The 104823-nt window shown below is 62.7% G+C and carries 107 protein-coding genes and 3 pseudogenes (1 of these 110 only partly in view); 46 read left to right on the top strand and 64 right to left on the bottom strand.

Annotation, left to right across the window (positions count from 1 at the left end):
- The 3 genes from zapE to chrA form a co-directional block, all read left to right on the top strand.
- Positions 1–977 (top strand): cell division protein ZapE (gene zapE / locus AC3WK8_RS17150; protein WP_103325345.1); only part of this gene is annotated, 977 nt, incomplete at its 5' end.
- Positions 978–1133: 156 nt separating this feature from the next.
- The gene (locus tag AC3WK8_RS17145; RefSeq protein WP_103325344.1) at positions 1134–1625 is read left to right on the top strand and encodes a GNAT family N-acetyltransferase; all 492 of its coding nucleotides are present in this window, start codon (positions 1134–1136) and stop codon (positions 1623–1625) included.
- Positions 1625–2815 (top strand): chromate efflux transporter, encoded by a 1191-nt coding sequence (chrA, locus tag AC3WK8_RS17140; RefSeq protein WP_103325338.1) that lies wholly within the window; start codon positions 1625–1627, stop codon positions 2813–2815. Before AC3WK8_RS17145 ends, chrA begins: the two co-directional genes overlap by 1 nt.
- Before the next feature lie 3 nt (positions 2816–2818).
- Here chrA and AC3WK8_RS17135 read toward each other — a convergent pair whose 3' ends face one another.
- The 5 genes from AC3WK8_RS17135 to AC3WK8_RS17115 form a co-directional block, all read right to left on the bottom strand.
- Positions 2819–4243 carry a heavy metal sensor histidine kinase gene (locus AC3WK8_RS17135; protein WP_103325337.1) on the bottom strand — a complete coding sequence of 475 codons (1425 nt, stop codon included), beginning with the start codon at positions 4241–4243 and terminating at the stop codon, positions 2819–2821.
- Positions 4240–4914, bottom strand: coding sequence for a heavy metal response regulator transcription factor (locus AC3WK8_RS17130; RefSeq protein ID WP_085597539.1), 675 nt, complete (start codon positions 4912–4914; stop codon positions 4240–4242). Before AC3WK8_RS17130 ends, AC3WK8_RS17135 begins: the two co-directional genes overlap by 4 nt.
- A gap of 425 nt (positions 4915–5339) precedes the next feature.
- Entirely contained in the window at positions 5340–5579 is a 240-nt protein-coding gene (locus AC3WK8_RS17125) for a DUF2790 domain-containing protein (RefSeq protein ID WP_103325336.1), read from the bottom strand.
- A gap of 248 nt (positions 5580–5827) precedes the next feature.
- Entirely contained in the window at positions 5828–7570 is a 1743-nt protein-coding gene (locus AC3WK8_RS17120) for a phosphoethanolamine transferase CptA (protein WP_103325335.1), read from the bottom strand.
- A gap of 238 nt (positions 7571–7808) precedes the next feature.
- Positions 7809–7991 carry a DUF6026 family protein gene (locus AC3WK8_RS17115; RefSeq protein ID WP_103325334.1) on the bottom strand — a complete coding sequence of 61 codons (183 nt, stop codon included), beginning with the start codon at positions 7989–7991 and terminating at the stop codon, positions 7809–7811.
- Between the two features lie 463 nt (positions 7992–8454).
- Between AC3WK8_RS17115 and gnd the strand changes: the two genes are divergently transcribed.
- Genes gnd through AC3WK8_RS17100 form a run of 3 tightly spaced genes read left to right on the top strand, consistent with a single transcriptional unit; the run spans position 8455 to position 11764 of the window.
- Positions 8455–9435, top strand: coding sequence for a phosphogluconate dehydrogenase (NAD(+)-dependent, decarboxylating) (gene gnd, locus AC3WK8_RS17110; RefSeq protein ID WP_085597543.1), 981 nt, complete (start codon positions 8455–8457; stop codon positions 9433–9435).
- Positions 9432–10946, top strand: coding sequence for a glucose-6-phosphate dehydrogenase (gene zwf / locus AC3WK8_RS17105; RefSeq protein ID WP_103325333.1), 1515 nt, complete (start codon positions 9432–9434; stop codon positions 10944–10946). Before gnd ends, zwf begins: the two co-directional genes overlap by 4 nt.
- Complete coding sequence (locus tag AC3WK8_RS17100) at positions 10943–11764, top strand: Cof-type HAD-IIB family hydrolase (protein ID WP_085597545.1); 822 nt, start codon at positions 10943–10945, stop codon at positions 11762–11764. The genes zwf and AC3WK8_RS17100 overlap by 4 nt, the downstream gene beginning before the upstream one ends.
- 39 nt (positions 11765–11803) lie before the next feature.
- Here the strand turns inward: AC3WK8_RS17100 and nhaB are convergent, their stop codons facing one another.
- Positions 11804–13306 carry a sodium/proton antiporter NhaB gene (gene nhaB / locus AC3WK8_RS17095; RefSeq protein WP_103325332.1) on the bottom strand — a complete coding sequence of 501 codons (1503 nt, stop codon included), beginning with the start codon at positions 13304–13306 and terminating at the stop codon, positions 11804–11806.
- A gap of 324 nt (positions 13307–13630) precedes the next feature.
- Between nhaB and AC3WK8_RS17090 the strand changes: the two genes are divergently transcribed.
- Together AC3WK8_RS17090 and AC3WK8_RS17085 are read left to right on the top strand one after the other, a co-directional pair.
- On the top strand, positions 13631–14641 hold the full coding sequence (locus tag AC3WK8_RS17090; protein WP_103325331.1) for a poly(ethylene terephthalate) hydrolase family protein: 1011 nt from the start codon (positions 13631–13633) through the stop codon (positions 14639–14641).
- Positions 14642–14948: 307 nt separating this feature from the next.
- The gene (locus tag AC3WK8_RS17085) at positions 14949–17096 is read left to right on the top strand and encodes a phosphocholine-specific phospholipase C (RefSeq protein ID WP_103325330.1); all 2148 of its coding nucleotides are present in this window, start codon (positions 14949–14951) and stop codon (positions 17094–17096) included.
- Positions 17097–17301: 205 nt separating this feature from the next.
- Here AC3WK8_RS17085 and AC3WK8_RS17080 read toward each other — a convergent pair whose 3' ends face one another.
- Complete coding sequence (locus tag AC3WK8_RS17080; protein ID WP_022638890.1) at positions 17302–17568, bottom strand: DUF1652 domain-containing protein; 267 nt, start codon at positions 17566–17568, stop codon at positions 17302–17304.
- A 354-nt stretch (positions 17569–17922) separates the two neighbouring features.
- Between AC3WK8_RS17080 and AC3WK8_RS17075 the strand changes: the two genes are divergently transcribed.
- Positions 17923–19248: a sigma-54 dependent transcriptional regulator gene (locus AC3WK8_RS17075; RefSeq protein WP_103325329.1), complete on the top strand. Its 1326-nt coding sequence runs from the start codon at positions 17923–17925 to the stop codon at positions 19246–19248.
- A gap of 64 nt (positions 19249–19312) precedes the next feature.
- Here the strand turns inward: AC3WK8_RS17075 and fapF are convergent, their stop codons facing one another.
- The 9 genes from fapF to AC3WK8_RS17030 form a co-directional block, all read right to left on the bottom strand.
- Entirely contained in the window at positions 19313–20608 is a 1296-nt protein-coding gene (gene fapF, locus AC3WK8_RS17070) for a fibril amyloid transporter FapF (protein WP_103325328.1), read from the bottom strand.
- Between the two features lie 47 nt (positions 20609–20655).
- The gene (gene fapE / locus AC3WK8_RS17065) at positions 20656–21396 is read right to left on the bottom strand and encodes a fibril amyloid subunit FapE (RefSeq protein ID WP_103325343.1); all 741 of its coding nucleotides are present in this window, start codon (positions 21394–21396) and stop codon (positions 20656–20658) included.
- A gap of 45 nt (positions 21397–21441) precedes the next feature.
- Positions 21442–22122 (bottom strand): fibril amyloid maturation endopeptidase FapD, encoded by a 681-nt coding sequence (gene fapD / locus AC3WK8_RS17060; protein WP_031319909.1) that lies wholly within the window; start codon positions 22120–22122, stop codon positions 21442–21444.
- Between the two features lie 63 nt (positions 22123–22185).
- Positions 22186–23154, bottom strand: coding sequence for an amyloid-like fimbrin subunit FapC (fapC, locus tag AC3WK8_RS17055; RefSeq protein ID WP_031319908.1), 969 nt, complete (start codon positions 23152–23154; stop codon positions 22186–22188).
- A 63-nt stretch (positions 23155–23217) separates the two neighbouring features.
- Positions 23218–23796 (bottom strand): fibril amyloid subunit FapB, encoded by a 579-nt coding sequence (gene fapB, locus AC3WK8_RS17050; RefSeq protein WP_022638884.1) that lies wholly within the window; start codon positions 23794–23796, stop codon positions 23218–23220.
- A 1-nt stretch (position 23797) separates the two neighbouring features.
- Positions 23798–24241, bottom strand: coding sequence for a functional amyloid chaperone FapA (fapA, locus tag AC3WK8_RS17045; RefSeq protein ID WP_022638883.1), 444 nt, complete (start codon positions 24239–24241; stop codon positions 23798–23800).
- Between the two features lie 312 nt (positions 24242–24553).
- On the bottom strand, positions 24554–25078 hold the full coding sequence (locus AC3WK8_RS17040; protein ID WP_085597553.1) for an AAA family ATPase: 525 nt from the start codon (positions 25076–25078) through the stop codon (positions 24554–24556).
- Positions 25075–25638, bottom strand: a complete 564-nt coding sequence (gene pnuC, locus AC3WK8_RS17035) for a nicotinamide riboside transporter PnuC (protein ID WP_103325327.1) — start codon at positions 25636–25638, stop codon at positions 25075–25077. The genes AC3WK8_RS17040 and pnuC overlap by 4 nt, the downstream gene beginning before the upstream one ends.
- A 118-nt stretch (positions 25639–25756) precedes the next feature.
- The gene (locus tag AC3WK8_RS17030) at positions 25757–27391 is read right to left on the bottom strand and encodes a methyl-accepting chemotaxis protein (protein WP_103325342.1); all 1635 of its coding nucleotides are present in this window, start codon (positions 27389–27391) and stop codon (positions 25757–25759) included.
- Between the two features lie 284 nt (positions 27392–27675).
- Between AC3WK8_RS17030 and AC3WK8_RS17025 the strand changes: the two genes are divergently transcribed.
- Both AC3WK8_RS17025 and AC3WK8_RS17020 read left to right on the top strand, forming a co-directional pair.
- Positions 27676–28506, top strand: a complete 831-nt coding sequence (locus AC3WK8_RS17025; protein ID WP_085597555.1) for an undecaprenyl-diphosphate phosphatase — start codon at positions 27676–27678, stop codon at positions 28504–28506.
- Entirely contained in the window at positions 28503–28925 is a 423-nt protein-coding gene (locus AC3WK8_RS17020) for a DUF1294 domain-containing protein (protein WP_103325326.1), read from the top strand. Before AC3WK8_RS17025 ends, AC3WK8_RS17020 begins: the two co-directional genes overlap by 4 nt.
- Here the strand turns inward: AC3WK8_RS17020 and AC3WK8_RS17015 are convergent.
- Both AC3WK8_RS17015 and AC3WK8_RS17010 read right to left on the bottom strand, forming a co-directional pair.
- Positions 28922–29266, bottom strand: a complete 345-nt coding sequence (locus AC3WK8_RS17015) for an MmcQ/YjbR family DNA-binding protein (protein WP_085597557.1) — start codon at positions 29264–29266, stop codon at positions 28922–28924. The genes AC3WK8_RS17020 and AC3WK8_RS17015 overlap by 4 nt on opposite strands.
- Positions 29267–29280: 14 nt before the next feature.
- Complete coding sequence (locus AC3WK8_RS17010) at positions 29281–30189, bottom strand: LysR substrate-binding domain-containing protein (protein ID WP_053130254.1); 909 nt, start codon at positions 30187–30189, stop codon at positions 29281–29283.
- Between the two features lie 129 nt (positions 30190–30318).
- On the opposite strand from AC3WK8_RS17010, the gene AC3WK8_RS17005 reads away from it, so the two are divergent.
- Together AC3WK8_RS17005 and AC3WK8_RS17000 are read left to right on the top strand one after the other, a co-directional pair.
- Positions 30319–30930: an FMN-dependent NADH-azoreductase gene (locus AC3WK8_RS17005; protein WP_085597559.1), complete on the top strand. Its 612-nt coding sequence runs from the start codon at positions 30319–30321 to the stop codon at positions 30928–30930.
- Positions 30931–31184: 254 nt separating this feature from the next.
- Entirely contained in the window at positions 31185–32216 is a 1032-nt protein-coding gene (locus AC3WK8_RS17000) for an alpha/beta hydrolase family protein (RefSeq protein WP_103325325.1), read from the top strand.
- A gap of 1 nt (position 32217) precedes the next feature.
- Here AC3WK8_RS17000 and AC3WK8_RS16995 read toward each other — a convergent pair whose 3' ends face one another.
- Both AC3WK8_RS16995 and AC3WK8_RS16990 read right to left on the bottom strand, forming a co-directional pair.
- Positions 32218–33405, bottom strand: coding sequence for an MFS transporter (locus AC3WK8_RS16995; RefSeq protein WP_103325324.1), 1188 nt, complete (start codon positions 33403–33405; stop codon positions 32218–32220).
- Positions 33406–33582: 177 nt separating this feature from the next.
- Positions 33583–35169 carry an ABC-F family ATPase gene (locus AC3WK8_RS16990; RefSeq protein ID WP_053130242.1) on the bottom strand — a complete coding sequence of 529 codons (1587 nt, stop codon included), beginning with the start codon at positions 35167–35169 and terminating at the stop codon, positions 33583–33585.
- Positions 35170–35941: 772 nt separating this feature from the next.
- Between AC3WK8_RS16990 and AC3WK8_RS16985 the strand changes: the two genes are divergently transcribed.
- The 7 genes from AC3WK8_RS16985 (at position 35942) to AC3WK8_RS16955 (ending at position 40077) form a co-directional block, all read left to right on the top strand.
- Entirely contained in the window at positions 35942–36082 is a 141-nt protein-coding gene (locus tag AC3WK8_RS16985; protein WP_157064358.1) for a hypothetical protein, read from the top strand.
- Between the two features lie 172 nt (positions 36083–36254).
- The gene (locus AC3WK8_RS16980; RefSeq protein WP_103325323.1) at positions 36255–36533 is read left to right on the top strand and encodes a hypothetical protein; all 279 of its coding nucleotides are present in this window, start codon (positions 36255–36257) and stop codon (positions 36531–36533) included.
- Between the two features lie 479 nt (positions 36534–37012).
- On the top strand, positions 37013–37576 hold the full coding sequence (locus AC3WK8_RS16975; protein WP_103325322.1) for a hypothetical protein: 564 nt from the start codon (positions 37013–37015) through the stop codon (positions 37574–37576).
- A complete protein-coding gene (locus AC3WK8_RS16970) occupies positions 37573–37962 on the top strand; it encodes a hypothetical protein (protein WP_103325321.1) in 390 nt (129 codons plus the stop codon). Before AC3WK8_RS16975 ends, AC3WK8_RS16970 begins: the two co-directional genes overlap by 4 nt.
- A 277-nt stretch (positions 37963–38239) precedes the next feature.
- Positions 38240–38689 carry a hypothetical protein gene (locus AC3WK8_RS16965; protein WP_085597564.1) on the top strand — a complete coding sequence of 150 codons (450 nt, stop codon included), beginning with the start codon at positions 38240–38242 and terminating at the stop codon, positions 38687–38689.
- A gap of 407 nt (positions 38690–39096) precedes the next feature.
- Entirely contained in the window at positions 39097–39447 is a 351-nt protein-coding gene (locus AC3WK8_RS16960) for a hypothetical protein (protein ID WP_256592285.1), read from the top strand.
- A 237-nt stretch (positions 39448–39684) separates the two neighbouring features.
- A complete protein-coding gene (locus AC3WK8_RS16955; protein WP_085597566.1) occupies positions 39685–40077 on the top strand; it encodes a hypothetical protein in 393 nt (130 codons plus the stop codon).
- Between the two features lie 139 nt (positions 40078–40216).
- Here the strand turns inward: AC3WK8_RS16955 and AC3WK8_RS16950 are convergent, their stop codons facing one another.
- Positions 40217–40534: a DUF2388 domain-containing protein gene (locus tag AC3WK8_RS16950; protein WP_310650572.1), complete on the bottom strand. Its 318-nt coding sequence runs from the start codon at positions 40532–40534 to the stop codon at positions 40217–40219.
- Between the two features lie 259 nt (positions 40535–40793).
- Here AC3WK8_RS16950 and AC3WK8_RS16945 point away from each other — a divergent pair, with 259 nt between their 5' ends.
- Together AC3WK8_RS16945 and AC3WK8_RS16940 are read left to right on the top strand one after the other, a co-directional pair.
- A complete protein-coding gene (locus AC3WK8_RS16945) occupies positions 40794–41141 on the top strand; it encodes a hypothetical protein (protein ID WP_146043269.1) in 348 nt (115 codons plus the stop codon).
- 60 nt (positions 41142–41201) lie between these two features.
- Complete coding sequence (locus tag AC3WK8_RS16940) at positions 41202–41723, top strand: DapH/DapD/GlmU-related protein (protein WP_022638879.1); 522 nt, start codon at positions 41202–41204, stop codon at positions 41721–41723.
- An 87-nt stretch (positions 41724–41810) separates the two neighbouring features.
- Here the strand turns inward: AC3WK8_RS16940 and AC3WK8_RS16935 are convergent, their stop codons facing one another.
- Both AC3WK8_RS16935 and AC3WK8_RS16930 read right to left on the bottom strand, forming a co-directional pair.
- On the bottom strand, positions 41811–42443 hold the full coding sequence (locus tag AC3WK8_RS16935; RefSeq protein WP_085597568.1) for a polysaccharide lyase family 7 protein: 633 nt from the start codon (positions 42441–42443) through the stop codon (positions 41811–41813).
- Between the two features lie 379 nt (positions 42444–42822).
- On the bottom strand, positions 42823–43551 hold the full coding sequence (locus tag AC3WK8_RS16930) for an XRE family transcriptional regulator (RefSeq protein WP_085597569.1): 729 nt from the start codon (positions 43549–43551) through the stop codon (positions 42823–42825).
- Positions 43552–43745: 194 nt separating this feature from the next.
- Here AC3WK8_RS16930 and AC3WK8_RS16925 point away from each other — a divergent pair, with 194 nt between their 5' ends.
- Positions 43746–44270 (top strand): GNAT family N-acetyltransferase, encoded by a 525-nt coding sequence (locus tag AC3WK8_RS16925; protein ID WP_103325319.1) that lies wholly within the window; start codon positions 43746–43748, stop codon positions 44268–44270.
- Between the two features lie 78 nt (positions 44271–44348).
- Here AC3WK8_RS16925 and AC3WK8_RS16920 read toward each other — a convergent pair whose 3' ends face one another.
- On the bottom strand, positions 44349–44660 hold the full coding sequence (locus tag AC3WK8_RS16920) for a hypothetical protein (RefSeq protein WP_085597571.1): 312 nt from the start codon (positions 44658–44660) through the stop codon (positions 44349–44351).
- Positions 44661–44828: 168 nt separating this feature from the next.
- Between AC3WK8_RS16920 and AC3WK8_RS16915 the strand changes: the two genes are divergently transcribed.
- Positions 44829–45452 (top strand): hypothetical protein, encoded by a 624-nt coding sequence (locus tag AC3WK8_RS16915; RefSeq protein ID WP_103325318.1) that lies wholly within the window; start codon positions 44829–44831, stop codon positions 45450–45452.
- Positions 45453–45476: 24 nt separating this feature from the next.
- Here AC3WK8_RS16915 and AC3WK8_RS16910 read toward each other — a convergent pair whose 3' ends face one another.
- Positions 45477–46043 carry a GNAT family N-acetyltransferase gene (locus AC3WK8_RS16910; RefSeq protein WP_103325317.1) on the bottom strand — a complete coding sequence of 189 codons (567 nt, stop codon included), beginning with the start codon at positions 46041–46043 and terminating at the stop codon, positions 45477–45479.
- Between the two features lie 136 nt (positions 46044–46179).
- On the opposite strand from AC3WK8_RS16910, the gene AC3WK8_RS16905 reads away from it, so the two are divergent.
- Together AC3WK8_RS16905 and AC3WK8_RS16900 are read left to right on the top strand one after the other, a co-directional pair.
- Positions 46180–46998 (top strand): helix-turn-helix domain-containing protein, encoded by an 819-nt coding sequence (locus tag AC3WK8_RS16905; protein ID WP_103325316.1) that lies wholly within the window; start codon positions 46180–46182, stop codon positions 46996–46998.
- Between the two features lie 158 nt (positions 46999–47156).
- Positions 47157–47447 (top strand): hypothetical protein, encoded by a 291-nt coding sequence (locus AC3WK8_RS16900; protein ID WP_146043268.1) that lies wholly within the window; start codon positions 47157–47159, stop codon positions 47445–47447.
- Positions 47448–47471: 24 nt separating this feature from the next.
- Here AC3WK8_RS16900 and AC3WK8_RS16895 read toward each other — a convergent pair whose 3' ends face one another.
- Together AC3WK8_RS16895 and AC3WK8_RS16890 are read right to left on the bottom strand one after the other, a co-directional pair.
- The gene (locus AC3WK8_RS16895; protein ID WP_335740005.1) at positions 47472–47678 is read right to left on the bottom strand and encodes a GyrI-like domain-containing protein; all 207 of its coding nucleotides are present in this window, start codon (positions 47676–47678) and stop codon (positions 47472–47474) included.
- Positions 47679–47700: 22 nt separating this feature from the next.
- Positions 47701–48489: an AraC family transcriptional regulator gene (locus AC3WK8_RS16890; RefSeq protein ID WP_103325314.1), complete on the bottom strand. Its 789-nt coding sequence runs from the start codon at positions 48487–48489 to the stop codon at positions 47701–47703.
- A 96-nt stretch (positions 48490–48585) separates the two neighbouring features.
- On the opposite strand from AC3WK8_RS16890, the gene AC3WK8_RS16885 reads away from it, so the two are divergent.
- A complete protein-coding gene (locus tag AC3WK8_RS16885) occupies positions 48586–49773 on the top strand; it encodes an MFS transporter (RefSeq protein ID WP_158250055.1) in 1188 nt (395 codons plus the stop codon).
- Here AC3WK8_RS16885 and AC3WK8_RS16880 read toward each other — a convergent pair.
- On the bottom strand, positions 49764–50504 hold the full coding sequence (locus AC3WK8_RS16880; protein WP_103325312.1) for an alpha/beta fold hydrolase: 741 nt from the start codon (positions 50502–50504) through the stop codon (positions 49764–49766). The two genes, AC3WK8_RS16885 and AC3WK8_RS16880, sit on opposite strands and share 10 nt — an antisense overlap.
- A 361-nt stretch (positions 50505–50865) precedes the next feature.
- Here AC3WK8_RS16880 and lpxO point away from each other — a divergent pair, with 361 nt between their 5' ends.
- The 3 genes from lpxO to AC3WK8_RS16865 all read left to right on the top strand — a co-directional run bounded on the left by lpxO (position 50866) and on the right by AC3WK8_RS16865 (position 53555).
- Positions 50866–51765, top strand: a complete 900-nt coding sequence (gene lpxO / locus AC3WK8_RS16875; protein WP_031319899.1) for a lipid A hydroxylase LpxO — start codon at positions 50866–50868, stop codon at positions 51763–51765.
- Between the two features lie 195 nt (positions 51766–51960).
- Positions 51961–52326 carry a hypothetical protein gene (locus AC3WK8_RS16870; RefSeq protein ID WP_085597579.1) on the top strand — a complete coding sequence of 122 codons (366 nt, stop codon included), beginning with the start codon at positions 51961–51963 and terminating at the stop codon, positions 52324–52326.
- A 77-nt stretch (positions 52327–52403) separates the two neighbouring features.
- Positions 52404–53555, top strand: a complete 1152-nt coding sequence (locus AC3WK8_RS16865; protein ID WP_085597580.1) for a PQQ-dependent sugar dehydrogenase — start codon at positions 52404–52406, stop codon at positions 53553–53555.
- A gap of 3 nt (positions 53556–53558) precedes the next feature.
- On the opposite strand, the gene rimI is transcribed toward AC3WK8_RS16865, so the two are convergent.
- Complete coding sequence (rimI, locus tag AC3WK8_RS16860; RefSeq protein WP_103325311.1) at positions 53559–54671, bottom strand: ribosomal protein S18-alanine N-acetyltransferase; 1113 nt, start codon at positions 54669–54671, stop codon at positions 53559–53561.
- A gap of 94 nt (positions 54672–54765) precedes the next feature.
- Between rimI and AC3WK8_RS16855 the strand changes: the two genes are divergently transcribed.
- The gene (locus tag AC3WK8_RS16855) at positions 54766–56352 is read left to right on the top strand and encodes a RimK family ATP-grasp domain-containing protein (protein ID WP_103325310.1); all 1587 of its coding nucleotides are present in this window, start codon (positions 54766–54768) and stop codon (positions 56350–56352) included.
- A 7-nt stretch (positions 56353–56359) separates the two neighbouring features.
- The gene (locus AC3WK8_RS16850) at positions 56360–57301 is read left to right on the top strand and encodes a magnesium transporter CorA family protein (RefSeq protein ID WP_103325309.1); all 942 of its coding nucleotides are present in this window, start codon (positions 56360–56362) and stop codon (positions 57299–57301) included.
- Positions 57302–57304: 3 nt separating this feature from the next.
- Here AC3WK8_RS16850 and map read toward each other — a convergent pair whose 3' ends face one another.
- Entirely contained in the window at positions 57305–58069 is a 765-nt protein-coding gene (gene map / locus AC3WK8_RS16845) for a type I methionyl aminopeptidase (protein WP_085597583.1), read from the bottom strand.
- A complete protein-coding gene (locus AC3WK8_RS16840) occupies positions 58066–58266 on the bottom strand; it encodes a ParD-like family protein (protein ID WP_022638858.1) in 201 nt (66 codons plus the stop codon). Before AC3WK8_RS16840 ends, map begins: the two co-directional genes overlap by 4 nt.
- A gap of 274 nt (positions 58267–58540) precedes the next feature.
- Between AC3WK8_RS16840 and ilvA the strand changes: the two are divergent.
- Positions 58541–59563: pseudogene (gene ilvA / locus AC3WK8_RS16835) on the top strand (threonine ammonia-lyase, biosynthetic); the annotation flags it as partial.
- A 33-nt stretch (positions 59564–59596) separates the two neighbouring features.
- On the opposite strand, the gene AC3WK8_RS16830 reads toward ilvA, so the two are convergent.
- A complete protein-coding gene (locus AC3WK8_RS16830; RefSeq protein ID WP_103325307.1) occupies positions 59597–59902 on the bottom strand; it encodes an NIPSNAP family protein in 306 nt (101 codons plus the stop codon).
- A gap of 223 nt (positions 59903–60125) precedes the next feature.
- Between AC3WK8_RS16830 and AC3WK8_RS16825 the strand changes: the two genes are divergently transcribed.
- Positions 60126–60392 (top strand): DUF1652 domain-containing protein, encoded by a 267-nt coding sequence (locus AC3WK8_RS16825; protein WP_085597587.1) that lies wholly within the window; start codon positions 60126–60128, stop codon positions 60390–60392.
- A gap of 30 nt (positions 60393–60422) precedes the next feature.
- Here AC3WK8_RS16825 and AC3WK8_RS16820 read toward each other — a convergent pair whose 3' ends face one another.
- The 17 genes from AC3WK8_RS16820 to AC3WK8_RS16740 form a co-directional block, all read right to left on the bottom strand.
- Positions 60423–60797 (bottom strand): hypothetical protein, encoded by a 375-nt coding sequence (locus tag AC3WK8_RS16820; RefSeq protein WP_103325306.1) that lies wholly within the window; start codon positions 60795–60797, stop codon positions 60423–60425.
- Between the two features lie 94 nt (positions 60798–60891).
- On the bottom strand, positions 60892–61665 hold the full coding sequence (locus tag AC3WK8_RS16815) for a carbohydrate deacetylase (RefSeq protein WP_103325305.1): 774 nt from the start codon (positions 61663–61665) through the stop codon (positions 60892–60894).
- The gene (locus AC3WK8_RS16810; protein ID WP_103325304.1) at positions 61662–62789 is read right to left on the bottom strand and encodes a GNAT family N-acetyltransferase; all 1128 of its coding nucleotides are present in this window, start codon (positions 62787–62789) and stop codon (positions 61662–61664) included. The genes AC3WK8_RS16815 and AC3WK8_RS16810 overlap by 4 nt, the downstream gene beginning before the upstream one ends.
- A complete protein-coding gene (locus AC3WK8_RS16805; RefSeq protein ID WP_085597591.1) occupies positions 62786–63487 on the bottom strand; it encodes an N-acetyltransferase in 702 nt (233 codons plus the stop codon). The genes AC3WK8_RS16810 and AC3WK8_RS16805 overlap by 4 nt, the downstream gene beginning before the upstream one ends.
- Positions 63484–65409 carry a hypothetical protein gene (locus AC3WK8_RS16800; protein WP_103325303.1) on the bottom strand — a complete coding sequence of 642 codons (1926 nt, stop codon included), beginning with the start codon at positions 65407–65409 and terminating at the stop codon, positions 63484–63486. Before AC3WK8_RS16800 ends, AC3WK8_RS16805 begins: the two co-directional genes overlap by 4 nt.
- Complete coding sequence (locus AC3WK8_RS16795; protein ID WP_103325302.1) at positions 65409–66716, bottom strand: lipopolysaccharide biosynthesis protein; 1308 nt, start codon at positions 66714–66716, stop codon at positions 65409–65411. Before AC3WK8_RS16795 ends, AC3WK8_RS16800 begins: the two co-directional genes overlap by 1 nt.
- Positions 66713–67711, bottom strand: coding sequence for a polysaccharide deacetylase family protein (locus AC3WK8_RS16790; RefSeq protein ID WP_103325301.1), 999 nt, complete (start codon positions 67709–67711; stop codon positions 66713–66715). The genes AC3WK8_RS16795 and AC3WK8_RS16790 overlap by 4 nt, the downstream gene beginning before the upstream one ends.
- 1 nt (position 67712) lies before the next feature.
- Positions 67713–68849 (bottom strand): glycosyltransferase family 2 protein, encoded by a 1137-nt coding sequence (locus tag AC3WK8_RS16785; RefSeq protein ID WP_085597595.1) that lies wholly within the window; start codon positions 68847–68849, stop codon positions 67713–67715.
- Positions 68842–69807, bottom strand: a complete 966-nt coding sequence (locus AC3WK8_RS16780; RefSeq protein WP_103325300.1) for a glycosyltransferase family 2 protein — start codon at positions 69805–69807, stop codon at positions 68842–68844. Before AC3WK8_RS16780 ends, AC3WK8_RS16785 begins: the two co-directional genes overlap by 8 nt.
- A 107-nt stretch (positions 69808–69914) precedes the next feature.
- On the bottom strand, positions 69915–71264 hold the full coding sequence (locus tag AC3WK8_RS16775; RefSeq protein ID WP_103325299.1) for an O-antigen ligase family protein: 1350 nt from the start codon (positions 71262–71264) through the stop codon (positions 69915–69917).
- Positions 71261–72361: a glycosyltransferase family 4 protein gene (locus AC3WK8_RS16770; RefSeq protein ID WP_178088023.1), complete on the bottom strand. Its 1101-nt coding sequence runs from the start codon at positions 72359–72361 to the stop codon at positions 71261–71263. The genes AC3WK8_RS16775 and AC3WK8_RS16770 overlap by 4 nt, the downstream gene beginning before the upstream one ends.
- A gap of 11 nt (positions 72362–72372) precedes the next feature.
- Positions 72373–73965, bottom strand: coding sequence for a GumC family protein (locus tag AC3WK8_RS16765; RefSeq protein WP_022644539.1), 1593 nt, complete (start codon positions 73963–73965; stop codon positions 72373–72375).
- Positions 73966–73975: 10 nt separating this feature from the next.
- The gene (locus AC3WK8_RS16760; protein ID WP_022644538.1) at positions 73976–74995 is read right to left on the bottom strand and encodes a polysaccharide biosynthesis/export family protein; all 1020 of its coding nucleotides are present in this window, start codon (positions 74993–74995) and stop codon (positions 73976–73978) included.
- Between the two features lie 22 nt (positions 74996–75017).
- Entirely contained in the window at positions 75018–75662 is a 645-nt protein-coding gene (locus tag AC3WK8_RS16755) for a CpsD/CapB family tyrosine-protein kinase (RefSeq protein WP_103325298.1), read from the bottom strand.
- A gap of 1 nt (position 75663) precedes the next feature.
- Positions 75664–76410 (bottom strand): sugar transferase, encoded by a 747-nt coding sequence (locus tag AC3WK8_RS16750; RefSeq protein ID WP_085597669.1) that lies wholly within the window; start codon positions 76408–76410, stop codon positions 75664–75666.
- Positions 76411–76465: 55 nt separating this feature from the next.
- Positions 76466–77482 carry an NAD-dependent epimerase gene (locus tag AC3WK8_RS16745; RefSeq protein ID WP_085597600.1) on the bottom strand — a complete coding sequence of 339 codons (1017 nt, stop codon included), beginning with the start codon at positions 77480–77482 and terminating at the stop codon, positions 76466–76468.
- Positions 77479–78831, bottom strand: a complete 1353-nt coding sequence (locus tag AC3WK8_RS16740) for a UDP-glucose dehydrogenase family protein (protein ID WP_031321722.1) — start codon at positions 78829–78831, stop codon at positions 77479–77481. The genes AC3WK8_RS16745 and AC3WK8_RS16740 overlap by 4 nt, the downstream gene beginning before the upstream one ends.
- Positions 78832–79472: 641 nt before the next feature.
- On the opposite strand from AC3WK8_RS16740, the gene AC3WK8_RS16735 reads away from it, so the two are divergent.
- The gene (locus AC3WK8_RS16735) at positions 79473–80774 is read left to right on the top strand and encodes an OprD family porin (protein WP_103325297.1); all 1302 of its coding nucleotides are present in this window, start codon (positions 79473–79475) and stop codon (positions 80772–80774) included.
- A 150-nt stretch (positions 80775–80924) separates the two neighbouring features.
- Here the strand turns inward: AC3WK8_RS16735 and AC3WK8_RS16730 are convergent, their stop codons facing one another.
- On the bottom strand, positions 80925–81863 hold the full coding sequence (locus tag AC3WK8_RS16730; protein WP_085597602.1) for a carbohydrate kinase family protein: 939 nt from the start codon (positions 81861–81863) through the stop codon (positions 80925–80927).
- A 249-nt stretch (positions 81864–82112) separates the two neighbouring features.
- Here AC3WK8_RS16730 and AC3WK8_RS16725 point away from each other — a divergent pair, with 249 nt between their 5' ends.
- From AC3WK8_RS16725 to AC3WK8_RS16700, 6 genes are all read left to right on the top strand, one after another.
- On the top strand, positions 82113–83126 hold the full coding sequence (locus tag AC3WK8_RS16725; protein ID WP_085597603.1) for an AraC family transcriptional regulator: 1014 nt from the start codon (positions 82113–82115) through the stop codon (positions 83124–83126).
- Between the two features lie 148 nt (positions 83127–83274).
- The gene (locus AC3WK8_RS16720; RefSeq protein ID WP_103325296.1) at positions 83275–84939 is read left to right on the top strand and encodes an AMP-binding protein; all 1665 of its coding nucleotides are present in this window, start codon (positions 83275–83277) and stop codon (positions 84937–84939) included.
- A gap of 14 nt (positions 84940–84953) precedes the next feature.
- Positions 84954–85715, top strand: coding sequence for an SDR family NAD(P)-dependent oxidoreductase (locus AC3WK8_RS16715; RefSeq protein ID WP_103325295.1), 762 nt, complete (start codon positions 84954–84956; stop codon positions 85713–85715).
- Positions 85716–85728: 13 nt separating this feature from the next.
- Positions 85729–86919: an acetyl-CoA C-acyltransferase gene (locus AC3WK8_RS16710; RefSeq protein ID WP_022644529.1), complete on the top strand. Its 1191-nt coding sequence runs from the start codon at positions 85729–85731 to the stop codon at positions 86917–86919.
- Between the two features lie 12 nt (positions 86920–86931).
- Positions 86932–88059, top strand: a complete 1128-nt coding sequence (locus AC3WK8_RS16705; protein WP_085597605.1) for an acyl-CoA dehydrogenase — start codon at positions 86932–86934, stop codon at positions 88057–88059.
- A 20-nt stretch (positions 88060–88079) separates the two neighbouring features.
- Positions 88080–88853, top strand: coding sequence for an enoyl-CoA hydratase (locus tag AC3WK8_RS16700; protein ID WP_103325294.1), 774 nt, complete (start codon positions 88080–88082; stop codon positions 88851–88853).
- Positions 88854–88991: 138 nt separating this feature from the next.
- On the opposite strand, the gene AC3WK8_RS16695 is transcribed toward AC3WK8_RS16700, so the two are convergent.
- Entirely contained in the window at positions 88992–90143 is a 1152-nt protein-coding gene (locus tag AC3WK8_RS16695; RefSeq protein WP_022644526.1) for an acyl-CoA dehydrogenase family protein, read from the bottom strand.
- A gap of 4 nt (positions 90144–90147) precedes the next feature.
- On the bottom strand, positions 90148–91254 hold the full coding sequence (locus AC3WK8_RS16690; protein WP_103325293.1) for an enoyl-CoA hydratase/isomerase family protein: 1107 nt from the start codon (positions 91252–91254) through the stop codon (positions 90148–90150).
- Between the two features lie 342 nt (positions 91255–91596).
- Between AC3WK8_RS16690 and AC3WK8_RS16685 the strand changes: the two are divergent.
- A pseudogene (locus AC3WK8_RS16685) lies at positions 91597–91878 on the top strand (arginine N-succinyltransferase); the annotation flags it as partial.
- Here AC3WK8_RS16685 and AC3WK8_RS16680 read toward each other — a convergent pair.
- From AC3WK8_RS16680 to AC3WK8_RS16670, 3 genes and pseudogenes are all read right to left on the bottom strand, one after another.
- The gene (locus AC3WK8_RS16680; RefSeq protein WP_143494656.1) at positions 91872–92099 is read right to left on the bottom strand and encodes a hypothetical protein; all 228 of its coding nucleotides are present in this window, start codon (positions 92097–92099) and stop codon (positions 91872–91874) included. The pseudogene AC3WK8_RS16685 and the gene AC3WK8_RS16680 sit on opposite strands and share 7 nt — an antisense overlap.
- A gap of 94 nt (positions 92100–92193) precedes the next feature.
- The gene (locus AC3WK8_RS16675; protein ID WP_103325292.1) at positions 92194–92421 is read right to left on the bottom strand and encodes a glycosyltransferase; all 228 of its coding nucleotides are present in this window, start codon (positions 92419–92421) and stop codon (positions 92194–92196) included.
- A pseudogene (locus tag AC3WK8_RS16670) lies at positions 92408–92620 on the bottom strand (hypothetical protein); the annotation flags it as partial. The gene AC3WK8_RS16675 and the pseudogene AC3WK8_RS16670, both read right to left, overlap by 14 nt.
- Positions 92621–92746: 126 nt before the next feature.
- On the opposite strand from AC3WK8_RS16670, the gene AC3WK8_RS16665 reads away from it, so the two are divergent.
- Positions 92747–93610 carry a LysR family transcriptional regulator gene (locus tag AC3WK8_RS16665; protein WP_053130147.1) on the top strand — a complete coding sequence of 288 codons (864 nt, stop codon included), beginning with the start codon at positions 92747–92749 and terminating at the stop codon, positions 93608–93610.
- Positions 93611–93646: 36 nt separating this feature from the next.
- Here the strand turns inward: AC3WK8_RS16665 and AC3WK8_RS16660 are convergent, their stop codons facing one another.
- Positions 93647–94363 (bottom strand): HPP family protein, encoded by a 717-nt coding sequence (locus tag AC3WK8_RS16660; protein ID WP_103325291.1) that lies wholly within the window; start codon positions 94361–94363, stop codon positions 93647–93649.
- 53 nt (positions 94364–94416) lie between these two features.
- A complete protein-coding gene (locus AC3WK8_RS16655; RefSeq protein ID WP_143494660.1) occupies positions 94417–94650 on the bottom strand; it encodes a hypothetical protein in 234 nt (77 codons plus the stop codon).
- A 401-nt stretch (positions 94651–95051) separates the two neighbouring features.
- Here AC3WK8_RS16655 and AC3WK8_RS16650 point away from each other — a divergent pair, with 401 nt between their 5' ends.
- The 3 genes from AC3WK8_RS16650 to AC3WK8_RS16640 are packed head-to-tail and all read left to right on the top strand — an operon-like array spanning position 95052 to position 98454.
- Entirely contained in the window at positions 95052–95843 is a 792-nt protein-coding gene (locus AC3WK8_RS16650) for a hypothetical protein (RefSeq protein ID WP_085597610.1), read from the top strand.
- Complete coding sequence (locus AC3WK8_RS16645) at positions 95843–97255, top strand: saccharopine dehydrogenase C-terminal domain-containing protein (RefSeq protein ID WP_103325290.1); 1413 nt, start codon at positions 95843–95845, stop codon at positions 97253–97255. The genes AC3WK8_RS16650 and AC3WK8_RS16645 overlap by 1 nt, the downstream gene beginning before the upstream one ends.
- Positions 97256–97272: 17 nt before the next feature.
- Entirely contained in the window at positions 97273–98454 is a 1182-nt protein-coding gene (locus AC3WK8_RS16640; RefSeq protein WP_053130135.1) for an MFS transporter, read from the top strand.
- A 30-nt stretch (positions 98455–98484) separates the two neighbouring features.
- On the opposite strand, the gene AC3WK8_RS16635 is transcribed toward AC3WK8_RS16640, so the two are convergent.
- The 7 genes in view from AC3WK8_RS16635 to arnD are tightly spaced (at most 42 nt apart) and all read right to left on the bottom strand, a layout consistent with a single transcriptional unit that may run on beyond the window.
- Positions 98485–99000: a GNAT family N-acetyltransferase gene (locus AC3WK8_RS16635; RefSeq protein ID WP_085597612.1), complete on the bottom strand. Its 516-nt coding sequence runs from the start codon at positions 98998–99000 to the stop codon at positions 98485–98487.
- Between the two features lie 42 nt (positions 99001–99042).
- Complete coding sequence (locus AC3WK8_RS16630; protein WP_103325289.1) at positions 99043–100671, bottom strand: ArnT family glycosyltransferase; 1629 nt, start codon at positions 100669–100671, stop codon at positions 99043–99045.
- Positions 100672–102036: a UDP-glucose dehydrogenase family protein gene (locus tag AC3WK8_RS16625; protein WP_085597614.1), complete on the bottom strand. Its 1365-nt coding sequence runs from the start codon at positions 102034–102036 to the stop codon at positions 100672–100674.
- Positions 102033–102446: a 4-amino-4-deoxy-L-arabinose-phosphoundecaprenol flippase subunit ArnF gene (gene arnF, locus AC3WK8_RS16620; RefSeq protein WP_103325288.1), complete on the bottom strand. Its 414-nt coding sequence runs from the start codon at positions 102444–102446 to the stop codon at positions 102033–102035. Before arnF ends, AC3WK8_RS16625 begins: the two co-directional genes overlap by 4 nt.
- The gene (gene arnE / locus AC3WK8_RS16615) at positions 102443–102787 is read right to left on the bottom strand and encodes a 4-amino-4-deoxy-L-arabinose-phosphoundecaprenol flippase subunit ArnE (protein ID WP_103325287.1); all 345 of its coding nucleotides are present in this window, start codon (positions 102785–102787) and stop codon (positions 102443–102445) included. The genes arnF and arnE overlap by 4 nt, the downstream gene beginning before the upstream one ends.
- Positions 102784–104433: a lipid IV(A) 4-amino-4-deoxy-L-arabinosyltransferase gene (gene arnT / locus AC3WK8_RS16610; protein WP_103325286.1), complete on the bottom strand. Its 1650-nt coding sequence runs from the start codon at positions 104431–104433 to the stop codon at positions 102784–102786. The genes arnE and arnT overlap by 4 nt, the downstream gene beginning before the upstream one ends.
- A protein-coding gene (gene arnD, locus AC3WK8_RS16605) for a 4-deoxy-4-formamido-L-arabinose-phosphoundecaprenol deformylase (RefSeq protein WP_103325285.1) crosses the window boundary here: on the bottom strand, positions 104430–104823 show its final stretch. 491 nt of this gene lie beyond the right edge of the window; 394 of the gene's 885 nt are visible here — the last part of the coding sequence; its start codon lies off the right edge, out of view; its stop codon occupies positions 104430–104432. The genes arnT and arnD overlap by 4 nt, the downstream gene beginning before the upstream one ends.

The following is a 104823-nucleotide window of genomic DNA, read 5'->3' as shown; positions in this document are numbered from 1 at the left end:
GCGTCTACCTCTGGGGGGCGGTGGGGCGCGGCAAGACCTGGCTGATGGACCAGTTCTACCAGAGCTTGAAGGTGCCCGCGCGACGCCAGCACTTCCACCACTTCATGGGCTGGGTACACCAGCGTTCCTTCCAGCTGACCGGTATCGCCGATCCGTTGCAGGCCCTGGCCCGGGAGCTCGCGGACGAGGTACGGGTGTTGTGCTTCGACGAATTGTTCGTCAACGACATCGGTGACGCGATCATCCTCGGCCGCCTGTTCCAGGTGATGTTCGAACAGGGCGTGGTGATGGTCTGCACTTCCAACCAGCCGCCCGAGCAACTTTATGCCGATGGGTTCAATCGCGAGCGTTTCCTGCCGGCCATCGATGCCATCAACCGGCACATGCAGGTGGTGGCGGTCGACGGTGCCCAGGATCATCGCCTGCATCCGGGGATCGGTACCCAGCGTTACTGGGTGACTGCCGAAGGCCAGGCCAGCGTCCTGGGACCCTTGTTCGAGCGCTTGTGTGCCGGGCAGCCGGCAATCGCGGAGCCGGTGCTGCTGGGCTATCGACCGGTGACGGTGGTCCAGGCCGCCGAGGCGGTGGTCTGGTGCCGCTTCGCCGACTTGTGCGAGCAGCCGTTCTCGGCCATGGATTTCATGGCCTTGTGCGACCGCTACCGCGCCATCCTGGTTGGCGAAGTGCCTTGCCTGAGCGCCCGGCAACGCCCGGGGCGCATTGCCCGGGGCACCGAGGATGGTGCCGAGCGGGTGGTGGCGGGAGATCGCGAGTTGCCGCAACTGTCGATCCACGACGATGCGGTCCGGCGTTTCATCGCCCTGGTGGACGAGTGCTACGACCGCAAGGTACCGCTGTACCTGGAGGCGCAAGTGTCGATGGAGCAGCTGTACACCGAGGGTTACCTGGAGTTCGCCTTTCGCCGGACCTTGAGCCGCCTGCAGGAGATGCAATTGCAGCGTTTCGGCCAGCGCTGAAGGGAAGTGCTTCCGAGTGTGGTTCATCCCGGTCATTGACTAGGATCTTTCTGCCATAAGTGGGTGAAAAATCTTCGTTTGGTCAAATCCGCCAGCCTACAATCGGAGCTGCCCGAGCCTTGAGCGCTCGTTCCGACACATTGATCGAGGATGAACATGGACGTTGCCGATGTCGTGGTGTTGCAAGCCAGTTACAGCAACCCGGTGCATGCCGAAGCCATAGGCGTGTTGCTCAGTCATTACGCAGTCGACGTCATGGGCGGTGGCCAGAGCCTCTCGGCGGACCAGCTCCAGCGGTTGCCGGAGGAGCTGGCCAAGCGACCCCAGGCGTTCAGCGTGCTGGCCTTCGCTGGCGGGCAGCCAGTGGGCCTGGTGAACTGTTTCGAAGGTTTCTCCACCTTTGCCTGCCGGCCCCTGGTGAATGTCCACGATGTGGTGGTGCTCGACGGTTTTCGTGGCCAGGGCCTGAGCAAGCGCCTGTTGCAGAAGGTCGAGGACATCGCTCGCCAGCGCGGCTGCTGCAAGATCACCCTGGAGGTGCTGGAAGGCAATGCCAGGGCCCAGGCGGCGTACCGGGCCTGCGGTTTTGCCGATGCGATGCTCGACCCCGTCCATGGCCGCATGCTGTTCTGGAGCAAGGCCTTGTAATGCCGCGCGCCGCCCCCGCGACCCGCCAGCCTGGCACGGATACGCCCTGGAGCATCTTCCTGGTGTTCCTGCGCCTGGGGCTGACGTCCTTCGGCGGGCCGGTGGCGCACCTGGGCTACTTTCGCGAGGAGTTCGTCCAGCGCCGACGCTGGCTGGGGGAGGCGGCCTACGCCGAGCTGGTCGCGCTGTGCCAGTTCTTGCCGGGCCCCGCCAGCAGCCAGGTGGGAATCGCCCTGGGCTTGTCTCGGGCTGGAGTCCCCGGCGCCCTTGGGGCCTGGGCCGGCTTCACCTTGCCCTCGGCGTTGGTCCTGGCCCTGTTGGTCATGGGGCTTGGGACCGGGGTTCCTCCCGGTGCCTTGAAGGGCTTGCAACTGGTGGCGGTGGCCGTGGTGGCCCAAGCCCTCTGGAGCATGGCTTGGAGTCTGTGGCGAGGGCCGTTGCGGTTTGCCATCGGGTTGTTGGCGGCACTCTGGGTGCTGCGCTGGCCGGGGCTGGAGGCACAGTTGCTGGCCATGTCGGTCGCCGCGCTGGCAGGTAGCCTGTTGATCAACACCGCTGGCGTTCCGCTAGTCGAGGCGCCAATGGCGCCGGTCAGTCGGCGAATGGGGGCCTTGTGCCTGGGCCTGGCATTAGTGTTGCTGCTGCTCCTGCCGGGCATGGCATTGCTCTGGCCGAATCGCCTGCTGCAGCTGTTCGATGCTTTCTACCGGGTCGGCGCCCTGGTGTTCGGCGGTGGCCATGTGGTGCTGCCGCTGCTGCAAGCCCAGGTGGTGGAGCCGGGCTGGATCGGCAACTCACTGTTCCTGGCTGGTTATGCCAGTGCCCAGGCGGTGCCGGGGCCGTTGTTCAGCGTGGCCGCCTTTCTCGGCGCGGCCATCGATGGCTGGAGCGGGGCGCTGGTGTGCCTGCTGGCGATCTTCCTCCCGGGCTTGCTGCTGGTGATCGGGGTCGTGCCGTTCTGGCAAGTCCTGCGTCATCGCCAGGCGATCCAGGCCGCCCTGGCCGGGGTCAACGCCGCGGTGGTGGGTTTGCTGGCGGCGGCCCTGTACCAGCCCTTGTGGACGTCCACGGTCCGCGGACCCCTGGAGTTGCTGGCGGTAGCCTTGGTGTTTCTGCTGTTGCGCAGCGGCCGGGTACCGCCCTGGGCCCTGGTGGTGCTGGGAGCGCTGATCGGCGGCTGGGGGCTGTAGCGCCTAGAGGTCGTGTTGCGCGGGATCGAGCTTGGGAAACACCAGGCGGAACTCGGTCTGGCCATCGATGACGCTGCTGACTTCGGCGTGGCCGTCATGCAGGTTCATGATCGAACGCACGATCGCCAATCCCAGGCCAGTGCCGCCTTCGGCGCGGGTACGGCTGCTGTCGATCCGGTAGAAGCGCTCGAACAGATGTGGCAGGTGACAGGCCTCGATGCCCGGACCGGGGTTGCTCACCGTGAGGCTCACCGCCTGCAGCTGTTGTTCGACCCGCAGCTGGATACGGCCCTTGGCCGGGCTGTGGCGAATGGCATTGGACAGCAGGTTGGAAATGGCCCGCTGGATCATCAGCCGATCCCCCAGGACCCAGGCATCGCCGCTCTGTTGCAGTTCCAGTTGCTTGTCCTCGGCGCTCAGGGCGAACAGCTCCATGACTTTGCATGCTTCCACCCGCAGGGAAATCCGCGCGAAGCGAGCCTGGGAAGCCGGTTGGCTGACCTGGGCCAGGAGCAGCATGTCGGCGACCATCCGCGTGACGCGCTCCAGTTCTTCGATGCTGGCCTCCAGCACAGCCTTGTATTCTTCCGGCGGACGCTCCCGGGACAGGGTCACCTGGGCCTTGCCCATCAGGTTGCTGATGGGTGAACGCAGCTCATGGGCCAGGTCATCGGAAAATTGCGACAGGCGCTGCACGCCACCATCCAGGCGTTGCAGCATGACATTGATCCCCTGGCCCAGCTCCGCCAGTTCCCGGGGCAGCCGCTCCAGGTTCAGGCGGTGGGTCAGGTCCTGGGTGCTGACCTTGGCCGCCACCCGGCTGAACTGCTGCAGGGGCAGCAGCCCTCTCTGCACCAGCCACCAGGCACCGATGCCGATCAGGCCCAGCAGCAGTGGCAGGGCAATCACCGTGGAGCGCAGGTAGGCACTGAGCAGCGCCTGGTCGTTACTGCGGTCCAGGCTCAGCACGACTCGCACCTGCTCGCCATTGCGCATGGGCATCGGCTGCGAGGCACTGAGCAACTGGCTGCCGCTGTTGTCGTTCCAGTCCAGGTAGGTGTTGCCCCTGGCTTCCTTGAGGGCACGGGGTAAAGGTTGCTGGCCGCCGCCGACATCCAGCAGCGGTGGCGCCAGCGGATCGCTGGCCAGCACCGACAGGCGCAGGTTGTCGTGGCCCATTACCAGGTCCAGCAGGGAATGGGGGCGGGCCGCCAGGTCGCTGCTCTTGAGGTCGCTGATCAGGCTGTGCTGGATCTGCTCCAGCTTGCTCTGCAGGCTCTTGCGGGCCAGGGTGTCCAGCTCGTGGCTCAGGGACAGGTAGGCCAGGGTGGCCAGCAGCAGGACCAGGGCCGCGCCCATCAGGCTGACGGTCAGGCCCAGGCGCATGGACAGGCTGCCGTTGCCGGGCGATGCAGGAGCAGTGGTCATTGGCGCACTTCCAGCACGTAGCCGACACCGCGCAGGGTATGGATCAGCTTGAGCTCGCTGGCATCGTCGATCTTGGCCCGCAAGCGGCTGATGGAAACTTCCACCACATTGGTATCGCAATCGAAGTTCATGTCCCAGACCAGGGAAATGATTTGCGTGCGGGTCAGAACTTCACCGGAGTGCCGCATCAATACATGCAGCAGGGTGAACTCCTTGGTGGTCAGGTCGATACGGCGTTCGCCGCGATATGCTCGATGGCGTCGCGGGTCAAGTTGCAGGTCGGCAACTTGCAAGACTTCTGGCTGGGCCACCGGTTCACTGCGCCGCATCAAGGTGCGGACCCGGGCCAGCAACTCGGGAAATTGAAATGGCTTGACCAGGTAATCATCGGCGCCAAGATCCAGGCCCCTGACTTTGTCTTCCAGGCGGCCACGGGCGCTCAGCATCATGACTCGCGCCGGATATTGTCGGTGCATATGTTGCAATACTTGCCAACCATCTTTGCCTGGCAGGTTTACATCCAGGATCACCAACTCGTAGGACTGTTGTTCAATCAGGTGCAAGCCATCCACGCCATTGTCGGCGCGGTCAACGATATATCCACTCTCGGTAAGTCCCTGATGCAAGTAGTCGGCGGTTTTCGACTCGTCCTCGATCACCAGAATACGCATGGCCTATTGTCCTCTTTAAATAACCGGATGTTGTTCAATGAAGCGATGGTGAGGCCTGAAGTAACTACAGGGTCAATCGCTAAGGCCAGTTAATTCAACGAATTAGCTGGTTGTCGACGGCCGGTAGAACAATCCGGGCAGGAAGCATGTTGGGGATTGCAGGGCAATGAGCGATCCAGGTGCTGTTGGCTCGTTTGTTGTTTCAATTCTTTTCTTCGATACGGAAGTCTTTGGGGTCAGGGTGGGGATGTTAAGCGAGTACATTCGGGCGATGTGCCACATGACAGCTTTGTAATGGCTCGGTAATTAACTTGAAACATGAATCGCAATCACTGGTAAACCAATAAAAAAGGCGCCCAAAGGGCGCCGAAATATCCAACTCTGGTTGAGGAGCATTTATCCAGAGTGGTTGCACAAAGATTGGGTCAGGCGCCCGGCTGCTGGCTTACTTGTTTTTCTTGTTTGGCATCCGAGGCGGAATATGACGGTGCAGATTGCTGTTTGTCGCTCTTGGCGGTATTGGCGTCCGGGGTTCCGTGAATCTGTTGCTGATTGACGCGGAAGTTCTCGTAGAACTGTTGTACGCGCTCCGAACCGCCTTCGGCGAAGGCTGCGCTGGAGCCGGCGAGAATCAGGCCGCTGAGTACAAGAGTTGAAAGTTTCATGCTGGTTTTCCTGCTTAAGAGTGTTCGGCTACTTGCTTCGTCCCTGTATGGCAAGTGACGGGGGGAAGTTAAACCGAATTCTATTAAGTGAGGGTTAACGCCAGCCTGAGGCGAAAATTACATTTTCGACATGATGTTGCGGTGGTCATCGTGGGCGACCAGGGGGAAGAGGGGGTGTGCGCTCCAGGATGGACGGGCAGGCAAGAAGCAATGGCGCCCCGGGAGCCGTGGGGCTCCCGGGGAGGCGATCATTTTTGCACGACGGTGGTGTCGGCAGGCGCTTTGGGCTGCATCAGGCTGAAGTCGATCAGCGGCCTGCTCTGGCGTTGGTTGGGGTCGCCGATCAGCAATGGCCGTGGCTTGAAGCTGTCGCTGACCAGGCTGCGACTATGGTCCAGCTGATCGAAGCTCAGGCCTGCCAGGTCGGCCCAGGTATGCACCAGCTGCGAGCTCATGAAGGGCCGGCTGAGGTCGGAGGCGAAGTTCCAGTCGTGGTTCTCTCGCCACTTGGGCGAGGCCCAGGCGATGAACGGAATGGTGTACATCGGCGCGGTGGGCTTGCCTTCGTTGCGCCCAAGGGTGTCGTGGCCGGCGGAGTCGAAGACGTCTTCACCGTGATCCGACAGGTACAGCAAGAAACCGTTGGGGTCTGCCTTGGCGTAGTTCTTGATCAGGCTGGAAACCACGAAATCGTTGTACAGCACGGCGTTGTCGTAGCTGTTGTAAGTGGCCACCTGGTCGTCGTGCACGCCGGCTGGTACCCCCTGACGGTCGGTGAACTTGTCGAAGCTCGGTGGGTAGCGGTACTGATAGCTCATGTGGGTGCCCAGCAAGTGCACCACGATGAACTTGCGCGGCGCGCTGTCGGCCAGGGCCTTGGAGAAAGGCTCGAGCACGTCGCCATCATACTGGCGAGCGTTCTGGTTGCGATTGTTGTTCAGGTACACCTGCTCGTCGGCCTGCTCGGAAAAGGTGGTGAGCATGGTGTTGCGCTTGGTCATGGTCTGCTGGTTGGTGATCCAGTAGGTCTTGTAGCCGGCCTGTTTCATCACGCTGACCAGGGACGGGGTCTTGAGGTACAGGTCGGGGTTTTCTTCGTCGGCGAAGGTCAGCACCTGCTGCAGGGCCTCGATGGTATAGGGACGCGGGGTGATGACGTTGTTGAACACCGCCAGCTGGTCCCTGAGCTTGTCCAGCTCCGGGGTGGTCTGGCGCGGATAGCCGTAGAGGCTCATGCGTTGGCGGTTGGTGGATTCGCCGATCACCAGCACCAGGGTCACTGGCTGGTTGGCCATGCTGTCCTTGAGATTGGTCAGGGGAGGGATCTTGCTGACGCTGTCGAGCATGCCTTGCATGCCGTCCAGTTGCTCACGATAGCGGCGGTAGGCGACCACCATCTGCCATGGCACTGCCGGCTCGATGCGGGTCTCGAATTTTTCCAGGCCCTGGGCGAGGGTGTCGGTGCGCGAAATCTGCTTGACCAACGGATAACCGACGATAGCCACCAGGATCGCTACCGCAGCCGCCAGGGCTTGCAGCTTGGGCAGGTATACCGGGCGCAGGCGGGTCCAGAGGAAAAAGGCGAAGGCCGTGTGGGCCAGGAACGCCGGCAGCATCCACCAGGCAAAGTACTGGGTCAGGTATTCACCGGCTTCCGAGGGGTTGGACTCGAACATGATGAATATGACGCTCTGGGAAAACTCCTGCTGGTAGATGAAGAAGTACCCCAGGCTGGCCATGGAACAGGCCCAGAGCACGACTCCGATCACGGCGGCCAGCAGCCGGGTGCGTGCCGGGAACAGCAGCATCGGTGCCAGCCAGATGGCGCTCATCAGGAAGGCTTGGCGAAAACCTGCGAACCCCGAGGTATCGGTCAGCTGGATCAGCAGCTGGGTAATACCCGAGAAATACCAGAAGAACAGGAATAGCCAGAGCAGGCCCATCCAGTCGAAACCCTTCGCAGACGTGTTGCCGCGTTTGAACAATGCCATTCGGCGCTCCCCAGGAAACCGTGATCATCGGGCGCCGGTCCGGCGCCAATGAAGGCCGCTCCATGTAACAAAGCGGCCACAATGGCCGGGAGTATCGATAGGCAAGTGTGAAAAGTTCGTCAGCAGAACGTTGGCATTTCGTGCCTGGGTTCCGGGGCGGGATGCCCGTCAACAAGAGCTGGGGAAGGGGCTGCTGGCAACGAGCGCAACGTTGGGCTGCGCTCGAGAGCGGGAAGATTCAGTTCGTCCGGGCACGAGGCCCGAAGGCTACCGGTTGCAGGTCCTGGTTCTGTAGCAGCAGGCGCATTTGCGCGAGCTCTTTTTGCATCTGATCGCGATCATCTTTGAGCTGCTGCAGTTCGTCACGACGAATGGTGACGTACAGGGTTTGTGCAGGTCGTGCCGGTAGTACTGTGCCCATTGCTTCACCTCGCAAATGGCGGGTCTTGACTATGCTTCGCGATTCCCATTGCTTGCACAAAGCGCTATCACAGGCGGCATGGTTGCAGTGGGTCCGCTCCGCGCTGTCTCGCCTGACGGGGGCAATTTTATTTATTTTTCGGCCCAATGGAACTTTTTTATTTTTGATGGTCGCTGTGCCTTCGCGGCGCTGGGCGTCGTGATCTACCCATGTTTTGCGAAACTTCGCTGCAGGTGCTGCTGACTAAGCTCCCATGGGTCCCGTTCAGGGCGGCGATAGGGCGCTGCCGATCGTGGCCCTGCGACGCCAGGAAGGGCAGCCGGATACGGAAACTCGTCCGCCAAGGCAAAGATTGCGCTGTCTTGAGGCGCCTTGCCTTGTATAGTTGCGCACCTTGAAGTTTCACCTGGCCCGTTGGGCTATATATTTTTGATCTGGATTTTGGCAGTAGGAGCATCAGCACATGCAACTGGGGATTATCGGACTGGGCCGCATGGGCGGCAATATTGCACGGCGCCTGATGCTCAATGGGCACGAGACCGTAGTCTTTGACCGCAACACCGACTTCGTCAGCACCCTGGCCGCCGAAGGCGCCAAGGGCGTCGCCGACCTGCCGGCCCTGGTGGCTGGCCTGCAACAGCCGCGTGCGGTATGGGTCATGCTGCCCGCCGGCGCGCCCACCGAAGAGACCATCGACACCCTGAGCCAGTTGCTGGAGCCGGGCGATGTGATCATCGATGGCGGCAACACCTACTACAAGGATGACATCCGCCGCGCCCGGGACCTGGCACAGAAGGGCCTGAAGTACATCGATGTCGGCACGTCCGGCGGCGTCTGGGGCCTGGAGCGAGGCTATTGCATGATGATCGGTGGCGACGCCGATGAAGTGCTGCGCCTTGACCCGCTGTTCGCCGCCCTGGCTCCGGGCATGGGGTCGATCCCTCGTACCAAGGACCGTGTCGCCAGCGACGACCGCGCCGAGCGCGGTTATATCCACGCTGGTCCCGCCGGTGCCGGGCACTTCGTCAAGATGATCCACAACGGTATCGAGTACGGCATGATGCAGGCCTTCGCCGAAGGCTTCGACATCCTCAAGACCAAGAACTCGGAAAGCCTGCCGCAAGACCAGCGCTTTGACCTGAATGTCGGCGATATCGCCGAAGTCTGGCGGCGCGGCAGTGTGGTCTCGTCCTGGTTGCTGGACCTGACCGCCGACGCCCTGGCCAGCGATCCCAAGCTGGACGGTTTCTCCGGTTCGGTGGCTGACAGCGGTGAAGGCCGTTGGACCATCGAGGCGGCCATGGAGCAGGCGGTGCCGGTTCCGGTGCTGTCCAACTCGCTGTTCTCCCGTTATCGCTCGCGTGGCCAGGGTACTTATGGCGACAAGATCCTCTCGGCCATGCGCTTCGGCTTTGGCGGCCACGTGGAGACCGGGAAGAAATGACCGAGCGAAGGAAGTCCAAGGCATTGCCGGCCCCGGCGACCACGCTGTTCCTGTTCGGTGCCCGTGGCGACCTGGTCAAGCGCCTGCTGATGCCGGCGCTGTACAACCTCAGTCGCGATGGTTTGCTGGACGAGGGGCTGCGGATCGTCGGCGTCGATCACAATGCGGTGAGCGACAGTGAGTTCGTCACCTTGCTGGAAGACTTCCTTCGCGACGAAGTACTCAAGAAACAAGGGCAGGGGACCAGCGTCGATGCCGACGTCTGGGCGCGCCTGACCCGTGGCATCAGCTATGTCCAGGGAGATTTCCTGGACGATGCCACCTATGTCGAGCTGGCGGCGCGAATCGCCGCCAGCGGCACCGGCAACGCAGTGTTCTACCTGGCCACCGCACCGCGCTTCTTCAGTGAGGTGGTGCAGCGCCTGGGCGCCGCGGGACTGCTACAAGAGCAGCCTGGGGCGTTTCGCCGAGTGGTGATCGAGAAACCCTTCGGTTCCGACCTGCAGACCGCAGAGGCCCTCAATGCCTGCCTGCTCAAGGTCATGGGCGAGAAGCAGATCTACCGCATCGACCATTACCTGGGCAAGGAAACCGTACAGAACATCCTGGTCAGCCGTTTCTCCAACAGCCTGTTCGAGGCGTTCTGGAACAATCATTACATAGACCACGTGCAGATCACCGCGGCGGAAACCGTCGGGGTGGAAACCCGTGGCAGCTTTTACGAAAACACCGGCGCCCTGCGGGACATGGTGCCCAACCACCTGTTCCAGTTGCTGGCGATGGTGGCCATGGAGCCGCCGGCGGCCTTTGGTGCCGATGCGGTGCGCGGCGAGAAGGCCAAGGTGGTGGGTGCCATCCGTCCCTGGACGCTGGACGAGGCCCGGGCCAACTCGGTGCGCGGCCAGTACAGTGCCGGCAAGCTGGACGGCAAGAGCCTGGCGGGATACCGCGAGGAAACCAACGTGGCGCCCGACAGCACCACCGAGACCTATGTCGCGCTCAAGGTGATGATCGACAACTGGCGCTGGGTCGGGGTGCCGTTCTACCTGCGTACCGGCAAGCGCATGAGCGTGCGTGACACCGAGATCGTCATCTGCTTCAAGCCGGCGCCTTATGCGCAGTTTCGCGACACCGAGGTGGAGCGCCTGATGCCGACCTACCTGCGGATCCAGATCCAGCCCGACGAAGGTGTGTGGTTCGACCTGCTGGCGAAGAAACCCGGGCCGACCCTGGACATGGCGCGCATCGAGTCCGGGTTCGCCTACAAGGACTTCTTCGAGATGCAGCCGTCCACCGGCTACGAGACGCTGATCTACGACTGCCTGATCGGCGACCAGACGCTCTTCCAGCGTGCGGACAACATCGAGAATGGCTGGCGTGCGGTACAACCATTCCTCGACGCCTGGAAGCAGGACGCGACCCTGCAACAGTATCCGGCCGGCACCGATGGGCCGGATGCGGGTGATCAATTGCTGGTCCGCGATGGCCGGGTCTGGCGTCCCCTGGGATGAGCGGCTCGAACGCCTACCCCATCGACTTTGTGCTGAGCGACATGGATGGCACGCTGTTGCGTCCGGACCACAGTCTCAGCCCGCGAACCCTTGCCGCCGTGCGTGCCCTGCATGACGCCGGTATCGGTTTCAGCCTGGCCAGCGGGCGTCCGCCACGGGCCATGCGGCAGCAACTCGAAGAACTCGGGGTGGAGCTGCCCAGCGCCGGATTCAACGGCGGCAGCATTGTCCATCCCGATGGACGCTACCTGGCTCGCCATCATGTCCCGGTAGCGGCGGTCGTTGCGGCGCTGCTGCTGTTCGCTCCCTATCCCCAGGTCGAGACCTGGGTCTTCGCCGACAACCAGTGGCTGGTGCGCGATCCTGACGGACCCTTGCTGCCGTTGGAGCGGCAGGCCCTGGGTTATGCGCCGCAGGTGGTGGACAGCTTCGAGGAGTACCTGCATTGCGTCGACAAGGTCGTGGCGGCCAGTAGCGACGCTCGCTTGCTGATGGAGCTGGAGGCGCGCCTGCAACAGCAGACTGCGGGGCAGGCCCAGGTCTCGCGGTCGCAACCGCGGTTCCTGGATGTCACCGCCGTGCAGGCGGACAAGGGCCAGGCCTTGGCGACGCTCGCCGAATACCTCGGTGTGCCGCTTGCGCGCACTGCGGCCCTGGGTGATGGCGGCAACGATCCGGCGATGTTCCAGCGCGCCGGGTTGTCGATCGCCATGGGCCAGGCCGAGGAGCAGGTCAAGCGCCTGGCCGATCTGGTCACCGGCACCAACCTGGAAGATGGCGCCGCCCAGGCGATCGAGTGCTATATCCTGCTGCGCTGAGCCTGCAACCGCTGCCAGGGGCCCTGGCAGCGTCATCCTTTATAGCCAGTAGCTGACTGCGTACCAGCCCAGCACGCCCATCACCAGGGTGTAGGGCAGGGCCATCCATACCATGCGGCCATAGGAGAGGCGCACCAGCGGCGCGATGGCCGAGGTCAGCAGGAACAGGAACGCCGCCTGGCCGTTGGGCGTGGCGACGCTGGGCAGGTTGGTGCCGGTGTTGATGGCGATGGCCAGGGTCTCGAAGTGTTCGCGACTCATCTGCCCGTTCAGGAAGGCTTGCTTGACCTCGGTGATGTAGATGGTGGCCACGAATACGTTGTCGCTGATGGCCGACAGCAGGCCATTGGCGATGAACAGCATGCCCGGTTGGCGATCCGCCGGCAGCGCCAGCACCCACTGGATCAGCGGCGTGAACAGCTGTTGCTGGTGGATCACCGCCACCACGGCGAAGAACACCACCAGCAGGGCGGTGAAGGGCATGGCGTCCTTGAAAGCGTTGCCCAGGCGGTGTTCGTCGGTGATACCGGTGAAGGCGGTGATCAGCACGATCACCAACAGGCCGATCAGCCCAACCTCGGCCCCATGCAGCGCGAGGCCGACGATCAGTATCAGGGCCGCCAAGCCTTGCACCAGCAGGGCTGCGCGTTGGCGGACCGTGCGCTGGGCATCGTCCTCGGCGGCGTAGTTGGCCAGGATCTGGCGGACATTGTCCGGCAGCAGGGTGCCGTAGCCGAACCAGCGCAGCTTCTCCAGCAGCACGCAAGTCACCAGCCCCGCCACCAGTACCGGCAGGGATACCGGGGCGACCTGGCGGAAGAAATCAGCGAAATGCCAACCCATCTCATGGCCGATCAGCAGGTTTTGCGGCTCGCCCACCAAGGTGCAGACGCCGCCCAGGGCGGTGCCCACCGCGCCGTGCATCAGCAAGCTGCGCAGGAAGGCGCGAAATTGCTCCAGGTCATCATGGTGCAGCGACGGCAGTTGCCGGTCGTCACCATAGCCGCTGTCCTGGCGCGGGTCGTTGCCCGATGCCACCCGGTGGTACACCGAATAGAAGCCCACCGCGGCGCTGATGATCACTGCGGTGACGGTCAGGGCATCGAGAAAGGCCGAGAGAAAGGCCGACAAGAAGCAGAACAGCAACCCCAGCAGCGCTTTGGAACGCACCCCCAGCAGCAGCCTAGAGAACAGGAACAGCAGCAACTCCTTCATGAAATAGATGCCGGCGACCATGAACATCAACAGCAGGATCACCGGGAAGTTGTGCACCAGTTCGTCGTACAACGCCTGGGGCGTGGCCATGCCCAGCAACATCGCCTGCACCAGCAGCAGCCCACCGGGCATCAGGGGATAACACTTGAGGGCCATGGCCAGGGTGAAGATGAACTCGATCACCAGGCACCAGCCGGCGGCGGCCGGGCTTACCCAGAAGAACAGCAATGGGTTGAGCAGCAGGAACGCGACGATGCTTGCCTTGTACCAGCGGGGTGAGTGGCCGAGAAAATTGTGGGCGAACGCCTGGGCCATTGAACCGGACATTGGCTGCTCCTTGTAGTGAGAAGCGCGCAACTTGCCGCAAGCGAGAAGGAGAATCAAGAAACGATGAAATCTTTTGCCACAATCCTTGGGGCCTGGGTGCTTGTACTGTCCCCGATTGAGGCGGCTGGCAAATAACCATTGACCTGCCATTTTCTCCTGCTCTAGGGTCGCGCCAGGCTGCTGCATAACTAATGCGGCAGTGTTTCACAGGTGTTGCAGTTCCATGTCATCACCTCGAAGTTCATCTGCTCGATATTCAAGGGGGCACGGCCAGGTACCGGTATTCGGCCTTGCAGGGAAAGCAGGCACATAAAGGGAATTATCATGAAGGCAATACGCAAACTTGCAATGAAGCTCTGCGTGGGCGGTGCATTGCTGGCTTCTGTCAGCCTGGCAGGCGCTTCGCAACTGGTTCCGGCGCTGGGGTTGGCCAATGAACAGTTCGCCAAGTCACCCGGCCCCTACAATGTAGCGACCAATGCGGTCCTGAGTGACTGCCGTGGTTTGCTGGGAGTGCTGGCGAAGATCCTGCTGCTGGACAACAGCCTTCAATGCAACCAGTCATTTCCCTACGGGTTCTCCAATCCCATTTCCACCAGCGTCTATTACCCGGCCAATATAAAGAGCCTGGACAAGTTGCCGGTAGTCAACTTCGTCGGTGGCATTCTTTCCAACCAGGGGCAATACACCGAACTGTTGAGGCTGTGGGCCAGCTACGGTTTCATCGTGGTGGTGTCTTCGGACTTCATCAATACCGCGCCGAGCATGCATGTCCTGGGGGCGGTGGAGTTGAGCAAGCTCAACCAGGACCCGACCTCCCCGCTATTTGGCAAGGTCGACCTGGCGCGGACCATAGTGGCCGGGCATTCGGCAGGTGGTGGGGCGTCGATTCTTTCCTCGAGCCTCATGCCCGACACCTTGAAGGCCATTGACCCGCAACTCCAGTACATAGGTTCGCTGCCGATCGAACCCGGGCCCATCGGCCTGGGCTCTACGGTCCGTACGCCAACGCTGGTGCTCACCGGCGCCGCGGATGTGGTGGTACCGGCCTGGGCCTGGCCGCGGCTGTGGCAGGGCGGTTTGATCAAGGCGGTGCCGGGCTGGAGCGCCACTGCCCATAACGCCACGCACTTCAGCCCGGTGCGAAGTCTCAAGGAAAACGAATTCGCCGGTATCACCACCGCCTGGATCCTGTACCTGGCCAAGAACGATCCGGCGGCCAAGGAGTACTTCGTCGGCGAGGACTACAAGCTCGCGCGGGATCCGCAGTTCATTCGCCCGGCCTTCAATCCATTGCGGGTCCAGCGCAACGAGGTGGCTGACGAGCTGCAGTAACCTACGCAGATTGAATATATGAAAGACCCCGGGAGCAAGCATGGATTGCTCCCGATTTTCATGAACTTCAAGCTTGATCAAGGAGTGCCGCTACTGGCACTTTGCAAGCTCGGGAGTTTTATTCATCAAAGATTCTTCCAAGGCCGTTCATATATAAGCTAGTGGGACTTTAGTGCTGGCGAATAAGTCGGCCAATGATTGAAAATTGCACTCATTGCAATATCAGTGTCACTGCATTGTTATTAGAAATGAATACCTTGCAGGCAGCGTTATATGTCGCGTTGCAATCACAAGGACTCATTGACCCATGCCCAATATTTCACGCAGGAAGCTCTTGCAAGCCGCCGCCATCGGCTCGTTCTTTTCATCTTTGCCGCTCTCCATTCGCCAGGCCCTGGCAATACCGGCGAACAACCGCACAGGGACGATCAAGGATGTCGAGCATGTAGTCATCCTGATGCAGGAAAACCGTTCCTTCGACCATTACTTCGGTACTTTCCCTGGCGTACGCGGTTTCAGCGACCGCTTCACCATCCCGTTGTCCGGCCAGCGTGAAGTCTGGGAACAGCAGGGCAAGGGCCGGGTGGTCATGCCCTATCACCTGGACAGTTCCCGAGGCAACGCCCAGCGGGTCAGCGGCACGCCCCATACCTGGAGCGATGCCCACTCGGCCTGGAGCGATGGCCGCATGAACGCCTGGCCGACTTACAAGACCAACACCTCCATGGGCTACTACAGCGAGCAGGAGTTGCCATTCCAGTTCGCCCTGGCCAGTACCTTCACCTTGTGCGATGCCTACCACTGCGCGGTGCATGCCGGCACCAACCCCAACCGGCTGTTCCTCTGGACCGGCACCAACGGGCCGACTGGCGGGCAAGTGGCCGCCGTGGTCAATGAATGGGATGGGCCGGGGCCGGTGAATGTCGGTTACACCTGGAAGACCTATCCCGAACGCCTGGAAGAGCAGGGCGTCAGTTGGAAGGTCTACCAGCATCTGCCGGACAACTTCGGCGACAACCCGCTGGCAGGCTTTCGCCAGTACCGCGCCGCCAGCGTGCAGGTGGGCAACCCGGCCCAACCCCCCAGCGGTTTCAACGCCTTCGTACCCTATACCGACGCGCTCAACGCTGTGGCACCGCTGTACAAGGGCAATGGCAATACCCTTCCGGCCAGCAGTGGCAGCAACCTGGAGGCCATCATCGGCGGCTTTCGCGCCGACGTGCAGGCCGGCAAGTTGCCCCAGGTCAGCTGGATCGTGGCCCCGGCAGCCTATTCCGAGCACCCGGGGCCGTCGAGTCCGGTCCAGGGCGGTTGGTTCACCCAGGAGATCCTGCAGGCCTTGACCAGCAATCCCGAGGTCTGGAGCAAGACCGTGCTGCTGGTGACCTATGACGAAAACGATGGGTTCTTCGATCATGTGCCTTCGCCCTCGGCACCTTCCCAGCGCAAGGACGGCAGTTTCGCCGGCAAGTCGACCCTGGCGTTCGACAGCGAGCTGTTCAAGCATCCGGCTCCGGCAGGTTCGACCCAGCAGCCGCGCCCGGACGGTGGGGTCTACGGACCCGGGCCGCGGGTACCGATGCTGGTGCTCTCGCCCTGGAGCCGGGGTGGCTGGGTCAACTCCCAGGTGTTCGACCACACTTCGGTGCTGCAATTTCTGGAAAAACGCTTCGGCGTCCATGAGCCGAATGTCAGTGCCTGGCGCCGCGCGGTATGCGGTGACTTGACCTCGGCGTTCAACTTCGTCGATCCCAACCACGAGCCGTTGCCTGCGCTGCAAACCACCACTCGCCAGGCTGCCGACAGCCTGCGCCAACGCCAGGAAAAACTGTTGCCGGTGCCGGTACCCTCGACCAGCAAGCAGTTGGTGCCGCAGCAGAAGCGCCTGGTGCGTCCCTCGCGGGCCTTGCCATATCGCTTGCACGTCGATAGCCAGGTCGACCACAAGGCCCGGACCTTATCCCTGAGTCTGCAGAATACCGGGACCCAGGGGGCTGTCCTGCATGTCTACGACGGCCTGCACCTGGGGGATATTCCCCGCCGTTATACGCTGGAGGCCGGCAAGGCGTTGCAGGACAGCTGGACAGTGGTCGAGCGCTACCAGCTCTGGGTTCTGGGCCCTAATGGTTTCCACCGTAGTTTCCACGGGCAGGTGCAACAACGTCAGCCGGAACTATTGGTGACGTCCAGCCAGCACCAGTTGCAACTGACCTTGAGCAACCCGGGTGGGCAGGCGGCGACGGTCAGCATCGATCGTTGCCCTTACACCCAGCAGGGCCCCTGGACGTTGTCGATCCCGGCGGGGGGCGAGGTACGCCAGGTGTTCCCCTGCGAGTTCAGCGGTGGCTGGTATGACCTGACCTTGCACAGTGACGGCGGCTGGTTGCGCAGGGTTGCCGGGCGCCTGGAAACCGGCGAGCACAGCATCAGCGATCCATTGATGGGACGGCCATGAGCGAGGTCCAGGGAAAATAATCGGAGTGGCTGAAAACAGCAGTTCGTGGAGCACTGGAATGGTTTGCACGAGATACTTGCTAGAACAGCCAGGGCAACTAATGCCGCAACAGGGACAGTTGCCGGGAGGGTCAAGCGTAAAGCTTGCTTAGTTGCAGGCTTAAAACAGCGGATCACCCGCTCGGGTGATCCGTTAACAGCATCGCTTACTTGGGCATGGCCCAGGATTGCAGTGCATATCCTTCCTGGCTCAGTTCGGCACGTGCCTGGTTGAGCAGGGTTTCCAGCTGGGCTGGATCGGAGTAGGCGCTGCAGGGGATCTGCGCATGGCCGATACGGGTGCTGGTACGGTCGATGACGGTCAGGCTCAACTCGCCGTTACCGTCCTGTGGAGCCCAGGCCACGCATTGGAAAGGCTTGAATGCGCGGTCGGCGATCAAAAGTGCTTCGTTGATACGGAGCGGGGCGTTCATGGGGTCTTCTCTCTATGTGCCCAATCAAATGATGTGCCGTCGGTTGGGCTTACCGTTCGGCTGGTTATTTGTACTGATGCACCGAGGTAGGGGACGGGTCACACTGAAAAACAAGTTTTTACATCTTTCGTGTGCAAGCCCCGGGGCAGAGCCCTTAGTTGCGGGGGGATTAAAAAATAACTGCGACAATCGGTCGCTCAAGTGGCCATCTCAAGTGGCACTTTAGTTCCTTTGGCAATCAGCGCTATAAGCAATCGATACATCTGTGCGTCAAGTTCTTGCTAATGTTACTGCCAGGTTTGCCAAACCACTGTTTCTAATAACTTTTCCTCACTGTGGCGGCAAGGAACAGTCATGCTCGAAGCTCCTGTGCAGCGTCGCTTGCTGGTGGTCGACCCCTGTGATGATTGCCACCGTTTGTTGCCTGGGTTGCGCACCATCGGCTGGGATGTCGATAGCTGTGACCTGGAGTCCGCCCGCGAGCGCTCCTGCGATGTCGGCCTGCTGCGCCTGCAGTCTTTCCATCTGGAGCGTCCGGAAGCGGTCAAGGACCTGATCAGTCGCAGCGGTACCGAGTGGATTGCGGTGCTGAGCCAGGAGGTCCTGCGCCTGCAAAAGGTCGGGGACTTCGTCTGCGAATGGTTCTTCGATTTCCACACCCTGCCGTTCGATGTGTCCCGGGTCCAGGTGACCCTGGGGCGGGCGTTCGGCATGGCCCGCTTGCGCGGCCAGGGCTCGGTCCATGTGGATCAGCCCGAACACGAGCTGCTGGGTGACAGCCGCACGATTCGCGATCTGCGCAAACTGCTCGGCAAGCTGGCGCCCACTGAATCCCCGGTATTGATCCGCGGGGAGAGCGGTACCGGCAAGGAGTTGGTGGCCCGCACCCTGCATCGCCAGTCCCAGCGCCATGACAAGCCGTTCGTCGCCATCAATTGCGGGGCCATTCCCGAGCACCTGATCCAGTCCGAGCTGTTCGGTCATGAAAAGGGCGCCTTCACCGGAGCCCACCAGCGCAAGGTCGGGCGCATCGAGGCGGCCAATGGCGGGACGTTGTTCCTCGACGAAATCGGTGACCTGCCCCTGGAACTACAAGCCAACCTGCTGCGGTTTTTGCAGGAAAAACACATCGAACGGGTCGGTGGCAGCCAGCCGATTCCGGTGGATGTGCGGGTTTTGGCCGCTACCCACGTAGACCTCGAGCAGGCCATTACCAGCGGGCGGTTTCGTGAGGACCTTTACTACCGGCTCAATGTACTGCAGGTGATCACCGCCCCCTTGCGCGAGCGCCATGGCGACCTGGGCATGCTGGCCAGCCACTTTGCGCATTTCTACAGTCAGGAAACCGGCCGCCGGCCCCGCAGCTTCAGCGAGGACGCCCTCGTGGCCATGGGCAAGCACGACTGGCCGGGCAATGTCCGCGAGTTGGCCAACCGGGTGCGGCGTGGCCTGGTGTTGGCCGAAGGGCGGCAGATCCAGGCCGGCGACCTGGGGCTGCAGGGCTTGTCGACCCAGGATGCGCCCATGGGCACTCTCGAAGACTACAAACACCGTGCCGAACGCCAGGCCCTGTGCGATGTGCTGAACCGCCACAGTGACAACCTCAGTGTGGCGGCCAGGGTCCTGGGGATCTCGCGCCCGACCTTCTACCGTTTGCTGCACAAGCACCAGATCCGCTAGGGCGGAAAAAGCCAAGGCCCCCAGCGATTGGAGAATCGCTGCGGGCCTTGGTTTTTGCGGCGGCTTAGAAGTAGTAGGGGAATTTCAAGCTGAAAGTGAAGTCCGGTGCGTCCTGGGTCATGCCCAGCGACAGGTTGGGCACGATGGTCAGGTGTTCGGTGGCGGCGATGGTCATGCCGACGTTGAAATACGCGGCGTTGGCGTCGCTGGACTGCACCGATTGCCAGTCCTGGTTCTTGTACTTGATCTTGCTCTTGCGCTGGACCTGGTCGGAAACCGAGAAGGCCATGCTCATCTTCTCGTTCAGGGCGAAGGCTACACCGGCGCCGACCTGGAAGCTGTCGCCCAACTTGACCTTCCCGGGGGACTTCTCGACCGGGTTGGGGCTGATGTCGCTGAACGAGTCTTCCATGTTGTAGGTGTAGGACAGGCTGCCGAACAACACCGCGGGGTCGAAGGTCTTGACCAGGGAAATCCCCGGGGTGATGGCCCAGACGCCGTTGCCGGTCGGCAGGCTTTCCGGTACGGCCAGGTTGCTGTTGTCCGAGGTCGGGATGAACTTGATGCCGAAAGGGTCCTTGCCAGTAGGGGCCTTGACCCGCAGGCTGACCACGGCATCGGGCAGGCTTTCGGACTCGTCGAGGAATTTATAGGCGACCCCGACGTTGACATCACCCAGGGTCGGGCTGCGGGTAACGGTATCTTCCGAGATGCGCTGCCCCGAGCCACCACTGGCACCAGCGGACGAATAGGTGGATTCGCGGTAGATCACCGGGGCGTTGATATCGAACTGCCAGCGATTATCCAGGTTGTAGCGGGCGGTCAGGTCCATGGTCCAGGTATCGGATTTGATCCGGTCCAGGTTGATGCTGCCCAGGAAGATCGAATCCAAGGCCAGGAAGCCGTTGAGGGTTAGCTGGCGGGTGTCGTAGCGGGCGTAGGTCAAGCCGGTCTCGAAGCTGAACTTGCCGCCGCCGAAGAAGCCGCTGGCCTCGTCGTAGAGGTTGGTCACACTCTGGGCTGGAGTCGAATCATCCTTGAGCGACTGTCCATAACTGGCACCCCCACCGGCACCGCCGGAGGCTGCAGTGGCCCCGGTACCGGCAACTTGCTGGTTACCCTTGAGATCGGCCGGGGACTTCACCAAGCGTCTGGGTGGTGGCGCAGCGGGCTGGTCCTCCACCTGCCGGACCCGTTGTTCGAGCACTGCCAGGGCTTTCTGCTGCACTTCATAGCGCTGCTTCAACTCCAGGAGTTCCCGTTTCAGGGTCTCTACATCCGATTCAGGCGCTGCTTGCAGCGCCATCGGCAAGAGAGTACTCAAACAAACTGCCGCGCGCAGTGAAACCGATCGATACATGAAATAAACCGTCCCTTGTAAACCCCAGTGGTCGAAAGCAGCGTAGATCAGAATTTCAAGTTGCGTAGTCCGTTTAGCGTAGTCAGGTTGCAGTCCAGCGCGCCGGTGCTCGGGCCGTTGTTTTGTAGGACAACATTGAGTTGCGTGAGGTTGTTCACCAAGTTGCTGTTGCCCAACAACCGAGTGTTCTGCAAGACGTTGCCCTGGGCCACTTGCTGCAGGGTATTGCCTTGGTTGGCGCTGGCCTGGATGGCCATCTGGACGCCGCCGCTGAGCGCCGAGACCGAGACGCTGCCGGCAGCGTTGCTACTGGTGATGGTCTGGCCACTGAGCAGGGCCTGGCCTGGATTGTTGACCTGGACCGGCGCCTGGTTGGCCTCGCTGACGTTGATGCTGACGTTGTTGTAGGCGCTGTTGCCGTCGCCCGCAGCGCGGACCACCTGGGTCACGCCCTGGCCGGTACCCAGGCCCGCACCGCCGATCACATTGCCGGTGCCCTGGGCTGGCGTGCTGCCATTGCCAGCCTGGTTGATGGTAGTGACATAAAACTGTGGCTGGACGGTGGACTGCTGGATCTGCAAGGTGCTGCTGGCGCCGATCAGGTCGCCACTGGCGTTACGCCAAGTGCTGCTCATGACGATGCCGAAACTGATGATCCGCCCGGGCATGACATAACGGCCGCGCAGTTGCGAGAGTTCCTGGTCCTGCACTTCGATGGGCTTGAAACCCGCATGGGCCGGAAGAGCTGCTGCCAGGCAGGCCGCGGCCAGCCAGTATGAAGTCTTCATCTGCTGCTCCCGGAGCATCCTGCCCCTTTCTAGTTGTCTGGGCTTCTAGAAGAAGTCGCTCTGGATGAAACCGAAATCCATCAGCTCCGCATCTTTGACCGGGTAGAAGGCATCGAGCTTGTTTTTCGCGGTCAGTGGAGTCGGTGGGTCGAGCAAAGCGTTGGTCTTGTCATAGCCGGGGCCGATGATGGCGAAGACGATGCCATTCCAGCCCTTGACGAAATCGTCGCGGGTATAGCGCTTGTGGCCCAGGACCGGGTCACCGATGTATACCCAGTCTTTCTGGGTGCGCTGCAACACCACGAAGTGCTTGTAGCCGCGGATCTCCATCAGCACGATCACCGGAATGCTCACGGAGTCGAGCTTGTCGGCCGGGATCCGATAACCGCGGGCGCGCATGCCGATGCTTTCGGCGTAGCGCTTCATATCGAGCATCGAGAAACCCTGGGTCTGGACCAGTTGCTGGTCCGAGGTCGTCAGCATGCCCTTGATCACATGCTCTTCGTCGACATCCAGCCAGTAGGCCTGGCGCAGGATGGTGGCCAGGGAGGCGGCACCGCAGCTGAAATCGGTCTTCTGCTCGACGAGGTCGGCGAACTTGCGTTCGCGTACGCTCTGTACCTTCTTGAAGAGCAAGCCACCATCGGGGAGCCCGGCAAAGGCCATCTGTGCAGCATGTACCGGGCCACAAAGGCTGAGCGCCAGAATGAGGATTGCAGTACGCATGATCGTTTCGCCTGGTGAGACTGTGGAAAAGCCCCGTTTCCGGGGCTTTCGTTACGATCGCGACTACATGCAGGCTTTGCAGCCAGCGGCGATGGACAGCGAGTTGCTTTGTTGGTTGCCCACGCCGGCCGAGACGTTGGCACCGCCGTTGCCGGAGAAGCCGTTCATCGAGTTGGTCATGCTGGCGTTGTTGACCACAGGAGCTTTCCAGCCGTCTTTGGTCAGCACTTGCTGGGTCCAGTAGCCGGCCAGCTCGATGGAGCCTTGCTCCTTGAAGGTGAATTTCTGATCGTCGTTGCCGTGGCCTTTGTTGCCATGGCCATGATCGTCGTCGCCTTCGATCTTGCCGGTGCCGGTGCCTTTGTAGCTGCCGGACGCTACGAAGCCACCACTGAGAGTGTCTTTCTTGTAGGTCTGGACTCCTTTGTTTTCCACGACCAGGTTGGTCGAGGACTGGTTGGCCGAAGTGGCGGCGGTGGCTACACGGCCGCCGGATACGGCGATTGCCAGGTTGTTTTTCTGTTGGTTGAAGTCGCCGGCGGTGACGTTCATGCCCAGGTTGCCCGAGCCGTTGTTGCCGGAGTTGTTGAGCACGGCATTGTTTTGGGTGGAAGAGTTCTTCACATAGTTGTTGTTGTTCAGCTGGGTGGCGCTGGAGACGGCCACAGCGCTACCGAAGATGAAGCGCTCATCGGCGGTGGCCAAAGCGGCGGCATTGTCTTGTTGGTTGCCATCGCCGGCGGCGACGTTGGCGCCCATGTTGCCGTTGGAGCCGTTGAGCGAACCCTCGATCTTGGCGTTGTTGTTGGTGCCCTGGTTTTTCACCACGTTGGTGTTGCTGTCTTGCACATCGATGACTGCGGCACCGGCCCCGGCGGTGATTTGCAGCAGAGTGTTGAGATCCGGACCTTGGTTGTGGTGGCCATTGCCATGACCATGGTGACCGTTGTTGTTCCCACCTGCCTGGGCAGCCATTGCCATGACGGCGGCCAGTGCGAAAACCAGTGGTTTGAGAGCCATTGTTGGTTTCATGGTGTTTCTCCGGTGCTTATTAGTTGGTTAAGTGTTGGTACTTTCCAATCGCACTACGAAGGGTCAGTCTGCGACCCGGATGCTCAGGGTGTTAGCCATCTGGTTCCCCACCCCGGCACTCTGGTTCACCTGGACGACTCCCCGGCTGCCGGTGAAGGCCTGGTCGCTGGTAACGACCTGGCGGCTGCCTTGATGGGTATCAGGTGCTCCTGAGTTTGGTAACAGCGCGACGTTCTGCTGCGAGAGCGCGCTGTCGTCCATGCCCTGCGGATTGGCGCTGATGCTGATCCGCAGGGCATTGGCCATCTGGTTGTTGGCGCCGGACGACTGGTTCACGCCCAGTGCGCCGTTGCCGTTGCTGAAGGAGTTGCCGCCGATGGTGCTGCTGGCGTTGACCGAGCGGTCGGCGGGTGTCGTGATCTTCTGGGTCACGCCGGTGCTGGCACTGGCATTGGTACCGATGGCGATGGCCCGCACGTTGGCCTGTTGTTGCTGGTCGCCAGCGGCCTGGTTGATGTTCAGGTTGCCTTTATAGCCTGCACCGGAGTTGCCGATGATGGCGGTGTCCTGGACCTGGCTGCCGCTGTCGGCCATGGCCGAGGTGCAGCCCAGCAGGGCCAGCAGTATCAGTGAAAGCTTCATCTCACCGGCCTCCGATGTTGTTCAACGGCGCCATGGCAGCGCCCATGGATCGGTTGATCGAATTGGAGATCGAAGCCCCGGAGCCACCGCCATGGCCCGCGCTCATGCCAGGCAGGCCGTTGGGGTTGGTGACGATGTTCATGCCGGACACCCCGTTGCCATTGGGCATCACCGCACCGCGCACCAGTGCGCCGCTGCTGATACCGGCAAAGTCGTTGTCGCTGATTTCGCCATTGGTCATGCCGGTGACGACCCCAGAAGGGTTGGCATTGACGGTGGTGGGGTTGTTGTCCAGGTTGCGGGCGCGGCCGATCGGCGTTGCGTACATCTGGCGCTCGAGGATGATTTCGCCATTGCCTGCCGCCATGGCGGGAAGGTTGGGCACCGCGCTGATGGCGCAACCGATCAGCAACAGGCGGGTGAAACTTTTATGCAGAGTCCCCACGGCGGCATTCCTTCTTCTCAGTGCTGGCCCTAGTCAGCGTTGAGAGGGAGAGAGCAGGAGCCGTGCCGCTTTTTATTTGTTTCGCATAATCAATGATTTGAAGATTCGGCCCGCAGCTGGCGCGCGCAGCTGTTTCAAGTCTGAGACAGGACAGGGGCAGGGCCATTGGCCATAACCGGGCCAATGCTCTGGAATGCGGGTTGCCAAGAGGGTGTATCGCGGGCTTAACAGTTTTGCCTGCAAGCGGTAGCGCCCCCGGAAAATGGCGCTTCACTCAATGCGCGAGTGTTTCAGAAATGGACACTGGCCAGCTCAGGCCAGCAACTGTTGCCGGACCAGCTCGAAGGCCTGGTGGTGGCGCATCGACCAATCGCCGCCGATGATCCTGTAGGTTTGCTGGTGTTGCTCCAGCCAGTGCTGCGTGGCCTGGAAGAACGCCTGGCGCTCTTCTAGTTCCGGTTGGCAGCGCAGGCCGTCGGCGCTCCATGGAACCTGTTCTGGCGACAAGAGCAGATGCAGGTCGTAGTGCCGGGCCAGCAGCTGTTCTTCGAGCCAGGGCGGGCAATCGTCGAACAGTGCTCGGCTCCAGAGGATGTTGCTCAACAGGTGGGTATCGAGGATCAGCAATTCGGGTTGTTGTGCTCGTGCCTGGTCTTCCCAGGCCAGTTGCCCGCGGGCGATCCGGGGAATGTCCGCCAGGCAGGTATCACGGCGCTCCTGCTCCATGAAATGGCGCACGTATTCCCCGACTAGCAGGCCGCCAAAATGGGTTTGCAGCTCGGCCGCCAGCCAACTCTTGCCGCTGGATTCCGGGCCGGTCAGAACCAGTACCTTCATGGCTGTAGCGCCGGGTCGGCGCGCCAGGTCCGCCAGCCCTGGATGGCCAGCAAGGTGAACAGGGCATATAGCGCGGCTGTGAGGTACAGCTGCTTGTAGATGAACAGGCCGACGAAGATCACGTCCACGGCGATCCACAGCGGCCAGCACTGCACGCGTTTCTGTGCCATCCACCATTGCGCCACCAGGCTGAAGGCGGTCAGGGCCGCGTCCAGCCAGGGCTGTGCGGCGTCGGTCCAATGGGCCATGGCCGCCCCTAGCACCAGGCTGCCGACCGCGCCCAGGGCCAGGCCCTGGAGCAGGGCAGGGAACTGTAGCAGGCTGACCGGGCGTCCCTGGTGCTGGTCGCCGCCGCGGGTCCATTGCCACCAGCCATAGAGCTGCAATACGGCGTAGACCACCTGCAGCAGCATGTCGGAATAGAGCTTGACCTCGAAGAAGATCCAGCTGTAGAGCAGCACCATCACCAGGCCGATGGGCCAGCACCAGGGGTTCTGCCTGACTGTCAGCCAGACGGCGATGACGCCGAGCGCAGCGGCAAACAGTTCAAGCCCGGACATGGTGGTTCCTTGGGAAGTGGAAGAGGGGGCGGATTGTACCCAGACTGGCCAGTGGCGTCAGGTGTTGGCCGAATCCACCGGCGGCATGCGCAGCGGCGGATTCGGGTTGTCTGGCGCATCAGACGCGGAACTGTCGCAAGAGGCCGTTGAGCTGTTCGGAGAGCTCCCTGAGATGTCGGCTGGCGGCGCTGGAGTGCTGGGCCGCCAAGGCCGTTCCCTGGGACAGGCCGGCGGCCTGGCCGACGTTATGGTTGATGTCTTCGACCACATGGGCCTGTTGCAGCGTAGCGCTGGCGATCGAGGCGTTCAGCTCGTTGAGCGTGTGCAGGACCTGGCCGATGGCATTGAGGCTCGAGCCCGCGAGGCCGGCTTGTTCGATGGTCGCCTGGGAGGCCCGGCTGCTATCGCCGATGACCCGAACCGCGGCCTCGGAGTGGCTCTGCAGGCGCTCGATCATGCCCTGGATTTGCGCAGTGGACTGCTGGGTGCGCTGGGCCAGCAGGCGCACCTCGTCGGCCACCACGGCGAAACCGCGGCCTTGTTCGCCGGCGCGGGCGGCCTCGATGGCGGCGTTCAACGCCAGGAGGTTGGTCTGTTCGGCGATGGAGCGAATCACCTCCAGCACCGTGCCGATCTGGGTACTCTCGGCCGCCAAGGTGCGGATCACCTCCACCGCCTGGTCGATGGTCCCTGACAATTGGTCGATCTGTTGCAGGCTACTGTCGATATTCACCTGGCCCTGCTGGGCCTGGACCTCGGCTTCACGGACCCCCTCGGCGGCATGCTCGGCACTACGCGCCACATCCTGGACGCCGGTGGTCACCTGGCTGATGGCGGCCGCCACCTGTTCCATCTGCTGCGATTGTTGCTGGCTGCGTTCCTGGGCTTGCGAGGCATTGCTGCCCAGTTCGCTGGAAGCTTGTTCCAGGGCGGCGGCGCTGGACTGCAACTGGGTCACCACGCCACGCAACTTGGCGGTGAAACCATTGAAATGCCGGGCCAGTTCGGTCACTTCGTCCTGGCCATGGGTGTCGAGGCTGCGGGTCAGGTCGCTCTCGCCGCTGGCGATATTGGCCATGGCATGCACGGTCTCTCGCAAGGGGCTGACGATGCTGCGCACGATCAGCACCACCAGGGCACCCATCAGCAGGGCGATCACCAGGCCCACGTAGGACGCCCGCAGCACCTGGGCCTGGAACTCCTGTTGCAGGTCATCGATGTACACCCCCGAGCCGATGATCCAGCCCCAGGGCTGGAACAGCTGGATGTAGGAAGTCTTCTGTACCGGTTCCTGGGCCCGGGGCTTGGGCCAGCGGTAGTCGACCATGCCGGCGCCCTTGGCCTTGGCCAGGGTCACCATCTCGTTGAACACCTCAAAGCCATCCGGATCCTTGATCGAGGCCAGGTTCTGCCCGTCGAGCTTGGGATTGGCCGGGTGCATGATCATCACGGGCGTCAGGTCGTTGATCCAGAAGTAGTCGTTCTGGTTGTAGCGCAACCCGCGAATCGTCTGCAGCGCCTGCTGTTGCGCCTGTTGGCGAGTCAGGCTGCCAGCGGCTTCCAGACCCTGGTAGTAATCGAGTACGCCAGCGGCAGTCTGCACCACATGCTGGGTTTTCTGCGCCTTGGCCTGATACAGGTCGCCATGAATCTGCTGGAGCATCATCACCCCCAAGGCCACCAGGGTCAGTAGCGCCACGATCAGGATCAGCCACAGGCGCTGACTGATTGACATCTTTCGCAAGCTTTTCATCATCCGGTCACTCCAGGTTCTTGTTCTTGTCATGAACGACTAAGAGCATCCAAGCACGCCTGTCCGGGAGCGCCTACCCTACGGAAGTCCAATAACACCGCGACGCTTTTTGCGCCTGTCTGCTAGGATTTCGGCGTCTTCGCGCAAAACCTGAACAATTCTGGTTTTTTCACATAATTTTCATGGGCTTGTGTTGATCTTTGACATGCCGGGTTCCCGGCCAATTTCGATGCAGTGAACATTTATAAAGAGGCATGCCACGAGCATCGCTTCATGGGGGATCGATGGACCTTTGGACTGCCTTTCAGGCATTGCTACTCGGGATTGTGGAGGGCTTGACCGAATTCCTGCCCATCAGCAGCACGGGACACCAGATCATCGTGGCCGACTTGCTCGACTTTGGCGGCGAGCGCGCGATGGCTTTCAATATCATCATCCAGTTGGGGGCGATCCTGGCGGTTGTCTGGGAATTCCGGGGCAAGATCCTGGATGTGGTGATTGGCCTGCCGACCCAGCCCAAGGCTCGGCGCTTCACCGCCAACCTGCTGATCGCCTTCCTGCCGGCGGTGGTGCTGGGGGTGATTTTCGCCGACCTGATCCACGCCTACCTGTTCAACCCCGTCACAGTGGCCACGGCCCTGGTGGTTGGCGGCATCATCATGCTGTGGGCCGAGCGCCGCGAGCATCAGGTGCATGCCAACAACGTCGATGAGATCACCTGGAAGGATGCCCTCAAGGTGGGATTCACTCAGTGCCTGGCGATGATCCCGGGAACTTCACGGTCCGGCTCGACCATCATCGGCGGCTTGCTGTTCGGGCTGTCGCGCAAGACCGCCACCGAGTTCTCGTTCTTTTTGGCCATGCCGACCATGGTCGGGGCCGCGGTGTACTCCGGCTACAAATACCGGCATCTGTTCCAGCCCGATGATTTGCCAGTGTTCGCCATCGGTTTCGTTACCGCCTTCATCTTCGCCATGATCGCGGTCAAGGGCCTGTTGAAGTTCATCGCCAACCACAGCTATGACGCCTTCGCCTGGTACCGCATCGCTTTCGGCTTGTTGATCCTGGCGACCTGGCAGTTCGGCTGGATCGACTGGGCGGCGGCCAAGGCGTGAGGGCTTCTCGATCCGAGCAACGCCAGGGCAGCCCCGGGCGGATCCAGCATCCCCGAGCCAAGCTGCTGGCGTTCATCCTGCTGTGCGCCTTGCCGTTGTATGGGGCGCTATCACTGTGGTGGCGCGACGGCTCGGTCATTGCACTGGCAGCCTATGGTGCGGTCAGCCTGCTGACGTTCCTGGCGTATTGGCATGACAAGCGCCAGGCCCGGGAGCAGGGCCAGCGCACGCCGGAGAACATCCTGCATGCCCTGGAGCTGGCCGGTGGCTGGCCTGGGGCGCTGCTGGCCCAGCAGTTGCTGCGGCACAAGACCCGCAAGCTGTCCTACCAGGCGCTGTTCTGGCTGATCGTCGCCTTGCACCAGGTGTTCTGGGTCGACCGGTTGTTCTTGCAGGGCGGCTGGTCGAGGCTGCTCTAGAGCAACAGCCCGACCTGGGTCCGCTTGGGCAACTTGGCCACCACTAGCTGGTGGGAACGTTGCAGCAACTGCTGCAGTTCGGCTGCGGCCAGGGGGTAGGGGGCCTGCATGATGATCCAGTGGGCCCGGGCCAGGTACGGCGCCGGCGCTATGCCTGGGCGATCCACATGGCCCAGGAACAGCTCCGGGTCGACCTTGAAGGCCAGTGAGTCGCCCCGCAGGTTCTGCATGGCGAACATCTTGCTGCCGGCAACGGAGAACACCCGCACGCCGCCCCACTTGTAGTCTTCCCGCGCACCTGGCAGGTCCAGGCAGAAACTCGCCACTTGCTCTTCGGTCATTCGGGTGTTGGCTTTCACAGCGATCGTTCTCCGCATTCTTCGAAGGCTTCATGCAGGTGCTCGATCCAGGCCCGGACGGCCGGCAGCACACCGCGTCGGTGAGGATAGACCGCTTGCAGCCAGCCACCAGGCAGCGACCACTGCGGTAGCAACTGCACCAGTTGACCGCTGGCCAGTTCTTCCTCGCAATACAGCATCGGCAGCACGGTGCAGCCCAGGCCGGCCAAGGCGCAGGCCCGGCGTACGATGAAGTCGTCGATGCCCAGCCGCGCTTCCAGGGCCAGTTCGCAGGTATTGCCTTGCTGGTCCAGCAGGCGCAGGTGCACCAGGCGATCGGCTTCCAGGGCGCCGAGGATCGGCAGGCGACGCAGGTCCTCGGGTTGCTCCACCGCGTGTTCGCGCAGGAACGCGGGCGAGGCCACCATCGTCGTCTGCGCCGGACGCAGGCGACGGGTCACCAGCAAGGGGTCCTCATCACCTTGTTCCCGCACTCGCAGGGCCACATCGATGCCTTCGTTGACCAGGTCGACGCGTCGATTGACCAGCAACATCTCCAATTGCACCTGGGGGTACTTTTGCAGGAAGCCGCTCACCAGGGGCGTCAGCAGTTCATGGGCCAGCCCCACGGGGCTCGAGACCCGCAACCGCCCCCGGGGTTCGCTGGCCATGCTGGCCACGGCTTCATCGGCCATCTCCGCCTCCAGCAACATCGCCTGGCAATGCCGCAGGTAGCGCTCGCCCACCGTGGTCAGCTTCAGTTGCCGGGTGGTGCGCTGCAGCAGGCGCGCGCCCAGGCGCTCCTCCAGCTCGGCGATCCGCCGCGACAGACGTGACTTGGGAATGCCCAGGAGGCGGCCGGCCGCGGTGAAACCGCCGGCCTCCACCACCTTGGCGAAATAGTAGAGATCGTTGAGGTCTTGCACTGGATTGGCCTTATTGTCCTGCTGGTGGGACTAACTATCGCATTTATGCTGACTAATCATCCATTGGTTTCATGGGTAGGATTGCCAACATTCGATCGCCAAGCGGCGGTCCTCACTTGGAGAATCCAGATGAAACTGTTGCATATCGATTCCAGCATTCTTGGCGACAACTCGGCTTCCCGTCAGCTCAGCCACAGCGTGGTAGAGGCCTGGAAGGCCGCCGAGCCGCAAGCGGTGGTGACTTACCGTGACCTGGCCGCCGATGCCATCAGCCACTTCTCCGCCGCCACCCTGGTGGCCGCCGGCACCGTCGCCGAACTGCGTGATGCGGCCCAGGAGCACGAAGCCCGGCTCAGTGCCCAGACACTGGAAGAGTTCCTGGCTGCCGACACGCTGGTGGTTGCGGCGCCCATGTACAACTTCACCATCCCCAGCCAGCTCAAGGCCTGGTTCGACCGCATCGCCATATCCGGCAAGACCTTCCGTTACACCGAGGCCGGCCCGCAAGGCTTGTGCGGCGACAAGAAGGTGATCGTGGTGTCTACCTCCGGCGGCCTGCATGTCGGCATGCCTACCGGTGTCGGGCACGAGGACTACCTGAAGGTGATGTTCGGTTTCATGGGCATTACCGATATCGAGTTCGTCCGTGCCCATGGCCTGGGTTATGGCGAAGAGGTGCGCAGCAAGGCCATGGCCGACGCCCAGGCGCATATTCGCGGGTCGCTCTTCGCTGCCGCGTAAGGCTTGTGTAAAGACGCTTTCACGCACCGGCAGGGCCACTAGACTCTGTATTCTGGTCATCGTTTCAGATGATCAGGGTACGGAGTTTTTTTATTGGTTTTTCCAGGTTTTCTGGCTCGGGTTATGCAGGTTGAGGAGAGCTTCTTCTTTAGCGCGCGGTTCCGATTCCAGGACGAATCCCCTCCAGAGCCTTGGCGGCAAGGGATGGCACGGGCAACCGGCATTCTCGATCCTGCGACTAAGGTGGGTGTGTGATGAGCGGTCGTTGTGCAATGTTACTGATCTGCCTGTTCAGCGGCATGGTTTCGGTGCAGGCGGCACCCCATCCGCATTGGAGCGTCGGCTTTCATGAGCTGAGCTTTCTCGATCCGCTGGACCAGCAGCCAATGCGTGCCATCGCTTTTTACCCGTCCACTGGTATCGAGCACTCCAGCCAGTTGGAGGGGTACCGGATCGGTGCCTCTCGCGATGCCAAGATCGCCATCGGCCGCTTCCCGATGCTGATGCTGTCCCATGGCAACACCGGAACTCCCCTGGCCTTGCACGATCTGGCCACATCCCTGGCGCGCAAGGGATTCGTGGTGGTGGCGGTGATTCATCCGGGAGACAACTCCAGGGACCACAGCCGGCTGGGTACCCTGAGCAATCTCTATGGCCGGCCGATCCAGATTTCCGAGGCCATCACCGCGACCCTGGCCGATCCGATGCTGGCCCCATTCGTCAATGCCGAGCAGGTAGGGGTGATCGGCTATTCGGCCGGTGGCGAGACGGCGCTTATCCTGTCCGGCGCCACTCCAGACCTGGATCGCCTGCGGCGTTATTGCCAGGAGCGTCCGGATGACCGGGATGCCTGCAATACCCAGGGTGAGCTGATCGTCGATCGCGACGACCTGCAGCCGGTAGCCGATCCCCGGGTTCATGCCTTGCTGTTGATGGCGCCGTTGAGCCTCAAGTTCGGTCGCCAGACCTTGTCGGGGGTGCATGTGCCGGTGCTGCTGTACAGCGGCGACGGCGATCAACTGGTTGCCCTGGACAAGAACGCCGCGGCCCTGGCGCGCAAACTGCCGGTGGCGCCGGACTTCAAGTTGCTGGCCGGGGCCGGGCACTTCGTGTTCATGGCGCCATGCACTGCCGAGCAACAGGCGGCCATGCCGTTGCTGTGCACCGACGCCAACGGCGTGGATCGGGTCGATATCCACCGCAACTTGATTTCCGAGGCGGGCAGGTTCTTCGCCCAGACCTTGGGCAAGCCGAACCGGGCTGGCATGCAGACTGCCGACCAGTGATTCAGGCCGCAGCGCGGTGCTTGAGCAGCAGGGTCAGGCCCAGGCCGGTGACGGACAGCAGGGCGGCGCAGAAAAAGATCCATGCATAGCCAAGGTTCAGCGCCACCGCGCCCATCAAGGGCCCGGCGACCGCCAGCGCGAGGTCGAAGAACACCGCATAGGCGCTCAAGCCGGCACCCCGGCTGCTGTTGGGCACCTGCTTGATGGCTTCCACTCCCAGGGCCGGATACACCAGCGACAGGCCGAAACCGGTAAGGCCGGCCCCCACCAGTGCCCAGGCGGGCGAGGGAGCAAGCCAGAGCAGGCCGAGCCCTAAGGTTTCGACGCTCATGCAGGCGATTGCCGAACGAAAGCCGCCAAAGCGACTGATGCTGGAAATGAACAACAGGCGCGAGCAGATGAAACAGACGCCGAACACCGTCAGGCAGTAGGCCGCGCCATCCCAGCCCAGGCTCAGGTAGAACAGGGTGATGAAGGTGGTCAGGGTGCCATAGCCGATAGAGGCCAGGCTCAGGCTCACGCCGAAGGGCGCGATTCGCCCGAACACCGCCCAGAAGGGCAGGCGCTCACCCCGCACCACCGGTACCGATGGTTTGCTGCGGATCAACAACAAGGCCAGCAAGGCCAGGGCTGAAAGCGCCACGCCCAGGCTGGCGAAACCGTATTGCTGGACCATCACCACTCCCAGCGGCGCGCCAATGGCGATGGCACCGTAGGAAGCGATGCCGTTCCAGGAGATCGACCGCGCGGTATGTTCCGCGCCGACCTGGCCCATGCACCAGCTGATGGTGCCGACCCCGATCAGGCCCTGGGCCACCCCCAGCAGCAGGCGGCCGCCCAATAGCACCGCCAGGCTTAGCCAGGGCAGCTCTTGCAGCCACACTGAAACCTGGGTCAACACGCCGCTCAGCAAGATGCCCAGCAAACCGTAGACGATCGAGCGCTTGGTGCCGACGGTATCGGACATGCGTCCGGCCATGGGGCGGCTGAGCAGGGTAGCCAGGTACTGGGAGCCGATGGTCAGGCCGGCGATCACGGCACTGAATCCCAACTGTTCGTGGACATAACCTGGCAGTACGGCAATCGGCAGGCCGATGCAGAGAAAGGCGATGAAGGTATAGAAGACGATGGAAACGATCTGCTGGGTGATCGCCATGGAGCTTTGCGCGGATGTCTGGGGCTCGGGCATGAAGGCTCGTTCGCGGGCGGCGGTTAGAGGGCCGCATCATCGCGTGCCGCGAAATTAAAAGAAAGCAGGCTAACTATTTATTCCCATCCGGTCCTTTCAAGAGGGCAATGCGGAGAACCAAAAAGCCCCGTCACGCTGGACGGGGCCTTGTCTTGCTACTTACCGGTTGCCGCTGTCTTAGAACAGCAGGCCCTGGCTACGCAGGTAGTCGTCGTAGGTGCCGCTGAAGTCGGTCACGCCGTTCGGGCTCAGCTCGATGATGCGAGTGGCCAGGGACGATACGAATTCTCGGTCGTGGCTGACGAAGATCAGTGTGCCCGGGTAGTTTTCCAGCGCCAGGTTCAGCGCTTCGATGGATTCCATGTCCAGGTGGTTAGTCGGTTCGTCCATCAGCAGCACGTTGGGCTTCTGGCAGGCCAGCTTGCCGAACAGCATGCGGCCCTGTTCACCACCGGAAAGCACCTTGACCGACTTCTGGATTTCGTCGGAAGAGAACAGCATGCGACCCAGGGCGGCCCGGATGTTCTGTTCGCCGCTGGTCCACTGGCCCATCCATTCGAACAGGGTTTCGTCGGCCTCGAAATCGTGGGCGTGGTCCTGGGCGTAGTAGCCAGTCTCGGCGCTGTCGGTCCACTTCACGTTGCCCGAATCCGGGGCGAGCTCACCGACCAGAGTACGCAGCAGGGTGGTCTTGCCGATGCCGTTGGGGCCGATGATGGCCACGCGCTCGCCGGCTTCCACGGTGAAGCTGAAGTCCTTGAACAACTGCTTGTCTTCGAAGCCCTTGGATACCTTCTCCAGGGTCACCGCCTGGCGGTGCAGCTTCTTGTTCTGGTCGAAGCGGATGAACGGGCTGACCCGGCTCGACGGCTTGACTTCCTCCAGCTGGATCTTGTCGATCTGCTTGGCGCGGCTGGTGGCCTGCTTGGCCTTGGAGGCGTTGGCCGAGAAGCGGCTGACGAAGGTCTGCAGCTCGGCGATCTGTGCCTTCTTCTTGGCGTTGTCGGACAGCAGGCGCTCGCGAGCCTGGGTCGAGGCGGTCATGTACTCGTCGTAGTTGCCCGGGAACAGGCGCAGCTCGCCGTAGTCCAGGTCGGCCATGTGGGTGCACACGCTGTTCAGGAAGTGCCGGTCGTGGGAAATGATGATCATGGTGCTGTTACGCGCCGTGAGGATGTTTTCCAGCCAGCGGATGGTGTTGATGTCCAGGTGGTTGGTCGGTTCGTCCAGCAGCAGGACTTCCGGATCCGAGAACAGCGCCTGGGCCAGCAATACCCGGAGCTTCCAACCTGGAGCCACTTCGGTCATGGGGCCGAAATGCTGTTCCAGGGGGATGCCCAGGCCCAGCAGCAGTTCGCCGGCGCGGGACTCGGCGGTGTAGCCGTCCATCTCGGCGAACTCGGTTTCCAGCTCGGCCACGGCCATGCCGTCTTCTTCGGTCATTTCCGGCAGCGAGTAGATGCGATCGCGCTCGGCCTTGACCCGCCACAACTCCTCGTGGCCCATGATCACGGTGTCGATCACGGTGAATTCTTCATAGGCGAACTGATCCTGGCGCAGCTTGCCCAGGCGTACGTTCGGCTCGAGCATGACCTGGCCACTGGAGGGCTCCAGGTCGCCGCCGAGGATTTTCATGAAGGTCGACTTGCCGCAACCGTTGGCGCCGATCAGGCCGTAGCGATTGCCGTTGTTGAACTTGACCGAGACGTTCTCGAACAGCGGCTTGGCGCCGAACTGCATGGTGATATTGGCTGTAGAAATCAAGTGCTTGTCCTGCGGGGGTTCCAGAGGTGTATTTAGGCCATTTCGTCGGTCTTGGGCCAAACTTGGGCCCATTAGACTTGCGGCGGCAGCTTCTCCAGCTCCCTCCAGTCCGAGGAGGAGCTGATCCATTTCGCGTAGGTAGAGAGCAACATCTCGACGCTGTGGCCGAGCTGGTTCGCGATGAACGCTTCGGTTCATCCCAGCCATCAGGCACATTGTTGCGTAGGGGTGGCGGGTGTCGTACTGCCGGCGTTCACGGATGTCCAGCGCCTTTAGCGCTGATTTGAAGTCGCCGATTGTAACACTTGGCTCCCTGATCCACAGCCCTCCTTTGTTCTGCTGGAACACGAAAGGGCTTTGCGGATGGGTTGACTTGGAGATCAAGCGCGAAGAGTCGCCATTGGCCGGGCTTGGTTGACGGCATTCATAGCGCGGTCGTTGAGTGGTACCGCCCGGTGGTGCCTGGTCTTCGTTCGCTCCTGTGGCGTTCGGTTCATGATGATCCGGTGAAAGCTCAGCGTGTCCTCGGGGAGGTGCCAGTTGGGATGGTGAGTTGCCGATCTCTCGCCCAGTCGATTGCAATGGCTCTTCCCGCGGAGCATCAGACTCCTGGCGGACCACAGGGGGGGATCACGGTGATTGGGGCATACACTGCGCGCTGTTCCCGAGCCGGGATGATCGCCGTTCTTTCTTCAGGCATGACTTCACCTCGACAGCTATATTTCTCTGCGTTCGACCAAATTGGATTGATTCTTAAAACAAGGAGCGTGTTATGAAACTCGCAATCAATCTGCCCTTGCTATTCATTGGAAGTGTGGTGTTTGGCATGGGCTTGGCCGATGGCGGCAACTGGATGTTGTTTCCAGGTTGTATCTTTCTTGCTGGCGCCTTGATCCTTGGGAAGCGGCATTGAGGTGTTTTATTGTTTCAGGTGTGACTTGTCCTTGGCCGCTACTGCGTCGGGTTTGAGTGGAAAAAGAGGTAGAAGAGGTACTGTGGGGAAGGGTTTTGCAGTCGCTGCCAAGGGAAATCAAGGGGGCGATTGAAGAGGGCATGCTTCGACAAGAATCCACCCTGGAACTACTGTGATTGAAAGCGGCGAGGGTGGCCTCATCATGTTCAATCAATATCCAAATCAAAAGCTTGGGCGATGGCTGTTGTTTTTAGGCGGGTTATTGATACTCGGCGTAGCGATCGTCGCTCTTGTTAGTACTGATTGGATAAAATTTTTACTGATTGCTGTGCTTTCGAGCATCTTTTTCATACCCGCGTTTATCTTTAGCGAAAAGTCTTTTTACCGCTTTGCAAAAACGTTGGACAGGTTCAGCCTCCTGACCCCCATCATTCGATTTTTCATCGGCTGAGTTGGATCAGAGTTCGGTTTTTGAAGATGGAGTACAAATGTGCTCCTGTGCGTGGTTTGCCCTTGCGGGTCTGGCTCGGGCGCAGTTAGTACTCCTCTGGCATGGACTTGAAATCTTCCAACGATTCGCTCTCCGTCATTTACTCCCAGCAATGCCTCGTGCGATCTAACTACGGTCACCAGTTCGGTCACTGACTTTTGAGCACGCTCGGCGCCGGCTAGCAGACTGGACTAGACCGTATCAGTTCAAAGATAGGCTGGTCTCGGCTAGGGCCGAGAAAAATTCAACATCGTATCCGGGATTAGTTGATCACTACATTACGAGCTGTTTTAACGCAGCATAATCCTCTCATAGGTACCTTTCGTAAAAAGCCCAAGTGCTACAGGCGTTTGGCTATTAGTACAGGCGTACTAATCGACCTTGGCCAATCCCGACTCGTATAGTTTCCGCTGGATTACATAAATCGGGAAAGGACCTCCATGGGTTACAAACTTCCACTTCTCTGCCGATGGCTGGCTGCTTTGGCCATGGTCGGCAGTACCTCGGTCATGGCCGAACATGTCTCGGGCGACTACTGGATCATCTACGGCAAAGGGGAGCGCCTGCATAACGAGGTGTATGTCGCTGATGCTGCCGGCATCGTGCAAAAGCCTGGTGGAGTGCAGTCGGCACAGGTCATGCAGTTGTTCGAAGACCCGGCCTTTCCGACCCTCGTTGCCTATGAAGTGCAGGTCAAATGCAAACAGCGCCAGATCCGCTTGGACAGCGCCCGGGCGATACGTCGTTTCGACGGTGCCGTGAAGGATGTGAAGACCAATATCCACGGCTGGGTCGCACCGAAGGACTATTGGTTACAGCGCACCTTTGCCTTTGTCTGTGCTCCCGACAACCGCGCGCGCAATCAGATGCTGCCAATTGGCAAGATGCCGGCGGTGAAGATGGTCGCTACCGTCCAGGCCATGTTTATCCAATTGATCGGCGTCCAGGCCAACAGTCAGGCGGTGCAAGAGCTGGACGATATGCTGGGTAGCAACGCCCGATGAGCACACGCTTTCTGTTATGTCTCAGCCTGCTGTTGCCGACCCTGGCCGGCTGCATCCCGACGCTGCCGGAGTTGCTCGCCAGCCGTGAATGGCAGGGGCGCGATGCCAAGCAGGCCATCGACTTCTTCGGCCCCCCCTTGCGCATGGAACCGTTGCCTGGTGGAGGCGGGGTGCAGTTGGGCTGGTATCGCGACACCACCTATGTGCGCCAGGAGGTGGTCGGCAGCAGTGCGCAGATGCAAGGCAATGTGATGGTCCAGACCAACTACTGGGACGATGTGTCTCACCCGGGTGGTTGCACGATCCTGATGACGGTGGACAAGGCGCGGCATATCAGTGACTTCTCCACCAAGGGCCGTTGCAACGGCGTGAACCTGGCGCCGTAGCCGGCCAGGAGAACAGCCAGTGAAGTGCTGGTGAGCTTGCCCTGCGACTGCACCGACATAGGTCAAGTGCAGACGCTACGGCGCCAGCCTCTGGTCTGCACCCGGCAATATCGTGGGCATGAGCACCCTCGTCGACTTCTACAGTTCAGGTACTGGGATGCCAAGAGGCCTTGTGCTGGGCTTTTTACTTCTGGCGTCTGGCTTAGACTGTTCAGGTGCATTGAGGGGCCATGTTGTCTTAGAGTGGCTCTTTCCCGCCCTTCAAAGGAATGATTACATGGTGAGCAACAACGCCATCTGCTGTCCGCAATGCCAAGGCCAAAACGTCCAGCTTCTGTCCGTCATCCATGCTGCCGGCACCTCTCACATACAAGCGACCCATCAAGCGCAATCCCAATCCGGATTCGGACCCAGCGTGACCGTCGAAACTACAGGTCGGCATCAGACCGACTTGGCTGCCAGCGTCGGTCCACCCCCGGGTAAGCGCCTGCTTGGCCCCGTGATCCTTACAGGAGTTGGCGCCATTATCTTGTATGACGGTCTCAAACTCATGAACACTTTCTGGGGAGTGGATTGGACGAGGTTCTTCATGGGCCTGATATTGATCACGGTCGGCGTGATCGGCTTCGTCCGTCACTGGAAATTCAACGTCGCGCAGTACGACAAATTGGAAGAATGGCGTCGTACCTGGATGTGTCATGCCTGTGGCACTCGATTCCAGCCATAAACGGCGCAAGTGGGCACCTGCGGGTGCCTTTCTTTTTTGTCTTTCTCAACCAGTCCCCGTCAACTCACTGTTAAAGCATATTTTGCGTTTGCAGTGATTTATTTTCTGTACGTTCGCCGTAATCGCTGGAACTCATTCAAATGCGGCGCCTAAAGAGTGATACCCAGGCACTTTATCGCCACAAGTGCGGGCAACATCAACGCGCGCATGTTGGGCTTATTTACAGAGAATCGGTGGATCGACACGTTAGCGAAAAGCCAAGTAGCGATAGTTACACGGGCTTGTTCCGGGGTTATTTGCAGTATCTGTTTTCGTATAGATAGGACGGATGTGCTAGATAGCCCTTTGCCTTATATTCAGGATGTGAAGCTACTGCCTTCAAAGATAACGGCGAAGGACAGGCCTTCATGATCGCTTTCACAAGGCAACTCTTACCTGCCGTATTACTGTGCAATGCCCTCGCTGCTCAGGCGAGCGATGTACAGATGGGGGACTTTTGGGTAGTTCACTACCAGGGAGGCCTGGGCAAGCATCAGGTGTTTATCGCCGACGGTGACCCCAATAACATCTTCAGTCGCCCGGGTGGCGCGAAATCATTGGGTGTCTATCAACTTTACGAAGAGCCTGGCAAGCCCACTTTTACCGCTTGGGATGTGGAAATCGATTGCGCAAAGAACCGTGTGCGCACCACTGGGGCACAAGATTTCCGCAGCGTATTCAATGAGCTTCGCAACGCAAAGTATTCCGACCAATGGTAGAGCAAGCCTGACACCTGGCTGGCGCAAAGCCGTGACTTCGTATGCAAGCCGGCTGAACGCCAAGCCAAGAAGATGGAGCGCCTGGGTGTAATGCCGGCATCGCAAATGAGCAAGGCAGGGCCACAACTATTCCAGATATTGAACCGCGAGACCGCCAAGGCGGCCATCATGCAGCAGATAGATGAAGGATTCGCACAGATGTCTGCCAAGTAAAGCGGCCTCCAGGGAGAAGACCTTATGAACCGATTGCTCATCTTGGGCCTGTTGGCCATCTTGCTCAGTGGCTGTGCATCACTGGCGGCCAGCAGTGCCTGGAAAGATCGCCCGGTGGGCGAGTTGATCGACTTCTTCGGTGTGCCAAGACGGATTATGGTGGTGCCGGAGGAAGATTTGGTAGTGCTCAGATATGTACGCGACAGTAGTTATGTCACGCGTGAAGCCGCGGGTACTTATACGGGGCCGCAGAATGGGCAACTTGTACATGCAGAGTACTGGGAAGACGTGCAGCACTCAGGAAGTTGTGAGATCGATGTGTTCGTCAATAGAGCTCGACTGGTGCAAAAGGTGCGGACGAAAGGGCGCTGTGCCGCTGTCGAGATGGCACCGCAGAGTCGGTCGGTATCAGGCTAGCGAGTGAGGCACTGGAGGGGGGAGGCTGGCCGCCTCACTTTCGCTGCTACTTGGAACACCGTCCCTGCAGGCTATCTTTATTTTCTTCCAATCACAGCCTATGAATGCTTCGGAGGGGATGTTCCTGGAAGGGCGACCCTCAGAGCGAAGTTGCCATTGCCCTGGCTAGTTGCTCATCAGTCATGTGGGGCTGGTCGTAGGCCGAGTGCAAATATCGAACTGCTTGCTCAAATTGAGCCCCGCGGATCTCGCCATCTGAACCAATGAGCGTTAGTGCGTCGGCTTTTGCCGCTTTGATGTTCGCAGGCCCATAGACCGTCAATGCAGTAGTTCCGCTAATGATCAGCAGGGGAGCAATTGTGGTGATGAACATCGCTTTTTCGAGCGGATCATTGTTTTCGTGTGCTGTCACTGAAGCGCTGATGGATGCCAGTAAAATCATGACCAATGCTTTCATTGAATTCATTCCTAACTGCTTCCTGCTGCCAGGTTGAGGATGGTTACGAGTACTGCGATCCATCTACTGACTTCAGCCCCATCAGTTCCAGGTATTCGATCAAGTAGGCGCTGCTTCTGCCTTGTTTTTTCGCCATCAGTTGGATGGCAAACCATCATCGCGGCAGGCCCCAGGCACACTAGATTCGCCAGATTTTACGGCATAATCCTACTCGATTGGTGTCGAAGTGATATTATTCGGCGCCTTACGGAGTTGAGGGATGCGAGTAGGCATTTTGGCAACCGGGTTTATTTTGTGGGCAGGGTGTTCAAACAAGACTCCCCACGATATCTACCACGCCAGTCAGTCAGAAGCATTTACTACGTCCAAACCAGCGCAGGTTTATGCCGCCTGTGTAAGCGATGCCTGGAGAGGCAAGCTGACACAGCTCAAGCATCCGCTCGGTGACGGATATCGGGTTTCTATCGGCCTGTTTAACGAGCCCTTCGGCCAAGTGGGTGCAAGGCCGTTGAATGGTGAAACCGCTATCTGCTACTACGAGACGTTGTTTTTGCTAAGTTTTGAAGCCAGCGAAAAACAGAGAAAGGCTGAAGTGGACTGTCGATAACCTACGGCATCGACTAGTTCGCCTGTTGTGAGCCCATCATCACCCCATTGGATTGATCACTTGCTTCTATTCATCGCAAAACTCAAGCGCACCTTGTCTGCGCGCCAGTTCATTCGTTTGCTTGATACCCATGACCTTGGCAAGAAACAGTCGAATCGCCTCATGGCCAAGACTGGCATTCGCACAGAAGGCCGGGTGGTAATTCGTCCCCCGTTCTATTTTGAGCGTGGCAATCTGGAACTAGGTGAGGGGGCTTTCATCAATAGCGGTTGCGTATTCCTAGACGAGGCTCCCATTCGCATCGGGCGCTATGCCATGCTGGGACCGCAGGTACGCTTGTGTACCACCAGCCACGATGTGCACCCGGATCGACGCAAGAGCAACGATTACAGTGCGCCGATCACGGTGGGCGACAATGTCTGGTTAGGTGCGGGGACAGTGGTTCTGCCAGGTATCAGCATTGGCCACAACAGTGTTGTGGCGGCTAACAGCGTCGTAACCCAGGATGTTGTGCCTAACGCGCTTTATGCCGGTTCTCCGGCGAAGTTCAAGAGGTGGCTTGTCGTCCCGGATGCAGTTTGAATTGGGATGCTATTTTCCGTAGGACGCACCCCTGAAGCGGCAGCCAGCTATCTGTCACCCAGGTAACTGGCGTTATGGCTGTGGCCGTCAGGCGTGCAGCGCGCCGTTGTATACGTCGAATGACTCGTAAACCACCCAACCGCCTTCGGTTGCCGGCCCTTCGTTGTCGATCACATAGGAGCCCGCCTTGAAGTAGAAGGGGTACCTGTCCCAGGACTTGCCGACTGGCATGTTGGCGCTGAGGGTATCAAGAGCAATGCTCAGTTCGCCCAGGGCATCGACCTCAACGCTGTAGTCGAATGCCTGGCCTAGCGCGACGGGCTTTTTCAACACAGTCTTGGCCAGGCCTCCCGGTGTGCTACGGGTCTCGATCCGCACGACGCCGTTCCACCAGATCACCATCAGGAACGGATTGGGGGCGTTGAGGGCATGGATCTGCCCGACGATGACCTTGCCACTGGATGGAGCGGCTTCCACGCGGACTCGGCCGCTCATGGCGTGCCTGGCACTGCCGCGTGGCCAGTTGAACGAGACAGGGGAGTCAGGGAGAGTCTGGCGACTCTCGGTGCGCGGCGTCTTGGAGGTTCCCGAGGTGCCGCCCTGGACCGAACACCAATAATTGGTGTGGCCGTTCTGGTCGATCCACAAAAGGTCCTGCGGCGGACGCTCTGGATAGAGGTAGAGGGTGCCGTGGGCGATGATGCTGCCGAAGTTGTTCATGCTGTTCCTTATGGTCCTTGGATATGAAGCTCGCAGTTCCTTGCAGGTGCTGCGCTGATGTCGAGCAAGGCATTGGCCAGAAATCCGCGAGCTTTGCCGGTCTTCGTTCAATGCCTTGTCTCTCGCTCCCTGGAGATGGCCAGGCCGATCCCAGCTAGCCGCTGACGATCCGAAGTGGCACGCCTTGTTAAAGAGCGACGCAGCCTTCGCTGCTGGGCCGACGGGGAGTCGACATGGATGAAATATAGGTAAACCTGTATTTATTGTAAATGGGTATTCCTATATTTTGTGGTGCAAAGAAACCCTCCTATGGCGGGTTCACGAGAAGCTGGGGGATGGCGTTGGTCAAGCGCCTGGAGGGATTGCAGAACAGCAGGTATCAGCGCGAGTACATCGCCCACCAGAACACATGGCCCAGGATCGAGATTCGCTGTTCCTGGATCTCGGTGAAGCCATAGTCTTCATCAGGGTGTTCTTCCCGGTTGAAGCTACGCAGGCGCAAACCACCAGGCAGGCGGTAGAGTTGTTTTACTCGCAACTGGCCGTTGTGATCGAGGGCATACATCTCGCCGTCCACCACATCCTTCAGCGCACATCTGCCGCTGTTAACGCCCACCGTGGCGCCATCCCGCAATACCGGGATCATGCTGTTCCCACTCACCGATACGCATCGTGCATCGCCGAGTTGCACGCCGTTCTGGCGCAGATCCTTCTTGAAGAAGCGCAGGTGGGCGGTGGTGCTGGTCTCGATGACGAAACGCCCAGAACCGGCAGCCAGTTCCACCTCATGCAGGAACGGGACGTACATCTCATTGTCACCAAGGGGAGTGTCCTCGTCCCAGGTCTCGATAGCGTCCAGTTCGATCTTCGGTGCCTGCGTTGCGGGACTCTGCCGGTCGGCAACCAGCATCTGGCCATCCCCTTCGGCCAGCCACAGGGCGGATACGCCACAGGCAGAGGCGATCTGCGCCACGAAGGCGGTGGCCTTGGATTTTCCTCGCTCCAGATCGGAGATCGAGGTCTGGGTGATACCCGCCCGTACAGCCAGTTCGGTCTGGTTGAGCTGGGCATGGCGGCGGGCGGTCTTGAGGCGGTCTTTGAGTTCCATGGCGGCAGTATTACGGGGTATCCCATAATGTGGCAAATCGGTTTTCCTATAATTCGATGGACGGCCTCCCATGGGCGGAGGCGGGGAGTTAGCGTAGCGCGTCCGGTTATCCGGATCGCCAGAAGGGTCAGGATGCTAGAGTCCTTGCCAAACCGCTTGGCTGCTGGCCTTGCGAACACAGGAAGAACTTTTATATGACGAACAAGGCTTCACGGCTGGTTTACCGAATACCACGTCCCGATGACGCGGAGCGGCTTTTCAGTATCTATGGCGACCCACGCACCAATCTGTTCAATCCTGCGGGACCAATGGCCGATTTCGCTCAAGCACAGGCGCTGCTAGGCCGCTGGATCGAACATTGGGCACGGCACCAGTACGGTGCCTGGGCGATCGCCAGCAGTTGCACGCCGGAGCACATCCTGGGATTTGGCGGGATTGCCACGCACCATTACCTGGCCGAACAGCGTATCAACCTGGGTTATCGCTTCGCGGTCGAAGCCTGGGGCAGGGGCTATGCCACCCAGTTGGGGCGCGATGCGCTGGAGCATGCGTTCAAGCAACTGGGCCTGCCGGAAGTCCATGGGCTGGTCAGGCCCGACCATGGAGCGTCGATCCGGGTGCTGGAGAAGATTGGCATGCAGCTCTGCGGTGAACTGGATGATGTGCCGGGCCAGCCCCCAAGCCTGGTATTCAAGGCGCAGCGCATTGCTCCGGCTTGATCCGCGCGAAGAGCCACAGCGCCTCGATGCATCAACTGCCGAGATTGGACGATCGGCGGTGCACAGCCGGGCTTTTCGTCAGGAATGGAACTGCTCGAAAGCTTCAGCCTCGATCTCGCCGTTTCCTGAAATGAGGTTGCCGCCTTCTTCTCGCAGTTGGTAGTCATGCTGTTCGCCGCCAATGGCCGCGGCCCCATCGAGGCCCAGCAGCAGGCTGTAGAACACATCGGTCAGCGCCGTATCCATGGCCTCCCACAGCTGTTGCGATTGTCCTTCGCTTAGTTCCAGGGCCCTGAACTGTTGGGCGGCGGTTCCTGCCCCATGGCGGAGCTCCTCCTGGACCAGGCGTTTCTCGGCTTTCCAAAGTGCCACGAATTCTTGTGCATCCATGTGCTCATTCCGCTTTGTGGTTCAGCCGTGAAGTATGCCAGTTCTCTTCAGCGTGTTTGGGATGGGTGCTAATAGCCATCAAAGCGCCATTATTTTTCTCGGCGACTACAGTTCCCCAGGGCATCTTGGGTATGCTGCGCGCCCGTTTTCGCCGCTCATGGAGAGCTCATGTTCGCTCGCAATGCCTTCGCCTTGACCCTGATGTCTGCCTGCCTGCTGGTTTCAGGTTGCGCTGTTCCCCCGGCCTCCGTGACTACCGAGCCTGTGTCGCTCGAGCCTCTGGGCCAACCCTTGCCCCAGAACGCTGCCCGGAGTGCCTTGATCGAGCGGATCATCACTAATGACGCGGTCGTCGTATCCGCGGGCAAGCCGGTACTGGCAGCCGACATCAACAACGACGCACGCATCGCCGCACTGAGGAAAGCGGATTCGGCGCGGCTGCCTGAGGCCTACTGGGCACTCTACAAACAGAACCTGGAAGCCATGCAATACGACCTCAACCATCAACATGACGCGGCCCGGGACCAGTATGTTGCGGCTTACCGCGACGAATTGAACCGTGTCGACGACGGTGTGCTGCAAAAGCTCGCCAGCGGGTCGCAAGCCCTGGACGACAAGAGCCGGCGCCAGTGGGGCGCGCGCATGGCGCAAAGGACTTCGCAGTACATGATCAAGAGCGATGAGTCCTTTCGCGCGGCCACCAAGGCGCACCTGGACCGCATGGCGCTGATGGATCGCCAGTACGATGTCTGCTCGCGCAAGGCCGATTGCTGGGATGCGCCCGCCAAGTAGTGAGCCTGGACTCCTGCAGCGTCCTCAGTCGGGGAGCGATGGCGAGCTGTGCCGTTGGAGCATCAGCCATTCCTGCCTGCTGATGTGGCTGGTGTGTTCGTCCCGGTAGTCGTTCATGAACGGGTTGAATTTGCCGCTTTCGCTGTGGTGGTGCTTGAAGCCGCACTTGGCCTGGGCCCGGAACGATTGTTCGTTCCCGGCAAAGTAGCCGCACCACAGGGCGCCAAGATCCAGATCGACGAAGGCGTGGCGCATCAGTTCCCTGACCGCTTCCGGAATCAGTCCCAGGCCCCAGAACGGCACGCCGATCCAGTAGGCGATTTCCGCCTCGTTCCCGGCGATCTCGAAATGACTGTCCTGGCCAATGAGCAATCCCACCAGGCCGATGGCCACATCGTCCTGCTTGCACGTTACTGCGTAGACTTCCGGGCGAGAAAACAGCGTTTGGATGATTTCCAAACTCTGCGCTTCGCTTTCATGCACTGGCCAGCCGGCGATCGGGCCCACTCGCGGGTCGCTGGCGTACCGGTAGAGGCTGGACGCGTCGCTGGGTCGCCAGGGCCGCAGGACAAGGCGTTGGGTGTTCAACATGACGTGTTTTCCTGATGTTTGTAGAGCAAAATAACCAGCGCAATTGTGGAAAACCGCCAGGGCAGGGGCAATGTATGGATCGGGGCAAAAAAAGTAATTTTCAAAACAAAGGGCATGCTTGGAGGGCTGGGCAGCAGTGTTGGACCTGACGGAGAGTGGTGCCGAGGATTTCTTCATTGGCTGTTGCCGGTTCGACGGTGACCAGGGGCACCCCCTGGCCTTGGCCTACGTGGTGGTGCTGGTGTGCCAGCAGGGCAGCGCCGAACTGGAGGTGAACTTCCAGCCGTACAAGGTGATGGAAAACGACTTTCTGGTTCTCGCAGAGGATTCGATCGCCTGGTTCAGGCACAGGTCGGATGACTTTGCCTGTCGTTGCTATCTACTGAACCGTGCCATCGCGGCAGAGGTGGCCGCGGCGCTGCCCAACAGCCTGTTCGCCTTCTTGAATCGTTCGCCGTTGCTGCGTGCCAACCGGCAGTTTCAGGCGTTCTTGCAGGCCTGGGAGAACCAGGCGTCGATCATCCAGGAAGATGGCGCGGACTATCGGCGACCGATGCTGGTCAATCATTTCCAGAACCTGTTCTTGTGGTTATGCGCGAGCGTCGACCTGCAGAGCGTGACCAGGAACGACTTCAGCAGGCCGGAAGCGCTCTGCTGGCGATTCTGGGAGCTGATCGCGGTGCACTGTCGGCAGCAACGCGAGGTGGCGTTCTATGCAGACCTGCTGCATGTGACCCCCTATTACCTGGCACAACTGTCGCGCAAGTATTTCAACGATGCGCCCAAGACACTGATCGACAGGCAGGTGGTGCTGGAGATCAAGAAGCAGTTGGCCCAACCACGCAAGGCGGTGCGGCGGATCGCCGAAGAGCTGAATTTTGCCGATGCGTCCTATCTCGGCAAATACTTCAAGCGCCACACCGGCCTGGGTTTGAGCCAGTACCGCAGAGGCTGAGCGAGCCTTGGCGGTTGTCTGCGGCAGGCTCATTTGGCATCATGCGGCGCTCATTCCTGGCCCGATCCTCCACCCCTCTCAATTGGGGATCGGGTCGAGGAATGACCTGAACCTGGCGGCTCGGCCAGGGTTTCTTGCATGCAACAGTTGGTTTTGCGATGGATATGCAGCACGACCCCCCCTCTCGTGTCGAACGCCCTTCACCAATCAAACGCAGCAAATGGCCATGGCGTGTCCTGTTCTTCGGCACCTGGCTGATTGCCGTTTTTCTCTTCCTGGTCCTGCTGGGCCTGGGTATCGCTGCGGTGGTTGCAGGTTTCGCCCCGGATCTGGACTGGCAGTGGCGCTGCCTGGCCTTTATCGCGGGCGCAGCGATCCTCCTGGTGTGCCTGGCGATGCTCAAGGCCGCCTTTCTCGAGCGATCCTCCGCTGCATCATGTAGAGCATGAGCAGGCTGTGCATTTGCACCGGCTCTAGAACAAGGCGGCATAGGCGTAACGGCCACTTTGTGGAACGTGCGTATCCAGCTGGCCACCGGCAGCAAAATGCGCGGGCACTTCGACATAAGCACCATGGCGACACTTGTTGGCTGGCGTGAGGGTGGGATCGTCATGACCTATGCCGTAACAGATTTGCTCACCGAGGCCATTCGAGTGCATCCATGCCTTGGGCTTCTGCATTGCCCAGGCAGGCCTGGGGGCACTAGAGGCTCTTGAAGTAACGCGCGGGAGTGGTACCGAACAGCCCCTTGAAGGCCGCGACGAAGCTTGAGGATGACTCGTATCCCACTTCCAGGGCGACATTGGTCACGCTTTCGCCATAGGCCAGGTGCTCCATGGCGGTGAGCAGGCGCTGGCGCTGGCGCCAACTGCCGAAGGACATGCCTGCCTCGTGGCTGAACAGCCGTTCGATGGTCCGCGCGCTGGCTCCCACTCGCCTGGCCAGGCTCTGCAGGGGCTCGCGGTTCGCCGGTTCGCTGCGCAATATCCTGGCCAGGCGCACGGCCCGTGGGTCAGTGGGGAAGGGCAGGTCCACCGAGGAGCGGTCCAGGCTTGTGACCTGGTCGATCAGCACGCGGGCCAAGCGAGCTTCGGGTGTATGTTCGGCATAGTTCCAGGGGAACCCGGCACAGGCGGTCATCACCTCACGCATCAGCGGCGTTATGCCCATCACCAGGCAATTGCCCTCCCTGGGCATGTCGTAGGCATCCGGGTCGATGTACAACACTCGGGTGTGGGTGGGGCGCTTGACCAGGGTCGCATGTTCGGTGCCGGAGCTGATCCAGATCGCCCGGGTGGCGGGCAATACCCATTCGCCCAGGTTGGTGGTGACATGGATGACGCCATTGGCGGCGCACATCAATTGGTGGCGCTTGTGCCGGTGCGGTGGCAGGTCCTCCGGGAACCATTGCTCCAGGCGCCCGACTATGGGGGCGTAGGCCTTGTCCGGATCAGGGTCGCGCAGCTCAGTATCGTGGCGGGTAATCGACATAACTTGGCATAGTACAGATAAATCACAGATTTCGCTCCTTGTAATGTGAATGCATCTCAATATCAAAGATGCATGTCGCAATTCCGAGGAACGCTCGTGTCGCAGATTCAATTACATTCAGCCGCGCAACTGACGCAAGAGGGCGGGCAAGCTCCGGCCCTGGGCGCACCCAAGCGCTCCACTCAGCTGTCTTTCTTCATGGCCGGGTTCGCATTGTCTTCATGGGCGCCCCTGGTGCCTTTCGCCCAGGCGCGCCTTGGCGCAGATCCAGCGACCCTCGGTGCGTTGCTGCTTTGCCTGGGACTGGGGGCGATCATTGGCATGCCCGGTGCCGGCGCGCTGGCGGGACGCCTGGGGTGCCGGGCGCTGATCCTGGCCGGCGGGATCGGTCTGGTGGTTGCCTTGCCACTGCTGGCCATCGTTGCTACGCCCATGGCCCTGGGCCTGTGCCTGTTGCTGTTCGGTGCGTCCATCGGGGCTATCGACGTGGTGGCCAACATCCACGGGACCCAGGTGCAGAAGATCGCCAATATCCCGCTGATGTCGTTGTTCCACGGCCTCTACAGCATTGGTGGCCTGTTGGGAGCCGTGGCGGTGACGGCTGCGATCGCCGCCGGGGCCAGCCCGGCCCTGGCAGCCAGCGTGGCCGCCCTGGTCATCGCCTGTTGCCTGGTAGTGGCTGTTCCGGGCTTCCTGGCCAGCGAGACTGGCCAGAAGGCTCCATTGCTGGTCCTGCCCAAGGGGATAGTGGTGGTTCTGGGGCTCCTGGCCATGGTGATCTTCCTGGCCGAGGGCGCCATGCTCGATTGGAGTGCTTTACTGCTGGCCCAGGACAAAGGACTGGATGTCGGGCTCGCCGGCGCCGGTTACTCCTTGTTCGCTTGCGCAATGACCCTGAGCCGCCTGGTCGGCGACCGGATCGTCGCTCGCATAGGGGAGCGTTCGATGCTGCTGGCGGGCTTCCTGATCACCGCCGCAGGGCTGGGGCTGGCTGCTTGGGCCAGTAATCTGTTGGTGGTATTAGCCTGTATCGCCATCGCCGGGCTCGCGGCAGGAAATGTGGTGCCGGTGCTGTTTTCCCTGGCTGGTCGCCAGCAAGCGATGCCTGCGCCCCATGCGATCGCGGCCGCCAGCATGCTGGGTTATCTCGGGGTCCTGTTGGGCCCGGCCCTGGTAGGTTATGCCGCCCACGCGGTGGGCCTGGTCCGGTCCTTCCATGGCATCTGCATCCTGGTGGTGCTGGCCGCCTGCGCCATTCCCTGGACCATTCGCGGTCAGCGGTGAACCAGTGCCGGCTCTTGGTACTGGAGGCCTGGCAGCGCCTGGATGAAATGCCGCAGATGCTGCGCGGCCTCTGCCGGCGCCGCCTGGAGCAGGCAGTGGGGGCCGTCGATCTCGATCACCTGGGCATCCTGGCGCAGTTGCAGGACCAAGGCTGCCGCCGCTGCCGGCACCAGTCGATCCTGGCGGGCGCGCAGGTACATGAGCGGCAACTGCGAGGCGGCCAATGCCGCGCTGCAGTCCATATCACGCACGGCCAGCAGGCGTGCCCGCAGCACCGATGGCGCTACCTGGGCTATGGCCCCGGCCAGGGCTGTACGCAGTCCCGGGGTGGAAAACCTGCCCAGCAGCAGGGCAGCCATGGGCCACGACGGCAAATGATGCAGGGATACGAGCTTGAGCAGCCCCATCAGGGGGCTCAAGGCGGGGCGCGGGTTGCGCACGAAACTGGCGCACAGCACCAGGCCCAGCAGGCCAGGTGGCTTGCGTGCGGCAAGGCTCACCGCCACCGGGCCGGAGAAGGACTCTCCCAGGAGCACGAATGGCCGATCCTTGGGCAACTGCTCCCAGACCCGTTCTTGCAGGGCGGGATAATCCAGCGGCAGGTTGGCGGGATAGTCCAGCACCTGCACTGGCACGTCAGGGTCCAGGGTCTTGAGCAGTGGTTCGAACAGGCGGCCGGTGCCGTCCATTCCGGGCAGCAGTACCAGCGTCGGGAAGCGTGGCGGGAGCATGGTTCGGGCGATCCTTGCCAGGTGAGGGCGGTTGATGGCGCGCAGCATACGCTGTCCCATGCCACGCACACAGCAGTCGTGAGCCGTCAGGACGCAAAGCGGCTGTCCGTTGAGCTACGTCAAAACCTGCCGCAATTAACGCAGCGCGACTACAAAGTCTCCGCAGCTTTTCACAAATTTGGATTAACCCTTGGTTACAAACTGTGGCTAAAATGCCTGCCGACGGCCAGATGCCGAGAGCCGGACTGGCGACGGAGAGTATCGCCAGTCACGCTTTTTCAATTCAGACGCTGCCATTTGCCTCCGGCCCAGCGGGTTTGTGGAGGCGCAGCATGTTCCCTTCTGACGTGTGACGATTTCCGTGAAACTCATCATTGCCGCTGTATACGTTCTATCCATTGCATACGTACACCTGCGGGGGCGAGTGCGCCACAAACTGGGTCGCCAGCTCAGTGACCACTCCACCTTCCTGGCGCCGATCAACTGCTTCCTCTACCTGTTCTCCAAGCATCCGAACCGGCCGTACCTGGACCCGGCGGACTTCCCCGAAATGGAAAAGCTCAAGGAGCACTGGGAAGAGATCCGTGCCGAGGGGCAGAACCTGCTGCAGGCCGGCGAGATCAAGCGCTCCGACCAGTACAACGACGTGGGTTTCAACTCGTTCTTCAAGACCGGCTGGAAGCGTTTCTATCTCAAGTGGTACGGCGACAGCCATCCTTCGGCGATGAAGCTGTGCCCGCGGACCACCGAGCTGGTACAGAGCATCGGCTCGATCAAGGCCGCGATGTTCGCCGAGCTGCCCCCAGGCTCGAAGCTGGTTCGCCATCGCGATCCCTATGCCGGTTCCTATCGCTACCATCTGGGGCTGTCCACGCCCAATAGCGAAGGCTGCTACATCGAGGTCGACGGCGAGCGCTACCACTGGCGCGATGGCGAAGCGGTGATGTTCGACGAGACTTATATCCACTATGCGGAAAACACCACCGAGCAAAACCGCATCATCCTGTTCTGCGACGTCGAGCGGCCGATGAAATACCGCTGGGCCGCGGCGTTCAATGGCTGGTTCAGCCGCACCGTGATGTCGGCGGCCGGCTCGCCCAACGATGCAGGCGACAAGACTGGCGGCCTGAACCGGGCCTTCAATCGGCTGTACAAGATCCGCCTACGGGGCAAAGAACTGAAAAAACGCAATCGCGCGCGCTACTACCTGGAAAAGTGGGCGATCTTCGCCGCACTGCTGTTGCTGTTCATCTACATCTGATTACCCCCCGCTACCTGTGAGCTCTTCAGTGGCCAGGCTTGCACCGGCCCTGAAGAGTCCCGCCATTCCCGGTGCCCGCATCCTCCCGTGGACACCGGGCGTTACATCTCCCTCAAGATTATTTGATTAACAAAGCCGAACCCCGGGCGTAGCGTGGAATCGAATCCGATACCTTCGCTCCCGAGGAGATCTGTCATGAACAGTCCGGCTCGCGGCCTTGCCGCATTCCTTGTCCTGGCCTGGGCCGCCGGTACCGCCTGGGCCGCCCCGGAGCCATCCGGCCAGGTGGTGGGCACCTGGCAACTGGCGCAGAACCTGCCCAACAGCGGCAATAACGATCCCTACAGCAACCCGATTCGTCGGGCCAATCCCAACAGCATGCAAGGCACCCAGCCCGCCAACCCGCCAGTGCGCGGCCCCGGGACTGTGCCCTCGAGCCCAGCCCCCACTCTGGAGAACGGCGGGATCGGCAACGGCTATCCTCGTGGTGGGGTACAACGGCCCAACCCCGATCCACGCTTGCCAGCCCCCAGCTACGACGCCAACGGTAACCGGCGCTGAGAAGCCCACGGCCTTGCCAGGGGGCGCTGTACCAGCGGCCACCAGGGAAGCCCCTCGATCCGTACAAGGAACCCAGTATGTTGCGTAGAAGCCTGTTCACCACCCTGTGCACCAGCGTCCTGCTGGCTAGCGCCATACCGGCCCTGGCCGTCGACAAGCAGAGATTCGCCAGTGAGCTCGGCACCTTGAGCCTGGCCCCGGTGGTGCAAGGCCTGGACCATCCCTGGGCCCTGGCGTTCCTGCCGGATGGCCAGGGCATGCTGGTCACCGAACGGCCGGGCAACCTGCGCCTGGTGAGCCCCGACGGCAAGCTCTCGGCGCCCTTGAGTGGCGTACCGAAGGTGTGGGCCCAAGGCCAGGGCGGCTTGCTGGATGTGGCGTTGTCGCCGGATTTTGCCCAGGACCGCCTGGTCTACCTGTCTTACGCCGAAGGTGGCGGCCAGGGCGATACTGCCGGCACCGCAGTGGGCCGTGGCCGACTGGCCGAGGATGGCAGTGGGCTCAAGGACTTCCAGGTGATCTTCCGCCAGGAACCGAAGCTTTCCACCGGCAACCATTTCGGCTCGCGGCTGGTGTTCGATCGCGACGGTTATCTGTTCATTACCTTGGGAGAGAACAACGTGCGGCCCACCGCCCAGGACCTGGACAAGCTCCAGGGCAAGGTCGTGCGCCTGTACGCCGATGGCCGGGTCCCAGAGGACAATCCCTTCGTTGGCCAGGCCGGTGTGCGTCCGGAAATCTGGAGCTACGGCCAACGCAATCCCCAGGGAGCGGCGCTCAACCCCTGGAGCGGGACGCTGTGGGAAGGCGAGCATGGCCCCAAAGGCGGTGACGAGCTGAACATCATCGAGCGGGGCAAGAACTATGGCTGGCCCCTGGCGACCCATGGCATCGACTATTCGGGCCAGCCGATCCCCGAATCAGGCGGGCAGACCGCCCCGGGCACGGTGGCGCCGCAGCATGTCTGGGAAAAGTCGCCGGGCATCAGTGGCTTGGCGTTCTACGCCGCTGATCGCTTCAAGCCCTGGCAACACAGCGCCTTCATTGGTGCCTTGAGCAGCCAGCAACTGATCCGCCTGCAGTTCGATGGCGATCGCGTCGTGCATGAAGAACGTTTGCTGGGCGAGCTCAAGGCGCGTATCCGCGACGTGCGCCAAGGCCCCGACGGTTATCTGTACGTCCTCACCGACGAAGACCAGGGCGCCCTGTACCGACTCGGCCTGGAGTAAGCCTCAGGCACCTTGCGCGGGCTGGCGTGAATAGAGGACCACGGCGGCCCGCAGCTTGCTGCTGCCGAAGCTGCACATCTTTTCGAACTCCCGGTGGCTCACCGGCAGATGCTGGCAATCCATAGCCTGGCGATGCTGGCTATGGTCGACGTCGGGGTCGTGCAGGTAGACGAAGTCCTGGTCGCAGTCGGTGACCATCACCCAATGGGGCGCCTTGGAGCGGGTCAGTCGATAGCTGCTGATCAGCACCAATGGCTGGCCGCCGTCGTCCAGCAGGCGCGGCAGCTCCAGCGGTCCGCCGAGCACCTGCTGTACGTCGCTGGCATCCAATGCCTTGCAGAACTCGTCGTGGACCAGGCGCATGACGTCTTTTTTATGCTCGTCGCGTACGCCGTTGAGGAACAGCGGCCCGGCGCTGTTGACCTGCAAGCGTACGCCAAAGCCCCGGCGCCAAGCCGCCAAGGCCAGACCCTGGGGGCTGCAGCCACCGTGGCCGGCGGTCATGAAGACCGTGGTCGCCTCGCGCCAGATCTGCAGCTCCTCCCGGCGCTCCAGCAGTCGGCTCGGTTGCAACGCGGCCATGGCCATCAGCAGGCAGGCCGGGCCACAGGTGAAGTCGGTGGTCTGCTGGTAGTAGGGCACACGGATACTGCGGGTCTCACGATGCTCGCGGATGCGTTTTTCCAGGCGCAGGGCGTCGGCATGGTCCTCGTAGTAGTCGTGGAGCCTGGCGAAGCGTCGATAGCCGTGGCGTTCGTAGAGGGCGATGGCCGTGGGATTGTCGCTGCGCACCTCCAGGCGCAGGTAGGCGCAGTCGTGGGCCAGGGCGCAGTCCTCGATGCGTTGCAGCAGGCGCTTGCCCAGGCCCAGCCCCCGGGCATCGGCAGCGATGGCGATGGAGTACAGGCGCGCCAGGGAGGTGCCGCGGTGAAACAGCACCAGGGCGTAACCCAGCAACCGCTCCTGGTGCTGGGCCACCAGCAACTGCCCGTGGGCGCGGCTGATCATCCATTGGAAGCTGCGCGGGGTCAGGCGGTCGCTGGTGAAGCATTGCTGTTCCAGCTCCACCAGGGCCGCCAGGTCGTCGGGGGTTGCAGTGCGAAAGACAAGATCCATATGACCGCCGTAAAAGTTGCGTAATGAAACGAGACTTCAAAAAAAGTTCGTGCTTAATAGAAAGGGTCAGGTTTCTTCAGCGAGATCGAACTTTATGTCAGCGGTACAAAATCATTGGCCAGAAGTATCCGGGCAAAGTTTGCCGGCGGCAATCACTTCGAAAAGTTATTTGTCGGCAATCGATAAAGTTTCCAGCCAGGTCATCATCATTGTCGAGCGCAAGGAAGACTGGGCCTCGTATTTCCCCAGTGAAGATATCCTCACCGCCCAGGAGTACCTGGAGCACAGCTGCGAAAGCGCCCCGGGCAAGCGGGTCCAGGTCATCAACCTGTGCCGCAGCTACAAGTACCTGGGGCATGGCTACTACTGCTCGCTCCTGGCCGAGGCCCGTGGTCACCGGGTCATCCCCTCGGTTCGGACCATCAGCGAACTGACTCGCAAAGCCCTCTACGGCCTGGCGCTCGACGATCTGGACAAGACCCTGGAAAAGGCCTTGAGCCATCATCTCTACAGCGATACCGAAGGCTTTACCCTGACTCTGTATTTCGGCCGGACCCATATAGAGCCCTTGCAGGAGTTGGCCCGGCAGATATTCGAGTTGTTTCCATGTCCAATCTTGTTAGTTGACTTCAAGCGAACTAACAGCTGGCATATCGAGGGTGTGAAGTGCGGCGCCCTGCATAAGTTGCGAGAAGACCAGGAAGATCAGTTCGCCAACTCCCTGGACAGTTTTAGTCGCAAGGTCTGGCGTGTTCCGCGCTCCCGGCGCCTGGCCCGTTATGACCTGGCGATCCTCCATGATCCCCAGGAAGCCTTGCCGCCTTCCAATGCCCGGGCGCTGGAGAATTTCATTCGCGTCGGCAAGGGGCTGGGGATCGATGTGGAGCTGATCGAGAAGAAGGACTACACGCGCCTGGCCGAATACGACGCCTTGTTGATCCGTGAAACCACCAGTGTCGACAACCATACCTATCGCTTCGCCAAGAAGGCCGAGAGCGAGGGGCTGGTGGTGATGGACGATCCGGCTTCGATCCTGCGCTGCACCAACAAGGTCTACCTCAGCGACCTGCTCAAGGGCCATCAACTGGGAATGCCGGCTACCGAGATCCTGTACAAGGAGCGACCGCAGGACTTCGAGCGGGTGGGCGAGCGCCTGGGCTTTCCGCTGGTGCTGAAGATTCCCGACGGGTGTTTCTCCCGGGGGGTGATCAAGGTCGAGAGCCAGCAGGCGCTGCTGGAAGCCACCGCCGAGCTGTTCGAGCATTCGGTCCTGTTGCTGGCCCAGGAGTTCTTCTACACCGAGTACGACTGGCGCATCGGTGTACTCAACCGCAAACCGATCTTCGCCTGCCAGTACTTCATGTCCAAGGGCCATTGGCAGATCTACAACCACAAGGCCAAGGGCAAGGACATCAACGGCGAATGCCGGACCCTGGCGATCCACGAGGCGCCACGGGCCGTGGTGGAGCTGGCGGTCAAGACCGCCAACCTGATTGGCGACGGCCTCTACGGGGTCGACCTCAAGCAGGCCGGCGACAAGGTGGTGGTGATCGAAGTCAACGACAACCCCAATCTCGACGCCGGCGTCGAGGATGCCTACCTGCAGGACGACCTGTATTGCCTGGTGCTGGAGGAGTTCGTCCGCCGCCTCGAACTCAAGCGGCGTGGCCAGGCCTGGTGAGGTTGCGATGATCCAGAGCTATCGACTGAGCCATGGTGGCCTGTGCCCGGTGCCTGGCCTCGAGGCCCAGGTCATGCTGTTCAGCGATCCGGACCTGGCCGAGCGCGACCTGCTGCACAGCGCGTTCAAGCTCGATGCCCATGCCTTGGCCTCGGCGCTGGACCCGGACGAAGTCTCGCGCATCGAGTTTCACCCCGACTATCTGTTCCTGATCTGGAAACGCCCGGAGAACTATTGCGGTGCTGGCAGCCTGTCTTTCGAGGTGTCTTCCTGTGGCTTGCTGTTCGCCCCGGAGCGATTGCTGGTGATCGCCGCAGACGACACGCCGCTGCACGGCCTGGGCGCCAGGCACGACCTGCACACGCCCCAGGATGTGCTGCTGGACCTGCTGCTCAACAACATCCATCACTACCTGGGGCACTTGAAGGTGATCAAGGCGGTGGCCCGCGAGCTGCAACAGAAATTCAACCAGACCCTGGAGAATCGCCATCTGTTGCAGATGTTCAACCTCAGCGAAAGCCTGATCCACTACCTCAATGCCCTGCGCAGCAATGGCGCGGTGCTGACCCGCTTGCGCAACCACGCCGCCAAGGAACGCTTCTGCGGCCAGGCCATTGGCCGAATCGACGACCTGATCATCGAGAACGACCAGTGCTACAAACAGGCGGAGATCTATTCCACGGTGTTCGCCGGATTGATGGATGCCCGGGGCAACCTGATGAACAACAGCAGCAACCAGCTGTTGCGCAAGCTGACCCTGATCAACGTGGTGTTCCTGCCGCTGAACCTGATCGCCAGCATCGGCGGCATGTCCGAGTTCAGCATGATGACCGCTGGCACTCCCTGGTGGCTGTCCTATTCGCTGCTGTTGCTGGCGATGCTGCTGGCCGCGGTTGGCATGGCCCTGGGGTTGCGGCGGCTGGGGGGCCGCCGCGAACGGGCTGGCTGAGGCCTATTGCGGTTGCAGGGTCAGCACTTCGAAGCCGTCTCGGGTCACCGCCACGGTGTGTTCCCATTGGGCGGAGAGGCCGTGGTCGCGGGTGACCACGGTCCAGCCATCCTTGAGACCGCGAACCCGGGCGCTGCCCTGGTTGAGCATCGGCTCGATGGTGAAGGTCATGCCCTCGCGCAGTTCCAGCCCGGTGCCGGCCCGGCCGAAGTGCAAGACCTGCGGTTCCTCATGCATCTGCCGGCCGATGCCGTGGCCGCAATACTCACGGACCACGCTGTAGCCGTTGGCCTGGGCATGACTCTGGATCGCATGGCCGATATCGCCGAGCCGGGCGCCGGGTCGTACCAGGCGGATGGCGTTCCACATGGCCTGGAAGGTGGTATCCACCAGGTGCCGGGCCCGTGGACCGACATTGCCGATCAGGTACATCTTGCTGGAGTCGGCGATGTAGCCGTTCTTCTCCAGGGTGATATCGATATTGACGATGTCGCCATCCTTGAGCACGGCCTCGGAATGGGGCATGCCATGGCACACAACCTCGTTGATCGAGGTGTTGATGCAGTAGGGATAGTTGTACTGGCCCTTGCTGGCGGGGCGGGCCCTGAGCTCGTGGCGGATGAAGTGCTCCACGGCAGCGTCCAGCTCCAGGGTCGACAGGCCCGGGCCGACGAAACCGTCGAGGTAGGTGAACACCTGTGCCAGCAGGCGCCCGGATTCACGCATCAGTGCCAGTTGATCGGCGGTCTTGATCAGGGCCTGGGTCATGCGCGGCCCCTGAGCAGGTCGGGTTTGTTCAACAAGAGCTTGTTGATCAGGTCGTTGTAGGCCAGGTGCGGATTGAGTTCGGCCAGCAGGCCGATCTTCATCCAGAACTCGGCCTGGGCGTTGATCGAGCGATCCATGGCGGCGCTGGCCACGCGGATCTGTTCGTGCAGGTCATCGGAGATCTTGACGATACCCATGTCGCGGTAGGTTCTCTGTGGGAAATATACGGATCATATATGTTTCGTATATTTCACCTCAAGTGGCCGTTGCGATTGTTTTGCCGGGTGCTTGCGACGGGGCGATTATTTCGCTAATTTTCCGTCCATGACTTTTTCCGCCGTTCGTTCCCAGCCAAGCATTATTACCGCCATTACTCATTGGCGGGCTTGCTGACGACTGCACCCAACCCGCCCTGGAGGCGGGTTTTTTCTCTCTGTCTCCCGGGCTTCGTACACCGCCAGGAGATCCATCATGAGCCGCCGCAGCCCAACGCCCACTCCGAGTGCCGACATGGCCCTGCTGGAGCGCTATGTGAAGATGATTCTTGCCGCGCCGGTCTATGACCTGGCCATCTGCACGCCATTGCAGGCGGCGCCGGCGTTGTCCCTGCACCTGGGCAACCAGGTCCTGCTCAAGCGCGAGGACCTGCAACCGACCTTTTCCTTCAAGATTCGCGGCGCCTACAACCGCCTCGCGCAATTGAGCAGCGAGCAGAAGCAGCGCGGGGTGATCACCGCCTCTGCCGGCAATCATGCCCAGGGCGTGGCCCTGGCGGCGCGGGAGCTGGGGATCCAGGCCACCATCGTCATGCCCGAGACTACCCCAGAGCTCAAGGTCCTGGGGGTGCGCAGCCGTGGCGGTGACGCGCTGCTGCACGGCCCGAGCTTTCCCTTCGCCCTGGCCCATGCCCTGGAGCTGGCCGAGCGCAGCGGGCGCACCTTCGTGCCGCCGTTCGACGATCCCCATGTGATCGCCGGGCAAGGCACGGTGGCCATGGAGATCCTGCGCCAGCAACAGGGGCCGCTGGATGCGATCTTCGTCCCGGTGGGCGGCGGCGGGCTGATCGCCGGGATCGCCGCCTATGTGAAATACCTGCGGCCGGAAATCCGCATCGTCGGGGTCGAGTCCGAGCACTCCAACTGCCTGCAGCAGTCACTGGCCGCCGGGAAGCGGGTGACCCTGGCCTCGGTCGGCACCTTCGCCGACGGGGTCGCGGTGGCCCAGGTCGGCGAACATGGCTATGAAATCTGTCGGCGGCACGTGGACCAGGTGATCAGCGTCAGCAATGACCAGCTCTGCGCCGCCATCAAGGATATCTACGACGACACACGCTCGATCACCGAGCCTTCAGGAGCCCTGGCGGTGGCCGGGATCAAGCAGTACGTGGCCATGACCGGCGCGCGCGGCCAGACCCTGGTGGCCATCGACTCGGGGGCCAATATCAATTTCGACAGCCTGCGCCACGTGGCCGAGCGTGCCGCCCTGTGCAACCAGCCGCAGCCGGCCTGAGCCGGGCGCAGCCTGGGTTCAGGACAGCAGGCGGCGCAGGAAGCTGCGCTCGTAGCTGAGGATGAATTTCTTCTCCATTACCGAGGCCACCAGCGCCACGCTTTGCGGATCGCCAAGAGCTTCCTGGCGGTAAGCCTCGTAGTGCGCCAGGGAGGGAAAACTGAACAGGCAATAGGCAATGTTGCTGGCGCCCTCGCTGGGCAGGAAGTAGCCATGGTGGCTGCCGCCCAGGCGCTGCACCACGCCGATCCAGGCTTTGGCATAGGCTTCGAACTCGGCCAGTTGATAGGGATCGATCACATATTTGACGTGGCAGGTAATCAAGGCGCTGCTCCTGGTGACGGTTGGGGAAGTGCATCGAGTCGGGCCGAAAAAGCCGTTGCTCAGAGCCAAATCGAATTTAACAGACTCGGCAAAGCCGCATAGTCTGTAGCTTGGCCCCGTCTACAAGGACAATCAGGATCGGGCCTGGAACCCTCGAACACGGACGTCGCCCGCAGGCAGCCTGCCTGCCGATTGGCCGCCTCGAACAACGGAGAGAGTCGCCATGTTTCTATCTGCCCTGGAGCTGCGCAACATCATCGAAAGCAGCTTCCTGCCCAAGCGCTGCCAATGCACCCTGAGCCCCGAGCTGTCGATGACGGTAAAGGTGTTCGGCGAACATGAGCCCGATCGCGTCGACCTGCTGGTCACCGGTATCGACGCCGCGCAGCTCAACGGCTGTCGCGAAATCAACGAGCTGATCGCCGGGCTGCGCCATGACCTGGCCCAAGGTTCCGGACATGGTGTACCGCTGAGGCGGGCGCATTATTGAGTCCTTCGGGCCGCTCGCTACCGCGCTCGTTCAAGTAAGCCTGCGGGCCTGGACGAACCCCAGGCCCAGCAGCAATTCCGTACCCACCGCCAGGAAGATGCCCGCCCCGGCATTGCCATTGAGCCACTCCAGGGTCCCCAGCCCGGCAAGGGCGAAACAGCCGATCGCCATGCCATTGCCCAGGGCCTGGCGGGCAGGGCTGTGGCCCACGTCGCGAAACTGATGGAAGATCACCGCCAGCGCCAGGAACAGCAGGGCGTTGCGCCGTGCGACGAATCCCGCGACCGGGTTGTAGTCCAGGCCCCAGAGGGTCAGCAGCAGTCCTGGCGCGAGCCCCCAGGCCAGGGCCAGCAACAGGCAGATCAGGGCGGTCAGGCTGCACAGACGACGAAACGACCAGGACATGGCGATTCCTTGCACCAGGAAAAAGGGCGCCAAGGTTAGCCCGCCGCGCAGCCCGGGAAAACCATCCCTTCTGCGCAGGCCATCACCGCTCCTCCTAGAGTTCGCTGTAGGCGACCCGCCGGTATCCGGGCAAGGCCTGGGCCAGCAGTCGCTCCAACGATTGTTGCGCCGGCAGGTAGTCGTCGCCGAAATCGCCATCGGCCAATTGCGTCGGGTGCGCCACCACCTCGATCACCCCCCCGGGGCGCAAGCCTTCCAGCAGGTCCCTAGGGGTGCACACCGAGTCTGCACTGGCGCCGGACAACCAGCGGATGCGCCGGTTCAGGGCGGTCTTGAACAGCCATTTGACCAGCCCGATATTGCTCCCGACATTGCGTGCCAGGCGTACCGGCACCCCTTGCCGGGCGGCGAAGCGGGCGACGATCGCCGCCACCGGCCACAGGTTGTGCACGTGCTGGTGGGAGTCGATATGGCTGGGCCGCAGCCCCTGGGCGAGGCAGCGCTCCCACTGTGCTTCAAGCTCTTGCAGCACCGCGGCGGCCGCCGGCTGCGGCAGGCGCAGGGTCGAGCGCGGCAGGTTCAGGTCGAACTGGCCCTGGGCGTCGCAGAACAGCGGTTGTCGGCGGATCGCCGCGCTCAGGGCCGGGCCGTAGGTCAGGTTGAAGTGCAGGCCGATGCGCCCCAGCAGCTCATGCCGGTGGGCCAGTTGGCAGGCATCTTCGAAGGCCGGCATGTTGGCCATCAAGGTGGCGGAGCTGATCACGCCGCTCTTGAAGGCTCGCAGGGTCAGCTGGTTGTAGTCCGGGTCGAGGCCGAAGTCGTCGGCGTTGACTATCACTCGTGGCGCGTTGGCCTGTGAGTCCTTCATGGGCGCACCTTCGCTGTGGCGGCGGCCTGGCGTCGTTCGCGCCAGGCCTTGAGATGAGGTTTGAGTCGTTGCCAGAGGCGTTCGCCCAGGCCCGCCAGCAGGCCCAGGGCACGCCAGCTGTAGAAGCTCCAGCGCTGCTGTTCCACCAGGCCGCTCAGGCGTTCGTGCAACTGGTGGCTGGAGCGGCTGAGACTGACCCGGGAGGCGTCCACCCATTGCCAGCCATCCTCCAGCCCCCAGCGGATCCATTCGTCCAGCAGCAAGCGGCCGCTGCCCAGGTTGGCGTAGTCGGCCAGGAAGGCGATGTTGTAGTCGTACAGGCGGCCGCGTTCCAGCAGGCCCAGGCGATAGCTGATGCAACGCCCCTGGTGCTCCAGCAGCACGATCCGCACGCAATCCTCGGCGGCCAGCTGGCGCAAGGCGCTGAACATCCATTGCCGGCGTGGCCCGCCGGAGAAGATCCCCAGGCCGTCGGTGCCTTTCCAGCTGGCCTGCTCGACCTCGCACAGCCTCTGCAGGATTTCGTCGACCCCCTCGGCCCTGGGCGCCACGCGGATGATCCGTGCATCAATCTGCGCACAGCGCTTGCTGGCCCGGCGCAATTCGTAGCGCAAGGTGCCACTGGCTTCCTCGGCATCGGCGGGCACAATCAGGTGCTCCGGTACCCGGCAAGTCAGCGTTTGCTCGGCGTAGCTGCTGGCCTGGCGCCAGGGTGCCAACAGCTCGTCGGCCGCCACCAGTTCATGCAGTTGCAACAGGTCATGGGGCAGGCGCCGACGGATTTGCCGCAGTGCCTCGGGCATGGCGTGCCGGGCGCTGTCGGCCACCAGCAAGGCCAGGCGATCGCTCAGCGGATGTCCAAGGTGGCGCACCACGCGCAGCGGCAGCCCCCCACGGGTTTCGCGGCCGGCCACCAATGGCAGGCACAGCACCAAGCGCTGCTCCTGCCAACCCAGCAGGACCTGCAATGCCTGGCCTGGGGCCAGGGCCAGGGCCGCACCGCGCAGCCAGCCCAGGCGATTGAACGGCGTGGCCTGCTCGGTGGCGGCGCGCAATTGCTCATAGGCAGCCTCGGGGAACTGCGTCGCCGAGAGGTCGCTGCACCATTGCCAGCGCATGTTCATGGCCGCTCCTGGTCGATCTTCGTGCCGGCTTGCTGATCCAGCAGGCGCCCGCGTCGCAGCTGGTGCAAGCGGGTCTGGTGATAGGGGCGGCGGCGATGGAAGTGCAGGCACCGCAACAGGCAATAGACATGCAGGGATTCGCCGACCTCCTGGAAGCCCAGGCGCATGTGCATCTTCAGCGCAGGTTCGTTGCGCACGTTGACCAGGGCCCGGGTGCTCTTGAAACCGCGCTCGCGGTACTCCTCCCAGAGCAGTTTCTGCGCAAGGATCACCACCCCCGAGCCCCGATAGGGCTGCGCGCATTCGCCGGCGAACTGATACAGGCAGCCCGGTGGCACGCGCATCCAGCAGCGGTACAACTGGTCGTCGTAGTAATCGCGCTCGCTGATCCACACCATCATCATCACGTCGCCCTGGTGATCCAGGTGCGCGCTGCCCCGGCTGCCCTTGTCCAGCAGGCCACGAATGGCCGGTAGCTGGGCCTTGAAGTACTTGTCGAAGGCCGGCAGCAACTCCCGGGTGATGGGCACCTGGGGCCAGCGTGCGGGGTCGATGGGACAGGGCACCGGCAGGGCCAGGGAGCGCTCCAGGGTCAACAGCTCCCAGTGGTAATAGAAGAACCGTTCGCGCAGTACTCGCAGGCTGCCGCGCAGGCCCTTGCGGCGGATCTTGGCCAACAGGCCGGTCAAGCGACTCATAGGGTTTTCCAGGTCAAGGCAAACAGGGTCTCGCCGGGCAGCTGGAACACCAGCCGCTGCGAATCGCACTGCACGCTGGCGGGGCGGGCCTGGCCATCGGCGCCGAGCAAGGTCAGTTGCGGTTCCGGCGGGCAGTGGTGGGTTGGCATGGAGACCTCGATGGTCTGCCGGCGCGCAGTCTTGGCCACGCCCAGCAGGCTATGGCGCGGGCCGTCGCGCAGGGCCAGGGCGTCGACCTCGAAGGCCGGGTTGTCCAGGACTTGCACCTGGAGCAGCCAATGCTGCTGGAGGAACTGCTGGGCCAGGGCTACCGGCTTGAGGCGAAAGTGCCGGGCGCCGTGCTGGGCCAGCATGCCCTTGGGATACTCCGGCTCGTCGGCGGCCTGGAACCAGTTGAGCATTTCCAGCAAACCATCCTGGGACGCGTTGAACACCACCGAGGCCCACCACAGGCCGGCGTAATGCGTGTCTTGCTGGTAGGGGCTGAGGTCCGGGCCGCTGGAAATATTGGTCTGGCTCAGCAGCAATGCCTTGCGTGGCCGGCCCTGGTCGTCCAGGCCCACCAGGTCGGCGGCGGCGCGCACGCTGGCGCGGTAGCGGCGGGTGGCCAGCAGGTCGCGCACCATCCATTCGTGCCAGGCCAGGGCGTCGATGTCCGGACCATGCTCGGCCAGCAGCTTGCGTGCCCAGTCGATCCCCCGGCGCTGGCCGGCGCCGACCCGGAACGGTCCGTCCAGCAGGCGCGAGCTCACCGGCATGGCGATGCGTACCCCGGCGGCCCGGGCCTCGGGATGGGCCTTGGCGCGTTCCAGCATCTGGCTGAAATAGGCAGCGAAGGCGGCGTAGCTCGGATAGTTGAGGTTGGGTTCATCGGCGAACGCCAGGTAATGCAGGCCCTGCTTGCCCAACCGCGTGCTGTCGTCCAGCCAGGCATCGAGGCCGGCCAGGGTTTGCGGGCTGGCTTCCAGTACCGGCCTGCGCCCGGCCCCCGCCAGCAGGGTGATATCGCGGTCCACGCCAAAGGTCTCGCGGTAGAGCCTGCGAAAGGCGATTTCCCGCTCGGGCTCGGCCTTGATCACGTCGACGAAGCTGTAGAAGTTGGCGGCCCGGGGGCCCAGGGCTCGCAGCAGCTCGAAGGTCGACTGCGGCGGTTGCGCGTAGGGCAGGGCCACGCCCAGGTGCGGGCTGGGGCCGGCCAGTTGTGGGTGCAGGTTCAGTTCCACGTGCCCTGGGGTCCATTGCAAGGGGTGCAGTTGGCGCAGGTCCTGGGCGAACAGGTTGGCGGTGCCGTCGAGCCAGAAGCCGACCTTGCCGGAGCCGCCCATGGACAGGCGCCAGACTTCGTCGCGCTCGGCCAGCGGCAGTTCGGCCTGGTCGAATTGCGGGTATTGATCGTGGGTCTCGAGCCCCAGCCGGACCTTCGCCCCGTCGCTCAGGCGCACCGCTTGCAACACACTCACACCACCGTGGTACTTGCCTGCGAGCACCGCTCGTTCACCGGCGGCAACGCGAAAGTACAGCTCGGTGCCGTCGGGCACGTCGGCGCTGAAATGCACCTTGGTGGGTTCGAACTGGGCCTGGGTGGCGCTGTCATGGCCGATCCTGAAGTTGCGGAAGCTGTAGCCGGGCACTTGCAGCCGGTAGTCGCCGCTGGCGGCGGGCAGCAGGATGCTGTCCTGGCCGTAGGCCTGGTCGGCCGGGATATCCACTTGTTGGCGCAGCTGGCCATCGGGACCGACCAGGTACAGCTGTTCCTGGTTGGCGTCGCTTTGCCAGGCCGGGCTCCAGCGCAGGTGCAGGGTATCGGTGACGCTGGCCTGCAGGTACAGGCTGCCATCGCGGATATCGCCCCATTGCATGGGGGCCGCCTGCAGGGCGGGCGCCGTGAGTAGCAGCAGGACAATCAGGGAACGGGGTTTCATCAGGCCTTTTCCTTGGGGCGCAGTAGCTGGCGTACGTAAGTCACGTCCGCAGGCAGCAGAATCAGGGTGCGATACCAGGCCACGCCGCTCAGGCGGCAGTACAGGCCGAGCATCACCAGGCTCACCGCCAGGTAGGCGATGGACGAGGCCAGGCCGGCACCGACGATGCCCAGCCGTGGAATCAGCAGCGCGTTGAGCGCCAGGTTCAACAGGGCGCCGCCGCCCATCAGCAGCGACAGGGCGCCGGGGCGCTGCTTGCCCAGCAGGTCCAGGCGCAAGATGCTGGCGTAGCACAGGCCGAACAGGCCCGGCAGCAATGCCAAGAGGGCGCTGTAGGCCGGGGCATAGGCGGCGCCGAACAAGGTCACGATCAACCATTGGCCGATCAACGCCATGCCCAGGCAGGCCAGCAGCATGACCGTGGCGGTCAGGCGCAGCGCCAGGGCGGTCAGTTGCTCGATGCCGCTGCCTTGTTGCAGCAGGCGTTTCATCAGGGGAGTGGTCACCGCCTCGGGAATGATCAACAGCAGCTCGGCAGCGGCACTGGCCATGGCATACCAGCCCAGGGCCGCCGGATCGAGCAGGGCGCCGATGAACAGGTAGTCCGAGCGCAGCATCAATTGCTGGGCCAGCACGCCGGGGTGACTCTGGGCGCTGTAGCGCAACAGTTCGCGCTGCTGTCCGGTCTGCCAGCGCAGGCGCATATCGTGCCAGCGCCGCAGCCAGCACCAGCCCACCACGACCACCAGCAGCGTACCGCCCAGCCAGCCGCCCAGCGCCGCGGCCAGCGGTTGCTCGCGCCAGATCCACCACAGGCCGACGAACAGCAGCAGCGGCACCAGGGACTCCAGCAGCCGCAGGCCATTGAAGGCTTCGACCCGGCCGTCGGCGTTGTGCAGGGTCAGCAGTCCGCTCTTGAGCACCGTGAGCGGCACCGCCAGCAACAACAGCCAGGCCAGGTCGCCCAGTTGCAGGCTCAGTTCCCACTGGCTGCCCAGGGTATTGATCAGCGCCAGGCCCGCCAGGGTCAGCAGGCTGGCCAGCAGGCAGCCATAGACCAGTACCTGGGTCAGCAACAGGCCCATGGGCCGCTGGCGTGCCGCCTCGTAGCCCACCGCAGTGTTGAGACCGCCGCTGGTGAGCGCGGCGATCAGGTCCGGCAGGGTGCTGAGCAGGGCGAACAGGCCGCGGTCCGCCGGACCCAGGAGACGCGCCAGCAGCACATTGCGCAGCAGGCGCAGGCCGATCATCGCCAAGCGGGTGCCCATGCTCAGGGCCAGGTGCCAGAGATAGCCGCCGCGCTTCATGCCCGGGCTCCCTGCCACAGGCGCCAGGCCAGGAGCCCGGGGTGGGCGGCGCTGGCATGGCTGACGTCGATGCGCGGCAGAGCCAGCCAGGCGTTGCCACTGGCCTCGATCAGGCCGGGCCGGGTGCCCAGGCCATAGCGATAGCCCAGCGCGGATACGGCGGCCCGCACCCGGGGGTCGTGGTCGCCATTGGGGTAGCAATAGATTTGCAGGGGCGCCTGGCAGCGTTTGCGCAGGGTGTCATGGGAGCGTTGCAGGTCGGTGCGCAGGGCCGCGTCTTCAAGCTGGGTGAGGATGCCGTGGCTGGCGCCATGGGGGCCGAAGGATACCAGTCCCGAGCGTTCCAGGTGCTTGACCTGGGTCCAGTCCATGGCGTGCGGCGCGGCGCCTGCCGGGCAGGTGTCGGCCAGTTGCTGCAGGGTGGTCGCAGGCAGTCGCTTGAGGCGCTGCAGATAGCCGCCGAGCAGGCGACTGCGGGCATCGCTGTCGCCAGCCTGCAGCAGCTCCAGCGGTGGCGTCAGTTGCAGGGCGCGCAGGCGCTCCAGCAATGGCTGGCCAGCTGCGGCGCCGGCCTGTCGCCACAGGGTTTCGCCGATCGACTCCCACCAGAAGCCCTGCGGGCTGCCGATGAAGTCGGTGGACAGGAAAATACTGGCCGGCACCTCGTAACGCTCCAGGACCGGGTAGGCCACCTCGGCGTTGTCGCGCCAACCATCGTCGAAGGTCAGCGCCACACGCGGCCGGTCGCCACCAGGCAATTCCAGCAGTTGCTGCAGCGGCACGCAGTCGAAATGCCGGCGCAGCCAGCGCAGCAACTGTTCGAACTGGGTCTGGCCGACGCACAGGGGCGCGCGATGGGGCTTGGCCGCGGCGCTGGAGTCGACCAGTACCCGGTGCAGCATCAGCACCGCCCCGGCCTCGCCCAGGCGCGAACGCCCGGCACTGTGCAGGTAGGCGCTGCCCAGCAGGCGCTTGAGGACTAGTTTGAAGGTCATGTCAGCGATTCTGTTGTGGGTTCCACAGGGCATAGCGCTGCCCGCGGAGAAATTGCCAGAGGCCCATGCTCATGCCGGCCAGGGTCACCAGGACGAAACCGGCCAGGCGAAACACCTTGGGCAAGCATCCGCTGCGGTCCAGAAGACCCAGCACGCCGGCGCCATAGCCCAGCAGCTGGGCGATGAGGCACAGGCTGTAGAAGACCCCGGCATTCCACAGCAGCAAGTTGGCCAGCAGCAGCGGCAGCAACAGGACCGGAGCCAGGCGGCGGATCAGCTTGTGGCTGATCAGGGCGATGGCATAGGCGCCATGGCGCCAGGGATTCATCAGTTGCCGACGCTGAGCCAGGCTCTGCAGGCCGCCCACCGTGACTCGCAGGCGCCGGCGGTATTGCTTGCCGGCCTCGTCCACGCCCTGGTCCAGGACCTGGGCTTCTTCCACATAGACGATGCGCTTGCCCGCGACCGGGGCGCAGGTGCTGATGAAGAAGTCATCGTTGACCTCGGCCGGAATGCTCTGGAACAGCTCCCGGCGCAGGGCCAGCAACGCGCCGTCGGCGGATACCATGCAGCCGGTGCGGTTCTCCGCCTGGCGTACCCAGGCTTCATAGTGGCGGTACAGGCTGTCGCCCAGGCTCAGGTTATGCCCGGGCCGGGGGATGATCATGTGCCCGCCGCACGCACCGACCTGCGGATCGCCCAGGGGCGCCAGGAGCTTGCCCAGGGTGTCGGTGGACCATTGGTTGTCGGCGTCGGTGAACACCAGGATGTCGTTGCGGGCCAACTCCACGGCGGCGTTCAGGGCCCCGGCCTTGCCCACCCGGGGCAGGTCCAGGACCACGATCCGCGGGTCGCGCACGGCCAGGGCAATGGCTACGGTATCGTCGCTGGAACCATCGCTGGCGAGGATGATCTGCAAGTCGGGAGCCGGGTAGTCCTGGAGCAGCAGGGTACGCAGCTTGTGCTCGATGTGCGGGCCTTCGTTGTGGGCGGCGATGATCACGCTGACCGACAGTGGCTGGCCGGACAGCTCAGGCCTTGGCCGCACGAAGCGGCTGAGCAGGGCCAGCAGCAGCGGGTAGCCGATCCAGGCGTAGATGGGCAGCAACAGGCAGAGCCAGAAAAGAGTCTTAGCCACGGTCGGGCCTCACGACAAAACGGTTGAACAGACCCTGCACCAGGGCCAGGGCCCCCAGATGCAGGCGAACCCAGTGCAGCAACCAGAGCTGCAGGACGAACAGCGGATCGCGCTGGCGCAGGCCCTGGCGCAGGGCCAGAACCAGCGGCGCCAGCGCGCCCGCAGCCAGGTACAGCAGGGCGCTGTCGGCCCGGCCCAGGAGCAGGGCGCCCAGCGCCAGCAGGCTGAGCAGCGCGCAAGCCAGGCACAGCAGGGGGAAGCGCAGCAGGCGCGGGCTTGCTCCGCCAGCCTTGAGCAATTGCACATGGCTGCCCTGGCGCCAGCGCTCCTTGGCAGCCCATTCGCGCCAGCTGCCCTCGAAGCCCCAATGCAGCACCTGGGGCCGGGGCAGGCTCAGTTGCCGGGCGCCGGCGGCGTGCAGGCGCAGGCCGAAGTCCTTGTCCTCACCGGTGCGCAGTTGCTCGTCGAAACCGCCGACGCGCTCGAACCACGCCCGCTCCAGGCACAGGTTGGGGGTGGGCATCCAGTGCAGCAGGCGGGCCTGGGTCCCGGCGGCCAGGCTGCGTCGCTGCCAGGCCCGGGCGAACCACGGCGCGCTGCTGGGGGCGGCGCAATCCAGGGCGAAGACCTCGGCGCTTCGTTGTCCCTGGGCCAGTTGCCAGAGTTGCAGCCAATTCTCGGGCACCTCGATGTCGGCATCGAGGAATGCCAGGCTGTCGCCGCTGGCGACCGCGGCCCCGCGGTTGCGCAGGGCGCCGATGTTCAGGCCCGGGCACAGCAGTACCCGGGCGCCCATCTCGCGAGCCTGTTGCGGGCCCTGGTCGATGGAGCCGTTGTCGACCACGATCAGTTCGCAGTCGACACCCGCCACCCGGGCCGCGCGCAGCACGCTGTCCAGGGTCCGGCCTATGTGCCGGGCCTCGTTGTACATGGGCACGATCACGCTGATCCTGTGCATCTTTGCCTCCCTTGGCCGGATTGGGTTGAAGTCGCGTTCGCCTTGCCGGCGAGCTTGGCGAACGCCGCTGCCCGGGGACCTGCGGCGCTCAGGCCCGCGGTAGCCGCTCATCGGCTGTCCTCGGCTTGACGGCGCAGCACGCTGGACAGGGCGAGGAAGATCCACAGGTACTTGTGGTTCGGTGCACTGAGAAACAGCAGGAACACCGCCAGCGCCAACAGGCTCAGGCCCAGGTGGGTGGCGATGTCGGCCTGTTCCCGGGCGCCCCGGGCGAGGAATGCCTGGCGCGCGCGCTCGAAGTTGCGCAGGCCCATGAGCATCAGCGCGACGAAGCTCAGGCCCGCGGGAATCCCCAGCTCGCTGAACAGTTCCAGGTAGGTGTTGTGCGCCCGGCGATACAGGTCGGGCTCGTTGAGGTTCTCCGAGAAGCCGCTGGCGAAGCCGGTCTGCGCATAGTGCACGGGGAAGGTGCCCAGGCCCGAACCCAGTAGCGGGTTGTCGCGGATCATCTGCCCGCCCACGACCAGGTAGGAGGTGCGCCGGCCCAGGGAGGTGTCCTCGGAATGGGCACCGGACTTGAGCATGCTCAGGGACTTGATCCGCGCCACGTAGTCCGCTGGCAAGGCGGCGATGCCCAGGGGCACGAAGATCGCCACGGCGAACATGGCGAAGCCCAGGTGCTTGGGTCGCAGGCCCTTGAGTCGGTCGCGGTAGTGCCAGGCACCGATGGCGATGGTGAACAGCACTACCAGCAATCCGGAGCGCGAGTCGGTCTTGGTCATGCCGGCCATCAGGGTCAGGCCGATGGCGATCCAGAACAGCCGTAGCGGCCACCAGGGCGCGCGCAGGGCCAGGAGGATCGCCGGCGGCACGGCCATGGCGATCAGCAGGGCGAAGTAGTTGGCGTCTTGCAGCAGGCCGATGGCCCGGCCTCCCACCTGGTACTTGGCCGAGACCAGCGCGATCACGCAAGTGATGGCCACGCTCACCGCCAGCAAGCGGCAGAGCATCAGCAGGTTGGTCTCCCGGGCGATCAGCAAGGTGACGAAGAACAGCACCAGGCCCACCGCCAGCTCCCGCAGGCTGTCCAGGGACACGGCCAGGTTCTCGCTGTACATGAGGCTCAACAGCAGGCACAGCAGGAAGGGGCCCAGGGCTCGCCATAGATTGCTGCCCAGGCGGGTATCGGGAATGTGCCGCAACAGCAACTTGAACAGCATGATCAGGATCAGCGAGGCGCCCAGCAGCTTGGCCCCGGAAAAGGCGCTGTCCTTGAACAGGCCTTCGAACGGCACCAGGGCGCAGATGCCCAGCAGGCCCCAGCCCGGACGCCGATACAGCACGGCCAGGCCCGCGAGGCCGACCACCACCAGGGGGGCCAGGAATGGCCAGGGGCTGGCCAGCAGGGCCAGGGCGGCCAGGCCCAGGAACAGGTCGAGAACAGGGGCGGCGATCATGCTGGGTCGGCCTCCCTGGCCAGGCGATACAGCTCGTCCCAGCTACGGGCCAGGGTCGGCAGGTGGTAATGCTCGCGCTGGGTAGCGCGTGCGGCCTCGGCCAGGGTCTGCGCCAGGGCCGGATCGTCCAGCAGCTCGCCGATGCACCGGGCCAGTTCGGCACTGTCCAGGGGGTTGGCCAAGAGGCCGTTGTGCCGGTGCTGCAGGACATCGGGAATACCGCCCACGGCGAACGCGGCGACTGGCGTGCCGGCTTGCATGGCTTCGAGCAGGATCATCGGCGTGCCTTCGGTGCGCGAGCTGATCACCAGGACATTGAGGCGTCGCAGCCAGGGTTGCATGTCTTGCTGGTAACCCGGCAACAGGATGCGCAGCGACAGGCCTTCGGCGTCGATGCGCTGGCGCAGGGCCTGGTTCTGCTCGCCGTCACCCAGCAGTACCGCCTTGAGCTGCGGGCGTTGCCGGCACAGGGCGACCAGGGCGTCGAGGAATAGATCCGGGCCCTTTTCCTCGCTCAGGCGGCCGACGAAACCCACCAGGGGCTCCATTTCGTCCCGGCGCACCTGGGGCTCGCTCGAGGGCGGTCCCTCGTAGTTGGTCGTGCGGGGCGGGAGCGGCTGTGGCAGGCCGTTGGCAATCACTTGCAGCTTGCTTGGCGCCACCCCGGCCGCCAGGTGCAGGCGGGCGATGCTCTGGGCGACGCAGGCCACGCGACGTACCTGGCGGCTGCGGCACAGGCGCAGGCTGGTCCAGGTATAGAGCTTCTGCTTCAGGCTCCTGGGCGTGAAGCCATGCTGGGTCAGGACCAATGGCAAGCGCAGGCGCCGGGCACAGATCCAGGCGAACACCTGGGCCTTGAAATTGTGTGCGTTGAGCAGCCCGGGTTGCTGGCGCAGGTGCGCCAGCAAGGACTTGAGGCCGCGACAGTTGTGGCAGGTCACGCCGGCTTCGGTGAAGCGCTGCAACAGCGCCGGCGGGGCGTCGAGGAACACCACCCGGTGCTGCCCGGGGGTGACCAGGCAGTGATCGAGCAACATGCGTTCGGCACCGTAGAAACCGCCGCTGTGGATCAGGTGCACGATGGGTTGCGCGGCCATGTTCAGGTTGCTCACTGCTTGGCCCAATGCCAGGCCCAACGCCAGGTCCAGCGCGGGTAGGGGTTGACCTGGGGTTGTTCGATCGCATTGAGGACCATCAGCACCGGCAGGCCGAGGTGGTCGTTGACCTGGGCCGGATGCTTGAAGCGATGGTCGAAGAACTCGTAGACATAACCCAGGGCGATGGCCAGCAGCAGGCCGGTGAGCAGGCCCAGGGGAATGATCAGCATCGGTTTGGGAAAGGCCGCTTCGCTAGGCTCGTAGGGCTGGCTGAGCACCCGGGCGTTGGACAGCTCGCCGCTGATCAGGCGTTCGCCGCGGCTTTCCTCATAGCGCTGGGTATAGGTGAAGAACGCCTTGTGCAGGGCGTCGATCTCGGTATCCAGTTGGCGCAGCTTGCTCAGCACCTCCTGCAAGTCACGTACACGGGCCTTGTAGTCGTTGATGCGGGTGGTCTTCTGGGCAATCACCGATTGGGTGATCTGCAACTCGCTGCTGCGTTCGCGAACACGATTCTCCACCACCTTGAGGAATTGCGCCCGGGCCCGCACGATCTGCTCGCGCTGTTGCTGCATCGGTACGCTGTCGGCGCGGTAGGTATCGGCGGTGACGCCGTACTGGCCCACCAGGTTGGTCAGTTGCTCGCCCAGTTGCTTGATCTCGCGATCCTCGTACGCCACGTTGTCCACGGTGTTGGCGAAGGCGAAGGGGAAGGTGTAGTCGGTCAAGCCGGCCTTGCGCGCGGCGGCAAGGCTCTTCTGCAAGTAGTCGAGACGACGCTGGTTCTCCAGGGCCTGGTCGCGATAGCCGTTGAGCGATTGCTCCTCGGTGTTGATGGCGTTCAGGCGGAAGGTGATTTCCTCCTTGGGGTCGGAGGCGTGGGCCGCTTCCAGCAGTGCCTGGCGCTTGCCTTCCAGGTCATCCAGGCGCGACTGGTACTGGGCCTTCTTCTGTTCATAGAAGGCTTCGGGCAGTTCGTTGGATTGCAGGTCCTGGCGGTTCTTCAGGTAGTTGGCCAAGAGGCGTTCGACGAAGCGCGTGCCTTCGGCCGCGGACGGGCTGCTGTAGACGATGGAGATCACGTTGGAGCCGGGCAGGGTGCCGATCTTCAGGTCCTTGACCGCCTGGTTGGTGAACGCGTCCAGGCTGGTATCGCGCACCGGGTCCACCGCCAGGCCGAAGAAGCCGCGCACCGGGTTGATCACATGATTGCGCAGTGGATTGATCACGCCATCGCGCAGGGGGTTGAACAGCAATCTGGCGAGCAACCCCTCGTTGCCGCCGAACAGGCCCTCGTCGCGCAACTGGCCGATGGTGTCGCGGATCAGGGTCGGCGAACGCAGGATGTTGCTCTCGGTCTCCATGTCCGCCAGCGATGGCGGGATGAATTTGTCGTTGTCCGGAGTGAGCACGGTGTTGGCATCGGTCTGCGACAGCTTTTTGGACTGCACTATGACTTCCGCGGTGATCTCGAAGCTCTGCTTGAGCACCAGCGGCAAGAGCAGCGCCAGCAGGGCGAAGCCCAGGAATACCCGCTTGATCAGGCGCCGATTGACGAAGAACACGAGGAGAAACTCGTGCAGGTAGTTTTCGATCTTGGTCATCGAGGCGAACTCAGTTGTTATTCGATTCTTTGTTGTCGACGCGGTAGCCGAAGCTGAAGCCGACACCCTGGAACATGATCACGTCGGCCAGTTGCTTGCTCAGCGCACCGGCCTTGGCCAGGCGGGTCTTGGGCACGTAGAGCATGTCGTCCGGCTGCAGATAGGCGAATTGCAGCGCCTTGCCGTCCAGCGCGGCGTCGGCGTCGTAGACCCGGGCCTCCACCTGGTTGCCCTTGCGCCGCATGATCACCACCGAGTCGAGGCGTGCGGTGGGGCCTGCGCCCTTGGCCAGGGTCAGGGCCTCGAGCACCGAGATCGGCCGGCGTACCGGGTAGGCGCCCGGCTGGCCGACTTCGCCCATGACGAACACCTCGTTGGCGGCGGTGGTCTTGAGCAGCACGTCGACGCTGACTTGTCCCACCTCCTTGGCGTAGCGCTGGTTGATCAGGCTCTGCAGCTCGCTCAGGCTCTTGCCCTGCAGCGACAGGCTGCCCAGCAGCGGGAAGCTCGCGCGGCCATCGGAGCCGACCACGATCTCGCGGCTCAGGCCGGTGGCCGGGTTGGTCAGGCTGGTACGCAGGTTGTCCAGCTGGGCCATGGCGTGGGAGATCGAGAAAGTGATCTGCGGTTTCTTCAGCACCTTGGCGTACTGTGCTTGCAGGGCCTGGCGGGCCTGCTCGGCGGACAACCCGGCGACCTGGATGTTGCCGATATAGGGCATGTCGATGCTGCCGTCGGGCAGCACCAGCTTGTTGCCCCCCAGTTCCGGGGCGGAAAGGAAGCTGATGTCCACCTGGTCGCCCGGTTGCACCAGGTAGCGCTGCTGGCTGGTGGTGCCGATATGGAAGATCACGTCCAGCACGTCCTGGGGCCGCAGCACCTGTTCGATGGGCATGACCTCGGTGAGCTGGGCCTGGTCGGCCGGGGCGCTGAGGATCTGCACCGGCATCTGTTGCGGCTCGCGGTTGACGCAGCCGCCCAGGGCCAGCAACAGCGACAGGCTCAGCAGGGAAAGTCTTGGCTTGTTCATGGTTACACGGTCCTTGTGCCGGTCAGAGGCGGTCGTAAACCCACTTGGGCATGTAGTACTTGCGGGCGTTGAACACGCTGCCGATCAGCTTCGCCTCGGCCTGGATCAAGCGTTGCGCGGCGGCCTGGGCCACTTCCCAGCGGGTTTCCTCGCTGCGCACCACCAGCACCACGCCATCGACCTGGGTGCTCAAGGTGAGGATGTCGCCGCTGCTGTACACCGGGTCGCCATCGACGATCACGAAGCGGTACTGGCCGACCAGGGTGTGCAGGAGCTCGCGCAACTGCTCGGCGGTCAGCCGCTCGCGGTATTGCTGGCGCCGGCCCAGGGGCAGCAGGTCGAAGTCCAGTTCCGCGCTGGTCTGGATGCATTCGCCCAGCGCCGGCGGGGTTTCGGCCAGGGCCAGGTCGAGAAAGCCCGGACACTGTTCCAGGCCCAGGCGCCGGGTCAGGCTGTCATCCGAAAGGCTGGTATCGACCAGCAGTACCCGGCCGCGACTGGTACGCGCCAGTTCGCTGGCCATGCTCAGGCAACTGCTGGTCACGCCGCTGTTGAGGTTGGCCGCGGTGAGCAGGATCACCTGCAGCTCCTGGTCGAGCACGGTCACTGCCAGGTTGCTTTCACTGGGACGCTGGATCTTCAGACTGGCAAGGGTTGCTGCCGCCATTTCAACTTGCTCCGTGGCCATTGAGGACCTTGAAAGGGGTTTTCATCAGGATCTTCAGGTCGAGCCAGGGGCTCTGCTGGAAGATGTAGGTCATGTCGAGGGTTACCCGACCGTCGAAGTCCACGTCGCTGCGCCCGGATACCTGCCATAGGCCGGTGATCCCCGGGTAGATGCTCAAGCGCCCCAGGTGGTGCTCCTTGTAGGTCTGGGCGTGGAACGAGGTGGGGCGCGGGCCGACGATGCGCATCTGGCCGAGCACCACGTTGATCAGGTTCGGCAGTTCGTCGAGGCTGGTACGACGCAGGAAGCCGCCGATCCCGGTGATCCGTGGGTCGCGGTCGATCTTGAAGTCCACCGAGTCCGGGCCGTGCTTGTTCAAGTGGCGCACCGAGTCCTTGAGGGCCTCGGCGTTGACCACCATGGTGCGGAACTTGTACATGCCGAACCGCCGGCCGCGAAAGCCGGTGCGCAACTGCACGAAGAACACCGGGCCGGGGCTGGTGAACTTGATCAGCAAGGCCACTACCAGCAACAGCGGCGACAACAGCACCAGCAACAGCGCGGCCAGTAATGCCGAGGTCAGGCGCTTGGTGCGCGACAGGGTCCAGGGGCGTCCACCTTGGCGGCCGCTGAGCCAGCCATGGTGTTGCAGGTCGATGGCGGCCTGGACCTTGCGCCGGAACGGATCGTTGCGCCGGTCTATGGGCGAGGGGGCGGCGCTGGCGGGCGACGAGACAGGTCTTTCCATATCCACCGGGAATACTTCCATTGCAAAGGTTCGGAAAAAGCGTGGGAATCGCTGTTCAGTTGCTGCTGCGGTAGTAGCCCAGGTACCACTGGACGAAGCTTCGCAGGCCATCCTCCAGGGGAACCTGGGGGCCGAAGCCGGTGAGGTTCTCCAGGGCGCTGACGTCCGCGTAGGTGTTGAGCACGTCGCCTGGTTGCAGGGGCAGGTATTCCACCTGGGCCGTGCGGCCGAGCAGTTTCTCCAGGGTCGCCACGTATTCCTTGAGCTGTACCGGGCGCTGGCCGCCGATATTGAACAGGCGCCAGGGCGCCATGCTGGTGGACGGGTCCGGCTGCTCGCGGTCCCATAGCGGGTCGCGTGCCGGTGGCTTGCCCAGCAGGCGTACAAGGGACTCGACGATGTCGTCGATATAGGTGAAGTCGCGCTGGTGCATGCCGTAGTTGAACAGCTTCAGCGGGCGCCCCTGGCTGATGGCGTCGGCGAACAGGATCGGCGACATGTCCGGCCGGCCCCAGGGGCCATAGACGGTGAAGAAGCGCAGGCCGGTGGCCGGTACGCCGAACAGGTGGGCGTAGCTGTGGGCCATCAGCTCATTGGCTTTTTTGCTGGCCGCGTACAGCGACAGTGGATGATCGACGTTGTCGCTGACCTTGTAGGGCGTCTGCTGGTTGGCGCCGTACACCGAGCTGGACGAGGCGTAGATCAGGTGCTGCACCGGATAGCGCCGGCACATTTCCAGCAGGTTGAGGAAGCCGCCGAGGTTGCTGTCCAGGTAGGCCTTGGGATTTTCCAGGGAATAACGCACCCCGGCCTGGGCGGCGAGGTTGATCACCACCTGCGGACGGACCTCGGCGAATAGCCGGTCCAGGCCCGAGCTGTCGGCCAGGTCCAGGCGTTGCAGGGGAAAGTGCCCCACCTGGCGTTCCACCCAGCGCACTCGATCGTGCTTGAGCTGGGGGTCGTAGTAGTCGTTGAAATTATCCAGCCCGGTGACCTGGTGCCCATCCTTGAGCAAACGCAGTGCGGTATGGGCGCCGATGAATCCGGCGGCCCCGGTGATCAGGATATTCATGCGCAAAGTGCCCCCGGTACGCGATAGGGCAGGCCGATGCTCAGGTAATGCAGCCCGGCATCCGCTGCCTGTTGCGGGTTGTAGAGGTTGCGCCCATCGACGATCAGGCGGTCCTTGAGGGTCTCGCGCAGCAGTTTGAAGTCCACCACGCGAAAGGCTTTCCACTCGGTACAGATCACCAGCGCATCGGCACCCTGCAGGGTGTCGTCGCGGGTCGCGCACAGCTGCAGGTCATCGCGATAGCCGTACAGGCGCCGGCATTCGGTCATGGCCTCGGGGTCGAAGGCATGGACCTTGGCCCCGGCCTGCCACAGCGCTTCCATCAGGTAGCGGCTGGTGGCTTCGCGCATGTCATCGGTATTGGGCTTGAACGCCAGGCCCCACAAGGCGATGACCTTGCCCTGCAGGTTGTCCCCCAGGTGCGCCTTGAGCTTGCGGAACAGCACATGGCGTTGCTCTTCGTTGACGTCGCGCACGGTCTTGAGCATGTGCGGTTCCAGGCCGTGGCTCTGGGCCGTGTGGATCAAGGCGCGCAGGTCCTTGGGAAAGCACGAGCCGCCAAAACCGGCGCCGGGGTAGATGAAGTGGTAGCCAATGCGTGGATCGGCGCCGATGCCCTTGCGCACGGCGTTGATGTCGACCCCGAGACGCTCGGCCAGGTTGGCCATCTCGTTCATGAAGCTGATGCGGGTGGCGAGCATCGCGTTGGCCGCGTACTTGACCAGCTCGGCACTGCGGTTATCCATGAACATCAGGCGATCGTGGTTGTGGTTGAACGGGGCGTACAGCTCGCTCAACTGGTGGCGCGGCAGCTCGTGGGCGCAACCGATGATGATCCGGTCCGGGCGCATGCAATCGGCTACCGCCGAGCCTTCCTTGAGGAACTCCGGGTTAGACACCACATGCACCTGCAAGTGGGACTTGCCCAGGTCCGCCAGTTGCTCGGCGACGGTTTCGACCACCAGGTCGGCGGTGCCCACCGGGACCGTGGACTTGACCACCAGGGTCTTGTCGCTGGACATCAGGCTGGCAATTTCCCGTGCTACCGCCAGGACGTGGTCCAGGTCGGCGGAGCCGTCTTCGTTGGAGGGGGTGCCGACCGCGATGAAGATCACTTGCCCATGGCTCACGGCATCGCCGGGACGGGTGGTGAAATGCAGTCGGCCAGCCTTCTGATTCTCTTCGATCAGGGTCGCGAGGCCCGGCTCGTGAATCGGAGGAATGGAACGTTGCAGTTGGGCGATCTTGTGGCTGTCTATATCGACACAGACCACGTTATGCCCGACATCGGCCAGGGCGACGGCTTGTACCAGACCGACGTAGCCAGTACCAAAAACGCTGACTTCCAAGGGAACGACCTCGTCCATGATGAGTGTGTGGCGAGGGGATGCCCCACCTTCTGAAAAAAGCGTATGGCACATAGCCTTCATCGCGCGCTTTTTTTGACACTAGCATATGGCAAAGACGTTTAATTGACGTTTTTTGGCGTTGCATAAATGACACAGTGGTTTTACTAGAATTTAAATATTAAAAAAATCCTTTTAAAACAATAAGATAAATACATTAATTATGGTCATAATGAAAAACGTCAAATACTTGTTATTTCTTACAAAAATGCCAAAAAACCCGACGAACGGTAGTTTTTTACCGAACAAAAATGATGCTTTTTTGCCGTCAGCTGCTACCGCTAGCTTGTCGAGGAGTGTTTTTTGAACGTATGGACAGCTTTTCTTGGCTCGGCTTTCGCCTGCTAGAAAATGTCGGAAATGATCAGGTTTTGCTGAAAGCGCATGATCCTGCAGCGGCGCCACGGGGGCTGGAAAATAGTCGGAGTCAGACTAAAGTCGGGTAGGGGGCTGGCGGGCGATCTGCCATCATTGCCGGTCTTCATTGATTCAATCAATTCAGTCGGCGCTACTTAATTCGCCGAGTGGATTTCCCCTGGGTCTTTCTTTACCTCGCGTCACTGATTTTCTGCTGGAGCCTGTTCATGCGTCCCCCTTTCCCTCTACTCAATCCGTGCCCGCTCCTGGGCCTCGGAGCCGCCGTCCTGTGCTCGGGTTTTACCCTGCAGGCGCAAGCCGCCGGTTTTCTCGAGGACAGTAGCGCCAAGCTCGAGTCGCGCACGGTCTACTTCAACCGGGACTTCCGTGATGGCCACACCAAGACGGCGCAGGGCGCATCCAAGCGCGAGGAGTCGGCCCAGGGCTTCATTTTCAACCTGCAATCGGGCTACACCGAAGGCACCGTGGGCTTTGGCCTCGATGCCCTGGGCATGCTGGGGATCAAGCTCGACTCCAGCCCGGATCGCAGCAATAGCGGCCTGCTGCCCTCCAGTGGGCATGATCCACGAGGCTCGGTCGACCAGTACGCCAAGCTTGGCCTGACCGCCAAGGTGCGCATGTCCCAGACCGTGTTCAAATACGGCGCGCAATTGCCGGACCTGCCGCTGCTCAAGTACAACGACGGGCGCCTGCTGCCCACCATGTTCAATGGCGCGGTATTGACCTCCAGGGAGGTCAAGGACCTGACCTTCACCGCAGCCCGCCTGAATCGCTACACCGCCCGGGATTCCACCGATTCCCAGGACATTCGCGTGCATTGCAAGAACAAGCGCTATGCCTGCAACACCACGGCGGATCACTTCGACACTTACGGCCTGGACTACAAGTTCAGCGACCGCCTCAGCGGCCAGTACCATTACGCTGAACTCGAGGATATCTATCGCCAGCACTTCATCGGCCTGGTGGCCAACCAGCCCCTGGGGCCCGGGGTGCTCAAGGGTGACTTGCGCCTGATCAAGAGTGATGACAGCGGCAGCGCTCGTGCCGGCAGCATCGACCATCGGGCCCTGAGCACCATGCTCAGCTACGGCCTGGGCGGGCATGTGTTCAGTGCGGGTTGGCAGCGCATGTATGGCGATAACTCGATGCCGTACCTGGATGGCAGCAACCCGTACCTGGTGAACTACGTCCAGGTCAACGACTTCGCCGCGATCCAGGAACGCTCCTGGCAATTGCGCTACGACTACGACTTCAAGGCGGTGGGCATCAATGGCCTGAGCTTCCTGACTCGCTATGTCAGTGGCGACAACATCAAGGTCCCGGGCAGCCTGCGTGAAGGTCGTGAATGGGAACGCGACAGCGAGCTCAAGTATGTGGTGCAAAGCGGCACGTTCAAGGACGTCAGCCTGCGCCTGCGCAACGCCACCTATCGCAGCAACTACCAGAAGATCGCCCGCGACATGGATGAAACCCGCCTGATCGTCAGCTACAACTTCTCGATCTTCTGATCCCCTGCCGCAGGCTCCGGGAGCCCGCGCCTTGTAGCCGCCGTCGAGCCCGTGGCGAGGCTGCGCGAAGGCCGGCAGGGTCTTGCCTCGATCCTGCGGGCAGGAGCAGCATCTGCCACGCAGCCCGTGGCAGCAGCTACAGGGAGCGGTTCAGGTCAACTGGTGGCGGTACGGCAGGTCCGGCCCGGTACGGGTGCAGGTCAGGGCCGCGGCGTTGACGGCGAAGCGCAGCAGGGCGTCGATCTGTTCACGCTCCAGCTGCTCAAGACCCAGGGGCGAGTCCAGTCCTTGCTCGGTCAGCCAGGTGATCAACGCTGCCTGGAAGGTATCGCCGGCGCCCACGGTGTCGGCCACCTGCACTTTGGGCGTCGCGACCGACCAGTGGCCATGCCGCTGGCTGAAGACCGTCGCGCCCTGGCTGCCACGGGTCAGGAACACCAGCTTGGCGCTGCCTTGCAGCCAACCGCGGATCAGCACTTCGGGTGCCTGCCCGGGGTACAGCTGCTCGAGGTCTTCGTCGCTGACCTTGATCAGGTCGGCCTGGCCGGCCAGTTCATCGATGCGCTGGCGCCATAGCTGGATGTCCGGTTGCGGACCGAGCCGCACATTGGGGTCGAGGCTGACCAGGCGCCGGCCCCGCTCGCGCCTTGCCAGTGCCAACAAGGTGTCGGCAATCGGCTGTACCACCAGGGAGTAGGAGCCGATGTGCAGCCCGCGCACCTGTTCGCCCAGTTCAGGCAGATGCTCGACCAGGAGCTGGCGATCGGCACATCCTTCGCCGCGAAAGCTGTAGTGGGGAGAGCCGTCGGCGCCCACGGCCACCATGGCCAGGGTGCTGGGGGCGTCGAATTCCTGCAGGTAGCCAGTGTCCACGCCTTCGTTGTCCAGCACCTGTCGCAGGCGTTGGCCCAGGTAGTCCCGGGATAGCCCCGCCAGCAACGCCACATCGACGCCCAGGCGGCGCAGGCCCACCGCCACGTTGAATGGCGAGCCACCGGCGATCGCCTGGAAGGCCACCTTGTTGGCCGGGGCTCCGGCTTCGTCCGCGCTGAAGAAGTCGAACAGCGCTTCACCACACACCAGATACATAGTCATTCGCTCTGCAAGGGGTTGCCAGTTGCTGTCCATGGACTTGCGCAGCGGTTGGCGGGCCACCCGGGCGCCAGGCGCCGGGTGGTGCATGATAGGGCGAGCGTCGTGGGGTTTTCGATCCCTCTTTGCCTGTGGATCAGCTATCGGCAGCCAGCACGAGCTTATAGCCCAAGGTCCACTGGCTTTTTGCGCTTCACTGCCTAAGATGGCCGTCCTGGTCCCTTGCGTTGGAAATCTCTGTTCACGATGTCGGAAAAAGACACCATCTCCCTGCAACTGGTGCGTGAAGCGCTGTTGCAAAGTTGCGCTCCGGGCGCCGCCACCGATGAAGTACTGCACAAGGTCGGCATCGATCCGGCCGGCTTGCAGCAGGGCACCGGTCGGGTGCCGGCCAGCGCCTATGCGCGGCTCTGGCGCTTGCTGGCCAGGAGGCTGGACGATGAATTCTTCGGCATGGACCCGCGCAAGCTCAAGTCCGGCAGCCTGGCATTCCTCTGTCGTTCGGCCATGGCCCAGCCGACCCTGGCCCAGGGCCTGGATTCGGTGCTGGGATTCCTGTCGCTGATGCTCGAGCACCTGCCGGCGCAACTGGTGCGCCAGCAGAGCCTGGCGGAGATCGTGTTGCTGGAGGAGGTGTCTTCGCGCCGGGCCTTTACCTATTTCACTTACTGGATGATCGTCCATGGGGTGGCTTGCTGGCTGGCCGGACGGCGAATCCCGATCCTGGCCATCGAGCTGCGCTGTCCACAGCCGGAGTTTTGCGACGACTATCGGGTGATGTTCTCCGATAACCTGCGCTTCGACCGGCCGCGCACGCGGATGATCATCGCCGCCGATTGCCTGGACCTGCCGATCAAGCGCAGCGATGAGGAGCTCAAGCGCTTCCTCGGCCATGCCCCGGCCAATATCCTGGTCAAGTACCGCGATCCGCAGAGCCTGGCCAGCCGTATCAAGCAACAGCTGCGGCAGTTGCCGGGGGAGCAGTGGCCGGAAGCCGAGAGCCTGGCCCAGAGCCTGTGCATTTCCGCCTCGACCCTGCGCCGGCGCCTGGCCGAGGAGGGGCAGAGCTACCAGGCCCTCAAGGATGGGGTGCGCAAGGAGCTGGCCATCATCTGGCTGGCCGAGCCGCAGATCAGCTTCGCCGAGATCGCCGAGCGCCTGGGATTTGCCGATACCAGTTCGTTCTACAAGGCGTTTCGCAAGTGGTCCGGCTCCAATCCCGGGCACTATCGCAGCCTGATCCTCAACGTGCCGGCCTGACCCTTGGCCAAACCGGTCACGCAACTTGACAGCTTTGACCATTGTCCGGCCAGGGTCCTGGCGCCAGTATTTCGTTGATTCTGATGAGGTTCCCCCCATCAGGCCGTTGAAAAACTGCCTGCTATAAGAACAACGAGGGCTTCTGGCAATGCGCGATTACCTGTCCGCCACCGCAAACTTCAACTACCAGCACACCGTCGATGCCACCCTGGCCGGGTCGCTGCAGGCGCTCAATGCCTGCGTCGAGTGTTGTGACCGGCATGCGTTGCCCGGTCGCATCGCGTTGTTCTGGGAGGGCAAGGACGGCAGCAGCGCCAGCTACACCTTCACCGATCTACAAGACAAGGCCGGGCGCCTGGCCAACTTCCTCCTGGCCCAGGGCGTAGGCAGGGGCGACAAGGTCGCAGGCCTTTTGCCGCGCAATGTCGAGCTGTTGATCACGGTCCTGGCCACCTGGCGCATTGGCGCGGTGTACCAACCGCTGTTCACCGCCTTCGGACCCAAGGCCATCGAGCATCGGCTCAGCAGCTCCGAAGCCAAGGTGGTGGTGACTGACGCGGTCAACCGTCCCAAGCTCGCCGAACTCGCCAACTGCCCGACCCTGGTCACCGTGGCTGGCGTCAAGGGGCAGGGCATCGTGCGTGGCGACTTCAGTTTCTGGGCCGAGCTGGAGCGATATCCGGCCCGTTGCGAACCGGTGCTGCTCACTGGCGAAGACCCCTTCCTGCTGATGTTCACCTCGGGCACCACCGGGCCGTCCAAGGCGCTGCAAGTGCCGCTCAAGGCCATGGTCGCGTTCCAGAGCTATACCCGCGATGCGGTGGACCTGCGACCTGAAGATGCGTTCTGGAACGTCGCCGACCCGGGCTGGGCCTATGGCATCTATTTCGGCATCACCGGTCCGCTGGGCCTGGGTCATCCGATTACCTTCTACGACGGCCCCTTCACCCTCGAAAGTACCTGCCGGGTGATCAACAAGTACGGCATCACCAACCTCACCGGATCCCCCACTGCCTACCGGTTGCTGATCGCCGGTGGTGATCAGTTCGCCCGTTCGATCAAGGGGCGCTTGCGCATTGTCAGCAGTGCCGGCGAGCCGCTGAACCCGGAAGTGATCCGCTGGTTCGCCGAGCACCTTGAGGTGGTGATCCACGACCACTACGGCCAGACCGAACTGGGCATGGTGCTGTGCAACCACCACGCCCTGGAGCATCCGGTGCATGTCGGCGCCGCCGGTTTCGCCTCGCCGGGCCATCGCATCGTGGTACTGGACGAAGAGTACCGCGAGCTGGGGGTCGGCCAGCCGGGGATCCTCGCCATTGACCGCCGGCAGTCGCCGATGTGCTGGTTCGCCGGTTACTCCGGGGCACCGACCAGGGCCTTCGTCGGCGATTACTACCTGAGCGGCGATACCGTCGAGCTGAACCCGAACGGCAGCATCAGCTTCGTCGGGCGCAGCGACGATGTCATTACCACCTCAGGTTACCGAGTCGGCCCGTTCGATGTGGAAAGCGCCCTGGTGGAGCATCCGGCGTTGGTCGAGGCGGCAGTGGTGGGCAAGCCCGATCCTGAGCGCACCGAGGTGATCAAGGCTTTTGTGGTGCTGGGTGAACGTTACCGCGCCACCGCGGAATTGGCCGAGGAGCTGCGCCAGCATGTGCGCAAGCGCCTGGCGGCCCATTCCTATCCGAGGGAAATCGAGTTCGTCAGCGAATTGCCCAAGACCCCCAGCGGCAAATTGCAGCGCTTTATCTTGCGCAACCAGGAAATCGCCAAGGCTCAAGAGGCCGCGGCGGCAACAGTCAACGCGTGAACAGGATTTGAACGATGCAGATTCAGAACAAGGTTTTTCTCGTCAGTGGTGGTGCCTCGGGCCTCGGTGCGGCCAGCGCTGAAATGCTCGTGGCCGCCGGCGCCAGGGTGATGCTGGTGGACCTCAATGCCGAGGCCGTGGCGGCCAAGGCGCAGCAGTTGGGATGCCAGAGCGTGGTCGCCGATATCAGTCAGGAAGCAGCAGCCGAAGCGGCGGTCCAGGCGACGGTCCAGGCCTTCGGCGGGCTCCATGGCCTGGTCAGCTGTGCCGGCATCGTGCGGGGCGAGAAGATCCTCGGCAAGAACGGTCCCCATGCCCTGGCGAGCTTCGCCCACGTGATCAACGTCAACCTGATCGGCAGTTTCAACCTGATGCGCCTGGCGGCCGCGGCCATCGCCGAAGGCCAGGCCGATGCCGAAGGCGAGCGCGGGGTGATCATCAATACCGCTTCCGTCGCTGCCTTCGACGGGCAGATCGGCCAAGCAGCCTACGCCGCTTCCAAGGGCGCCGTGGCCAGCCTGACCCTGCCGGCGGCCCGCGAGCTGGCGCGCTTCGGTATCCGGGTGATGACCATTGCCCCGGGGATTTTCGAAACACCGATGATGGCCGGCATGAGCGACGAGGTCCGGGCCTCCCTGGCCGCAGGCGTGCCATTCCCACCGCGCCTGGGCAAACCTGCCGAGTACGCCGCGCTGGTACGGCATATCATTGAAAACAGCATGCTCAACGGCGAGGTGATCCGTCTCGACGGCGCCTTGCGCATGGCCGCCAAGTAAGGAGGATTTCATCATGTCCATTGCCCAAGATCCGATTGTCATCGTCAGCGCCGTACGTACCCCCATGGGGGGCTTCCAGGGCGAATTGAAAGGCCTCAGCGCGCCACAGCTGGGTGCCGAGGCCATCCGCGCCGCCGTGCAGCGGGCCGGGGTCGCCGCCGACAGCGTGGAAGAAGTGCTGTTCGGTTGCGTGCTGTCCGCCGGCCTCGGCCAGGCTCCGGCGCGCCAGGCGGCCCTGGGAGCCGGTCTGGACAAAGGCACCCGTTGTACCACCCTGAACAAGATGTGCGGCTCGGGCATGGAGGCCACCATCCTGGCCCACGACATGCTGCTGGCCGGCAGTGCCGAGGTGGTGATCGCCGGCGGCATGGAGAGCATGTCCAACGCCCCGTACCTGCTGGACCGCGCTCGGGCCGGCTACCGCATGGGCCATGGCAAGGTGCTGGACCACATGTTCCTCGATGGCCTGGAAGACGCCTACGACAAGGGCCGGCTGATGGGCACCTTCGCCGAGGACTGCGCCGAGGCCAACGGTTTTACCCGCCAGGTCCAGGACGAGTTCGCCATAGCGTCGCTGACCCGTGCCCAGCAAGCGATCAAGGATGGCCTGTTCAAGGACGAGATCGTTCCCCTGCAAGTGACCATCGGCAAGGAGTCCCGGCTGATCAGCGATGACGAGCAGCCGCCCAAGGCCAAGCTGGACAAGATCGCCAGCCTCAAGCCGGCGTTCCGCGAAGGTGGCAGCGTGACGGCCGCCAACTCCAGCTCGATTTCCGACGGCGCCGCGGCGCTGCTGCTGATGCGCCGTTCCGAAGCGCAGAAGCGCGGGCTCAAGCCACTGGCGGTGATCCATGGCCATGCGGCCTTCGCCGATACCCCGGGCCTGTTCCCGGTGGCTCCGGTCGGCGCCATCGAGCGCCTGATGAAGAAGACCGGCTGGTCCCTGGACCAAGTGGACCTGTTCGAGATCAACGAGGCTTTCGCCGTGGTCAGCCTGGTGACCATGAGCAAGCTGGAAATCCCCCATGACAAGGTCAACGTGCACGGCGGTGCCTGCGCCCTGGGCCATCCGATCGGCGCCTCCGGCGCGCGGATCCTGGTGACCCTGCTCTCGGCCCTGCGCCAGAAGGGCCTCAAGCGTGGCGTGGCCGCGATCTGCATCGGCGGTGGCGAAGCCACGGCCATGGCCATCGAATGCCTGTAACGAGGACCTGCCATGTTGCCCAATGACGAACAACAACAGATCAGCGATGCGGCCCGGCTATTCGCCCAGGAGCGTCTCAAGCCTTTTGCCGCTGACTGGGACCGCGAGCATCGCTTTCCCAGGGAAGCCATTGCCGAGATGGCCGAAATGGGCTTCTTCGGCATGCTGGTGCCAGAGCAGTGGGGCGGTTGCGACACCGGTTACCTGGCCTATGCCATGGCCTTGGAGGAAGTCGCCGCCGGCGATGGCGCCTGTTCCACCATCATGAGTGTGCACAACTCGGTGGGTTGCGTGCCGATCCTCAAGTTTGGCAATGATGACCAGAAGGAGCGCTTCCTCAAGCCCCTGGCCAGCGGCAGCATGCTCGGGGCCTTCGCCCTGACCGAACCCCAGGCCGGTTCCGATGCCAGCAGCCTGAAGACCCGGGCCCGCCGCGACGGCGACCACTATGTTCTCAACGGCTGCAAGCAGTTCATCACCTCGGGGCAGAACGCCGGGGTGGTGATCGTCTTCGCGGTCACTGATCCGGCGGCGGGCAAGCGCGGTATCAGCGCGTTCATCGTGCCCACCGACGCGCCGGGCTATAAGGTCGCGCGGATCGAGGACAAGCTCGGCCAGCACGCTTCCGACACCTGCCAGATCCTCTTCGAGGATGTGAAGGTGCCGGTGGCCAACCGCCTGGGGGCGGAGGGCGAGGGCTACAAGATCGCCCTGGCCAACCTCGAAGGCGGCCGGGTCGGTATCGCTTCGCAATCGGTGGGCATGGCTCGCGCCGCGTTCGAGGCGGCGCGCGACTACGCCCGCGAGCGCGAGACCTTCGGCCAGCCGATCATCGAGCACCAGGCCGTGGCTTTCCGCCTGGCGGACATGGCCACCCAGATCGCCGTGGCGCGGCAGATGGTGCATTACGCCGCCGCGCTGCGCGACAGCGGCAAGCCGGCCCTGGTGGAGGCCTCGATGGCCAAGCTGTTCGCCTCGGAGATGGCCGAGAAGGTCTGTTCCGCGGCCTTGCAAACCCTGGGCGGCTATGGCTATTTGAGCGACTTCCCGCTGGAGCGGATCTACCGTGATGTACGGATCTGCCAGATCTATGAAGGCACCAGCGACATTCAGCGCATGGTCATTTCGCGCAATCTCTGACTTTTAGCAGGAGCTGATTCATGAGCTACGAAACCATTCTGTTGGATATCAAGGATCGGGTCGGCCTGATCACCCTCAACCGCCCGCAAGCCTTGAACGCGCTCAACGCGCAGATCGTCGGCGAGATCAACCAGGCCCTGGATCGCCTGGAAGCCGACCCGCAGATCGGCTGCATCGTCATCACCGGCTCGAAGAAAGCCTTCGCCGCCGGCGCCGACATCAAGGAAATGGCTGAGCTGAGCTATCCGCAGATCTATCTCGACGACCTGTTCAGCGACAGCGACCGGGTGGCCAACCGGCGCAAGCCGATCATCGCCGCGGTCAATGGCTTTGCCTTGGGTGGCGGTTGCGAACTGGCACTGATGTGCGACTTCATCCTGGCCGGCGACAACGCCAAGTTCGGCCAGCCGGAAATCAACCTCGGCGTGCTGCCGGGCATGGGCGGCACCCAGCGCCTGACCCGCGCCGTGGGCAAGGCCAAGGCGATGGAACTGTGCCTGACGGGACGTTTCATCGACGCCGTGGAAGCTGAGCGTTGCGGCATCGTCGCGCGTATCGTGCCGGCCGACGAGTTGGTGGAAGAAGCACTGAAGGTCGCCGCGCTGATCGCCGGCAAGTCGGTGCCGGTGAGCATGATGATCAAGGAAAGCGTGAACCGCGCTTTCGAGGTCAGCCTGTCCGAAGGCGTGCGCTTCGAGCGCCGGGTATTCCACGCTGCCTTCGCCACCCAGGACCAGAAGGAAGGCATGGCCGCCTTCATCGCCAAGCGCGAGCCGCAGTTCAAGGACCGCTGAGGCGGTTCGCGGCGATAAAAAAATCGCAGCTTTAGCTGCGATTTTTTTGTGTCTTCAAGAATGCTATCGCGGGCATGGTACTCCTGCAGGGGCATGGTTTCCCTGCAGGAGCGCCATGCCCGCGATACTTTTACTCGATCAGACCAGGTAGTGCTTCAACTCGCGGGCGATCAGCATGCGCTGGATCTCGCTGGAGCCTTCGTAGATCTGGGTGATCCTTGCGTCGCGGTAGTAGCGTTCCACCGGGTAGTCCTCCAGATAGCCATAGCCGCCGTGGATCTGCATGGCCGAAGAGCAGACCTTCTCGGCCATCTCCGAGGCGAACAGCTTGGCCTGGGAGGCTTCGGACAGGCAGGGCTGGCCGGCGCTGCGCAGGCGGGCGGCATGCAGGATCAGCAGGCGCGCGGCGTTGATCCGGGTGTGCATGTCCGCCAGCAGGTTGGCGATGCTCTGGTGCTCGATGATCGGCTTGCCGAACTGCACCCGGTCGCGGGCATAAGCCAGGGACGCTTCGAAGGCAGCCCGGGCGATCCCCAAGGCCTGGGCGGCGATGCCGATGCGCCCGCCTTCGAGGTTGGACAGGGCGATGGCCAGGCCCTTGCCGCGTTCGCCCAGCAGGTTGGCGGCCGGCACGCTGCACTGGTTGAGGGTCACGGCGCAGGTGTCGGAGGCGCGGATGCCCATCTTGTGCTCGGTGCGGTCGACGATGAAGCCCGGGGTGTCGGTGGGGACCAGGAATGCCGACAGGCCTTTCTTGCCCAACTCCGGATCGGTGACGGCGAAGACGATGGCCAGTTGCGCACGCTTGCCGTTGCTGACGAACTGCTTGGCGCCGTTGATCACCCATTGGCCGTCGCGCAGTTCGGCGCGGGTCTTGAGGTTGTGGGCCTCGGAGCCGGCCTGGGGTTCGGTCAGGCAGAAGCAGCCAATGGCCTCGCCACTGGCCAGGCGTGGCAGCCAGGCCTGCTTCTGCTCTTGGCTGCCGTAGTTGAGGATCGGCCCGCAACCCACCGAGTTGTGGATGCTCATCAGGGCGCCGGTGGCGCCGTCGCCAGCGGCGATCTCTTCCACGGCCAGGGCATAGGCCACGTAGTCCAGGTAGCTGCCGCCCCATTGTTCGGGGACTACCATGCCCAGCAGGCCCAGTTCACCCATCTTGCGGACCAGGGCGTCGTCGATCCAGCCGGCCTTTTCCCAGGCCTGGGCATGGGGCGCGATTTCGCCGCGGGCGAAATCCCGGGCCATGTCGCGGATCATCACTTGTTCTTCGGTCAATTCGATGTCGTGCATGAGTTCAGCTCCCGCTGCCGTCGAAACCGCTGAAGAAGCTCGCTACCCGGTCGGCCTCGAGGGCTGCCAGGGTTGGCGGATTCCAGTGCGGGGTCTTGTCTTTGTCGATGATCAGGGCACGCACGCCCTCCATCAGGTCGCCACGCTCGAACCACTGGCGGTCCAGGTGCAGCTCCAGCTCGAAGCATTGTTCCAGGGCCAGGTGCCGGCCCTGGCGCAGCATCTTGAGGGTCACGGCCATGGCCAGTGGCGAACGGGTCTCGAGCAGGTCGGCGGTGGCCAGTGCCCATTCGTGGCTATCGGCCACGCTCACGCTGCGCAGTTGCTCGACGATGGCTGGCATGTCGGGCAGGGCGAAGAAATGGTCGATGGCCGGGCGCAGGCTGGCCAATGGCGCGTCGGGCAGGGCCTGGACGCCAAGCTTGGCCAGCAGCCCCTGCAGGTCCTTGAGCGGCGAATGGCTCCACTGCAGGCGGTCCAGGCGCTGGTCGAGCAGGGCCAGCTTGTCGCTTTCCAGGTGCCAGTCGGCCAGGCCGCAATACAGGGCGTCGGCAGCGCGGATCTGCACGCCGCTGACCCCCAGGTAGGTGCCCAGCTCGCCGGGGATGCGTGAGAGGAAATAACTGCCGCCGACGTCCGGGAAATAACCGATGGCCACTTCCGGCATCGCCAGGCGGCTGCGTTCGGTCACCACCCGCAGATCCGCACCTTGCACCAGGCCCATGCCGCCGCCGAGGACGAAACCGTCCATCAGCGCCAGCACCGGCTTGCGGTAATGATGGATCGCCAGGTCCAGGGCGTACTCCTCGACGAAGAACTCTTCGTGCAGGGTGCCGCCGCTCTTGTAGCTGTCGTACAGCGAGCGGATATCGCCGCCGGCGCAAAAGGCTTTTTCACCGGCGCCGCGCAGCACCACTGCATGGATTTCCGGAGCCTGGGCCCAGGCATCCAGTTGCCGTTGCAAGGTACGCACCATGGACAGGGTGATGGCGTTGAGACCGGCGGGGCGATTGAGGGTCAGGTGGCCGATGTGGTTGCGCACCTCGACCAGCACCTCGTCCTGAGGCGCATCGAGTTCCCGGGCCGTGTGGGATGAAACCTGAGCAGTCATCACTAACTCCCTGCTTTTATTGTCTTTATATGAGGCTCGCGGACGAGCATCGGCGGATCGTATCAGTGCAAATTTGCCTTGTACAACCCGGAAAGCTGCAGTTTGGCTGTGCATTTTTGCATGGTCGCACCAGCCTCGAGAACACGTGGTGGAGGCCCCTGCAGCGGGGCCTGCAGCCTTGGCCCGAGCACTGGGGACAGCGTGTCGAGGCTCGCCAGCCGCGGCGGAAAAAAACCATGGATGCTCTTGATCTGGACCCGGTTTCCAGTGTGCGCCGTCACTATGCTGGTGCGCCATCACTGTCGTGCCTGTTCCATCCCGACCCTGCTGGAGGCCCTTGTCATGATCGTTCGTCCCGCATCCCTGGCCGACCTGCCGGCTCTCTTGCTCCTGGCCCGCAGCGCCGGGGCCGGCCTCACCACCTTGCCCGCCGATGCCGGGCGCCTCGGCCAGCGCCTGGAGTGGGCGCACAGGACCTTCGCCGGGCAGGCCGAACGGGCCGACGCCGATTACCTGTTCGTGCTCGAGGACTCCCAGGGCCAGGTGGTGGGCATCTGCGCCCTGGCGGGGGCAGTAGGCATGCGCGAACCCTGGTACAACTACCGCCTCGGCAGGAACTACAGCGGCCGGCGCTTGACCTCGACCAGCGCGGCGCCGATGTATTCGCCGACCATGGCGATGCCTACCAGGGCCATGTCCATGGCGCCGAGGATCAGATGATCGATGCTGAAATCGTCGGCGAACCACTGGTGCAACAGATAGGAACAGGTCAGCAGCAGGGTGGCCAGGCTAAGCACGCTGAACCAGCGCAGGGGCTTGTGGGAAAAGGCCAGGACTCCCTCCATCGCCAGGTCCACTTCATCAGCTTGTAGTAGAGCTGGGCGCTCAGGCGCTTGCCGGCGGACATTGCCGATTCCTTGCCGAAGTTGCGGCTCAAGTTCAAGCAACGCACCCGGGGGGCGCGCGGCAGAACTGTTCCAGCAGTTCGTAACTTCCGTCATGGCTGCCGTCGTGGACATACAGGACTTCATAGACCACCGGCAGGGCGCTCAGTACCAACATCAAGCGATGGTGGAATTCCGGTAATACATGGGCTTCGTTGTAACAGCAGACAATGACGCTGATGAGTTGCTGATGGTCTACTTGCACATGGCTAGGCAGTTTCATTTTTAAACGTCCAGGTCCGGTTGATCCAGTAGCTGCCCAAGGTCGGGCAGAAAGTAATCAGTAATTGCGTCGATAACGGCAAGTACCGTGCCAGGGCCAGCAGGCACAGCATCAGCAAGGCATTGCCGAGGTTGTAGGCCGCGGCCGTCACGCAGAAGCGCAAGGCCTGGTCGCTGCGAGCCCGGTAGTCGCCCCGGGGAAAGGTCCAGCGCTAGTTGCCCTGGTAGCTGAGCCAGGTTCCCAGGCCGGCGCCCAGCAAACTGGCCAACAGCGCCGGCAGGCGGGCCGCTACAATGGCGCTCGACTTTGATGCTCTCGAGGCAGTATGGATATCGACCTGGCCCGCACCTTCCTGGAAATCGTTCGCAGCGGCAGCCTGATCGCCGCTGCCGAGCGCCTGCACCTGACCCAGACCGCCATCAGTGCCCGAGTACAGAACCTGGAGGGGCAGCTCAACTGCAAGCTACTGGTGCGCAACCGGGCCGGGGCCCGGCCCACGGCCGATGGCGAAGCCTTCATCGCCTACGCCAACCAACTGGTGCAGACCTGGGAAGCGGCCCAGCGCGACCTGCCGCTCCTGGCGGGTTATCGCAATGTGCTGCATGTCGGCGGCGAATTGAGCCTGTGCAATCCGTTGATGCTGCACTGGGTCCGGCGCCTGCGCCAGGCTTTGCCCAACCATGCGGTGCGGACCCAGATCGGCGATGGCGCGAGCTTGCAGCGTCAATTGGAGTTGGGCGTGCTGGATGCGGCGCTGGTGTTCCAGCCGCTGTACTCGCCAGGCTTGCAGGTTGAGCAACTGCTGGAGGAAAAACTGATCCTGGTGCGCCTGGCCGGACGCCCGGAGCCCTATGTGTATATCGACTGGGGCGAGGATTTCCGGCGCCAGCACGACGCCGCGCTGCCTGAACAGGCCAAGGCCGCAGTGGGTTTCAACCTTGGGCCCTTGGCGCTGCAGTTCATCCTCGATTCCGGCGGCAGTGGCTACTTCCGTACCCGGGTGGTCCAGAGCTACCTGGACAGCGGCGTGCTGGAGCGAGTGGAGAAGGCCCCGGAGTTCAGTTTCCCCACCTACCTGCTATATGCCCGGGAGCGTGATTCGGCTTCCTTGCAGCAAGCCTTCGAGGTCTTGCGCGAAGTGATCGGACAGGACACCGACTGGTCCCAGCGCTGGTCGCCGATCATCTGACGGGCGTTTCGGCCTGGGCCAGCGGCAAGCGCCGCCTCAGGGGTGTGGCTCGGGAGCCGAGGCCAGCACCTGGCCGATGCTGCGACGCCGGGCATGGGCCTCGCTGGCGTGAACCAGCTGCTCGAGATCCTCGGGCGTGACGTCGAAGAACTCTTCCATTTCCTCCAGGGCCAGCTTCAGGTCGGCGGCGGTGATCGCCAGGCTGTCGGCGGCAGAGGATGGAACCAGGACGGCCGGCGGCTCGCTCGGCCCCTTGGGGTAGCGGGTGCGGGTCAGGTTGTTATAGGCCAGGGCGCTGGCCAGCAGGCTGGCGGCGGCCAGCATCACCGGCCCCAGCTCCAGCCAGCCCAGGGCGATGCTGTCCGGATCGGCCAGCACCAGGGTCAGGGCCACCGCACCAGCGGGCGGATGCAAGCAACGTAGCCAGCACATCAGCACCACTGCCATGCCCGCAGCCAGGCAGGCGCTGCCCAGGCTGCGCCCCAGAACCTGGGCCACCAATAGCGCCATTACCGCGGCGCACAGGTAGCCGCCAAGGATCGACCAGGGTTGCGCCAGGGCCCCGGAGGACACTGCAAACAGCAGCACCGCCGAGGCGCCGAGGGGGCCGATCAGGTGCACGGCCACGGGCATGCCGAACACCTGGGCGCAGAACCAGACACTGAACAGGGTCCCCAGGGCCATGCCGATGGCGGCGCGGCTCCATTCCAGGGGGCGGGTATTGATGGCGGCGGGTTTCCAGCGGGCGAACATCGACAAAAAAGATCCATTTCCAGACGGCGGGCAAAAAGAAGGGCTTGTCTGGATCACCAGAAAGCCCTTGAACGTTCCAACATTTGGGGGAGGAACGGGCGCAGTTTGCCGCTGAATGCCCTGGCTGGCAAATTCATAATAATGCTGCTTAAGTGCAGTTTTTTTGCACTTAAATCCCGCCCCCGCCAAGCGGCTGAAGTTGTCTGGTAGCGCATCGACGAGCTCAAGATGAATCGGTTCAGGGCTGCATCCGGCTTCACGGCAATGGGATTCTGCTGGCAGGTCATGGTGTATCGCCGGCAACTTATGACATCCCTGCCAGTCGACGAATATCGCCCCCTGATGGAGTTGCACAAACGTTATAGCAACTCTTTTAACTACTGAATTAAAAGCGGCGATGTTCTTCGCCTGCGCAATTCGAACTCCCTTCGAACCGGTCGCGATCACGTTATATCGATATTTAATAGCGCTAGTTGCGCAGGCAAATGTTTCATTGTAAGAATTGCCGGGTCATATGGGTCGACGCTTCGAGGGCCGGGTAGTACTCAGGCTGGCTACTTTGACTTTCTGCAAGCTATCAGGACGATAACCCATGAATGACGATGCACTTCTGGATGAAGTAAAAAGCTGGTTTATCAATTGTTTAGGTTGTGCGGCCGGAAGACGAGAGTTCAGCAAGAATCGCTACATGCTGGCTATCGCGCGCACTACGCAGGATGCCCGGGACATCTTCGATGATTACGTCCGGGCCCTGGAGGCCCGCGAGACGGTGGCCTGCCTGATCATCTGCCCGACCACCAGCCAAGAGCAGAAGTCCTACAGCGTGGCCCAGGAGGTACGGCGCCTGTCGGCGCTGTTCAGTCCCCTTGGCGAGTTCTCCGCCGAGGAGCTGGCGACAGGCAAGGCGCTGAACAAGAAGCTCTACCTGACCTGTCCGGTTACCAACGCCAAGATATTGTTCGAGGACTTCGATGCGGTGGCGTTCTGTCCGCAGTCGGATGATATCGACGATGAACTTTACGACCCGTTGATGGCGGCGCCCATTCCCGCCGTCAACTTCAACTCGGATGTATATGCCTTCTCGATGTTCTGTCGCGACATGAGTTTGCAGAAGTTTCAGCGAGAAGTCTTCGAGTTGTCGGCGACGCAACGCGGCGAACTCTACAAGATGGTGCTGCATGGCTGGCAGAGCATTGCACAAAGGACCCTGGACAATTACATCAAGATGACCGATGTAAGCAAATGCCCGGTCTACCTGCATGACGACAACCAGTACTGGTTCGCCAACCATCAGGACCCGGCCTTTGCCGAATCCGTGAAGGAGCTGTATCGGCATGACATGCCGTTGATCTATGTCCCGAAGATCTTCTGCGAGTGGGAACAGTACTTCAGCGTCGGCCGTATCCCGGACTTCAGCGAAACTGCCACGGCTGGCAGCCAACACCTGGAAGAGCCTGTATCCAGCATTGAGGTGGTGTGATGAGTCAGGACGCTAGTTTCTCCGCAAAGTTGGTTTTCATCGGTTTTGGCTCCATCGCCAGGGCCACCCTTGGGTTGTTCATGAAAACCCGTCAGTTCGACCTGGCGCAGGTGGTGGTGATCGCCCCGGATCTCAAGCAGCACCAGCCGTTCGTTGCGCTGGGAGTCGACTTCATCAATCTGGCCCTGACCCCGGACAATCTCCACAGCGTGTTGCGCGATGTAGTGGCGCCGGGAGACTTCATCGTCAACCTGTCGGTCAATGTCAGCAGCGCCGAGCTGATTCGGCTCGCCCACGAACAAGGCGCGCTGTACCTGGATACTTGCATCGAGCCCTGGGAGGGCCTCTACGACTCCCCGAGCCTGACCACCTCGCAGCGCTCCAACTACGCCCTGCGTGATCAGTTGCTGGCCCTGGCAGAGGAACTCGGCCCGGGCCCCACTGCGGTGCTCACCCATGGCGCCAACCCCGGGCTGGTCTCGCACTTCGTCAAGGCGGCGCTGCTGGAGCTGGCCGGGAAACTGGCGGTCGCGGTGCCCAGGGGCGACGGCGAGCCGGCCTGGAACGAGTTGGCGATGGCGTTGAACGTCAAGGTGATCCACATCGCCGAGCGCGATACCCAGCGCTCCACGCAAATCAAGTCCGACGGCGAGTTCGTCAATACCTGGTCGGTCGATGGCTTCATCAGCGAGGCCGGCCAACCGGCGGAGCTGGGCTGGGGTTCCCACGAAAGGACCTGGCCGCCGTTCGCCCGGCATCACCAGTTCGGGTCGAACAACGCGATCTACCTCGAACGCCCGGGGGCTTCGGTTCCCGTCAAGACCTGGACGCCCAACGGCGGCCCTTGCACTGGCCTGCTGATCACCCATAACGAAGCCATCTCGATTCCGGACTTCCTGGCGGTCAAGGACAACGACGTGCTGCTCTACCGTCCCACCGTGCACTACGCCTACCACCCTTGCGACGATGCCTTGCTATCGGTGCATGAGTACATCGGTCGCGGCTGGCGGGCCCAGGACAGCAAGCGGATCATGGCCGACGAAATCGCCTCTGGCGGGGTCGATGCCCTTGGGGTGTTGCTCATGGGGCACGGGCTGAACGCCTATTGGTATGGGTCGATCCTGAGCATCGACCAGGCCCGGCAGATCGCCCCCTTCAATACCGCCACCAGCCTGCAGGTCGCGGCGGGAGTGTATTCGGGCATCATCTGGGCGATCGAGAACCCAGCGCGAGGGATAGTCGAACCGGAGCAGATGGACCATCGCCGGGTACTGGAGATCGCCTTGCCGTTTCTTGGGCGACTCGAAGGCATCCAGACCGACTGGACGCCGCTGGACACCACCAACGCCCTGTTCCATAAACCCGAGGGCGATTTCTGTCCCTGGCAGTTCGAGCACTTCACGGCTATCTAGACAAGGTCGGCACCTCCATGGAAAACCCTGGCATCGAGTACACGGACAAGCAGCGTTGGCTGGCCCTGACCAAGATCAACACACTGTCGGTACTTTCACAGGTCGTGCAAATCGGCACCATCACGCCCTTGCTGTCGCTGTCACTGGAGCAGCAGGGCGTGCAGCCGGCCAAGATCGGGGTGATCGTCAGTGCCTCGTGGATCGCGATCCTGTTGCTGTACAAGATCGTCCCGCGTCTGTTGGGACACCTGGGACTGGTCAAGGCCAATATCCTCAGCGCGGCGTTGACCATCGCCGCGCTGATCGGCATGACCTTGACCCGCAACCTGGCGCTGATCTTCGCCCTGAACTTTGTCCTGGGGATAGGCCTGATCCTGCGCTGGATCGCCTGCGACACCTGGATCGTCTCGGTGGCGTCGCGTAACGAGCGCGGCCGGGCGATCGGCGTGCATGAAACGCTCATGGGCCTGGGGATCGCGGTAGGTCCGCTGTTGCTGGTGGTGTTCGGCGTCGGCAGCGTCGTGCCTTACTACGCCTGTGCGACCATCGTACTGGTCTCGGGCGTGCTGGCCCTGACCTTGAAAGAGCACGATACGCAGCCCCAGACGCCGGCGCACAAGCATCACGCGAAGCTGTTCGGCCTGATCCCCCTGGCCCTGTGCGGGGCCTTCATCGCCGGGTTCGCCGAAACCTCCTCGGTGTCGTTCCTGGCCGGCTATAGCCTTTCCACGGGATATGCCCTGACCGCAGCGACGCTGCTGATCTCGGTGTTCGGTATTGGCGGCACGGTCCTGCAGTTGCCCATTGGCTGGATCGCCGATCGCACCTCCTGCAAGACCGGGCAATTGCTCTGCGGCCTGGTCTTGCTGCTGGGCACGGTGGCGATTCCGTTCAGCCAGCCGTTGCCCTGGTTGGCGACCCTGATCGTCTTCTTCTGGGGGGCCGCGATCGGCGGCATGAATACGCTGGCGGTGATCGAGGCGGGGCACCGGGTTGGCGAGCACCAGGTGTCCACGGCCATGACCGCCATTGCCATGTTCTACACCCTGGGCAGCGTACTGGGGCCGATCATCACCGGTGCCACTGTGTCTTACGTCAGCTCGCACGGACTGATGATTTCGGTTGGCGTGGTGGGGGTGTTTTTCGTGGCGCTATTGGCGCTGCGCCGGACGGCCACGGTGCAACTCGAGGGGCAATAGCCGCTCAAGTGAGCCACGCCTGCTGTTCGGTCAGAGCAGCAGGCGCATGGCGCAGCGGCGTTGCGCCGGCAGCCCGTGCGCTACCTCGTCGGCCAGGACCTGATGCAGGCGTGCTGGCAGCCGGGCCGTTTCCAGGGTGACGAAGCCCAGGCGCTGATAGAAGGGTTCGTTCCACGGCAGCTCGCGGAAGGTGCTCAGGGCCAGGGACTCGAGCCCTTGCTGGCGCGCATGCTCGATCGCAGCCTGCAGCAGGGCCTTGCCGATACCCCGGCCCTGGTGGTCGCTGGCTACCGATACTTCCCATACATGCAGTTGCGGGCCGAAGACCTGGGCCGCGAGAAAAGCGCATGGGCCAGCATCGCCGGCGATGGCCACCCAGACTACCTGGGTGCGGATGCGTTGCTCGTGGCAAGCGGTATCCGCCACTGGCGCGTCGGCCAACCAGGCTAGTTGCGGATCGCGACGAAACAGCACGGCAGCGGAAGTCTCGATGGCGGGGAGGAAGCTGGCATCGGGCACTCGCGCCCGGCGGATTTCAATGGTCATGGGCGCGAGTGTAAGGAGCCGCCGGGGCCTTGTGCAACGGCTTCAGGGCTGTGGCAAGGCGGGGCCGGGCAAGTGCAGGAGGACGAAGTCGTTCTTGTCGAAGCGTGCGCTGAGCACCGGTTTCAGCCCAGCCAGGGAACTACCTTGCAGGTCGGCGAGGTCGCCCTGGTCGAGGATGATCCAGGCGGGCCCGGCAATCTGCTCCAGCGCCGTGGGCCGGTCGGTGAAGCGTGGCTGCAGGTCCTGGTCCAGGTTGACCATGAACTTGATCGCCTTGGCGTCCTTGCCCATGCGGTGCAGGACCAGTGGTGCCGGCTGCTCCTCGATCAGGCGCAGCGCCGCCTGGCTAAAGTCCCGGGTGTCATAGAGCCGGTGCTGGACGGGTTCGAACACACCGATATAGCAGGCCCAGACCGCCAGCACCGCGCTGCAGGCCAAGCCCACGGCGCGCCACTGGCGCTTGAACAGCAACGCCAGGGACAACAGTTGCAGCAGCCCCAGCACCAGCAGCATGGGGGTGAGGCTGGTCAATTGGTCGGGGAATTTGCGCTGCAATACCACCAGGCCCACCATCAGCAATGCCGGCAATAGCAGCCACAGGCCCTGGATCAATCCGCGCAGCCAAGCCATCAGCCGGCCGCCATGGGCCTGGAACGGATAGCTCGCGATGATGGCCGCCATGGGCAGCATCGGCAGCAGGTAGCGTGCCTTCTTCGCCTGGGGAATCGACAGGCCGATCATCACCACCAACGCCGCGGCGGTGCTCCAGCGCAGCAGCCTCAGGGCCGGGCTGGCCGGTTCGCCCGAGCGGCCCACCAGCACGGCGACCCAGGCCAGCAGCGCCAGCGGGTAGGCCAGGGCGTAGTTGCCCAGGGAACTGGTGAAGTAATAGAAGACATCACTGGAGCCTTCGCTGCCGTCCATGCGCCCCATGAACTGCATGCGGATCACATCGTCGACGAAGCCCTGGCCGCCGCTGAGCTTGGCCAGCCACAGCAGCAGGGCAATGCACAGCACCAGTAATCCAAGGGCGCTGAAGCCAAACCCGAACAGGCGCCGCCACTGGCTTGCCAACAGGTAGTAGCTGCACAGCATACCGGTGGGGATCACCAGGCCAATGGGCCCGCGAATGGCAAAACCCAGCACCAGCAACAGCAGGATCCAGCCCAGGCGTCGGGGCGCGGCGAAGTGGTCATGGGCGTAACCCAGGTAGAACACCGCCAGGGACACGGCGGCCAGCATCTGGTCCAGGGATACCGCGCGGGTTTCGCTGATGAAGGTATTGCTCAGCAGCAACAGGGCGATGCTGGACAGCGCCCAGGTGCGGGAATAGGGCGCCAGCAGGCGATAGAGCAGGCTGACGATCAGTGCCGAGGCGATTGCCGTGGGCAACCAGGCGGTGAAACTGGTGACCTGTCCGCCGGGAAGCGAGAACAGCCACACCAGCAGGGTCGAGGCGCTGGTGTAGTCGGCATAGGGCTCGCCATAGGTGGTAGGGAAGAATCCCGGACCATGGCGCAGCATTTCCTTGGCGAACAGGACGAACCGGGAATCGAAGCCGATCGCCGACTGATGGTCGGCGCCGGCGCAGAACAGCAGCAAAGTCAGCAGCCCCAGCCCCAACGATTGCCAAAGTAATGTGTTCGAAGGGGAGCTGGAGTGCGTGCTCATTCAGGCCTCGGTGGACCACTGCTGATGAGGGATCGGCAGGTTGCGCGACTCGCCGCGACCGATCGGGAAGTAAGTGAAGCCATTGCGGGCCAGGCGTTCGGCGTCGTACAGGTTGCGGCCGTCGAAGATCACCGGGGCCTTGAGACGCTGCTGGATGAGTTCGAAATCCGGTGCCTTGAACTGCTGCCACTCGGTGCAGATGATCAGGGCGTCGGCGCCGTTGAGCACCGACTCCGGGGTGCCCATGAGCATCAGGCGCGATTCATCCAGATACAGGCGCTGGGTTTCCTGCATGGCTTCCGGATCGAAGGCCCGGACCTCGGCGCCGGCGGCGAACAGCGCATCGAGCAGGACCCGGCTCGGGGCGTCACGCATGTCGTCGGTGTTGGGCTTGAATGCCAGGCCCCACAGGGCGAAGGTCTTGCCTTCCAGGTCGCCCTTGTAGAACGCCTTGATGCGCTCGAACAGCTTGTGCTTCTGCCGCTCGTTGATGGCTTCCACCGCTTGCAGCAGGTCGCTGGAGCAGTGGGCCTGCTCGGCGCTGTGGATCAGGGCGCGCATGTCCTTGGGGAAGCACGAGCCGCCATAGCCGCAGCCAGGGTAGATGAAGTGGTAGCCGATACGAGTGTCGGCGCCGATACCCAAGCGTACCGACTCGATATCGGCCCCCAGGTGCTCGGCCAGCTCGGCGATCTGGTTGATGAAGCTGATCTTGGTCGCCAGCATGCAGTTGGCGGCGTACTTGGTCAGCTCGGCGCTGCGCAGGTCCATGAACATGATGCGGTCGTGGTTGCGGTTGAACGGCGCATACAGGTCGCGCATCACATCGCGCACTTCCTCGCGGGCGCAGCCGATGATGATGCGGTCCGGACGGCGGCAGTCGGCAACCGCCGAGCCTTCCTTGAGGAATTCCGGATTGGAGACGATATCGAACTGCAGTGGACGACCGTCCAGGGCTTTCTCGATGTGGGCCTTGAGGGTATCGCCGGTGCCTACCGGTACGGTGGATTTCTCCACCAGGATCAGCGGCTGTTCACGGTGACGGGCCACGGCATCGCCCACCGACAGCACGTAGCGCAGGTCGGCCGAGCCGTCTTCGCTCGAGGGCGTGCCAACGGCAATGAACAGCACCTGGCCGTGCTGTACCGCGAGTTTCTCGTCGTTGGTGAAGTGCAGGCGCTTGGCCTCGAGGTTTTCCTTGACCAGGCTCGCAAGCCCGGGTTCGAAGATGCTCACGTGTCCTTGTTGCAGCTGTTTGACTTTGTGCTCATCGATGTCCATGCAGATGACATCGTGGCCGACTTCAGCCAACACGGCAGCCTGTACGAGGCCGACATAACCACTTCCAAATACACTGATTTTCATGGGGTATTCCTGGGACTTGTCGCGGGTGCAGATCGAGAGTTGATGGTGATGACCCCAAGGATGACCAAGGCCACCCCAAGGGTTTTGGAAAGCGTGAACGGCTCATTGAACAGCGGCAGGCCGGCGGCTAGCAGGTAGACCAGCGCGTAGCTGATGCTCAACAGCGAATAAGCCCGGCCCAGTGGCAGGTCGCGCAGGGCCAGCAGCCAGCAGAGCATCGACAGGGCGTAGGCGCCGATGGCCGCGATGACCACCGCCAGGGCGGCCAGGTCGACGCTGCCGTTAGCCAGGGCGTCCAGCCACTGCTGGGGTGCGGGCAGGCGCGTCATGCTCCAGCGCATGGCCAGTTGTGCGCCGCTGACCAGCACCACGCTGGCCAGGGCGAAGGCAAAGCCCTTGGCCCGGCTCATGCGTGACGCCCCAGCAGCACTACGCCGCCGATCACCAGGGCGACCCCCAGCCAATGCTGGCGGTCGATGGGCTCGTGGAAGACGAAACGGGCAACCAGGGTGACCAGCACGAAATTCAGGCTGAGCATGGGGTAGGCCACGCCCACTTCCATGCGCTGCAATACCAGCAGCCATACCAACAGGCCCAGGCCGAGGCTGAACAGGGCCAGCCACAACCAGCCCGAGCGCAACTTGGCCAGCAGGCCCGAGGGTCGCTCGCGCCAGCTTTCCACGGCGAATTTCTGCGCCACCTGGCCCAGGCAGGTGAGCCCGCAGGCCAGCAATAGCAGCAACAGGCTCATGGCTGGTCCTGGGGAATGATGAAGATCACGATGTTGCCTTGCTGGTAGCGCTTGGCGTCTTTGGGCAACCGGTCGACTTCATGGTCTTCGTCATCGTCCTTGACCCGCATCGCCACGCCCACCGAACCCTGCTTGCGGGCTTCGGCGATCCAGGACTGGACCTGGTCCAGCTCGACCTGGCGCTGCACCGAGTCGGCATAACCCAGGCCGTATTTCAGCTCGCCCTTGGTGTTGTAGAGGGTCACGTCGTTGCGGCGCAGGCGCCAGGCCAGCGCGGATGCGGTTCCCAGGTCGTTGCTCAGCAAGGCCTTGGCCTGGTTCAGTTCCGCGACATGATCGATGATGAACTGGTCGGGAATCTTGTTATAGACCACCGAGTTGGGCAGGGCCGCCGGGGCCAGGGCCACCAGCAGGAAGCTACCCAAAGCCGGAGCCGCCCACATGTTCGATGGGCGCATGGCCGCCAGCAGGTTGCTGAAGATCCAGCCCAGCAGCAGGACGTACACCAGCACCAGGTGCTGCGGTTCATCCACATACACCGGCTTTTTCAGCTGGAAGTACACCAGTGCCAGGAGTCCCAGCAGGCCCGCCAGCAAATTGAGCAGGCCATTGAGACTGATGAGGCGCGTCTGCTTGTTGCTCAGCCGATCCATCAGGGCATTGCCCATCAACAGCGCCAGAGGCAACAGGCACGGCAGGATATAGGCGGGCAGCTTGCCCTTGCTCAGGCTGAAGAAGGCCAGTGGCAGCACCAGCCACAACAGCAGGAAGCCACTACTGCCCAAGCGCCGCTGGTGCCAGGCTTGCATGAAGGTGGCTGGCAGCAGCATGACCCACGGCACACTGAAGGCCACCAGCAACGGCAGGTAATACCACCATGGCGAGGCATGCTGGGCGTCTTCACCGGCGAAACGGCGAATATGCTCGTGCCAGAAGAAGAAACGCCAGTAGTCCGGCTCTTGCGCATGTACCGCCAAGGCCCAGGGCAGGCTGATGACCACCGCGACGAACACACCGATACCGCCAAAGACCAGCAGCGAGCGCAGGCGCTTCTGCCAGATGGCGTAGGGCAGGGCCACCAACACCGGCAGTAACCAGGCCAGGAATCCCTTGGTCATGAAACCCATGCCGCAGGCCAGGCCCAGGACTACCCAGGCCAGCAGCTGTCCGCGGGAAGTCTTGCAGTCGAAAGTGAACCACAAGGCCACCAGGCTCAGGTTGACCCAGAAGGTGAACTGCGGATCGAGGTTGGCGTAGCCGGCCAGCAACGCCACTACGGTGAAACTCATGTATAGCAAGGCGCTGGCCACGGCCTTGCGCGAGTCGTTCCACAAGCGCATGGCCAACAGGTAGGCCAGGACTACGTTAAGGCCGGTGCTCAGGGCCGAGGCCACGCGCACGCCGAACAGGTTGTCACCGAACACCGCTTGGCCGATGGCCATGAGCCAATAACCGGCCACCGGTTTTTCGAAGTAGCGAATACCCATGAAATGCGGCGACGCCCATTGCCCGCCATGGAGCATTTCCTGGCTGATCTGCGCGTAGCGGGTTTCATCGGGAATCCACAGGCCGTGGGTAGCCATGGGCAGGAGGTAGAACAGGCCGAAAGCGATCAGCAGTAGCGGCAGGGCCCAGCGTCTGGTCATGCTCCCTGTACTCCCAGCCAGCCTTCACGGCCTTCCAGGGCGCCGCGTACCACCTGGCCTGCCGGCAAGCTGGAAATATCCGCCGGGAGCATGTCTCCCAGGGGTTGGAAATGAATGTCGCGCTGCTTGGCGGTGGCCAGCAGCTGACGGAAATCATTGGCCATCAGAATCCCTTCTACTTCGGCGTGGATGGTGTAGACATTGAGCTTGCCTGGCTTGAACCGGTCGAGGATGAAGGCGTTGAAATCAGCGCTCGACACCACGGGGCCGACGACTTCGTCGAAGGTCGGCAGGTCTACCGGGATTTGTGGCACGCCCAGGCCGCCGTCCGCCAAGCGTGGCTGGAACAGGCTCTGGCCGCGGCAATCGCTGTTGTAGCGAAAGCCGAAT

This window comes from Pseudomonas sp. FW507-12TSA (assembly GCF_058781435.1).
Note: the sequence above shows the minus strand (reverse complement) of the source record. Positions and strands in the feature narration are given on the sequence as shown.

Coding starts and splice junctions, on each gene's coding strand:
- AC3WK8_RS16915 (WP_103325318.1), top strand. CDS start 44,829: ATGTTCGCTCGCAATGCCTTCGCCTTGACCCTGATGTCTGCCTGCCTG.
- AC3WK8_RS16955 (WP_085597566.1), top strand. CDS start 39,685: ATGAACCGATTGCTCATCTTGGGCCTGTTGGCCATCTTGCTCAGTGGC.
- AC3WK8_RS17145 (WP_103325344.1), top strand. CDS start 1,134: ATGGACGTTGCCGATGTCGTGGTGTTGCAAGCCAGTTACAGCAACCCG.
- AC3WK8_RS16930 (WP_085597569.1), bottom strand. CDS start 43,551: ATGGAACTCAAAGACCGCCTCAAGACCGCCCGCCGCCATGCCCAGCTC.
- AC3WK8_RS16745 (WP_085597600.1), bottom strand. CDS start 77,482: ATGAATATCCTGATCACCGGGGCCGCCGGATTCATCGGCGCCCATACC.
- AC3WK8_RS16755 (WP_103325298.1), bottom strand. CDS start 75,662: ATGGCGGCAGCAACCCTTGCCAGTCTGAAGATCCAGCGTCCCAGTGAA.
- AC3WK8_RS16800 (WP_103325303.1), bottom strand. CDS start 65,409: ATGAAACCCCGTTCCCTGATTGTCCTGCTGCTACTCACGGCGCCCGCC.
- AC3WK8_RS17030 (WP_103325342.1), bottom strand. CDS start 27,391: ATGAAAAGCTTGCGAAAGATGTCAATCAGTCAGCGCCTGTGGCTGATC.
- AC3WK8_RS17040 (WP_085597553.1), bottom strand. CDS start 25,078: ATGAAGGTACTGGTTCTGACCGGCCCGGAATCCAGCGGCAAGAGTTGG.
- pnuC (WP_103325327.1), bottom strand. CDS start 25,638: ATGTCCGGGCTTGAACTGTTTGCCGCTGCGCTCGGCGTCATCGCCGTC.
- AC3WK8_RS16995 (WP_103325324.1), bottom strand. CDS start 33,405: ATGCCCGAGCCCCAGACATCCGCGCAAAGCTCCATGGCGATCACCCAG.
- AC3WK8_RS16795 (WP_103325302.1), bottom strand. CDS start 66,716: ATGAAGCGCGGCGGCTATCTCTGGCACCTGGCCCTGAGCATGGGCACC.
- AC3WK8_RS16765 (WP_022644539.1), bottom strand. CDS start 73,965: ATGACCAAGATCGAAAACTACCTGCACGAGTTTCTCCTCGTGTTCTTC.
- AC3WK8_RS17120 (WP_103325335.1), bottom strand. CDS start 7,570: ATGGCATTGTTCAAACGCGGCAACACGTCTGCGAAGGGTTTCGACTGG.
- fapC (WP_031319908.1), bottom strand. CDS start 23,154: ATGAAACCAACAATGGCTCTCAAACCACTGGTTTTCGCACTGGCCGCC.
- AC3WK8_RS16855 (WP_103325310.1), top strand. CDS start 54,766: ATGTCAGCGGTACAAAATCATTGGCCAGAAGTATCCGGGCAAAGTTTG.
- AC3WK8_RS16635 (WP_085597612.1), bottom strand. CDS start 99,000: ATGACCATTGAAATCCGCCGGGCGCGAGTGCCCGATGCCAGCTTCCTC.
- AC3WK8_RS17015 (WP_085597557.1), bottom strand. CDS start 29,266: ATGACCGAAGAGCAAGTGGCGAGTTTCTGCCTGGACCTGCCAGGTGCG.
- AC3WK8_RS16725 (WP_085597603.1), top strand. CDS start 82,113: ATGTCGGAAAAAGACACCATCTCCCTGCAACTGGTGCGTGAAGCGCTG.
- gnd (WP_085597543.1), top strand. CDS start 8,455: ATGCAACTGGGGATTATCGGACTGGGCCGCATGGGCGGCAATATTGCA.
- AC3WK8_RS16720 (WP_103325296.1), top strand. CDS start 83,275: ATGCGCGATTACCTGTCCGCCACCGCAAACTTCAACTACCAGCACACC.
- AC3WK8_RS16645 (WP_103325290.1), top strand. CDS start 95,843: ATGAGTCAGGACGCTAGTTTCTCCGCAAAGTTGGTTTTCATCGGTTTT.
- fapB (WP_022638884.1), bottom strand. CDS start 23,796: ATGAAGCTTTCACTGATACTGCTGGCCCTGCTGGGCTGCACCTCGGCC.
- AC3WK8_RS16655 (WP_143494660.1), bottom strand. CDS start 94,650: ATGACCTGCCAGCAGAATCCCATTGCCGTGAAGCCGGATGCAGCCCTG.
- AC3WK8_RS16970 (WP_103325321.1), top strand. CDS start 37,573: ATGAGCACACGCTTTCTGTTATGTCTCAGCCTGCTGTTGCCGACCCTG.
- AC3WK8_RS16910 (WP_103325317.1), bottom strand. CDS start 46,043: ATGTTGAACACCCAACGCCTTGTCCTGCGGCCCTGGCGACCCAGCGAC.
- AC3WK8_RS16810 (WP_103325304.1), bottom strand. CDS start 62,789: ATGAACATGCGCTGGCAATGGTGCAGCGACCTCTCGGCGACGCAGTTC.
- fapF (WP_103325328.1), bottom strand. CDS start 20,608: ATGTATCGATCGGTTTCACTGCGCGCGGCAGTTTGTTTGAGTACTCTC.
- AC3WK8_RS16790 (WP_103325301.1), bottom strand. CDS start 67,711: ATGACCTTCAAACTAGTCCTCAAGCGCCTGCTGGGCAGCGCCTACCTG.
- AC3WK8_RS16760 (WP_022644538.1), bottom strand. CDS start 74,995: ATGAACAAGCCAAGACTTTCCCTGCTGAGCCTGTCGCTGTTGCTGGCC.
- AC3WK8_RS16975 (WP_103325322.1), top strand. CDS start 37,013: ATGGGTTACAAACTTCCACTTCTCTGCCGATGGCTGGCTGCTTTGGCC.
- AC3WK8_RS16965 (WP_085597564.1), top strand. CDS start 38,240: ATGGTGAGCAACAACGCCATCTGCTGTCCGCAATGCCAAGGCCAAAAC.
- AC3WK8_RS16825 (WP_085597587.1), top strand. CDS start 60,126: ATGTTTCTATCTGCCCTGGAGCTGCGCAACATCATCGAAAGCAGCTTC.
- AC3WK8_RS17080 (WP_022638890.1), bottom strand. CDS start 17,568: ATGAACGCCCCGCTCCGTATCAACGAAGCACTTTTGATCGCCGACCGC.
- AC3WK8_RS16650 (WP_085597610.1), top strand. CDS start 95,052: ATGCTGGCTATCGCGCGCACTACGCAGGATGCCCGGGACATCTTCGAT.
- AC3WK8_RS16675 (WP_103325292.1), bottom strand. CDS start 92,421: ATGAAACTGCCTAGCCATGTGCAAGTAGACCATCAGCAACTCATCAGC.
- AC3WK8_RS17130 (WP_085597539.1), bottom strand. CDS start 4,914: ATGCGTATTCTGGTGATCGAGGACGAGTCGAAAACCGCCGACTACTTG.
- AC3WK8_RS16865 (WP_085597580.1), top strand. CDS start 52,404: ATGTTGCGTAGAAGCCTGTTCACCACCCTGTGCACCAGCGTCCTGCTG.
- AC3WK8_RS17005 (WP_085597559.1), top strand. CDS start 30,319: ATGAAACTGTTGCATATCGATTCCAGCATTCTTGGCGACAACTCGGCT.
- AC3WK8_RS16690 (WP_103325293.1), bottom strand. CDS start 91,254: ATGACTGCTCAGGTTTCATCCCACACGGCCCGGGAACTCGATGCGCCT.
- AC3WK8_RS16665 (WP_053130147.1), top strand. CDS start 92,747: ATGGATATCGACCTGGCCCGCACCTTCCTGGAAATCGTTCGCAGCGGC.
- AC3WK8_RS16920 (WP_085597571.1), bottom strand. CDS start 44,660: ATGGATGCACAAGAATTCGTGGCACTTTGGAAAGCCGAGAAACGCCTG.
- fapE (WP_103325343.1), bottom strand. CDS start 21,396: ATGAAGACTTCATACTGGCTGGCCGCGGCCTGCCTGGCAGCAGCTCTT.
- AC3WK8_RS16950 (WP_310650572.1), bottom strand. CDS start 40,534: ATGAAAGCATTGGTCATGATTTTACTGGCATCCATCAGCGCTTCAGTG.
- AC3WK8_RS16960 (WP_256592285.1), top strand. CDS start 39,097: ATGATCGCTTTCACAAGGCAACTCTTACCTGCCGTATTACTGTGCAAT.
- AC3WK8_RS16660 (WP_103325291.1), bottom strand. CDS start 94,363: ATGTTCGCCCGCTGGAAACCCGCCGCCATCAATACCCGCCCCCTGGAA.
- AC3WK8_RS17115 (WP_103325334.1), bottom strand. CDS start 7,991: ATGGGCACAGTACTACCGGCACGACCTGCACAAACCCTGTACGTCACC.
- AC3WK8_RS16870 (WP_085597579.1), top strand. CDS start 51,961: ATGAACAGTCCGGCTCGCGGCCTTGCCGCATTCCTTGTCCTGGCCTGG.
- AC3WK8_RS16640 (WP_053130135.1), top strand. CDS start 97,273: ATGGAAAACCCTGGCATCGAGTACACGGACAAGCAGCGTTGGCTGGCC.
- AC3WK8_RS16775 (WP_103325299.1), bottom strand. CDS start 71,264: ATGATCGCCGCCCCTGTTCTCGACCTGTTCCTGGGCCTGGCCGCCCTG.
- chrA (WP_103325338.1), top strand. CDS start 1,625: ATGCCGCGCGCCGCCCCCGCGACCCGCCAGCCTGGCACGGATACGCCC.
- AC3WK8_RS16850 (WP_103325309.1), top strand. CDS start 56,360: ATGATCCAGAGCTATCGACTGAGCCATGGTGGCCTGTGCCCGGTGCCT.
- AC3WK8_RS16730 (WP_085597602.1), bottom strand. CDS start 81,863: ATGTATCTGGTGTGTGGTGAAGCGCTGTTCGACTTCTTCAGCGCGGAC.
- map (WP_085597583.1), bottom strand. CDS start 58,069: ATGACCCAGGCCCTGATCAAGACCGCCGATCAACTGGCACTGATGCGT.
- AC3WK8_RS16900 (WP_146043268.1), top strand. CDS start 47,157: ATGGATATGCAGCACGACCCCCCCTCTCGTGTCGAACGCCCTTCACCA.
- AC3WK8_RS16925 (WP_103325319.1), top strand. CDS start 43,746: ATGACGAACAAGGCTTCACGGCTGGTTTACCGAATACCACGTCCCGAT.
- AC3WK8_RS16770 (WP_178088023.1), bottom strand. CDS start 72,361: ATGGCCGCGCAACCCATCGTGCACCTGATCCACAGCGGCGGTTTCTAC.
- AC3WK8_RS16890 (WP_103325314.1), bottom strand. CDS start 48,489: ATGTCGATTACCCGCCACGATACTGAGCTGCGCGACCCTGATCCGGAC.
- AC3WK8_RS16985 (WP_157064358.1), top strand. CDS start 35,942: ATGAAACTCGCAATCAATCTGCCCTTGCTATTCATTGGAAGTGTGGTG.
- AC3WK8_RS16700 (WP_103325294.1), top strand. CDS start 88,080: ATGAGCTACGAAACCATTCTGTTGGATATCAAGGATCGGGTCGGCCTG.
- AC3WK8_RS16705 (WP_085597605.1), top strand. CDS start 86,932: ATGTTGCCCAATGACGAACAACAACAGATCAGCGATGCGGCCCGGCTA.
- AC3WK8_RS17075 (WP_103325329.1), top strand. CDS start 17,923: ATGCTCGAAGCTCCTGTGCAGCGTCGCTTGCTGGTGGTCGACCCCTGT.
- AC3WK8_RS17090 (WP_103325331.1), top strand. CDS start 13,631: ATGAAGGCAATACGCAAACTTGCAATGAAGCTCTGCGTGGGCGGTGCA.
- AC3WK8_RS16815 (WP_103325305.1), bottom strand. CDS start 61,665: ATGAAGGACTCACAGGCCAACGCGCCACGAGTGATAGTCAACGCCGAC.
- rimI (WP_103325311.1), bottom strand. CDS start 54,671: ATGGATCTTGTCTTTCGCACTGCAACCCCCGACGACCTGGCGGCCCTG.
- AC3WK8_RS17000 (WP_103325325.1), top strand. CDS start 31,185: ATGAGCGGTCGTTGTGCAATGTTACTGATCTGCCTGTTCAGCGGCATG.
- AC3WK8_RS17100 (WP_085597545.1), top strand. CDS start 10,943: ATGAGCGGCTCGAACGCCTACCCCATCGACTTTGTGCTGAGCGACATG.
- AC3WK8_RS17025 (WP_085597555.1), top strand. CDS start 27,676: ATGGACCTTTGGACTGCCTTTCAGGCATTGCTACTCGGGATTGTGGAG.
- AC3WK8_RS16625 (WP_085597614.1), bottom strand. CDS start 102,036: ATGAAAATCAGTGTATTTGGAAGTGGTTATGTCGGCCTCGTACAGGCT.
- zwf (WP_103325333.1), top strand. CDS start 9,432: ATGACCGAGCGAAGGAAGTCCAAGGCATTGCCGGCCCCGGCGACCACG.
- AC3WK8_RS16840 (WP_022638858.1), bottom strand. CDS start 58,266: ATGGGTATCGTCAAGATCTCCGATGACCTGCACGAACAGATCCGCGTG.
- AC3WK8_RS16695 (WP_022644526.1), bottom strand. CDS start 90,143: ATGCACGACATCGAATTGACCGAAGAACAAGTGATGATCCGCGACATG.
- arnF (WP_103325288.1), bottom strand. CDS start 102,446: ATGAGCCGGGCCAAGGGCTTTGCCTTCGCCCTGGCCAGCGTGGTGCTG.
- AC3WK8_RS16780 (WP_103325300.1), bottom strand. CDS start 69,807: ATGCACAGGATCAGCGTGATCGTGCCCATGTACAACGAGGCCCGGCAC.
- nhaB (WP_103325332.1), bottom strand. CDS start 13,306: ATGTCCGGTTCAATGGCCCAGGCGTTCGCCCACAATTTTCTCGGCCAC.
- AC3WK8_RS16895 (WP_335740005.1), bottom strand. CDS start 47,678: ATGCAGAAGCCCAAGGCATGGATGCACTCGAATGGCCTCGGTGAGCAA.
- AC3WK8_RS16710 (WP_022644529.1), top strand. CDS start 85,729: ATGTCCATTGCCCAAGATCCGATTGTCATCGTCAGCGCCGTACGTACC.
- AC3WK8_RS16630 (WP_103325289.1), bottom strand. CDS start 100,671: ATGAGCACGCACTCCAGCTCCCCTTCGAACACATTACTTTGGCAATCG.
- AC3WK8_RS16820 (WP_103325306.1), bottom strand. CDS start 60,797: ATGTCCTGGTCGTTTCGTCGTCTGTGCAGCCTGACCGCCCTGATCTGC.
- AC3WK8_RS16805 (WP_085597591.1), bottom strand. CDS start 63,487: ATGAGTCGCTTGACCGGCCTGTTGGCCAAGATCCGCCGCAAGGGCCTG.
- AC3WK8_RS16750 (WP_085597669.1), bottom strand. CDS start 76,410: ATGGAAAGACCTGTCTCGTCGCCCGCCAGCGCCGCCCCCTCGCCCATA.
- AC3WK8_RS17125 (WP_103325336.1), bottom strand. CDS start 5,579: ATGAAACTTTCAACTCTTGTACTCAGCGGCCTGATTCTCGCCGGCTCC.
- AC3WK8_RS16880 (WP_103325312.1), bottom strand. CDS start 50,504: ATGCTCCCGCCACGCTTCCCGACGCTGGTACTGCTGCCCGGAATGGAC.
- AC3WK8_RS17085 (WP_103325330.1), top strand. CDS start 14,949: ATGCCCAATATTTCACGCAGGAAGCTCTTGCAAGCCGCCGCCATCGGC.
- AC3WK8_RS16715 (WP_103325295.1), top strand. CDS start 84,954: ATGCAGATTCAGAACAAGGTTTTTCTCGTCAGTGGTGGTGCCTCGGGC.
- AC3WK8_RS16680 (WP_143494656.1), bottom strand. CDS start 92,099: ATGGAGGGAGTCCTGGCCTTTTCCCACAAGCCCCTGCGCTGGTTCAGC.
- fapD (WP_031319909.1), bottom strand. CDS start 22,122: ATGCGTACTGCAATCCTCATTCTGGCGCTCAGCCTTTGTGGCCCGGTA.
- AC3WK8_RS16935 (WP_085597568.1), bottom strand. CDS start 42,443: ATGAACAACTTCGGCAGCATCATCGCCCACGGCACCCTCTACCTCTAT.
- AC3WK8_RS16735 (WP_103325297.1), top strand. CDS start 79,473: ATGCGTCCCCCTTTCCCTCTACTCAATCCGTGCCCGCTCCTGGGCCTC.
- arnT (WP_103325286.1), bottom strand. CDS start 104,433: ATGACCAGACGCTGGGCCCTGCCGCTACTGCTGATCGCTTTCGGCCTG.
- AC3WK8_RS16945 (WP_146043269.1), top strand. CDS start 40,794: ATGCGAGTAGGCATTTTGGCAACCGGGTTTATTTTGTGGGCAGGGTGT.
- AC3WK8_RS17135 (WP_103325337.1), bottom strand. CDS start 4,243: ATGACCACTGCTCCTGCATCGCCCGGCAACGGCAGCCTGTCCATGCGC.
- arnE (WP_103325287.1), bottom strand. CDS start 102,787: ATGAGCCTGTTGCTGCTATTGCTGGCCTGCGGGCTCACCTGCCTGGGC.